Source organism: Aeromonas sp. JL9 (assembly GCF_024436075.1).
In the GTDB taxonomy this organism is placed as follows: Bacteria; Pseudomonadota; Gammaproteobacteria; order Enterobacterales; family Aeromonadaceae; genus Aeromonas; species Aeromonas veronii.
This window is the reverse complement of record NZ_JANFNV010000004.1, coordinates 115,343-212,739: the sequence shown is the minus strand read 5'-3', so window position 1 is coordinate 212,739 and position 97,397 is coordinate 115,343. Positions and strand designations below refer to the sequence as shown.

The following is a 97,397-nucleotide window of genomic DNA, read 5'->3' as shown; positions in this document are numbered from 1 at the left end:
AATGAGCGTTCACATTGGTCCGGAAATGGTGTTCACGTTGAACCGGAATCGGTGTTCATGATCGGCCGGAATATGCAGCGCGGCGGTTATACCGGCTTTTTGTTAGGCTGGAAGCCAACAACCACATTTCGGGTCGGATTCTGGGGATCTGCTTCAAGCACAAGATCAATGGCAACCAGCTTGGGGCAGTCGGCCATTTCTTTGATAGTTGCCGCATCATTACGAAGGGCGAGCTGGCGAACTTCATAACCCCATGAGTGGATATTGCACTCGGGTTTGTTGACGTTATTTGCCGGAGCCAGATATTCCACTTGCGCGAAATCATAAGGGACAGGAGCGCCAGATTTACGGGACACACCATAACCATGAGTAACACGAGTTACCAAAACACCAGTGAGCAGGGACATAATATTTACCTCGTTGAAGAACCTGATTTATAGGTCAAACTAAACAATGCTCACCCGATATAAACTCGGGTGGTAGCGGCATTCTTAACCGCGCCGGAATATCATCTTCCTTAAGATGCGCTGTTAATTGGTGAACAATCGTTGCAGGGGAAAGCCCTTCAACACTTGCTAACCAATTAACAAGGCGGCCCGCCATGCGAGACATATGGAAAACAGCATTGTCCCGACTGGTCTTGAACTTGTTTTTAAAGGTGGTCACACGTACCGGAACAGATTCCGATTGCTTCACTTCATCCAGCCATTTAGCAAACTGGGGATACATCCCCGCGAAATAGGGATCAGGATTAATCAATACATCGAGCGGGATTATCCGGTCTTTATTGTGTAACTCGCCTTCGGCGCGTACCCAATTTGGGTTCTCTTCCGATTGCATTTGTTTGCCCTTCTCATATATACGGGCGCATTTACCATTAATCCGGCTGCCAACATAAAAAGAGCAACCCTTGGTCGGTGCCATGCCAAACCGCTTTACAATGCCCTTGGCAATCTCGGATATAACGAACTCACCGGATTCAATTTTCATCCACGCCGGAGCACGACCCCGCTCGGGATGAAACTCACCCGCCTGAGCGCCATCAATAGCACCCTGATAACTGATCACTTCACCTGTGTAGTCATCGAGCGCCAAATCCACCCGAGTAATACGGACAGAGGGCATGTTAGAGATAACAGAGTGAAGCGCCTGCATATCGAGGGCGGCACAGCCCACACCGGAAAAACTCACCATGCAACCGTGGTTGGCAGCACCCCAACCAATCAGGCCACAGGGGAGGCCATCACACAGCAGGTCGGCCGAGTTGGCGTAACCATGCAGACCGGAGCGGCGAGGGCGCATAGTGAAACGAGGCTCAGGGATAGGCACCCCGATCTTGGTGTTAAGCTCTTCAAGCCACAGCTCAAGCTCAGAGCAGCACAGGGCATCGAGAAATTGCACCCCGTAGCAGTCAATCAAATCGTTGTAGGCTTCCCAATACTTGGCACCCTCGACCACTTCGAACTGGGAGAACTTGAGCAGGGATGCACAAACCGCCTTCAGCTCTTTGCGAATGTCAGCACGGGCCTTGTAATTGGAATGCAACGCCCGCTCCATCATTTCGGTCATGGACAGGGTAACGACAGGGGCAGGGGACTTTGGCACACCCTGAAGGCTCAACCGCTCGGTGGTCTTGTCATAACCGACAGTCGGGGCAGGGGAGACCCCCAGCCGTTCGGCCTTGTCACACAGACGGTCAGTCACCTTGTCAAAGTGGGCGAGGGGAGCGAAACCGACCGGACGCTTCCAAAGGTAACGCAGACCCTCGACAGGAGGCTCAGAAATGGCCGCTTGCAGGGCCTTTACCTTGGTGTCAAAGCGCGGGATAGCCTTCAAGAGCGCACCTTGCTTGGCAAGCTCTTTCATCTGGATCAACTCGACAGGTGCCCAAGTGAAAGACAGATAGTCGATCAGGGTTTTGGTGCCGATAACGCTATTTATCGGCATCATGGCGTTAACGGGGTTATGACCAGTCATCAAAAAAGACTCCCTGATCATAAAAACCCTGCCATGTCTCTTCGGTCACTTCGACCAGCTCGAACACGGTATCGGGGTACGTCATCGACAGATAGACCCGCAGCTCATGCAGATCACGGAACATCTCGACCTGACCAGCCACACAGGCGGAGTAATCGCCGGTTGGCTCTGCCTGCCAATAGACCTTGCGCTCTATGAGAGCAGGCGAATCAAGGTTTTGTTGGCTAAAGTAGGTCATGAGTTAATCACTTGGCTTAGTAGACAAGTGCATTTGATCAATTCGCCAAGCAAATTACAACGGGCCTTTTTAGGGCCAAAATGGTTATGATACGGCCATTGATAAACTGAGGAGTTAAGAAAGATGGACTCAAAAACCTTGATTGAAGCCTACATGAGAGCCAAAAAATACACCCAGTTTCAGGAAGTCGCCGCTGACTTGGGTTTCACGCAATCTCACATCTCAAGATTAACCAAAGGCAAAGCGCAACTCACTGATGCGACTGCAAAAAAGATTGCCGAAGAAATCGGTCTAGACCCTAAAGAAATCATGATAAGCCTTGCCGCCGTAAGAGAGGAAAATCCAGAGCTAAAACAGGCTTGGTATGAAATCTTAGCGAGGTACTCAAAAAGCACAGGCACGGCTGTAGCCCTTGCGGTTGCTATGTTCCTGACCCCCAGCCACGGGCCAGACAACACTGCGCATAATGTATATTATGTTAAATCAGATATCTTGTTTCCTGTCACCACTTATTGAACTGTGTATAATGGCAACAATTGATCCTATCTTCGACCGGATGTCTTAAGTGGCTGAATTAACATCAGAACAATTAAAACCCGCTTTTGCGATTGAACAGTTCCCCAAGCTTAGCGAGCTTGAACCTATCCCCTTTGCAGCGCTGCAACCCAGAGCCATTTCCGGCATCAAGCGTCTTGCCAGTTTTGATGGTGACTGTCCGGTCATGCTGCTTAACGGGTTCCCCGGCGCAGATTACGAAGGCGTTTGCCAAACGTTGATTGCCGAATCCAATGGCAAGGATGGTGACCTGTTTGATCTTTGCTACACCGAAAATCTGAACAACCCCTACAAACCTATCTGGCTGCGCCTGCAACCGGGCACCGGCGTCGAGTTTTGCGAAATGGTTGGCGAGCTGCTCAAGCTGTTGAGCCACCATCTTGATGCCGAACGCATCGTGACCCGCATCATGCGCAAGCAGAACAATGATCCGAAAATCGATGATTTCCTCTCCGATTTGGCGGCTCACGTGGCATTGGGTCTGGAGTTTCAGCACCCAATTCTGATCAACCTGTTGATCCACCACGAAGCGCAGGAAGCGCCGGTGATTTATGGCCGTGATCTCAACTGGGATACCCTGTTTGGCTCCATCAACTACCAGACCGAGCAAGGCTCTGTCTATGCTAACCAGCACCTGCTGGAGCCTGGCTTGCTGCGCGAAGCCAACGGCGGCTACCTCATTTTGCAACTGGATGAGCTGCTGGATCAGCCGCACCTCTGGTTCAAACTGAAAAATGCCATGCAAAAAGGCGAGCTGGACTGGAACGCCTATCAGGAAGGGAAAACCCTGACCCCCTTCTTCGCGCCTGAAGCGACTCCCATCAAGCTTAAGCTGATCCTGGTCGGTGACCGACTCGACGTGGCCGAGTTCCAGATGCTGGATCGCGATATGTCCGAGCGCATTTTCCTGCGCGCGGATCTGGTGTCAGAGGTGAATATTGAAGAGGATCTGCAGGAATTTCTGCAGTACCTGGCCTGGCTGCGCCAGCGCTGGAGCCTGCTGGACTTCACGCCAGCCGCCCTCGCCGCCCTTTGTCGTCATGCCAGCCGCCTCTGTGACCATCAGGAGTGGTTGTCGCTCTCCGAAGTGCAACTCTCCGCCATCATGCGGATGGCTGACAGTCTGGCCCGGGAGCTGGAATCCGATGTGGTCACCGACGAGCATATTCGCGGCGCACTGGAGGAGCAGGATTACCGCCTCAACTATCTGGTTGAGCAGTCCGATCAGGGGGTTATCGACGGCCAGATCCTGCTGCAAACCGATGGCGAAGAGATTGGCCAGATCAACGGCCTGTCTGTCATTCAGGTCTCCGGTCACCCTTATGACTTCGGCGAGCCGGTGCGCCTAACCGCTACCGTACACCTTGGTGATGGCGATGTGGCGGATATCGAGCGCAAAGCGGAGCTGGCCGGTCATATCCACGCCAAGGCGATGATGATTATCCACGGCTATCTCTCCAACAAATTTGGTGCAGAGAACCCCTCCCCCCTGTCGGCCAATCTGGTGTTCGAGCAGTCTTACCACGAAATTGACGGTGACAGCGCCTCCCTGACCGGCTTGTGTGCCCTGCTCTCTGCCCTCGCCCGCCAGCCTATCTATCAGCACTTCGCCGTGACCGGTGCGGTCGATCAGTTTGGCAATGTGCAGGCCGTTGGTGGCGTGAACGAGAAGATTGAAGGCTTCTTCCGGGTGTGCAAAATCCACGGCATCACCGGCAAGCAAGGGATCATTTTGCCGGGCACCAACATCCAGCAGCTGAACCTCTCTGACGAGGTGATTGCAGCGGTTGAAGCGGGCCAGTTCCACATCCACCCGGTGGATCATGTGGAAGAGGCCATCGAGTTGCTCACTGGCTGTGTCGCCGGTGAGCCTGATATGCCCGATACCCTGTTTGGCCGTATTCAGGAGCGGTTGGACGAGTTGAACGGCTCCACTGCCAAAGTCGGACTGCTGCAATCCCTGCTGGGGCGCCTGTTTGGCCGCTGATGAAGTGATCGGAGTTGTTTAGCGAACAACTGTAAGCTAAATTGGCCCGGCTTTGACCCATTTGAAGGAAATACCGCGTGACCGTAGACAATACCACCATGGAAGCCCGCCTTTCCCTGTGCGAACAGGGCAAGAACTCTTTTACCCGTGAAGAGCTGCTGGCTTGCAGCCGTGGCGAACTGTTTGGTGAGGGTAACAGTCAGCTGCCTGCCCCCAACATGTTGATGATGGATCGCATCGTCAAGATCAATGACAACGGCGGAGAACACGGCAAGGGCGAGATCCTGGCTGAGCTCGACATTACTCCGGATCTCTGGTTCTTCGATTGCCACTTCCCGGGGGATCCTGTGATGCCTGGCTGTCTCGGTCTGGACGCCATGTGGCAACTGGTTGGCTTCTTCCTTGGCTGGAAAGGTGGCCCCGGCAAGGGTCGTGCTCTGGGCGTGGGTGAAGTGAAATTCACCGGCCAGATCCTGCCGACTGCCAAGAAAGTGACCTACAAGATCACCTTCAAGCGCGTCATCAACCGCAAGCTGGTGATGGGAATTGCTGATGGTGTGGTCGAAGTTGACGGCCGTCCGATCTACAGCGCCACCGACCTGAAAGTGGGCCTGTTCAAAGATACCACCGCATTCTGATCTCTCTGATTGGTGGTAAAACAGCATTAACGCAAAGGGGCCACAACGGCCCCTTTCCTTTTGTAATGAGTGATGAAGTACCTGCTACTTCATGAAGAGGCCTGAGCCCCGCCCTTCCATGGCGTCACGCCAACCACCAAGCCAATGCCCTCGGGCATCCAGGCATTGATACGGACACGCTTCTTTCTGTTTGCCGACCACGCCAGCCTGATAACCACGAGCACGAGCTCTTTCCAGACGGTCCCGCTTCTGTCTCTTCATCATCTACGACCCTCTTCGTGGAACAAAAAAAGCGACCAATTCTGCATCGGTCGCTTTCATCTTTACTCCTGCGAGCGCACTCGGTCAAACAAAAACTTCCACCCTAACCGGGCTATGTGACACAAGGCACTGAACTGGATTAAGTTTTAATTACAGGGAACTTACTCCTGATTTTTGAGTCCTTCCAGCTCTTCCCAGCGAGTAAATGCCTGCTCCAGCGCTGCTTCAGCGGCATTGAGCGCATCCAGTTTCGGCTGGGTTTTATCTGCCGGCAGCGAGAAGAACCCAGGCTGGTTGATCTCGCTTTGCAGCGCATCCAGCTCGGCTTCCAGCTGCTCAAGACGAGCAGGCAACCCTTCCAGTTCAAGCTGCAGCTTGTAGGAGAGCTTCTTGCTTTTCTTCGGCGCTTCTGGCGCGGCGGCAACGACCGGCTCGGGCGCCTTGACCGGTGCACTCTTAGCCTGTTGCTGGGCATTCTGCTGTTCGCGAGTCGCCATCATGTCGGCGTAACCGCCCACGTAATCGCTGATGCGGCCATCCCCTTCAAACAGCCAGCAGCCGGTCACTGTGTTGTCGATGAAACGACGATCGTGACTCACCAGCAGCAGGGTACCGGGGTAGTCGGAAAGCAGCTCTTCCAGCAGCTCCAACGTTTCCACATCCAGATCGTTTGTCGGTTCATCGAGGATCAGCAGGTTGCTCGGCTTGAGGAACAGCTTGGCCAGCAGCAGCCGGTTCTTCTCGCCACCGGAGAGCGCCTTGACCGGGGTACGGGCCCGCTTGGGCTCGAACAGGAAATCCTGCAGGTAACCGAGGATATGACGGGAGCGGCCACGCACCATCACCTCCTGCTTGCCCTCCCCGACGTTGTCCACAACGGTCTGCTCGGGGTCGAGCTGCTCGCGGTACTGATCGAAGTAGGCCACCTCCAGATTGGTGCCCCCCTTGACGGTGCCACGGGTTGGCTCAAGCTGACCCAGCAGCAGCTTGATCAGGGTCGATTTGCCGCAGCCATTGGGGCCGACCAGCGCAATCTTGTCGCCGCGCAGCACTTGCAGATCGAGCCCCTTGAACAGGGTGCGATCGCCAAAGTCCAGCCCCAGCCCTTCGGTCTCGAACACCAGCTTGCCGGAGCGATTGACCTCGTCCAGTTGCAGCTTGGCCTTGCCCTGAAGCTCGCGGCGCTGGCTGCGCTCCATCCGCATCGCCTCAAGGGCGCGCACTCGACCTTCGTTACGGGTACGGCGCGCCTTGATCCCCTGGCGCACCCACACCTCTTCCTGGGCCAGTTTGCGGTCGAACTCGGCATTTTTCAGCTCTTCGACCCGCAGCCACTCCTCTTTCCCCTGCAGGTACTCGTCGTAGTTGCCCGGCCAGGAGGTGATGGCGCCGCGATCGAGATCGATGATCCGGGTTGCCAGCTTGTGGATGAACTCCCGATCGTGAGAGATAAAGACGATGGCACCGCGAAAATCCTTGAGGAAATCTTCCAGCCAGTTGATGGCTTCGATATCAAGGTGGTTGGTCGGCTCATCGAGCAGCAACAAGTCGGGATCGCAAGCCAGCGCACGGGCCAGCGCCACTTTGCGCAGCCAGCCGCCGGAGAGGCTGTCGAGGGTCACGTCAGGATCCAGCCCCAGCAGGGTCAACACCTGACTGATGCGGGTCTCGAACTGCCAGCCGTTCTGATAGTCGAGCTGCTCTTGCAACTCGCTCATCTTGCGAATGTTGGCATCTGATGGATCATGCGCCAGTTCCGTGGAGATATGGTGGTACTGCTTGAGCAGCTCCCCCACCCCCGCCAGCCCTTCGGCGGCATAGTCAAACACCGTCAGCTCGCTGGAAGCAGGCGGATCCTGCTCAAGGCGGGTCACTTTCAAATCTTGCTGCAGCACCAGACGCCCGTCGTCCAGCGGCAATTCGCTGGCAATGACCTTCATCAGGGTAGACTTGCCCGCCCCGTTGCGGCCAACCAGACAGAGGCGCTCGCCCCGCTCGATGGTCAATTCGGCATTGTCGAGCAGCGGGAAATCACTGAACGACAGACATGCGCCGTGCAATGTTAAAAGAGCCATGTGTGTTCCTTATTTCATATGAAAAAAACGGGCAGCAGACTGGGTCTGCCCCCGTTTTATCGTCAAATCACTCTCACCCCTGACGGGCGGCCCAGCTTTTGAGCTCGGCCAGTGTGAAGGGCCAACCGAGCTCGCGGCCTGCTTCGTCACGCAGCACCGGAATGCGCACCCGATAGGCGGCAAGCCACTGCTCATCATCCATGATGTCGCACTGGCGGGTGGCGGTGGCAAGACCAGCCTCCTCCACCAGCGCCCAGGCCTGCTCGCACAGGTGGCAACCGTCGGTATGAAACAGGGTCAGCATCACGCCTCGCCTTGCTCCGGCGCATGGGTGATGATCCAGCAGTTGTGGATGTGCTGGTTGCGCTCGAAATCCTTCGGTCGCGTCTTCTGGGTGATGTTCTGGGCCTTGAGACCAGTGGCCTCGAGACCGGCCAGATCCATCTTGAAGTGACGCTTGTTGTTGGAGAAGACCAGAGTGCCGTCCGCCGCCAGCAGGCGCTTCAGGTGCTGCATCAGCAGCAGGTGATCGCGCTGTACGTCGAAGCTCTCATCCATCCGCTTGGAGTTGGAGAAGGTGGGCGGATCGATAAAGATGAGGTCGTACTGCTCATCGGCTTCAGACAACCACTTCAGGCAATCTGCCTGGACAAACTTGTGCTGACGGCCCACCAGCGAGTTGAGACGCATGTTGTCCTGCGCCCAGTTCAGGTAGGTGTGGGACATGTCCACCGTGGTGGTCTCGCTGGCACCGCCAAGACCTGCGTGCACGGTGGCACTGCCGGTATAGGCAAACAGGTTCAGGAAGCGCTTGCCCTTGGCCATCTGGCCCAACATGCGGCGAGTCTGACGATGGTCGAGGAACAGGCCGGTATCCAGATAGTCGTAGAGGTTGACCCACAGCCGGGCGCCGTACTCTTGCACTTCCATCCGGTGCTGCTCTTCAGAGAGCTTCTGATACTGCTGTTTCCCTTCCTGACGCTCGCGCACCTTCAGGATCACCTTCTCGCCATCCATGCCGGTCACCTTGATGGCGGCCTGAACCATGTCGAGCAGACGCTGACGGGTCTTCTGGGCGGGGATGTCCTTGGGCGCGGCATACTCCTGCACCACCAGATAGTCCTGATAGCGGTCGATGGCGGCGTTGTATTCCGGCAAGTCGGCATCGTAGATGCGATAGCAATCGATGCCCTCTTTGTTGGCCCATTTCTCGAGGGTTTTCAGATTCTTGCGCAGACGGTTGGCAAAGTCCTGCGCGACCTCTTTTTGGGAAGCCACGGAGTCCAGTGCGATTTGATAATTGCGCAGCTGACACTCGAGGGCGCCGTTGAACAGGCGATATTGCTTGTCGGCGCGCAGGCGCAGACAGCTAAGCAGCTCGGGCGATGCAGAAAGAATGGAGACTTTCCAACCCTGGAAGCTGCGACGCAGAGCATCGCCCAGCGCCTGATGCACTTCCAGCAGGGCCGGGAACTCGCCAAGACGCTCGCCATAAGGCGGGTTGGAGATCAGCATACCGACCTGGCGGGCCTCCCCTTGACCTGCTTCCCCTTCAACAGGGGCAGGCATCGGCAGCGGGTTTTCCAGCTTGGTGACATCGGCCTGCTTGAAGGTAATAAGGTGAGCCACACCTGCCGCTTTGGCGTTATCACGGGCTTTGAGCAACACACGCTGGTCGGCATCACAACCAAACAGTTTTACTTCGCAACGCTGCATGCCGCGTTTGGCACGTACTTGCGCTTCCATCATCAGGCTTTGCCACAGCTCGCTATCGTGCTGCAGCCAGCGATCGAAACCGAAGCGCTCGCGGCGCAGCGCCGGTGCCATGTCGGCGGCAATAAAGGCCGCTTCAATCAGCAAGGTACCGGAACCGCACATCGGGTCCATCATGGGCTCACCGGCCCAGCCGCTACGGGCAATCATGGCGCAGGCCAGGTTCTCTTTGAGCGGAGCTTCACCTGTGCCCTGACGATAGAAACGCTGGTGCAGCGCCGGGCCTGACAAGTCCAGCGTGATATTGGCCTTGCCTTTGCCCAGGTGCGCCATGATGCGAATGTCCGGCGACTTCTTGTCCACGTCCGGACGCACGTGACCGCGCTTGGTGAAGCGGTCGACGATGGCATCCTTGATTTTCAGCGCGCCATATTGGGTATTGCGAATGGCAGGGTTGGTACCGGTAAAGTCCACCGCGATGGTAGAGGTACCGGAGAAGTGCTCTTCCCAGGGGATGGTGTGGGCGCCCAGATAGAGATCCAGATCATCGTTCATCTGGAATTCGGAGAGCACCAGCACGATACGGGAGGCAAAACGGCTCCACAGGCAGGCCTTGTAGCCAATCGCCAGTTCGCCTTGGAAGTGGACGCCAGCCACGGTCTCACGGACCTGTTCTGCGCCCAGGGTGGTCAGCTCATCGGCCAACAGGTTTTCCAGCCCCTTGGGGCAGGTTGCAAAAAATTCTTTCATCACGCTCACGGGGAACCCATAAAAATAGTGCCGCATTATACCTCATCAGGCGGGCTGGAGCATGCAAAAGTCGGCGCAAACAGCAGGATGGAAACAGATTGATAGGGGGCGATAAAGGTAAAAGACCCCATGATCACCTGATGGCGAGATCATGAGGCCAAACATCATTTAACGGATCACTTCATGCGAGCCTTGAAACGGGGATTGCTTTTGCAAATCACGAACAATTTGCCGCGGCGGCGTACCAACTGACAATCGGGATGACGTGCCCGTGCGGATTTGAGTGAACAGACGACCTGCATTCAGGACTCCTTCTTGCTTGAAAATGCGCCAAAGCGCTTGTTGAAACGGGCCACACTCCCCTCACTCGATACCTGCTTCTGCTTGCCGGTATAGAACGAGTGCGACTGGCTGGAAACATCGAGCGACACATAGGGATACTCCTTCCCGTCTTGCCACGTGTAGCGGCGATCGCTCTTGATGGTTGAACCGACCAGGTAAAAGGCATCTGCCGCCGTGTCATGGAACAGCACCAAACGATAATCCGGATGAATATGAGGCTTCATGGCAACTCCATTTTGTTATGTTATAACAAAATGTAAGTGAGAATAGCTCTCGTTTCAAGCATAAAATGTCGTATCAAGAAAATCGCAGCAGTGAGTGATGTATTGATAGCGAGGTGGAGGCACTACGCAAGCAGAGCGAAACAGAGGGAAGTACCATGCTTGCAGCACGAAAGACCAAGATACTGCGTGGGTCAAAACACAAGGTGCAAGTGGATGTAACAAGTCTCAAGAGAGGCTGAGCCACAACCATGAAGATCAATGAGAATGGGCAAGATGTTCGCGGATCAATGAAGTATCAGAAACGAGGCGCTATTGAGGTGACAACAGTAAAAATAGGCTGCGGTGTAATCACAGAGATAAAACGATTGATGAAAATATATCAACTAACCTGACGATATTGCTCGGTCACGGTAATACGCGGTTTCATCCGGTTATTCATCACCTTGATCACCCCGAAACGCGGCAGGGTTTTGCTGGTAGTCAATACCAGATCGGCAGTGAGGTTCAAACAGACGCTGGCCTGATCCCCTGCCTCAATGACCATAAATTCGCCGTTGCCATGGGGTGTATTCATCAGGACCAGATCACCATTTTGCGGGATCACTTGCGGATGTTGTTCACTAAAAAACCAACTTTGCGGCATCAGGGGTTTATAAAAACGACTGACCGCGATGGCATTAAGCACCAACTGAACCTGATGAGGAATACTCCACTCAAGTTCGGCTGCTTTATCCATCAACTGATAATAGAGGGCGGCATCATCGACACAAAAAGGCTGGGTCGCAAACGAGCTGGGCACCAATTGCCGCCCTTTATACTCGGTCGCAAATAACATGTTATCAGACAGGTCCAACATCAGACGGTCACTCTGGGCATCATAGTGCCATTGCCAGCTATCGGTCGGTTGGATAAACATGTTGGAGCCCTTACTTGATATTTACCAGTTGACTTTATTCCATATGCAGAAAATCAGCAACGTCAAATAAAGGGCTCCGCCATCTATTTCTTAAATATTGGTCACAATCTCTTTGACCAACCCCGGCCCTTTATAAATAAAGCCGCTATAAATTTGTACCAGACTGGCACCGGCGGCCAATTTTTCACGGGCGGCCATGGCACTATCAATACCACCCACCCCGATAATTGGCAGAGCACCATTGAGCGCCTTGGCCAGATGACGGATCACCTCGGTACTCTTGTGCTGCAGCGGACGACCACTCAGGCCACCCGCTTCACCGGCGTGGGGCATGTCATAAATCATCTCGCGCTCGAGGGTGGTATTGGTGGCGATAACCCCATCAATACCATTACGCACCAGCGACGCGGCCACCTGATCTATTTCTTCAAGGCTTAAATCCGGGGCAATTTTAACCGCCAGCGGCACATACTTTTTATATTGGGCGGCCAGCTCTTGCTGACGCACCTTGAGGGCTGCCAGCAATTCATCCAGCGCCTCGCCATATTGCAGCGAACGCAACCCCGGGGTGTTGGGGGAAGAGATATTGACGGCAATATAACCGGCATGATCATAAACCTTGTCCATGCAGATCAGGTAATCATCCTTGCCCTGTTCGATGGGAGTGTCTTTGTTCTTGCCGATATTAATGCCGATGACCCCCTGATATTTGGCCTCTTTCACCTTGGCCACCAGATGATCCACACCCTTGTTGTTGAATCCCATCCGGTTGATGATCCCCTCTGCCGGAATAACCCGGAACAGGCGCGGCTTGTCATTGCCGCTTTGGGGTCTGGGGGTAACGGTACCGACTTCGATAAAACCAAATCCCATGGCGCCCAGCGCGTCAATGCACTCACCATCTTTATCCAGACCGGCCGCCAATCCCACCGGATTGGCAAAAGAAAGCCCCATGACAGTGACGGGGCGTTTCGGCAAATTCTGGCGGAAGAAACAATCGAGTGGCGTACCGAGAAGGCGGGGCAAATATTTCATGGAGAGATCGTGAGCCTGTTCCGGATTGAGTTTGAACAGGAAATGCCTGGCGATGGGGTACAACATCTTTGCTCCTTAAAGAAAGCCCCGGCAACTGGCCGGGGCTTTGGGTGTAATGTCGGTGTCATGCCTTAATCTGGCAATTAAAGTGCCCGACAATTCAACTGGAGCAGGTTCAACTCTCGCAAGGCCACCGAGAACTTGGCGAACTCGTGGGTACTGGTGGTCTTGAAGTCGGCCAACATGTGGGTCCAACGGGACAAGAGTTGCTCATGCTCCGAAATCCAGTCGGCCAGTATGGTAGCGCATTCTCCCTGATCTTTGCACCCTTCCAGTACCACAGAAGTGAGACTGCGTTGCTGCCAGTCAAGATCTTCGCGGAAAGAGGCACGCGCCATCGCCTGCCAGTGGTTGCCGACCGGCTGATGGTTAATCTGGTCGAGGAACCAGTGCAGATCCAGTTTGGCTCCGAGGCGATAGTAAACGTTGGCGGCACGTAGGATATCAGTCTTGTGCTCGGCGGCAATCTGCGCCAGATCCAGACTGGAGAAGAGGCTGCTCATATGGGCGACCTGACGGGCAATGGCTTCAGGCACCTGTTTCTCCATCCACTTGGCAACAGCCTGACGATGCTCTGCCACTTCGCTCTCATCCATCACCTCGTAAAGGTGCTTCCCTAAGGTCTCGAACGCTGGACGGAAGAAGGCGATGTTCTCGCTGATGCTCCAGCTGCGATTGCGGGCGCGCAGGAACCAGCGGGTGGCACGGCGTACAATGCGGCGGCTGTAGAACATCAGCTCGAGCTGAGTCTGGGCATCCACCAGGTTGTCGCACCCTTCGATATCGCGCCACAGCTGGTTCATGCCAAACACTTCGCGGGCCATGGCAAAGCAGCAGGCCACTTCGGCGACCGAGGCACCGGTTTCGTCCTTCATCCGGCTGGCGAAGTTGAGCCCCATGTCGTTAACCAGCATGTTGGCCACCCGGGTAGCGATGATCTCGCCGCGTAGCGGGTGATCGGCCAGCTGGGTACCAAACTGCTGCTGCACCTTGGCTGGGAAGCTGGTGACCAGCATGTTGGCGAGGAAGGGCTCGTCGGTCACTTCCGGGCAGTTGAGCTGCTCTTTCAGCACCATCTTGCCGTAAGCCACCAGCACCGCCAGTTCGGGGCGGGTCAGCCCCTGCCCTGCCGCCATCCGCTCTGAAAGCTCCTCGTCAGAGGGAAGGAACTCCAGCGCACGGTCCAGCTTGCCTTCCCGCTCCAGTCCCTGAATAAAGCGCTGCTGCTCTTTGAGTTGTTCAGAGCCGCGGAAGCTGGTGACCGAGATGGACTGCGACTGGCGATAGGCGTTGGTGATCACGATCTGCGCCACGTCATCGGTCATTTCGTAGAGCATCTGGTTACGTTGCTTGAGGGTCAGATCTCCTGCTGCCACCAATTGGTTGAGCAGGATCTTGATGTTCACCTCGTTGTCGGAGCAATCCACCCCGCCCACGTTGTCGGTAAAATCGGTGTTGATGCGACCCCCCTGACTGGCGTACTCCACCCGGCCAAGCTGGGTAAAGCCGAGGTTGCCCCCCTCACCCACAATACGGGCTCGCAGATCGCGACCATTGACCCGCAGAGCATCGTTACTGCGATCGCCCACCTCGGCATCGCTCTCGCGAGCGCTCTTCACATAGGTGCCGATGCCGCCGTTCCACAGCAGGTCGACATTGAGGCAAAGCAGCGCCTTGATCAGCTCGTTCGGCGCCATGCTGGCCTTGTCAGTGCCGAGCAGGGTCTGCATCTCGGGGCTAAGCTTGATGGACTTGGCAGAGCGCAAGAAGATGCCGCCCCCTTGTGATATCAGCTCACGGTTGTAGTCATCCCAGCTGGAGCCCGGCAGATCGAACAGGCGCTGGCGCTCGACAAAGCTCTTGGCCGCATCCGGAGTAGGGTCAACGAAGATGTGCATGTGGTTGAACGCACCCACCAGCCGGGTGTGCTCGGAGAGCAGCATGCCGTTGCCGAACACGTCGCCGGCCATGTCCCCAATCCCCACGCAAGTGAAGTCGGTGGTCTGGCAGTTGACGCCAATTTCACGAAAATGCCGCTTGACCGACTCCCAGGCACCACGGGCGGTGATGCCCATCTTCTTGTGGTCGTAACCGACCGAGCCGCCGGAGGCGAATGCATCGCCGAGCCAGTGACCGTATTCGAGGCTGATCTCGTTGGCAATATCCGAGAAGGTGGCTGTGCCCTTGTCTGCGGCGACTACCAGGTAGTAGTCATCCTCATCGTGACGCACCACGGATTTGGGCGGGATCACCTCGCCGCCGATGATGTTGTCAGTCACATCGAGCAGACCGCGGATAAACAGGCGATAACAGGCCTTGCCCTCCTCCTGGATAACGGCGCGAGGCGCCCCCACCGGCATCTGTTTGCAGTAGAAACCGCCCTTGGCCCCCACCGGCACAATGACGGTGTTCTTGACCTGCTGGGCTTTCACCAGACCCAACACCTCGGTGCGGAAGTCCTCTTTGCGATCTGACCAGCGCAGACCGCCACGAGCTACTTTGCCCCAGCGCAGATGCACCCCTTCCACTCGTGGCGAATAGACGAAGATCTCGAATTTCGGCAACGGCAGCGGCATGTCGGTGATGCTGGACGGTGCCAGTTTGAAGGAGATGTAGGGCTTGATGTTACCCGCCTTGTCCAGCTGGTAGTAGTTGGTGCGCAGGGTAGCGTCGATCATCTCCACATAGCGGCGAATGATGCGATCGTCATCCAGGTTGGCCACCTGATCCAGCTTGGCGGCAAGCTCCTCGTGCAGCTTGGCCTGTATCTTGGCGTCCTGCTTTCCGGCAGGATCCAGGCGCTGTTCGAACAGGGTGAACAGCAGTTGAGCAATATCGGGGTAGCGGGTCAGGGTCTCTTCGATATAGGACTGGCTGAAGGAGACGCCGGTCTGGCGCATGTATTTGGCGTAAGCGCGCAGCACCGAGACCTGACGGCCGGTGAGACCCGCCCCCAACACCAGCCGGTTGAAGCCGTCATCTTCCAGCTGCTTGTTCCAGATGGCGGCAAACGCCTGCTGGAAGCGCTGCTGGCTCTGGGCCAGATCAAAGGGCTGCTCGCCATGCAGCAGCATGGAGAAGTCGAGGATCCAGAACAGACCGCCACCCGGAGTGCGTACCTGATACGGGGTCTCACCGATCACCCGCAGTCCCATGTTCTCCAGCATCGGCAGAACATCGGAGAGGTGGATGGGTTCGGTGCGATGGAACAACTTGAGCCGTACCCGACGATCGTTCTCCTCCTCCTGCGCGCGGTAAAAAAGCATGCCCAGCGGCTCGGCTTCGCTCAGGTTATCGAGCGCCATGATGTCGGCCACGGCCGAGCCAGGCAGCACATCCTCCTTGTAAGCGCGAGGGAATGCGGTGCTGAAACGGCGGCGCAGCTCATTGCCACGAGCCTCGCCATAGTGGGAAAGCAGCACGGAGTCGAGTCTGTCGTCCCAGCTGCGGGCCGCTTCAATCAGGTTGTTCTGCACTTCGTTCACATCCACATCCACGTTGTTGTTGTTGACCCGCACTATGTAGTGGGTCCGCGCCAGCACGCCTTCGGTGAAGTAGACGTTGAACTCCACCTCTTCATTGCTGCCAAAATATTTCTGCAAAATTTGCTGGGTCTTGATGCGCAGCGCCGTGTTGTAGCGCTCCTTGGTGACATAGACCATGCAGGAGAAGAAACGGCCGTACACGTCGCGGCGCACGAACAGCCGCAACATGTCCCGCTCCTGCATCTCCAGCACCCCAAGGCCGGTAGCCAACAGCTCCTCTTCGCGGGCCTGGATCAGCTCGTCACGGGGATAGGTTTCCAATACGTTCAGCAGCGCCTTGTAGGCGTGGGAGCCCTTCTCATGACCGGAGGCCGCCATGATGCGTTCGAGACGATGGCTGATGAGCGGGATCTGGGTCGCGCTGGTGTTGTAGATGGAAGAGGCGTAGAGGCCGATGAAGCGATCTTCCCCGATCACCTTGCCGTGCTCGTCGAAGCGCTTGATGCCAATGTAATCCACATAGGCCGGACGGTGCACCCGGGACTTGCTGTTGGATTTGGTGAGGATCAGCAGGTCAGAACTCAGGGCGGCGTGACGGGCGCTGGCCGGCATATTGCCAAGGCGCTGGCCCACCTCCTTGATGGAGTTTTTCATCAGCCCCAGGCTGGAGCTCGCCTGCGGCAGGATCTCGTGATCCCCCTCCACTGCCTTGACGTCGTAACGGCGATAGCCCATCAGGGTGAAGTTGTGGGCAGCCACCCATTTGAGGAAGGCAACGCAGGAGGCCACCTCCTCCTTGCTGACCGGGTGCTTGCGCTTGGGCAGTTCGTCGATGATCTCATTGAGCTTGGCCAGCATGGGCTGCCAGTCGCCGACTGCCAGCGCCACTTCACCAGCCACCGAGTTGAGCTCGGCAGCCAGCGCGGCCATCTGCTCCTCGCTGGTGAGGTGATCGATCTCGATAAGGAATGCCGTTTCAACCGAGGTCTGCCCGTCGGTGTTGTCGAGCTCCAGAATGGCGTCAATCTTGCCATCCGCACCGCGAATGAGGTGCAGCGGTTGGTGCAGCATCATGTGGGCGGTGATATTGAGCCGCTTGAGCGCCATCCGGATGGAGTCCACCAGGAAGGGCGAGTCCTGCAGGATCACCTCGACGATGGTATGGGGCGATTGCCAGCCGTGACGGGTCAGCTCGGGATTGTAGACCCGGATGTAGGGATCGGTACCGCTGCGCTGATTGAGGGCATTCCACAGGCTCAGGGCCGCGCCGTAGAGATCGCTGTCATTGCGATCGTGCAGATCGGATCTCGCCATGTTGCCGTAGAACTTGGCAACGAAGCGCTCGACCAGAGAGGCACTGTTTTTGGGCAACTTCTGATGGATCAGGCTGAGAACGTTTTCGAGCAGAACTGAGGTAGGGGCGTCTTTCAATGCCATTTTTATATTCCTTATCGGACGACATTAACCACCGACGCAGAGGCAACCACCCTGGTTACCCGCTGGTGCAGAGTTGTTGCGAAGTGTAATGGCTTGGATAAGGGAAGGCGAGGAAAGGTGCTAACGAGATGTTAAAAACAAGGTGCAGATCACGGCTTAAACTGTGAGAAATTTTGCAAATAACCAAAAATACAGAAATTCCCACTACCTTTGTGCCAGTTTACCGGATAGATAGTGACGCAAAGCAGATAAACAGTCGGTAATCTGTTCGATTTTTGTTAATTTATGCGTTCGAGGCTGATAAAGCGGTAATCGTCCTGGGTTTTCAGCCGAAAATAGCCATGCACACCATTGATGACGACAAAGGGCCGTATTTTTTCTATGCCAAGTTCCAGGGTCAATCCCTGTTCGCTGCGCACCACCAGCCGTCTGGCATGGCCCTGATACATCAGCATCACCTCGTCACTGCTCAATGAGAGCCGAAAAGTAAACTGCTTCACACTTGCTCCTGATCACACGACAAATCACACAATGGGGGCAGGCGCATTCACGCCCCTGCCCCGTTGACAGTTACTGCTGCAGTGCCTTGCTGACCTTCTCGAACAGATCCCGTGCCAGCCCCTCAAGGTTGGCAAGACGGGTCAGCTCGGCGCGGATCAGGGCCTTGCGCGCCTCATCCAGTCGCTTGAACTGGATAAGCGGCGTGATGAGGCGGGAGGCCACCTGCGGATTCACCTCGTTGAGCTCGATCAGCAGATCGGTCAGGAAGCGGTAACCGCTGCCATCCACCGCATGGAACTGCACCTGATTGCTCATGGCGAAACTACCGATCAGCGCCCGCAGCCGGTTCGGATTGCGAATGCTGAAAGTGGGGTGATTCATCGCCTGTTTCACTTCGCTAAGCACATCGGCAGCCGGTTTGCTGCCAATCAGCCGCAGCCAGTTGTCCAGCACCAGTCCATCCTTGGCCCACTTGCCTTCAAAATCGGCCAACAGCGCGGCACGGCATGGCAACAGATAGCCGTTGGCCACCTGCAACGCCGCCAGGGTGTCGGTCATGTTGTCGGCAGTTGCATACTGCTCGCGCACCAACGCATCGGCATGCTCCGCATCCAGCGCCGCCAGATAGCCGAGCACTACCCCTTTGAGGGCCCGCTTGGCCATGTCGGCATGCACCACCTGATAACCATTCAGACGCAGGCTCTGATAGGTCGCCGCCAAGCGTGCGCCAAAGGCCTCGGCAAGACGGGTGTGGATCGCGTTGCGCACCTGATGAATGGCATCGATATCGGCCACCTCGAACAGCTCGGCCAGGGTCGCTTCACCGGGCAGCGCCAGGATCTCCGCCTTGAGGGCCAAATCGAGATCGCTGTCGTCCAGAATAGCGACGAAGGCGGCCAACAGGGTTTGGGAGAGCTCAACCCCCTGCCCGTGCTGGACCCGCGCCACCCCGTCGATGACCGCTTTGTTGATCAGCATCTGGGCCGCATCCCAGCGGGCAAACTCGTTGCGGGCAAAGCGCATCAGAAAGGCGAGCGCTTCGTCGCTGTAGTCATAGTGCAGCTTGACCGGCGCAGAGAAGTCCCGCAGCAGGGAGGGAACCGGCTTGACCGGCACCCGATCGAATTCGAAGGTCTGCTCCGCTTCCAGCACGTCGAGCACGTTGCCGATGGCCTTGCCCTGATATTGCAGCGCAATGACGGCACCCTGCTCGTCATAGAGTTCGATATCGAGGGGGATATGCAGCGGCAGCTTTTGCGGCTGATCCAGAGTCGGCGGGGTGTGCTGGCTCACATGCAGACGGTAAACACCGCTGGCGGCATCGTACTCGTCGGTCACGGTCAGCTCGGGGGTGCCTGACTGGCTGTACCAGCGGCGGAAACGGCCAAGATCGACACCGGAAGCATCCTCCATCGCCTGCACAAAATCATCGCAGGTGGCGGCCGAGCCGTCGTGACGATCGAAGTAGAGACGCATACCGGCCTGGAAGGCATCTTCCCCCAGCAGGGTGTGCATCATGCGGATCACTTCCGACCCTTTTTCATAAACGGTCAGGGTGTAGAAGTTGTTCATCTCGATCACCACATCCGGGCGGATCGGGTGTGCCATGGGGCCGGCATCTTCGGCAAACTGTGGGCCGCGGACGGTACGCACGTTGTTGATGCGGTTGACGCCACGGGAGCCCAGGTCGGAGGAGAACTCCTGATCCCGGAATACCGTCAGCCCCTCTTTCAGGCTGAGCTGGAACCAGTCTTGACAGGTGACGCGGTTACCGGTCCAGTTGTGAAAATATTCGTGGCCGATCACCCGTTCGATACCGTGGTAGTCGCTGTCAGTGGCGGTGGCCGGATTGGCCAGCACGAACTTGGAGTTGAAGATGTTGAGCCCCTTGTTCTCCATGGCGCCCATGTTGAAGAAGTCCACCGCGACGATCATGTAGATGTCGAGATCATACTCGAGGCCGAAACGCTGCTCGTCCCAGCGCATGGAGTTGATGAGACTCTCCATGGCAAAACCGGCGCGATCGAGGTTGCCCTTGTCGACGAAGATCTCGAGGGCCACCTTGCGGCCGCTCTTGGTGGTGTAGTGGCTGCGTTCCACATCGAAATCACCGGCCACCAGCGCAAACAGGTAGCTCGGTTTGGGGAAAGGATCCTGCCACTGCACGAAGTGACGGCCGCCATCCAGATCACCACTGTCGACCTTGTTGCCATTGGAGAGCAGGAAGGGGAACTGGGACTTGTCGGCGGTAATGCGGGTGCTGTAGCGCGCCAGAATGTCGGGGCGGTCCAGATAATAGGTTATGCGGCGAAAGCCTTCCGCTTCACACTGGGTGCAGTAGGCATCGCCAGACTTGTAAAGCCCTTCCAGCGCGGTGTTGGCGGCCGGATCCAGCAGGGTGACAATGGTCAGCACACATTCGGCCGGCAGGTTGAACAGGGTCAGACTGCTCTCGCCTTGCTCGTAGTGGTCACAGGGAATGCCATCAATGGCAACGCTTTTGAGGGTCAGCTGTTCACCATCAAGGACGAGCGGCGCATTGTGCTCACCGTTGCGACGAATGCGGGTGATGGCGGTGACCTGAGTCAGCGGCTCCTGCAGTTGGAAATCGAGGTCGATGGTGTCGATCCAGTAGAGCGGCGCCTGATAATCCTGGCGATATTTGGCCGTCATGGCCTGGGAGTGATCGGTCATTATTGTCTGCTTCCACGCTTGTTAAAGGCGAGAAAGAGGCTGTCACAACCAACTGGCGGGGTCAAACAATTTGCATTACGTCAGATACGCCAGACAAAAAGAAAGGGCGACCGCAGTCGCCCTTGTGCATTACAGGTCGCCTTGTCAGCTGCGTTTGCTGACCTTGGCCAGATCCGCCGTGATATTGGCCGCTTCGATGAGATACTCATCGGGCGCTTCAAAATCAGCGGGCAGTTCATCCAGACTCTTCACCGCCGGCTTGCCAAGACGTGCCAGACGCTCGTTAGTACGTTTGAGCGCTTTCTCATCCTGTTTCGCCTGCTCTGCAACACGCTCCGCCTCGTTGAGGGAGACCGACTTCTTGTCTTTCTCCTCCTTGTAGTCGGCGATGTCCTGCATCACATAGGCAAACTCGGGATCCTTGGCGATCCGGGCATCGTGCGCCGCCTGCAACTTGGGCAGTACGCTGGCGAAGTTGCCGAGTTTCTCGTAGTTGGCGGAGGCAATCTTGTCCCACGGCAACGCATTGAACTCACGGCTTTCGCCCGTCTCTTCCGGAGCAACCGGTGTCGGGAAGCTGATATCCGGCGCAACACCCTTGTTCTGGGTGCTGCCACCGTCGATCCGGTAGAACTTGGCGATGGTGTACTGCACGTGACCGAGCGGCTGCTCGTAGAAGTCATAGACCTTGGCGAGACTGCGATGCTGCTGCACCGTCCCTTTGCCAAACGAGTTTTCACCCAGAATCAACGCACGGCCATAATCCTGCATGGCTGCAGCGAAGATCTCGGAGGCCGAGGCACTGTAGCGGTCGATCATCACCGACATCGGGCCGCCGTAGTAGACGTTGCCATCGTCATCGCCATTGACCGTGATACGGCCCATGTGATCACGAATTTGCACCACGGGACCGCTGGCAAAGAAGAGGCCGCTCAAGGCAGAGGCTTCGGTCAGGGCGCCACCGCCGTTACCGCGCAGATCGATGATCAGACCATCGATCTTCTTCTTGTTGAGGCTGGAGAGCTCCTTGATCACGTCGTCATGCAGATTGACGTAGAAACTCGGGATCTCGATGACGCCAATCTTCTTACCTTCGGCGTGAATCACCTTGGACTTGGCTGCCCGGTCTTCAAGGCGCACCTTGTCGCGGGTCAGCTCGATCTGCTCGGTCTTGGCGGTTGCGCCCTTGCCGCGCTGGATCTCCAGCTTGACCTTGCTCCCCTTGGGCCCCTTGATGAGCTCGACCACGTCATCAAGACGCCAGCCGATCACATCGACAATCTTGCCATCTTCCTGCCCCACCCCGGTGATCTTGTCATCGGGCTTGAGGTGGTTGGATTTGGCAGCCGGGCCACCGGGCACCAGAGAACGGATGACGGTAAAGTCATCTTCCGCCTGCAACACGGCACCAATCCCCTCCAGCGAGAGGTTCATCTCGGTGTTGAAACGATCGGCACTGCGTGGTGAGAGGTAACTGGTGTGCGGTTCGATGGCGCGAGCGAAGGAGTTCATGAAGAGCTGGAAGACATCTTCGCTCTCGGTCTGGGACATCCGCTTGATGGCGTTGTTGTAACGCTTGCCAAGCAGCTCCTTGATCTCGGGCCACTCCTTGCCACTGAGCTTGAGGCTCAGGGCATCGAACTTGACCCGCTGACGCCACAGCTCGTTGAGCTCTGCTTCATCTTTGGGCCAAGCCGCCCCTTCTCGATCAAACACATAGTTGTCGGTCTGGGTAAAATCGAAAGGAGTATCAAGCAGTTTGAGGGCGTATTCGAACCGCTCATAACGCCGCTGCTGACTCAGGTTGAACATCTCGTAGGCGGGAGCCAGACGGCCTCTTTCGAGGTCGGTGTCAAAACCGTTACGGTACTTTTCAAAACGGCTGATATCAGAGGCCAAAAACAGGTTGCGGCTGTAGTCCAGATTCTCCAGATATTTATCGAAAATCACGGAGGAAAAGGCATCGTCCAGCTTGAACTGTTTGTAGTGCGAGCGGGTAAACAGATTGGTAATTCGCTTGCTGGCCGTAGCATGTTGGCTCTCTTGAGCCAACACAGGCAAATCACTCTCCTTGAGCACCGGCTCGATGGCCTGTGCAAGCCCGGCAAGCGCCAGGCTACAGGCAACGAGGGAAAAACGAATTACGCCATGCTTCAACATTTGTCTCCTTAGAGAACCAAGTGCTCTGATTTGACCCGCACCATCATGCCGGTCTGCAGTTGGACCTGTACATCGTCCTTGGTTACTTCCTTGATGGTTGCCGGAACCGGGAATTTACCCATAACGACGCGCACATCCTGACCCACTTTCAGCGTAGCGGCATCCACTTTAACCAGCGGAGCGTCAGCGACCGGTGCCTTGGCGGCAGCTTTCGGCTTGGCAGCTACATCAGCTTTCTCGGTTTTGCGCACAGCAGGACGACGGGGCTTCTTGGCCTTCTCATCCTTCTCTTTGGTATTGGTACGACGGCTGGCGAATACGCGCTCTTTGCTCTCTTTCAGAGCTTGCTTGGCGTGCTCGATGTGCTCTTCGGTCAGCAGCTCGCCCGGGTTGCCATCCAGATCAACGCGAGCCTGGCCAGCTTTGAGACCGTGCAGGTAGCGCCAGCTGGAGGTGTATTGACGCAGTGCGGAACGCAGCATGGTCTTGGAGACTCTGGCATCGTCAGCAAGACGCTCGGCCAAATCCTGGAAGATGCCAATCTTGAGCGGCTTGGCCTCTCCTTCAGCAACGAAGCAGGCCGGGAATTTCTCGACCAGGTAGGCAACGATCTCTTTACTGTTCTTCAGCTTCTCAGTGTTTTCCATGTATAACCTTGGCTTTCATATAAACGCACGGGCACGTCCCGAGCACAACAAAGGCCCCATTATAGAGAGCTTGGGGCCTTTTGCGAACCATCTAGCAATGACTTAGAGCATGCTTTCCAAAATTTGCACCGTTTCTTCGAGGCCAATCCGGTCTTCCTGGTCGAAACGGTTAAAAATCGGACTGTCGATATCGAGCACCCCGATGATCTCGCCACCACGGCGAACCGGGATCACGATTTCCGAGTTGCTCGCGCCATCACAAGCGATGTGACCGTCGAACTGGTGGACATCGTCAATGAGCTGGGTTCTCCCCTCTGCCACTGCCGTACCACACACCCCACGGCCGACCGGGATCCGCACGCAGGCCGGTTTGCCCTGAAATGGCCCCAATACCAGGGTCTCGCCCTGCAACAGATAAAAACCGACCCAGTTGATCTCCTCCAGCTCCTGATTAAGCAGTGCGGAGAGGTTGGCCAGATTGGCAATCAGATCGGTTTCCCCCTCCAGCAGCGCCTTGGCCTGCTGGTTGAGGGTGCGATAAAACGGTTGTTTTTCAATCATGATTAAATGAACTTCACTCCCTGATGGTTTGGGGAAGGTAACGTCTGGCCGGGAAATTTCAAATATTTTTTCCACTCCCCGCTACTTGCGCCGTTATTCCCGGGCAACGGAAAGCGCCAATTGCTGGCGTTGACCATTACTCCACTCGATATTTAACAACCAGATCATGACGGGTGATGTACAGCTCCCCACCTGGGTCACCCCCTGCCACTGTCCGTCTATTTCTTCAAAGTTCACCGGAATGGTGCCCATAAACATATCTTTGCCTTCGAGTGTCGCTTTCACCGGTTTGATGGCCGGATCGCCGCCGGTAATAGCGACGGCAAAGTCATGTTCAGCGCGCAGCGGTAATTCCTTGATGGCGACCGTCAGCGACTTGTCACCAATCAGCGCGCTGCAAGGGGTGTGGGAAAGATCACAAATCTGATCTTTTTTCTGGTCAGCAGAGACGCTGTTATCGGCCGAAAACCAGGTGCGATAGGCCATCAGCGCCAATAACAGCGCCAATACCAGTACGAGGTGCAAAACTTTACGTGCGGTAAGTCTCTCTTTCATCAAAAACAGCCCGATTAAGATGCAATTAAAATAGTTTTTTGTGATCTCGAACAAGGTAAAAAACTGCCATATCGAGACCGGACGGAGCCAAATATATCACTGTTTATACTGTTATTTTACCTGTCACTTCAGTATCATTCCCATGCAGTTTTCATTTAGCCATCTTTTGCTTTTCCTTTCGTTAACAGATGTTAACAACTGGTCGGCGGTGGCTGATGAAGCCAGTCCGGTTCTCCGGATTCAAAACCAAACAACAGCAGCATCGGAAGCGGAATATAACGATGAGCCATACAACTAACCATCCTGAGTACAACTACACCGTTGTTCGCCAGTTTACCGTCATGACGATTGTCTGGGGAATTGTCGGCATGTCGGTTGGCGTACTGATCGCAGCCCAGTTGATCTGGCCTGCCCTCAACTTCGAGACCCCGTGGCTGACTTACAGTCGTCTGCGGCCCCTCCATACCAACGCAGTGATCTTCGCCTTCGGCGTCAGTGCACTGATGGCCACCTCGTTCTACGTGGTGCAGCGCACCTGTCAAACCAGACTGTTTGGTGGCCCGCTGGCAACCTTCGTCTTCTGGGGCTGGCAAGCAATCATCCTCTCTGCCGCCATCTCTCTGCCGCTGGGTTTCACCTCCGCCAAAGAGTATGCCGAGCTGGAGTGGCCGATTGATATCGCCATCACTGTGGTATGGGTCGCCTATGCCATCGTCTTCTTCGGCACCCTGATGAAGCGCACCACCTCCCACATCTATGTGGCGAACTGGTTCTTCGGCGCCTTCATCATCACCGTTGCGGTGCTGCACATCGTCAACAACATGGAAGTGCCCCTCTCCGGCATGAAGTCCTACTCCATGTACTCCGGCGCCATGGACGCCATGGTGCAGTGGTGGTATGGCCACAACGCGGTAGGCTTCCTGCTGACCGCCGGCTTCCTGGGGATGATGTACTACTTCGTACCCAAGCAGGCCGGTCGCCCGGTTTACTCCTATCGCCTCTCCATCGTGCACTTCTGGGCGCTGATCTCCCTCTATATCTGGGCCGGTCCGCATCACCTGCACTACACCGCACTGCCTGACTGGGCTCAGTCACTGGGCATGGTGATGTCCCTGATCCTGTTCGTACCTTCCTGGGGCGGCATGATCAACGGCATCATGACCCTCTCCGGTGCCTGGCACAAACTGCGTTATGACCCCATCCTGCGCTTCCTGATCGTTTCTTTGTCTTTCTACGGCATGTCGACCTTCGAAGGCCCGATGATGGCGATCAAAACCGTCAACGCCCTCTCCCACTACACCGACTGGACCGTTGGTCACGTTCACTCCGGTGCGCTGGGCTGGGTTGCCATGGTCTCCATCGGTGCGGTTTACCATCTGATCCCGAACCTGTTCGGCCAGGGCCGGATGTACAGCGTCAAGCTGATCAACGTTCACTTCTGGCTGGCGACCGTGGGCACCGTGCTCTACATCGTTGCCATGTGGATTTCCGGCGTGATGCAGGGCCTGATGTGGCGTGCAGTCAACGAAGACGGCACCCTGACCTACAGCTTCGTTGAAGCCCTGCAGGCATCGTATCCCTTCTATTTCGTGCGCTTCCTGGGTGGCTGCTTCTTCGTCACCGGCATGTTGCTGATGGCTTACAACGCCTATCGCACCATCACTGCGCCCAAAGGTTCTCTGGAACCTGTCGCCCAGCCAGCATGATTGAAGAGGTCAACCCATGAGCAACAATAACCGTCACGAAATATTTGAAAAAAGCGTTCCCATGCTGGTGGTCGGCATCATCTTCGCCATCAGCCTGGGGGGCCTGGTTGAAATTACCCCGCTGTTCTTCCAAAAGCAAACCACCGAGCCTGTGGAGGGCCTCAAGCCCTACACCGCTCTGCAGATGGAAGGACGCGACATCTTCATTCGCGAAGGCTGCACCAACTGCCACAGCCAGATGATCCGTCCGTTCCGTGCCGAAACCGAGCGTTACGGTCACTACTCGGTCGCCGGTGAGAGCGTCTGGGAGCACCCCTTCCTGTGGGGATCCAAGCGTACTGGTCCGGATCTGGCCCGTGTCGGTGGCCGCTACTCCGACGAGTGGCACAAGGTTCACCTGATCAACCCGCGCGATGTGGTACCGGAATCCAACATGCCCGCCTACCCCTGGCTTGATACCAATGTGCTGACTGGTGAGATGACGGCCAAGAAGCTGGCGCTGTTCCGCGATCACTTCGGTGTGCCCTATACAGACGCCGATATTCAGGGTGCTGGCGAAGCCGTCAAGGGCAAGACCGAGCTGGATGCGCTGGTGGCCTATCTGCAATCACTGGGTCATGCCCTGAAATAAGGAGGCGAAAATGGACTACGGCACATTTCGCGGTCTGTATACCCTGCTGTTGATGGCCATCATGATTGGCATCATCGTCTGGGCCTACAGCAAACGCCGCAAGACCTCTTTCGACGAGGCTGCCAATCTGGTTTTTGCCGATGATGAGCAACCCGGTGCTGATAAAAAGAACGCAGGAGCGAAACAATAATGAGCACTCTGTTTAGCATTTTTGTGACTGTCATCAGTCTGGGAACCATCCTCGGCTGCTTCTTGCTGCTGATGTGGTGCCGCAAGGACAAGATGGGTGTGGAAGAAGGCAAATCGATGGGTCACTCCTTCGATGGCATCGAGGAGATCAACAACCCGCTGCCGAAGTGGTGGACTTACATGTTCCTCTTCTTCATCGTCACCGGTCTGGTCTATCTGATCGCCTTCCCGGGGCTTGGCAACTTCAAAGGCCTGTTGGGCTGGCAAAGTTCCAACCAGGACGTGCGCTCGCTGGCCGAGTCCAAGGCTGCAACCGAATCGGCCAAGGCTGAAGGTCGCGCGGTGGAGTATGACCGCGAGGTCGCCAAGGCTGACGAGATCTACGGCGCCAAGTTCCGTGAACTCACCTACGAAGCGGATGGCAAAACCTATCGTGCCATCACCGAGATCGCCAAGGATCCGGAAGCCCTGAAAGTGGGTCAGCGTCTGTTCCTGCAGAACTGCTCCCAGTGCCACGGATCCGATGCCCGTGGTGGTCGCGGCTTCCCGAACCTGACCGACAGCGAATGGCAATGGGGCGGCCAGCCTGATCAAATCAAGACCACCATCATGGGCGGTCGTCAGGGGATCATGGCTGCCTGGGGTGAAATCCTCGGCAAAGATGGCGTTCAGGAAGTGGCCTCCTATGTGCTGAGCCTCTCCGGTCGCAAGGTTGACCTGGTGGAAGCGAAGAAAGGTGAAGCACGCTTTGCCATCTGCGCTGCCTGCCACGGGGCCGATGCCAAGGGCGGTGTTGCCGTCGGTGCGCCAGACCTGACCAACAACACCTGGCTCTACGGTGGCTCCCGCGAAGTGGTGGTACAAACCATCACCCACGGTCGTCACGGCGTGATGCCAGCCTGGAAAGATATTCTGGGTGAGGACAAGGTTCACCTGCTGGCCTCCTACGTTTACAGCCTGTCTCATCAACAGTCTGCCAAATAAGGTTCGCCCGTAACGTTGTAACATGTGATAAACACGTGATTACACAGCAAAAAGCCTCGACTCCTCGAGGCTTTTTGTTATCTTGTGTTGCGTAAAAACCATCTTCCACGTTAATCATTCGTTTCATGGCAGTAGCAATCATGACCCAACCTCTATCCAAACCGTGGTATCGCCAATTCTGGCCCTGGTTTATCATCGCCCTCCCCACTGCCGCCGTTGTTGGCAGCATCGCCACCGCCATCATCGCCAGCAAGGATGGGGTCAATCTGGTGGCCGAGGACTATTACAAACAAGGGAAAGAGATCAATCAGGACTTGAGTAAGTTTGACCGCTCCGAAGCCCTCAATATCCGCTTTGGGCTGGAGGTTGACGGCAACGAGCTGACCCTCAAACCCATCAGCGGTGACATTCCTGCCGGGCAAGCTCTCTATCTCTCATTGTTCCACCCGACCTTGGCCGGTCAGGACAGCGAACACATGATCACCGCCGATGCGAGCGGCACCTATCGCCTTCATTTCGACAAGCCGCTGGTCGGCAAGTGGCACATTCGGGTCGATGCCTTCGATCACCAGTGGCGATTACAAGAGACCGTCCAGCTGCCCACCCTGGCCCCTGTCGAACTCGACCCGAAAGGACGCTAAGCCATGACCGGCTGTTCTCACTGTGGCGAGCCGGTTCTCGCCACCGCCCCTGCTGCTTGCATTCTGCATTCAGGGAGGTATAACGCATGACCCCCTGTTTTCACTGTGGCGAGCCGGTACCCGCTAATAGTGGTTATTCCCTCGAGATAAAGGGGATTGTTCGCCCCATGTGCTGCCCCGGTTGTCAGGCGGTGGCGGAAACCATCATGGAGTGCGGCCTCGCCAGTTACTACGATCACCGCACCGCTCCCGGCACCAAGGGGGATCTGGTACCCGAGGAGCTGGCCGCCCTCACCCACTACGATCTGGCAGAAGTGCAACAGGATTTTGTCACCGACAACGGTACCCTTCGCGAAATCCAGCTGACAGTTGAAGGGCTCACCTGCGCCGCCTGTGCCTGGCTGATCGAACGCCACCTGATGACCCTTGGCGGCCTGCGCTACATCAACGTCAACACCACCACCCACCGGGCCCGCATCAAGTGGGATCCGGACCAGCTCTCCCTGAGTGACATCCTCAAGGGATTTGCCCAGATCGGCTATCGTGCCTACCCGTTCCAGACCCATCAACAGGAGGCGATCTACGCCAAAGAGGTGCGCAGCTATATGTTCCGGCTGGCACTGGCAGGGCTGGGCTCAATGCAGGTGATGATGTGCGCCGTGGCCCTCTATATGGATCTCTTCATCAGCGTTGAAGATGAGTTCATGGTCTACTTCAAGTGGATAAGCCTGCTGCTCTCTACCCCCATCATGATCTATTCAGCCCAACCCTTTTACGTGGGTGCCTGGCGCAGCCTGAAACAGGGTCACCTGTCGATGGATGTGTCGGTGTCGCTGGCGCTGATCGGGGCTTTTATCGCCTCCATGTGGGCCACTGTGTTCAATACCGGTGAGGTCTATTACGACTCCATCACCATGTTCGTCTTCTTCCTGCTGCTGGGGCGCTTTCTCGAGTTGCGGGCCCGGCGCAAGGCGTCGGAATCGAGCTCCAACCTGGCACGACTGGTGCCCATCATGGCGACCCGCATCGATGATGAAGGGGAGCATGAGGTAGCGGCCAAGACCTTGCAGGTCGGCGATCGGGTACGGGTGCTGGCTGGCGCCACCTTGCCGGCGGACGGCATCATTGTCGAAGGGCAAGCCAGCCTCAACGAATCCATGCTGACCGGTGAACAGCTGCCCCTGCTCAAACAGCGCGGTGATCAGGTCTATGCCGGCACCATCAACACGGATGCGCCGCTGCAGATCCGTGTCAGCCACCGCATCGAAGAGTCGCGGATCGCCCAGATCATGCGGCTGCAGGATCACGCCCTCGACGACAAACCGGCCATCGCCCAGATGGCAGATCAGCTGTCGCGCCACTTTATTCTGGTGCTGCTGATCATTGCCGCTGCGGTCTGGACCTTCTGGCACTTCCATCAACCGGATCAGGCGTTCTGGGTCACCCTCGCCGTGCTGGTTGCCACTTGCCCCTGTGCCCTGTCGCTGGCGACTCCGACGGCGCTAACCTCGGCCACCGCCAATCTGACCCGCAACGGCATTCTGCTGCGCCGTGGTCATGTGCTGGACGTGCTGACTAAGGCCAACCGGATCGTGATGGACAAGACTGGCACCCTGACAACCGGCGAGATCAGTCTGACCGGCACCACCGCCTTGGCAGACGTGGACGAGGAGCACTGCCTAGCCATCGCCCGGGCCATGGAAGCGCAATCCGAGCACCCCATAGCTCGCGCCTTCCGGCTACCTGCCGACTGTATCAGTGTGCAGCCATCCGCCCGCGAGATCACCCCGGTCATCGGTCACGGCATCACAGCGCTGGTGGATGGCGTACGTTACCGCATCGGCAGTGCCCGCTGGCTTGGGCTGGATCCGGCGCAAGAACACGGCCGCGGTCTGGCTATCTATCTGGCCGACGAGCAGCAGGTCTTGGCCCGCTTCAATCTGGAAGATACCCTGCGCCCCGATGCCAGGGCGCTGATCGCGGCATTCAAGGCGGCAGGTCTGCAAACTACCGTGTTGACTGGCGACAGCTCTTTGCAGGCAGACGAGATTGCCCGCGAGCTAGGAGTGGATGAGCTGGTCAAGGGGGTCTCGCCCGATGGCAAGCTGGCCTACCTCAAGGCCCGGGAAGCCCAGGGGGATATCAGCATCATGGTGGGCGATGGCATCAACGACGCGCCGGTACTGGCTGGCGCTCACGCCTCGTTTGCCATGGCTGGTGGCACCGATCTGGCGAAAAACAGCGCCGATGCCATCCTGCTGGCCGATGACCTGAGCCGACTGCTCGAGGCCAGAGTGCTGGCAATACGTACCCGCAAGATCATCATCGAGAACTTCGCCTGGTCCATCGGTTACAACCTGCTGGTGCTGCCGCTGGCGGCCTGCGGCTGGCTGCCCCCCTATCTGGCGGCGGCGGGCATGTCGCTCAGCTCCCTCATCGTGGTAACCAACTCCATGCGCCTCAACCGATGAGACCGGTGGCGGAAAATAGCTGAAAATGTGGCCTGCCTCCGATGCAGGCCACATTTCTCACTGATAGCGGCTGGCCCCCTGCCCGAACAGGGTTACCATAGGGGACGCTTGCCAAGGATGAACGCCAAGGTACCTCTCATGAATATAATTTTTGTCCTGATCCCCATCGCCATCCTGTTTGTGATCATCGCCGGGGTCGTCTTCTTCTGGGCCATTCGCTCCGAGCAGTTTGAAGATCTCGACCGGCAGGGTTCCAACATCCTGTTTGACGAAGAGCAACCCACCCACAAACCCGCAAAGCCTGCTGACCATGACCCACAACCTTGATCTGGCCGGTGCCCTGCTGGTCGGACTGGCAGGCTCCGCCCACTGCATCGGCATGTGTGGGGGTGTATCTGCCGCGCTCTCCATGGCGATCCCCGCCAACAAGCAGCATTTTTGGGGGCGACTCGCCTATCTGCTCAACTACAACCTCGGCCGGATCCTGAGCTATGTCATTGCAGGTGCACTGGTGGGCGGCCTGCTCGCCACCACCAGCGAGCTGGGCGCAGGCAAACACGGTATTGCCGGCTTACGCCTCGTGGCAGCGTTATTGATGATTGCGCTTGGCCTTTATCTGGCGGGCTGGTGGCAAGGGATCTTGCTGCTGGAGCGGCTCGGCGCCAGACTTTGGCCCCATATCAAACCGCTGGCGGGCAAGTTTCTCCCCTTCACCTCGCCTTTGCAGGCACTGCCCTTTGGCATGGTGTGGGGTTGGCTGCCTTGCGGGCTGGTCTACTCCATGCTGACCTGGAGCGCGGCGGCCGGGTCGGCCAGTGGCGGTGCGCTGATCATGCTCTTTTTTGGTCTCGGCACCCTGCCCACCCTGTTTGCGTTGGGGGGGCTTGCCGATCGCCTCAGATACTGGCTCACCCTGCGCAGTTTGCGCCTTGGCGGTGCCCTGCTGCTCATTTTGTTCGGGGTACATACCTTCTGGATTGGCATTGCTTCCTTTTGAAACCCTATCCAAAACGGATGAGTTGATGGTAAACTTGTTTGATATAAATCAATTATTCGTATGAGCCTATGATCCCGGAAAAGAAACCTGGCAGACGTATCCAGAGCGGTGGCTGTGCAATTCATTGCCAGGATTGCAGCATCAGTCAGCTCTGTATTCCCTTCACTCTGAACGACAACGAGCTTGATCAGCTGGACAGCATCATCGAGCGCAAGAAGCCGATCCAGAAGGGTGAAGAGCTGTTCAAGGCTGGCGATGAGTTCAAATCGCTCTATGCCATCCGTTCCGGGACCATCAAGTCTTACACCATCACCGAGCAAGGGGATGAGCAGATCACTGCGTTCCACCTCGCTGGCGATCTGGTCGGGTTTGATGCCATCAACAAGCAGGCCCACCCCTCCTTCGCCCAGGCGCTGGAAACGGCCATGGTGTGCGAGATCCCGTTTGAAGTGCTGGATGATCTCTCCGGCAAGATGCCCAAACTGCGCCAGCAGATCATGCGTCTGATGAGCAGCGAAATCATGGGCGATCAGGAGATGATCCTGCTGCTCTCCAAGAAAAATGCCGAAGAGCGCCTCGCCGCCTTCCTGCACAATCTGTCGGTACGCTTCTCCGAGCGCGGCTTCTCCGCCAAGGAGTTCCGTCTCTCCATGACCCGTGGTGACATTGGCAACTATCTGGGTCTGACAGTCGAGACCATCAGTCGTCTGCTCGGCCGCTTCCAGAAGTCCGGTCTCATCAGCGTCAAAGGCAAATACATTACCGTGCTTGATCAGGTCGCGCTGGGCATGATGGCCGGTGCAACTCGCCCGCCCTGCGGCTGATTTTTCCGCTTACCCTCCCGCTTTTCTCCTGCTTTCTCTGCCGGATCCTTTCCTCTGGAATGTGATCCGGTACGTTCCCCATACCCTCCTCCTGCGCTAAGCTGTAATGGCTAAGATTCTGCTGTCATTGGACTTTTCCAAGGAGGAGAAGATGGTCAAATATCAGAATATTCTGGTGGTTATCAATCCAGAAGAGGAGCGTCAAATCGCCCTCGAACGGGCAGTCAAAGTCGCCGAGCTGGACGAAAACGCCCATCTGACCCTGCTGCTCACCATCTATGACTTCTCGTATGAAATGACTGCCATGCTCTCGGTGGACGAGCGGCAAGAGATGCGTGATGGCGTCATTTCACAGCGACGTGAGTGGCTGGACGAGATCCTGACCCCCTATCGGGCACAGGGGATCGAGTGCGAAGTGAAAGTAGTCTGGCACAATCGTCCCTTCGAATGCGTCATTCAGGAAGTGCTGGAGCAGCGCCACGATCTGGTGGTCAAAGCCACTCATCATCACAGCTTCCTGCAAACCTTCATCTTTACCCCCACCGACTGGCACCTGCTGCGCAAATGCCCCTGTCCGGTGCTGCTGGTCAAAGAGGGTCACTGGCAACGGGGCGGCAACATCATCGCCGCCATCAACTGCTCAAGCGACGATCCGGATCAGAAACTGCTCAACGAACGGATCACCCAGGAGGGGAGTGACATCGCCGAGCTGCTGGGCTCCAACCTCTATCTGGTCAACACCTACCCGGGCACCCCGGTCAACGTGGCCATCGAGCTGCCGGAGTTTGACCCCAACGCCTACAACGAGGCGATCCGCAAGCACCACGAAAGCCTGCTGCTAAGCCATGCCGACAAGTTCGGGATTGGTCATCTCTGGACCCGTGTTGCAGAGGGGCTACCGGAAGAGGTGTTGCCGGATATGGCCGAAGAGCTCAAGGCAACCTTGATGATCATGGGCTGCGTCGGCCGTACCGGGCTTTCTGCAGCTTTGCTCGGCAATACCGCCGAACATGTGATTGACCGCCTCTCCTGCGATATCCTGATCCTCAAACCGGCGGACTACAGCTGCCCGGTCGACAGTCGTCGCAATCAATCATAAGGTGCCTGGCACCTTGCCCTCCCCCGGGACATGGCTATAATAACGCGCTTATTTGTGTCCCGGGTTTTACGAGCATGCTAGAAGAGCTGAACGCCAAAGAAAAATACAGTTTCAACAAACTGCAGAAGCGCCTGCGGCGCAACGTGGGTCAGGCCATTGCCGACTTCAACATGATTGAAGAGGGCGACAAGGTCATGGTCTGCCTCTCCGGCGGCAAGGACAGCTTCGGTATGCTCGACATACTGATGAGCCTCAAAGCCAGCGCCCCCATCCATTTCGATCTGGTTGCCGTCAACCTGGATCAGAAGCAGCCCGGCTTCCCCGAGCATGTGCTGCCCGAGTATTTGGACTCCCTCGGCATCGAGTACAAGATCGTCGAGGAAGATACCTACTCCATCGTCAAAGAGAAGGTACCGGAAGGCAAAACCACCTGCTCTCTCTGCTCACGGCTGCGTCGCGGTATTCTCTACCGCACCGCCCAGGAGCTGGGTTGCACCAAGATTGCCCTTGGCCACCACCGCGATGACATCCTCGAGACCCTGTTCCTCAACATGTTCTACGGTGGCAAGCTCAAGTCCATGCCGCCCAAGCTGGTGAGCGACGATGGCAAGAACGTGGTGATCCGCCCGCTGGCCTACTGCAAAGAGAAGGACCTGATCCGCTACGCCGACGTCAAAGCCTTCCCCATCATTCCGTGCAACCTGTGCGGCTCGCAGGAGAACCTGCAGCGTCAAGCCATCAAGCAGATGATGCAGGATTGGGATCGCCGCTTCCCTGGTCGTATCGAGACCATGTTCACCGCCATTCAGGACGTGATCCCGAGCCACCTGCTCGACCACAAGCTGTTTGACTTCAAGAGCATCAACCGCGACTCCGGCATCATAGATGGCGGTGACAAGGCGTTTGATCCGCCCGAGATGCCAAAGGCGCCGCTGCTGGACATCGACGAGATGGACATGCTGGATGTGATTGAAGTGCGCTAAGCCGTGCTCACAGGGCAAACGCCACACAATAAAAAAGGAGCGATGATCGCTCCTTTTTTGCTTTCTTTATCTGCCTGTTACCAACGTGACAACACCATCGGCATCAGCCCTTGTGCAACCAGGGGGTCAGTCGCAGCACGTCACCCTGCAGGCGCAGTTGCCCAGCAGCGAACGCGGCCAGTTGCTCATTGCTCAGCAGCAGGTGGCCTGCCTGCCAGGGCAGCGCTTCCTGACGGGCGCCATCAATCAGATAAGCAGTGCCGCTCTGCTGCACCAGGGTAATGCGTACCCCTTCCATCTTCGGCAGGAAGTGCTTGCCGACCATGCCCGCCATCTTGTCGAGCAGCGACTGCATCTGCTGCTGACGGGCCGCCAACTCGGCCAGCGGCAGCTCGGGCCCTTTCGGCGCATCGGCCATCACCTGTACCGTCATATCGCAAGTGGCGTGCTCTTCTTTCAGGCCAACGGTCACGATCCCCTTGTCGAGGTTGAGATCCTCATCAAAAGGCAGGCGCAGTTCGCTATCGATTGTTACCTCGCCCGCAACCTCCTTGCTGTCGGTTGCAACCCGGGCAAAGGTGAGGCCACAGCGCTGACCATTTTGCGGATCGGTCAGATAAAACCCCAGTCTGGCGTGACCAAACTCCCCTTTGGCAAAGGTCTTCATCTGGCTGTAGAAGGTGCTGTATTGCAGATCCAGCACAGGCTCTGCCAGCGCCAGCCCAGGCAGCAAGAGCGTGGCCAGCAGGCTCTGGCGCAAAACCTTGGTCACTCCATATCGACGGGTCATTCAACGTCCTTTTGCATCATGCATTGAAATGGTTGGGGCCTTCTGTCACCTCGTTAACCTCTACCCCCACCCCGCAGAGATCCCGATAGAGGATCCCCTTGCAGTTGAAATAGAGCGGTGCCACCCAGATAAGCCCCAACCCCATCGGGATCAGAGCCAGGAAGAAGAGCGCGGTCATCACGCCGTGGAACAGCACAATGCTGGGCCAGCCGCGCGCAAAGAGCTTGAGAGAGACCAGAATGGCCTGGGGCGGCGTCAGACCGCGCTCCAGCACCAACGGGACGGTAAAGAGCAGCCCCATGCCGATCAGGGCCGAGGGGATGAAAGAGAGCACGGCGGGCAAGCCCAGCAGATCGAATAGCGGGCCAAACAGGCTGGTGAGCAGACTGCCAAGCAGGCTCAACATGCCGAGGCGCACAAAGTGGCGGAAGAAGTCGAACACCTGGTTGGCTCTAGCGCGCACCCCGACCGACTGCTGCAACCCCAGCATATCGAGGGAGCTGGTCATGGGGGCCATTACCACCGTCATCAGCAGGCTCAGCACCATGGCCACATTCATCTGGCTGTCATCCCCCAGATAGGGCAACAACAGCACATTGCTAAGCAGGATCCAGATCGCCGTCACCCCGACAATCGCCAGCAGCAGGCCAAATCCGGTACGGCGGGTCTGTTGCCATCCCTCCTGGATGACCCCTTTCAGATCAAGGCGATAACCCTGGTTCAGAGACTGCTCAAGGGAGCCGCCAATACGCATTTTATTACTCAATTGACTATCCAATATCGAAAACGACCAAATCAGGTGGCACATTATAGCGATTTGGTCTGCTATTCGTAGCCGTTTTTCCTGCGCACTTGCGGCTAATTCGGGCCAAAAAGCCTTTAATTTCATGTGTCGGCTGCATAGAATGCGGCCCTCTTTCAACACGATGGCCACTGGCTGGGGTGAGACTGGCGGATGATGAACAATCCACAGGTAATTGTCGCGCTGAACAAGATCAGCAAAAAATACGATGGCAAGGTGATCCTGAGTGACCTTGACCTTGAAATCTATGACGGTGAATTTCTTACCCTGCTGGGCCCTTCCGGCTGTGGCAAGACCACCCTGCTGCGCCTGCTGGCCGGGCTCGAATCGGTCGATGGTGGCACCATCCATCTGGCCGGTGACGAGATCACCCATATCCCCGCCGAACACAGGCACATCAACACCGTGTTCCAGAGCTATGCGCTCTTCCCCCATATGACGGTGTTTGAAAACGTCGCCTTTGGCCTCGAGATGCAGAAAGTGCCTGCCAGCGAGATCCGTCAGCGGGTCGAGGAGACCCTCGCCATGGTGCAGCTCACCGAGCTGGCCAACCGCCGCCCGGATCAGCTCTCCGGCGGCCAGCAACAACGGGTCGCCATCGCCCGCGCGGTAGTCAATAAGCCCCGTCTGCTGCTGCTCGACGAATCCCTCTCGGCACTCGACTACAAGCTGCGCAAGCAGATGCAGAGCGAGCTCAAGGCGCTGCAGCGTCGCCTTGGTATCACCTTTGTCTTCGTCACCCATGATCAGGAAGAGGCGCTCACCATGTCTGATCGCATCCTGGTGATGGAGGGCGGCAAGATCATCCAGCGCGGCACCCCGCGCGATATCTACGAGTCGCCAGCCAACCTGTTCGTGGCCCGCTTTATTGGTGAGATCAACGTGATGGATGGCAAGCTGATCAGCCAGCGCGAGCCCGGTATCTGGCAGGCCGAGGTAGAGGGGCGCGAATGCCTGCTCCATACCGCCTTGCCGTTCCAGCCAGACGACAAGGTGCTAGTGCTGCTGCGCCCGGAAGATCTGCGCATTCTCGATCAGGATGACGATCAAAGTGGCGCGCTGCGGGGCAATATCCGCGAGCGCAACTACAAGGGGGCAACGCTGGATTCGGTGATCGAACTCGAAAGTGGCAAACAGCTGCTTATCTCCGAGTTCTTCGACGAAGATGACCCCGACTTTGACTACCGTCTCGGTCAGGAGGTGGCGATCCACTGGGTCGACAGCTGGGAGGTGGTGCTGCCCTATGAGCCTCACTAATCTGCGGGTAGCGCACAGCTTTGCCCACAACGGCTTTCGCAATACGGCCATCGCGCTGATCCTAGGCTGGCTGACGCTGTTTGTCTTCCTGCCCAACCTGATGATCATCGGCGTCAGCTTCCTGACCCGTGACGAGTCCGAGCTTATAGCGCCGCTCTTTACCCTGAGCAACTATGGCCGCCTGCTGGACCCCCTCTATTTCGAGGTGCTGCTCCACTCCCTCTGGCTGGCGCTGCTCGCCACCGCCATCTGCCTGCTGGTGGGCTACCCCTTTGCCTGGCTGCTGGCCCATCTGCCAGCGCGTATCCGCCCGTTGCTGCTGTTTCTGGTGGTGGTGCCGTTCTGGACCAACTCCCTGATCCGTACCTATGCGCTGAAAGTGCTGCTCGGCACCCGAGGGCTGATCAACGGCTGGCTGCTGGATCTGGGGCTTATCGAGCGGCCGCTGCAGATGATGTATACCGAGGTGGCCGTCATCATCGGGCTGGTCTATGTGCTGCTCCCCTTTATGGTGCTGCCGCTCTACTCCAGCATCGAGAAGCTGGATGGCCGTTTACTGGAGGCGGCGCGAGATCTTGGCGCCAACGGCTGGCAGCGGCTGGTGCGGATCATCCTGCCCCTCACCCTGCCCGGCATCATCGCCGGTTGTCTGCTGGTGTTCCTGCCCGCCATGGGGATGTTTTATGTCTCCGATCTGCTGGGGGGCGCCAAGCACCTGCTGATTGGTAACCTGATCAAGACCCAGTTCCTCAACAGCCGTGACTGGCCCTTTGGCGCGGCCATCAGCGTGATGCTGACGGTGCTGATGGCGCTGTTGGTCTACTGCTACTGGCGGGCGGGCAAGCTGCTCAGCAAGAAGGGGGAACTGACATGATGCGCGCACTGAAGGCTCTGTTTCTGCTGCTGGTGTTTGGCTATCTCTATGTGCCCATCGGGGTGTTGATCGCCAACTCCTTCAACCTGTCGAAATATGGTATCGACTGGCGCGGCTTTACCCTGGGCTGGTATGAGAAGCTGTTTGCCAGCGCCAGCCTGATGCAGGCGGCCCAGCACTCCCTGACCATCGCCGCCCTCACCGCCACCGCAGCCACCCTGATCGGCACTCTCACCGCAGTGGCGCTCTTTCGCTATCGCTTTCGCGGCAAGCAGTACGTCAGCGGCATGCTGTTCGTGGTGATGATGTCCCCCGATATCGTCATGGCCATCTCCCTACTGACTCTGTTTGTGGCCACCGGCATTGCGCTGGGCTTCTGGTCGCTGCTGATCGCCCACATCACCTTCTGCCTGCCGTTCGTGGTGATCACCGTCTACTCGCGGCTGTGCGGTTTTGATGTGCGGATGCTGGAAGCTGCGCGCGATCTGGGGGCTGGCGAGTGGATCATCCTGCGCCGCATCATACTGCCGCTGGCCCTGCCGGCGGTGATGGCGGGCTGGCTGCTCTCCTTTACCCTGTCGCTGGACGACGTGGTGGTGAGCTCCTTTGTTACCGGCCCGGCCTACGAGATCCTGCCGCTCAAGATCTACTCCATGGTCAAGGTGGGAGTCTCCCCCGAGGTCAACGCCCTGGCCACCCTGATGCTGGTCGCCTCCCTCGGGATGGTGCTGCTGGCGCAACTGTTACTGCGTAAACGGCAGGGTTGACCCTGCCCGTTTCGTCCCCGCCACCTTTGGCGAACTCTGTCACGGTGGGCCGCAAGGCCCCATAACCCCAAGGAGTTGTTGATGACAATCCAACACAAGGCTGGCGCCCTGCTGGCAGCCGCCCTCACCCTCACAACCCCGCTGCTGAGCCAGAGCGCTCACGCGGCCGATGACAAGGTGGTCTACTTCTACAACTGGTCGGAATATGTGCCGGACGGCCTGCTGGAGCAGTTCCAGCAAGAGACCGGTATCAAGGTGATCTACTCCACCTACGAATCCAACGAGACCCTCTACGCCAAGCTGAAAACCCATGGCGACGGCTATGACGTGGTCGTGCCAAGCACCTACTTCATCTCGAAAATGGCCAAAGAGGGGATGCTGCAGCCGCTGGATCGCGCCCAGCTGCCCAACTTCAAGCACCTCGACCCTACCCTGCTCAACCACGAGTACGACCCGGACAACCGCTACTCCATCCCCTATATCTGGGGCGCAACCGGGATCGGCACCAACACCGATATCATCGAACAGCCGGTCACCAGCTGGAAGCAGCTCTGGGCACCGGAGTGGAAAGAGAGCCTGCTGCTGATGGACGATGCCCGCGAGGTGTTCCATATTGCGCTGGTGCAGCTGGGCTACAGCCCCAACACTCAAGACAAGGCGCAGATCGCCGAAGCGTTCGAATACCTGAAAAAGCTGATGCCCAACGTCAAGGCGTTCAACTCCGACAACCCGGCCGACCCCTTTATTGCCGGTGAGGTCAATATCGGCATGCTGTGGAACGGCTCGGCTTACGGCGCCCAGCGCGAATACCCCTCCATCCAGATGACCTATCCCGAAGAAGGCGCCGTGCTCTGGATGGACAACCTCGCCATCCCGGCCAAGGCCAAGCATGTGAAAGAGGCCCACGCCCTGATCAACTTCCTGATGCGCCCCGATGTGGCCGCCAAGGTGGCCGAGGCAATTGGCTACCCCACCCCGGTCAAGGATGCTATTCCCCTGCTCACCCCGGCGTTTCGCAATAACCCCATGGTCTTCCCGAGTGACGAGATCAAGCGCAAGGGCGAATTCCAGTCCGATGTGGGTGATGCCTCCCGCCTCTACGAGCAGTACTTCCTGCAGTTGAAAGCTATGGTGGCCAAGGCCGGTTAAATCGGCGGTTAATCAGCCCTGACGGGGTTAATGGATTAAGGGGGCAATTGCCCCCTTCGCTTTTTATCCACCAGCGCAATTTTTAAGCACAACAGTCATTGACACAGAGAAGCACAGGCGAGCCTCGGTTAACGGCAAAACATATGGACAGTCACCTTTAAGCCAGACAGACCACAACTCTTGCCCGTTCTCCACAGCAGCCAGCTTCAAAGCAAATTTTCAAGGGAATATGAGAGTAGTAGTGGTGTCTTTTTCTATTCAGAATGGATTCAGCGTTGCTCCATTGTGGAGATATAGGCACAATAGATACGTTTATGGGGAATGACTGGTAGTATTATCGAAACCGCGAACGTCCGATTACGCTTCGCTAATCTAACCGACATCCCAGCCATTCATCTAATCTCTGTTATGAGAAAATAAATTGGAGCGACTACGAACTAAAATATGGATAGCTCAAAAATAACGCCTGAAAGAATTACAAAACCAATACAGCTACTCGGGGCATGGCTTGTTGGCTTACTTTCTGTTGATAGTGCGTTTCTAGTTGCTGCCACTAGAATGGATGCTAGTAGTTGGCAAGCTGGCGCTTTAGTTATCGCTGCAATTGTTAACGTACCAGTTTTTATAGGTGCGTTATTTCTTCTACAGACCAAATTTCGGCCAGAGCTTCAAGAAGATGCCTATTACTCCACATATCTAAGTAGTCGCACAAATGAACCGATAAGAGTCTCCAAGAAAGATGCGCTTGTGATAGAACTTGAGAAGAAAATTGACTCTATTGAAAGGATGCTAACTCCGAACGAGACCGAAAACCCATCTAACTCAGTTTTGTCTGACCTTTCATGTGGAGTAAATGTTCATCTTTCGAACAGAGTACAAATTCTTAAAAAGCTAAATTCAATTGGCATATTAGGATTTACTGAATTTGGTAATGATGCAGCCCCCCCACCTTTCAGAAAAGTTGCTGTTTCAGAATCTATATCTCATTCGGAGTTAAAGTTGGTTCTAAGGTTGGCGCAAGAACTTGGCTTTACTCATTATGGATACATTCAACCTTTTGAAGAAATATCTGAGGATATATTGTTTGGTGCATATGGAAAAGATGACCTCAGATTGATCACTCCAGCTTAAGATACATGTCAAAGGTGGCACTCGTGCCTCATGCGCTTTACGTGGGAGTTAAGATGTAGGCAATTCCACCCGCCTCTGCGAGCAGTATCAGCAATTGCCAATACCGAATAATTCTGCGCTTTTACATCACCCCTCAGGGGTGTAGATTGGCTGCGGGGGCAAGCGTTGCCCCCTCTCTTTTTTCATGACTGCCCGTGGTGCTCCGCGAAGCAATCTTTCGCCGATATCGCGGGTGGCCTGAGCCAATCAGGAGTATTCATGTCCGATCTGACCCTCTATTTCGCTCCCGGCACCTGTGCCATGGCCGTGCAGATTGCCCTGCTGGAAGCAAATGCCCCGTTTCAACCCCGTCTCGTCAACCTCGCCGCAGGGGAGCAGCGTGATCCTGCGTATCTTGCCATCAACCCCAAAGGGCGGGTACCAGCCCTGATCACCGAGCAGGGCACCCTGACCGAGACGCCGGCTCTGCTGCTCTATGTGGCGCAGCGCTTCCCCGATGCCAAGCTGGCGCCGCTGGACAATCCGTTCCTGCTGGCCCGCATGCAGGAGGTCAACAGTTTCCTTGCCTCCACCGTGCATGTCTCCCACGCTCACGGTCGCCGTGGCAACCGCTGGGCCGATGACGAACAGGCCATTGCCGCCATGCAGCAGAAAGTCGCCAGCAATATGCGTGATGGCTTTGCCCAGATTGAGCAGCACTATCTCGCCGGTCCCTGGGTACTCGGCGAGCAGTTCAGCGTGGCGGACATCTATCTGTTCGTGGTCGCGGGCTGGCTGAAAAGCGATGGAGTAGAGATCAGTGAATTCCCCAAAGTGGCCGATCATTATCGCCGAATGCTGACCCGTCCGGCGGTCAACAAAGCCCTCTCCAACTAAGTAAAAAATCAATAGAAAGGGTGCCGAGGCTCTGCTGGCACCCTTCTTTCTCTTTCCTCCCCCGCCTTTGAGATCGTTTTCACATTTTCGTGGTTTTGCCGTGGCCCTTCCATCCTAAAAAGCCTATCTTTGCGCCATAACGCAACCGGTTGCGTAACCGATTGCCTGATAAGAAACTGCGATGGCGAAAGCCTGATGAGGTGCTGTATGAAACGAGGCGTACTGCTCAATGCTCCCCTGAGTGCTCTGGTAGCACAGATGGGTCACACCGACGAGATCACCGTCTGCGATGCGGGCTTGCCCATTCCGGCAGGGCCGGAGCGGATCGATCTGGCGTTGATGGCGGGCACCCCCAGCCTCGAAACCGTGCTGACCGCCCTGCTCACCGATCTGGTGGTGGAGAAGGTGATCATGGCGACCGAGATCAAGCAGATCAGCCCCGCCGCCCATCAGGCGCTGGTCGATCAGCTTGAGGCCCACGCAGCCGCCCAGGGCAAGCCCATCGCCATCGAATACTGCCTGCACGAGGAGTTCAAAACCCGCTCCCGCCAGAGCAAGGCCATCGTGCGCAGCGGCGAGGTGACCCCCTACGCCAACCTGATCCTCTGCGCCGGTGTGGCGTTCTGAATTCGTCAAAGAATGCCTCTTCAAGGAAGCTGCAAATGAGCACAACCTCCCCCCTCTCACCCATTCTGGAGCTGACCGGGATCGTCAAGACCTTCCCCGGTGTTCGCGCCCTCGACGAAGCGGGTCTGCGGGTCTATCCGGGCCAGGTGATGGCCCTGCTCGGTGAAAATGGCGCCGGCAAATCCACCCTGATGAAGGTGCTGACCGGCATCTATCAGGCCGATGCGGGCAGCGTCAGCTATCGCGGTCAACCGGTTCACTTCAAGGGCCCCCGCGACTCTCAGGATCAGGGGATCAGCATCATCCATCAGGAGCTCAACCTGCTGCCGGAGTTGACGATTGCCGCCAACATCTTCCTCGGCCGCGAGCCCCGTACCCGTTTTGGCAGCATCGACCATAAACAGCTGCGCGAGCGGGCAAGCGGCCTGCTGGCGCGACTTGGCGTCAAACACGGGCCGGATACCCGACTCGGGGATCTCTCCATCGGCGAACAGCAGATGGTGGAGATCGCCAAGGCGCTGTCGTTCGATGCCAGCGTCATCATCATGGACGAGCCGACCGATGCGTTGACCGATACCGAGACAGAGCAGCTGTTCAAGGTTATCCGCGAGCTGCGCGAACAAGGCTGCGGCATCGTCTATATCTCCCACCGCCTCAAGGAGATCTTCGAGATCTGCGATCGGGTCACTGTGCTGCGCGATGGCAAGTGGATTGGCGAGAAGGCGGTGAGCGATCTGGATGAAGACAAGATCATCGAGATGATGGTGGGCCGCCGACTAGAAGAGCAGTACCCGCGTCTTGAGCGCGAGCTTGGCCCCGTCAGCCTGCAGGTGAAGGATCTGGCCGGTCCCGGCGTGCGCGGGGTGAGCTTCTCCCTGCGTCAGGGGGAAATTCTGGGCTTTAGCGGCCTGATGGGCTCCGGCCGTACCGAGCTGATGAAGCTTATCTACGGCGCCAGCCCCATCAGCGCCGGTGAAGTGGCAGTGGACGGCCATGCTCTGGTGCCCAAAAGCCCGGCGGATGGTCTGGCCGCCGGCATTGCCTATATCTCCGAGGATCGCAAGGGCGATGGGCTGGTGCTGGAGCTGTCGGTGCGCGAAAACATGAGTCTGTGCGCCCTCGACGAGTTCATCAGCAACGGCAAGATTGACGGCAAGGCCGAGCGACAGGCGGTGAGCGACTATGTGCGTCTGTTCAACATCAAGACCCCGAGTCAGGATCAGCTGATAAAGCTGCTCTCCGGCGGCAACCAGCAGAAGGTAGCCATCGCCAAGGGGCTGCTGACAAGGCCCAAGGTGCTGATCCTCGACGAACCGACCCGCGGCGTCGACGTGGGGGCGAAGAAGGAAATTTATCAGCTGATCAACCAGTTCAAGAAGGAGGGGATGAGCATCATTCTGGTCTCCTCCGAGATGCCGGAAGTGCTCGGCATGAGTGATCGCATCATGGTGATGCACGAAGGGCGCATCAGCGCAGAGTTCAACACCCGCGATGCCAATCAGGAGAAGCTGATGGCGGCGGCAGTCGGTAAACAGTGGCAAGCAGAGCAAGAGGCATCCCAATGACAACCCAAACCCTTTCCCGCCGTGGCGTCATGAGCAAGGCGTGGTGGATCGAGAACAAATCCCTGGTCGCGCTGCTGGTCCTGATTGGTGTGGTCTCGGCCTTAAGCCCCAACTTCTTCACCGCCGACAACCTGCTCAACATCCTGCGCCAAACCTCGGTCAACGCCATCATGGCGGTCGGTATGACGCTGGTTATCCTTACCGCCGGTATCGATCTGTCGGTCGGCTCTGTGCTGGCCCTGTGCGGCGCGCTGGCCGCCACTATGGTCGCCATGGAGCTGCCTATCTGGCTGGTGGTGCCCCTCACTCTGGGTGCCGGTGCCCTGCTGGGCGGCGTCAGCGGCCTCATCATTGCCAAGGGCAAGGTGCAGGCATTTATCGCCACCCTGGTCACCATGACCGCCCTGCGCGGCATCACCATGGTCTATACCGAGGGGCGCCCCATCTCCACCGGTTTCAGTGACGGCGCCGATCACTTCGCCTGGCTCGGTACCGGTTACCTGTTCGGTCTGCCGGTGCCCATATGGCTGATGGCCATCGTCTTCCTGCTCGCCTGGTTCATGCTCAACCACACCCGTCTCGGTCGCTACATCTACGCGCTGGGCGGTAACGAGTCTGCCACCCGCCTCTCCGGTATCAATGTGGATCGGGTGAAGCTGGCGGTGTATGGTCTGTGCGGCGCGCTCTCGGCACTGGCAGGGCTTATCGTTACCTCTCGCCTCTCCTCTGCCCAGCCGACGGCGGGCATGGGTTACGAGCTGGATGCCATCGCCGCGGTGGTGCTGGGTGGTACCAGCCTGATGGGCGGCAAGGGCCGCATCATGGGGACCCTGATCGGTGCCTTGATCATCGGCTTCCTCAACAACGCCCTCAACCTGCTCGATGTCAGCTCCTATTACCAGATGATCGCCAAGGCCAGCGTGATCTTGCTTGCCGTGATGGTCGACAACAAAAGCAACCGATAACAACGTAAAACACGCCACACACAAGGAATGAAATGATGAAAAAGCTCAATACCCTGCTCGCTGCCGCCATCATGTCCGTGCTGGGCACCGCCCAGGCTGCCGACCATACCCTGGCGATGGTAGTCTCCACCCTCAACAACCCCTTCTTCGTCACCATGAAGGAGGGAGCCGAAGCCAAGGCCAAGGAGCTTGGCTATGAGCTGGTGGTGCTGGACTCCCAGAATGACCCGGCCAAAGAGCTCTCCAACATGGAAGATCTTACCGTGCGCAAGGTCAACGCCATCCTGATCAACCCGACCGACTCCGAAGCGGTGGGCAACGCCATCCGTCTGGCCAACCGCGCCAACATCCCGGTACTGACTCTGGACCGCGGCGCCGCGCAGGGTGAAGTCAAGGCTCACATTGCCTCCGACAACGTGGCGGGCGGCAAGCTGGCCGGGGACTTCATCACCGAGAAGCTGGGTACCGGTGCCAAGGTCATTCAGCTGGAAGGGATTGCCGGCACCTCCGCCGCCCGCGACCGTGGTGAAGGCTTTGCCCTGGCCGTGGCAGCCAACAAGCTGCAGGTGCTGGCTTCCCAGCCGGCCGACTTTGACCGCACCAAAGGTCTGAACGTCATGGAAAACCTGCTGGCGGCCCACCCGACCGTACAAGCCGTGTTCGCCCAGAACGACGAGATGGCGCTGGGTGCCATCCGCGCGGTGCAGGCAGCCGGTAAAGAGGTGATGATCGTCGGCTTCGACGGCACTGACGATGGCAAAGCCGCCGTGGCCAAGGGTAAACTGGCCGCCACCGTGGCCCAGCAGCCGGCCCTGATCGGTGCCATCGGCGTCGAGACTGCTGACAAGGTGCTTAAAGGCCAGCCGGTCGAGAAATCCATTCCGGTACCGCTGCAAGTGGTCAGCAAGTAAGTGCTCGAGGGGAGGTTCGCCTCCCCTTTTCCCTCTCGTTCAGGTGCCTCCCGGCTTGGGCTCACTCAATCACAGTGTTCAAGCCAAGATGCATCAGGAGTAGTCAACATGAATCGTCTCGTCGTTCTGGGCAGTGTCAATGCAGACCATGTGCTGCGCGTTCCCCACTTTCCTCGCCCGGGTGAAACCCTGACCGGTCACAGCTATCAGGTGGTGCCCGGTGGCAAGGGGGCCAATCAGGCAGTCGCTGCCGCCCGCCTTGGCGCCCCCGTCTCCTTTATCGCCCGCATCGGTGATGACGCCATCGGCCACCAGATGAAGAGCGGTTTTGCCAAAGATGGCATCGACGTGAGCGCCGTCGAGCTCGATCCCAAGCTCCCGACCGGTATCGCCATCATCTATGTGAGCGATGAGGGGGAGAACAGCATAGGTATCTCCGCCGAAGCTAACGGTGCCATCACCCCTGCCGTGGTGAAAAACCATGAAGCGATGATCGCCGACGCCCACACCCTGCTGTTGCAGCTGGAAGTGCCGCTCGAGAGCGTCCATGAGGCTGCACGGCTGGCCCGCGCCCATGGCACCCGGGTGGTGCTCAACCCCGCCCCTGCCCGCCCGCTCTCCGCTGAGCTGTTGGCACTGGTCGACCTTATCACCCCCAACCAGACCGAAGCGGAGCTGTTGACCGGCGTCAAAGTCACCGACGAAGCGAGCGCCCGCGAGGCGGCCGCCCGTTTCCACCAGATGGGGATTGCGGACGTGATGATCACCCTGGGCGCACAAGGGGTCTATTGCAGCAACGCACAGCAGCAACAACTCATCCCGGGCTTTCGGGTCAAGGCGGTGGATACCACTGCCGCGGGCGATACCTTCAACGGCGCCCTGCTGGCGGCGGAACTGGCCGGTGCCGATTTCCACAGCGCGGTGCGCTTTGCCCACGGGGCAGCGGCGCTCTCCGTGACCCGGTTCGGCGCCCAGAGCTCCATCCCGAGCAAGCAGGAGGTCGACACCTTCCTGCATGAGCAGACTGCGCAGGGGCACTGATGGCCAATATCAAGGAGGTGGCAGCGCTGGCGGGGGTATCGACCACCACCGTCTCCCACGTCATAAACGAGACGCGCTTCGTCGCCGAGGAGACCCGCGAGCGGGTCTTTGCGGCCATGCGCGAGCTCAACTATGCCCCGAGTCTGGTGGCCCGCAGCCTCAAGGTGAAGGAGACCAACAGTATCGGCATGCTGGTCACCACCTCCAGCAACCCCTTCTTTGCCGAGGTGGTGCGCGGGGTGGAGCGCTACTGCTTCGAGCAGGGCTACAACCTGATGCTGGGTAACACCGAAGGTCAGGCCGAGACGGCCCTCTCCTACCTCAAGATGATGCTGCGTAAGCGGGTCGATGGCCTGCTCATCATGTGTAGCGAAGGGCAACAAGAGGTGTTCAACCAGCTCGACTGGCTCAAGAGCCTGCCGGTGGTGGTGATGGATTGGGGGCTGGTCAGTGAGGATGTGGATCTCATCGCCGACAACTCCTTCCACGGCGGTTATCTCGCGACCCGCCACCTGATTGAGCTGGGCCACACCGCCATCGGTTGCATCACAGGCCCACACAGCCGCGCCCCCGCCAACCAGCGGCAGGCAGGCTTCGAGCAGGCGCTGCAGGAGGCAGGTCTCACGATCAATCAAGAGTGGATTCAGGAGGGAGACTTTGATTGCGCCAGCGGCCATCAGGCGATGACTCGCCTGATGGCATTGCCCGAGCGCCCCACCGCGCTGTTCGTGTGCAACGACATGATGGCGATGGGGGCCATCAGCGCCGCTCATCAGGCTGGGCTGGTAATCCCGCGGGATATCTCCATTGTCGGTTATGACAACGTGGCGCTGGCCGAATTTATGTCGCCGCCGCTCACTACCATCAACCAGCCCAAAGAGGAGCTGGGTCGCCTCGCAGTTACCCGCCTGCTGGCCCGGATCAACGGCGAAGCGGTGGAGAATCACCTGATCACCGTCGACCCCGACCTGGTGATCAGACAATCCTGCGCCCCTCGCCCCTGACGTTCAGGGGCAATAAACGAACAAGGCGACCCCGAGGTCGCCTTGTTTCATTCTGTCTCTTGCCGGTGCAATACCGCTTTTTGCCCTCAGGGCAGCGACCTTGTCTCCCTGGCCGCCAGCACTTGCAGTGGCACCAACTCCAATCGTCGGGCCAGAGGCTGCAACAACTCGCCATCATCATCACCCTGCGGCAACCAGTAGCGGACAGGCCAGCCGGCTGCCAGCTGCGCCGCGGTGGTACTGCCAATCTCTCTGAGCGCCAGAGTGCAACCCTGTTGGCGCAATCCCGCCAGCAAGACACCATCCGGCTGCAGCGTTGGTATCAGCAACAGCAGCGGCGTGCGGGAAGACCCCGGCAGATAGGCCAGTAGATGGGTCAGCTGGGCCTGATTGTCGAGCGGGACCAGCAGTGCCCGGCCATCGGCATACTGCGCCTCGTGCGCTTGCAGCACACGGGCCAACACGGGCCCCAGTACGCCGCACTCCTGCAGCCAGCGCATCTGACAGGGCGCCCCCTGCTCACGCCACTCAAGCGCCAATTGCCACATCTCGTTGCCCTGCCCGTCCGTCAGCGCCTGCAATGCCACTCGCAGCGGTGCAGGCTCGCGCCCCGCCAGCCACTCTCGCAGCTGATGAAGCTGCTGCTGACTCAACTGCAACTGCTGCAGCATGGCAGGCTCAAACCAGCTGATCGCCCCCTCCTGGCTACGCTTGGCCTGGTTGAGGGCCAGGATGGCCTGATCCAGCAGCCGGGCGGCATCCTGTTGCTGCGCCTTGGCAACCCCGAGCCGACAGGCCAGATCGAAGCTGCACTCCCGGGTCACGAACTCGAAATGGAGCAGATCCACCAGCTCATGAATGGCGGTTTCCAGCGCATCATTCGCCTTGGTCAGCACCACGGCAAATTCGTCACCACCTAGCCGGTAAGCTTGGCTGCCATGGGCCTGCAGCAGCTTGTTGGCCACCATCTGCAACAGCCGATCACCGACCTGATAACCCAGCAGATCATTGACCTGCTTGAAGCGCTTGAGATCGAGCACCACCAAAGCGCTCACCTCGCCAGCATGCAGAGCGCGAGAGAGCTGTTCCTGCAGGGCACGGCGGTTGCCCAGCTGGGTCAGGGGATCGAGCAGGGCCAGCCGACGGTTCGCCAGATTGGCGCGAATGAGGGCCGCGACCAGAGCGCCACCGGTCAGCAACAGGATCAGTTGCCAGATCTGCAGCCAGAACAGGCTGTTGCGGATCTGGCTGACCGAATGCTCCCGCTCCTGGCCGGAGAGGATCTGATCCCCTATCTGTTCGACGAGACGGGTCTGGCTGGCGATCGCCTCCTGCAAGCGGGCAAGCTCAGCCCCCTCGCACAGCGCACCGGCCTCCATCTGGGGTTCGAGCTGCTTGATCTGCTCGAACAGGGTGGCCAGCACTTTGCCGAGCCCGTGCCGCTGGCGCATCTCGGCGGTTTCACTGCTGATGAGGAAGATATCGAGCCGGTTCCACAGCAGATCGTAATCAAGGCTCAGGGTCTCCATCGACAGTCTGCCAGCCCGATAGAGCTGCAGGTCGTAGAGGAAACGCTGGGATTCGAGCATTACCTGGCTGATGTTCCAGTGGACATTGCGGTAGAAAGTATCGACCAGCTGCTCCTGCCGATACTGCAGATAGAGGCTGCTGCCGGACGAGAGCAGAAACAGCAGCGACACCGCAACCAACAGCAGATTTTGGCGGGATAGCCCCATCAATCGACGATCTCGATGCGGGTCACCTGCCACACCATGCAGTTGTGAATGGCAGGGACGTCCAGCTTGGGATAGGTGGTGAACGGGATGAGCAGCCAGAGCGGCCCCTTGTTGCGCCGGGTCAGCGGTTTGCCGTCCTCCTGACGCACCAGGGTCAGCGGCACGCCGTCGAACAGGGCCAGATCCACCACCTGCTGATAACCGTTGAGGGCCGAGACGGAAATCTTGCGGGCACCCGGGATCCCTTGCACCGCCAGCACGGCTGACAGGGACGGCCCGCGATAGTGGTGGGCGCCCTGAGTCCAGGGGGTAGTGGTGGTGAATTCGGTCTGTGGCAAGGCGGAGAGGGCCGCCTCATCGAGGGTCACCTGCTGGCCATCTGGCAGTACCAGGGTCATCAGGGGGATGGAGGCCGATGCGCTGGCACTGGCCAGCATCAGGAGAAAAAAAGCGATCCATTGCTTGACTGCGGTCATGGTAATTTGCGCCAACTGCGTCCCATTTTTTAAATGGTTGCCAGTGTGGCGATTTCACCGAACCATTGCAACTGTCCCGTCGCACAGTAGCTCAGGGACCGCGCATCTCCATCCAGTTGTGCCCCTCGACTTGCCTCGGTTGATGAATGCCGCACGCCTCCAGCAACTCATCGACATAGGCGGGCACCAGCAGGGAGGCTGGGCCATAGCGTTTTTCGTCAAACTGGCTACCTACCTCGCTCGGTTCGAGATTGAGCTCGATGGTGTGCGCCCCGTTCAATCCCGCTTCATGGACAAACCCGGCGGCCGGATAGACGGCGCCAGAGGTGCCGATGGAGATGAAGAGATCGCACTGGGCCAGCGCACTATAAATGCGATCCAGCCCGAGCGGCATTTCGCCAAACCAGACCACATGGGGACGCATCGGCTGAGGGAACTGGCAACAGGAGCAGAGCTCGTCCTGATGGAGATCACCGCGCCACTCGATCACCTGACCGGACTCGGGGCAGCGGGCCTTGAGCAGCTCCCCGTGCATATGGATAAGGTTCTTGCTGCCAGCGCTCTCGTGCAGATTGTCGATGTTCTGGGTGACCAGGGTGACCGTGCCGGGCAGCAGTCGCTCGAGACGAGCCAACGCATAGTGGGCCGGATTGGGATGAACCTGGGGCTGTTGCAGCTGTTTGCGGCGGGAGTTGTAAAAGCGCAGCACCAGTTCGGGATCCCGGGCATACCCCTCGGGGGTCGCCACGTCTTCGACCTTGTGCTCTTCCCACAAACCGTCGCAGGCACGAAAAGTCTTGATGCCGGATTCGGCAGAGATCCCCGCTCCGGTCAGGATCACGATATGTTTATATGACTGCGCCATAAGCTGCTCCGTCTATCCCCGCACAATAAATGTGACCTTAGCACAGGGAAAAAAGTGTCACTATTCGCCCTTGGTCTTAAGCGGCGCCGCTGGCGGTCCGGGCAACCAGGCATCCAGTACCGACAGATCCAACCTGACAAAGACCATCTCCCGCCCGGTCACCAGGGTCAGCGGCAAGCCAAGACGCTTGAGCAGGGTCAGCATCGGCCGGTTCTGGGCCAGCACTTCCGCCGTCCACTCCCGGATCCCGTTCGCCCTGGCCAGCAGTGCCAGCGCCAGCAGAATGCGCCTCCCCGCCCCCTTGTGCTGAAAGTGATCCGCCACGATGCAGGAGAACTCCGCCCGATCGGGATGAAGGCGGCGGCGGATTGATTGCGCCTGAGCCAGCGGCTCACCGGCCAGATCGGTCAGTAGCAGCGAGATCTGTTGTTCGGGATGGTAATTGAGAAATTGGGCCACCTGTTCCGGAGGCGGCGTCCGTTTCGGACGCATAAAGCGAAGATAGATGCTCTCTTCACTCAATGCATCGTAAGCGGCCAGCATGCGGGCAGGCGCCACACCATGCAGCTCGCGCAGCAGGCAAGGCACCCCGGAGACCTGCATCGCCAGTGGCAGCGCGGCCCGGGAAAGCGGATGGGGCCAGCCCTCCAGTCCTTTGCCAAGGCGCTCCCGGTGCATGGGCCAGCAGAGGTAGCGCGGCATGGCTTACCAGCGCCCCGTCATACCGCGCTCTCGCCACACCTCGACGTCGAGCAGGTTGTAAGGATCATCCAGATAGACGGCGATCCCCAGCTCTCGAACCCGGGCCATAAAGCGTCCCAGCAGGGAGTCACCGGTCAAGGACTCCATCTCCGGCAAGATCCCCTGCCCCAGCAGCAAGGCTTGCAGCGGCAAACGCTCCAGCAGATCGAATGGCAGATGCTGGCTGTTATCGAGCAGCAGCGCCAGCTTGCTCCCTGCCAGACTGGCTTGCAGCACCAGCGCGAAGCGATCGGCATTGCTAAGCAGGTGGTCACGACGGTGGATCAGCAGGGTCAGTTCGGCTGGGGTACGCGACTGCTCAGTCAGCCACTCCTTGAGCGCTTCCCAGCGACTGGGCAAGCCGGTCACCGCCAGCCAGACCGGATGAGGGGTCGCGGGACTGGAGAGCAGCCCAAGCTGACCCTGCACCTCCCCCTGCCAGCGGCGGATGGAGCGGCGCTGGCCGCTCAAGCGCTGCTGACGCAGCGGTCCCAGATAGAGTCGACGCAGCAACCTGAGCAGCTCGTCGCAATCAAGCGGCTTGGCCAGCGCCGCCAGAATATTGAAACCGGCATCGTGCAGCAGGCGGCGGGCACCGTCGATCAGCGTCTGCTCATGGGCCGAAAGCAGCACAATGGGCAGACCGGCCTCCTGCAACTGAGGTTGGTTCATCAGCAGACTGATGGCATCTTGCTCCACCAGGCTGAGATCGCACACCAGCAGGCTGATGTCGCCCGCCGACAGTGTCGCAAGACAGGCCGATTCATCCTGTACCCACTGACAGGAGAGCCCCAACCCGGCGATGGTCTGTTGCAGCTGCATTCCCTGAAACGGGTGATCCTCGAGCAGCAGCACCTTGTTAGCGGCCAGCCAGTTGCACCAGTTACGGTAACTGGCGGCAAGCCCACCCAGCCAATCCTCGCCGATAGCGTAAATCCCCTCATGCTGCTGCAACTGGGGGAAGTAGTCCGCCTGCTGATGAGCGGCGGGGTCGTAAAGGGCAATGGCACCTGCCGCAAACAGCCCTTCCCACTGCCAGCAGGCATCCGGTCGGGTACGGTGCAGCGTGACATAGGAGGGCAATGTCATGGTGCTGGCCAACTCATGGGCGGTGCTGTCGAGGGCATAGAGCACAATGGGGCAAAATCCTGCCGCCTCATGCTCTTCCGAATCGAGCAACGCCAGTAATTCTTCATCAGTGATGATCATCTTGAGCCCTCTTTGAAAACTGCTGGCTGAACTCATCCAGTGCACGGTTCAATCTGGCTTGCAGCATCGGATGGGGCGCCTGTTGCCACTCTTCAATGACCGCCACCAACGCAGTCGCCCCTACCATTCTGGCGGCCCCCTTCAACTTGTGTAAAGCAGCATTCACGCCAACTTCATCTTCTTCTGTGCTGCAACGCTCAAGTTCGGCCAAATCATCACGGGTAGCCTTCAGATAAAGGGCGGCCAGTTCATCGGTCAGCAGCGAGGCAACCGGTGTCGGGGCGACAACATTGCTCCCCTCTTTGGCAATATGGCGCAGCAAGGTCGCCAGCTCCTTGAGGGCGACCGGCTTGTCCAGATGGCCATCGCAACCGCAGGATTGCAGCTCCCTTGCCGCCTGATCACTGAGATCTGCGGTGATCACATAGACCGGCAGACGGGCCCAACGGGCGGATTGGCGCAATTGCCTGCACAGCTCGGCCCCGTTCATCACCGGCATCTGCAGATCGGTCAGCACAAAATCCACCTCCTGCTGCGCCAGCATCTCCAGCGCCAGCTGCCCGTTGGCGGCAGTGATAACGCTGGCACCAAGTTGCCCCAGTTGCAGGCTGATCAGCTCGCGATTGACATCGTGATCTTCAATCAGCAGTACCCGCATGCCGAGCCCGGGCTGGGTGCCGGCCACCGGTTGATCCGGGGTCAACCGTGGCTGCAGCAGGGTGATGATGGTCCCGGGAACCCAGGACTCCCCTTGCCAGGCCCAATAGTAGAGCCCCTTCTCGTCCACCTCCGCTTGCAGCGTATCAACGGTGTTGCTGACGGTGGCGATCCCCAAGCGACTGAGCCAGGGCGAGAGCGCTTGCGCCTCATCGTGCGGTAAAGAGAGTGCCAGCTGCCGCACATTGGGCAGCCAGTCCGGCTCCTGCTGCACCCGCTTCAGGGGCAACTCGCAATAGAAGCGGCTACCGCCACCGACGCGCCCCTCGACATCGATAAGACCACCCATCTGCTCGACCAGCTGCTTGCAGATCGCCAGACCAAGACCGGTGCCCGGCGCCCGCAGTTGCCCTTCAACGGCAAACTGCTCGAACGGCATAAAGAGCGTGGTGCGCATCTTGGCAGTGATCCCCGGCCCCTGATCATCCACACCAAAGCGCAAGGTCGATGCGACCACCTCGGCCCACAGCACCACTTCCCCACGCAGGCTGAACTTGATGGCATTGGAGAGCAGGTTGTGGAGCACTTGCCGTACCCGATGAGGGTCGAGGGTCTGCAGGGCTGGCAGAGCCGGATCCAACTTAAGGCGCAGTTGCAATCCCTTGGCCCGCGCCTTGGTCCAGTGCACCGCCGCCACGTGCTCGCACAGCTCGGCAAAATCGGTGGGTTGCGGCGAGAGGGAGAGTTTGCTGTTTTCGTTGCGGCTAAAGTCAAGCACATCGTTGAGCAGGCCGAGCAACTCATCCCCCGCCTGACGCACCCGCGCCAGCGCCGAATCCTGCTCTCTCGACAAAGGAGTGCTGGCCAGCCACTCCAGCAAGCCGAGCATGGCGTTCATCGGCGTGCGGATCTCGTGGCTGATGGCGGCCAAAAAGCGCCCCTTGGCCAGCACTGCCTGTTGCGCCTGCTCATGGGAGTGTTGCAATGCCTGATCCTGCTCGACCCTGGTAGTGGCATCCTGCATCACCGCATAAATTCGCCAACCCTGTGGTTGACTGCGGCCACGGCCATAGAGCTGCAACCAGCGCAGCCCCTTGGTCGGATGGTGATAGCGCATGGTGAATGCGAAGGGTTTGCCAGCCTGCAACATGGCGAACATCTCACGGCGTACCCGGCGGCGATCCTCGCGCTCCAGCATAATGAGCACCCGTTTGGGCTCACGACGGATCTGCTGGCTCGCCAGCCCCAGCAGCTCGTAACAGCCCCGGCTGATAAACTCGATCCCCCCTACTCGTCCCCGCTCGAACATAAACTGCAGCACCACGCCGGGAACGGTATTGGTCAGGGCGCGCAGGCGGCGCTCTGCCTGACGCAGAAAACGGGCCTGCTCACGCAGCACACTGATATCCGACAGGGCGATAAGATCGGTGGCGGGTGCCTGCTTGTCCAGCCGCAGCGGATGCTGGGCATAAGCGAAGACCTGATCCCCCAGCACCAGCTCCCCTTCACTTTTTTGCGGCTGAACCGGCGGCAACATCAACTGCTGCGAATAGCGCAGGGCCAGACGTCGCCCCTGTTTATTGGATTTGATCACCTTGCCCTGGCTGTTGCGCAGATAGACGGGCACCGGCAACGCCTGAAACATGGTTTCCCGCAGCTCGCTCTCGATGGCCAGCGCCTTCTCGGCGGCGTGACGCTGGGCGACTTCCCGTGCCAGTTGCTGGCGAGAGCGCCAGATCCCGCCGATGACGATACCGCTGATCAGCAGTGCCATGGCGATGGAGCCAAACCAGGCGGCGTAGCTCACGCCGGGTTGCTGCACGACGAGCAAGCGGCGCCAGCGCTGGTTAAGTTCGTCGATCTGGGTGCTGGTCAGGGCCATCAGGTTGCGATCCATCACCCCGGCCAGTTCGGTCTGACTCTTGTTGATGGCAAAGCCAAGACTGAAACGATCTTCCAGCTCCTCGATATCGAGCCCTTCCAGCAAGTTGGTACGCTGGGGATATTGCAGCTGATAAAGCTCGCTCAGCATGGCGTCAGCCTTGCCCTGTTTGATCGCGGCAAGCCCCTGCTCAATGCCGTCGGTGCGAAGCCACTCCTGATCACCGAGCAGGGCGAGCAAGGAGGGATCGTAGAGGGATTCCGGCACCAGAATACGCTGCCGTTTGAGTTGGGTAATGCGATCGGCAGCCAGCTTGCGCTTGCTGATCAAGGCAAACCGGTTGGTGGAGATCGTCCGACTGAAAATGAACTGGTTCGTCAATGCCGGGGATTCCGGCAAGCCGGCCATCATATCCGCCTCACCACGGCGCAGCTTTTCTACTGCCTCCGCCTTGCTGGCGGCAGGCACCAGCTTGTATTTCAGGCCGGTCTCCTGGGTGACCCAGCGCAGCACATCCGCGCTCCACCCCTTCGCCTCTCCCAGATCATTGACGCCGCTATAGGGCATCAACTCGGGATTGACCACCAGGCGAATGGAGCGCCCGCGGCCGGATAACCAGGCCTGTTCGGTATCGCTGAAGTGGGGCTGGTTGACGTAGAGCGACCCCTGATCGAGATAACGGGCCAGATCGGTATAGATAGTACCGGCCGGCATATGACGGATCAGGGTGTCCACCAGATTGGCCAACTCCGGCTGATCACGCATCATCAAGCGATAGCTGATGATCCGATCCTCACCAAACAGGCGGCGCAGGCGCAAACCATCGGCAGGAAACTCGCGCATCAGATAGCGCAGTTGCAGATAGTCCCCCAGATAGGCATCACCCTTGCCACTCTGCAGCGCGTCGTAGACCTTCTCTCCGCTTTTTAGGGAAATAATGTGTGCCTGAGGATAGAGCTCGTGCAACAGGCGGGCTGAGTCTGCCACCGAGTAGACCAGAAAGCGGGCCTGTTTGAGATTTTCACCCTTGTAGAGGATGGCGGCATCTGTCTCCATCATCGGACGACTTAACCGCATGCCCTCCACGGCCTTCTTGCGGGTTCCGACATAGGGAATGATGTCGCATTCCCCCTCTGCGAGCCCGTTGCGCAATGTCTGCCAATCGGGCAGCTCTTTGAGTACCAGCGGAATCGGGAACAACTCCTGCAACCGGGCGAGGCGATCCTTGAGCAGTCCCCCCTCGGCCATCAGGTATGGTGGAGGAAGCGTCGCAGGATAGCAGAGAGAAAGCTGGCTCAGTGAATTTACATAAGCCTGGGTCGCCGGCGCCAACGGCAGCACTGTGGTCTGCAAAGGCTTGGCGTGCAATGGCAGTGCCAGTACGGCACCCAGAAGAAAAACGGGGAATTTGGTCATCTGAAAACAAAAGCCAGGCATCTGCCTGGCTTTTTATCACTCGTTGGGTTCAACATTTTCTACCCTGGCCTTGAGCTTCTGACCAGGGCGGAAGGTGACCACCCGCCGGGCGCTGATAGGAATATCTTCGCCGGTTTTCGGGTTACGTCCAGGACGCTGGTTCTTCTCACGAAGATCAAAGTTACCGAAGCCTGAAATCTTGACTTGTTCACCACGCTCAAGCGCTTGTCTGATCTCTTCAAAGAAGGCTTCCACCATATCTTTGGCTTCACGCTTGCTCATCCCGAGCTGGGTGAACAGGTGCTCTGCAATGTCGGCTTTGGTAAGCGCCATAGATCAATCCCTCAAGGATGCATTCAACTCTTCACCAAGGGCCCGCACGACATTGTCTACGGTCTCGGCAATCTCTTTCTCCTCCAGGGTGCGCTGGGTGTCTTGCAGAACAAGACTGATGGCCAGGCTCTTCTTGTCCTCTGCCATGCCAGCACCCTGGTATACGTCAAACAAGTTTATTCCAACTACCTGATTTCCGCCAACTTTTTTAATTACTGCGAGGACATCACCGGCCAGGACCTGACGGTCAACCACCACGGCGATGTCACGACGGTTGGCAGGGAACTTGGAAACCTCGGCAGCAACCGGCACCTTGGCCGGGGTCAGCTTGTCCAGCTCCAGTTCGAACATGACGGCGCGACTCTTCAGACCCAGCTTCTTCTCGAGGCTCGGATGGATCACACCGATGTGGCCGATGACCACGCCATTGCGCAGGATGGCCGCGCTCTGGCCCGGATGCAGGGCGCTGTGCTCAGCACGCTCGAAGGTGAAGGTAGCCCCTTCGGCGGTCAGATCCAGCACCGCTTCCAGATCCCCTTTCAAATCAAAGAAGTCGGCAGCGCGGCTCTTGATGTCCCAGTGCTCGTCGCTCTGGTTGCCGGTGATGATGCCGGCCAGCATGGGCTCCTGACGAATGCCGTTCTCGGCATTTTCATCCTTGATGAAGCGCAGGCCCTGCTCGAACAGGCGCACCCGCGGCTGCTGACGGTTCTGGTTGTAGACCACCGCCTGCACCAGACCCGGGAACAGAGAGACGCGCATGGCGGACATCTCGACCGAGATCGGGTTCGGCAGCACGATGGCATCGCTCTGCGGGAACAGAGTCTGCTGAGCCTTGGGATCGACGAAGCTGTAGGTGATCGCTTCCTGGAAGCCACGATCAACCAGCAGGTCGCGCACGCGTTTCAAGGTCACCTGCCCTTCTGCCTGCTCCACCATCGCCAGAGAGGCGGCGGGTTTGAGGTTCGGGATGTTGTTGTAGCCGTAGATACGGGCCACTTCCTCGATGAGGTCTTCCTCGATGGCGATGTCGAAACGCCAGGAGGGTGCCAGCGCGGTCCAGCCGTCGGCGTCCACAGTGACCTGCATGCCAAGGCGAGTCAGGATCTCGACCACCTGAGCATCGGCCACGCTGATGCCGATCACCTTGTCGAGCTTGGTGCGACGCAGCTTGATGGGGGCAGCCTTGGGCAGATGGGCATCGGATTTGACCTCGATGACCGGACCCGCTTTGCCGCCGCAGATGTCCAACAGCAGACGAGTTGCACGGTCCATCACCTTGGCTTGCAGCTCAGGATCCACCCCGCGCTCGAAGCGATGGGATGAGTCGGTGTGCAGACCGTAAGCGCGAGCACGGCCGGTGATGGAGAGCGGCGCGAAGAAGGCGCACTCCAGCAGGATGTCGGTAGTGGTCTCGGATACACCGGTGCGGTTGCCACCGAAGATACCGGCCATGCAGGCAGGACCTTTGGCATCGGCAATCACGAGCGTGGTCTCTTTGAGCTTCACTTCGTTGCCATCGAGCAGGGTCATCGGCTCATCGGCGTGGGCACGACGTACCACCAGTTCCCCTTCCAGGGTAGCCAGATCGAAGGCGTGCATCGGCTGACCGTATTCCAGCAGCAGATAGTTAGTGATGTCGACGATGGCGTCGATGGAGCGAATGCCGCCCCGACGCAGCTTCTCTTGCATCCAAAGCGGGCTCTGGGCCTGCAAGTTCAGCCCCTTGATGACGCGGCCCAGATAACGGGGGCAATCAGCTGGTGCTTCAACTCGGATCGGGAAGGTGGCATCGATGGTGGCAACAGCCGGCTCCCAGGTCGGCTCGACCACGTCCACGCTGTTGAGCACGCCAATTTCACGAGCCAGACCGGCGATACCGAGGCAGTCGGCACGGTTCGGAGTCAGATCCACGTCGATGGAGACGTCGTTCAGATTGAGGTAGTCGCGAATATCGGTCCCGATGGGGGCATCGGCCGGCAGCTCGATGATGCCATCGGCTTCTACGTCGATACCCAGCTCACTGAAAGAGCAAAGCATGCCGTGGGACGGCTGGCCACGCAGCTTGGCCTTCTTGATGGTGAAATCACCCGGCAGGGTCGCCCCTACTTTGGCCACGCACACTTTCAAGCCCTGACGGCAGTTCGGCGCACCGCAGACAATGTCCAGCAGCTCGGGCTCGCCCACGTTGACCTTGGTCACCCGCAGTTTGTCGGCGTCCGGATGCTGGGTGCACTCGACCACTTCACCCACAACCACATTGTTGAACTGGCCAGCCACCGCTTCCACGGCGTCCACTTCCAGACCGGCCATGGTGATCTGCTCGGCCAGCGCGTTGTCACTCAACTCGGTGCGGACCCACTCCATCACCCAGGATTTACTGAATTTCATGTTCTCTCGCCCTTACTTGAACTGCTTGAGGAAGCGCAGGTCGTTTTCGAAGAAGGCACGCAGGTCGTTGACCCCGTAACGCAGCATGGTCAGGCGCTCAACGCCCATGCCGAAGGCAAAGCCGGAGTATTTTTCCGGATCGATGCCGACCGAACGCAGCACGTTCGGGTGCACCATGCCGCAGCCCAGCACTTCCAGCCACTTGCCGTTCTTGCCCATCACGTCGACTTCGGCGCTCGGCTCGGTGAACGGGAAGTAGGAAGGACGGAAGCGAATGGTCAGGTCTTCCTCGAAGTAGTTGCGCAGGAAGTCGTGCAGAATGCCCTTCAGCTCGGTAAAGCTGGCATGCTCGTCAACCAGCAGACCTTCAACCTGATGGAACATCGGGGTGTGGGTCATATCGTAGTCGTTACGATAAACGCGGCCCGGTGCAATGATGCGGATCGGCGGCTGCTGATGTTCCATGGTGCGGATCTGCACGCCCGAGGTGTGGGTACGCAGCATCAGATCAGGATTGAAGTAGAAGGTATCGTGATCGGTACGCGCTGGATGATGAGCCGGAATATTCAGCGCATCGAAGTTGTGGAAACCATCTTCAATCTCGGGACCACGGGCAACCTTGAAGCCCATCTCGCCAAACAGGCGCTCTATGCGCTCGATGGTGCGGGTTACCGGATGCAGACCGCCATTCTCGATGCGGCGGCCAGGCAGGCTGACGTCGATGGTCTCGGCGGCCAGCTTCTGGTTCAGCACGGCGATTTCGAGCGCTTCACGACGTTCGTTCAGGGCATCCTGAACCTGCTGTTTGGCCTGGTTGATCACGGCGCCCGCGGCGGGACGCTCTTCGGCAGACAAGGCACCCAGGCCCTTCATCTGCTCGGTAAAAAAGCCCTTTTTACCCAGATATTTGACCCGGATTTCGTCGAGGGCGGCGATGTCGCTTACGCCCTCAATTTCGGCTCTGGCTTGGCCGACTACTTCTTCAAGCTGTTGCATGTCTTCCTCGTCACCACTCCCGGTACAGGAGCCTTTAGGCTAAATAAGGTCAAGAGGGGAATAATACAAAAAAAGCCCCTTCGCTGACCATAGTTAAGGTGGGCTTTTCTCCCTACAAATCATTTTGTTATATCAAGCGAGTCTCATCGGCTCACCGCCACTCTTGAAATAGTAGAATAAACATCTAGCTTGTTGGCATATAAACCATTTGTAGAAAAGGTCATCTCGCACATATCGCTTTGTGTGGAGAAAACTGTAGCGCGTGTAAAACAGTGGACAGAATATGGACGAGAGAAAGGAAAAAGTGATGTAAAAACGTGAATGACAGATACAAAAAAGGAGGCCTGAGCCTCCTTTTAGCGTCTATAACAGAACTGGATTAAACCAGAGCTGCTTTAGCTTTTTCAACCAGGGCGGTGAAAGCCATTTTGTCGTGAACAGCGATATCGGACAGGATCTTGCGATCGATCTCGATAGAAGCCTTCTTCAGACCGTTGATCAGACGGCTGTAGGACAGACCGTTCTGACGGGCTGCAGCGTTGATACGCGCAATCCACAGCTGACGGAACTGACGCTTTTTCTGGCGACGGTCACGGTAGGCATACTGACCAGCTTTGGTTACCGCTTGTACCGCTACGCGGTAAACACGGGAACGGGCGCCGTAGTAACCTTTGGCGGCTTTCATTACTTTCTTGTGACGAGCTCGAGCAGTCACACCACGTTTAACTCTTGGCATTTTTCACATCCCCCCTTATGCGTACGGCAGACAAGCGACAACACGTTTGTGGTCGGCAGCAGAAACCATAAATTTCGGTCCCAGCTGACGCTTACGCTTGCTGCTCTTCTTGGTCAGGATGTGACGCAGGTGGTTGTGCTTGCACTTGAAGCGACCCGAGCCAGTCTTCTTGAAGCGCTTTGCAGCACCCCGGTTGGTTTTCATCTTCGGCATTTCATACTCCGCATTGTGAGTGACAACAAAATCGCAAGGCGAACCAACTCATGAGGCAAGCCCCATGAGTCAATTTCTTGTGGGCCTTAAGATTTCTTCTTAGGTGCGAGGACCATCACAGCTTGACGGCCTTCGACTTTCGGGAACGACTCGACTACGGCCAACTCTTCCAGATCGTTCTTGACGCGCTCCAGAACCTTGATACCAAGATCCTGGTGGGCCATTTCACGACCACGGAAGCGCAGGGTGACCTTAGCCTTGTCCCCGTCTTCCAGAAAGCGAACCAGGTTGCGTAGTTTTACCTGATAGTCGCCTTCGTCAGTGCCAGGACGGAATTTGATTTCCTTAACCTGGACGACTTTCTGCTTTTTCTTCTGTTCTTTGGTTGTTTTGCTCTTTTCGTAGAGGAATTTGCCGTAATCCATGATCCGGCAAACGGGCGGCTCAGCATTTGGACTGATCTCTACCAGATCAACTCCGGCCTCTGCGGCCAAGTTCAGAGCATCCTGAATGGTGGTGATGCCGATGGCTTCACCATCCAGACCAGTCAGACGAACTTCTTTCAGACGGATCTCTTCATTGATCCGGTGAGCGCGGGCTTGCGGTTGCTTGCCCAGTTTTTTTCCGCCTTTTATAGCTTATTCCTCCACTTTCTTTTGTCCGCGGGTCTGAACTTCCTGGGTCAGCAGAGCGATGAACTCTTCAACAGGATAAGTGCCCAGGTCAGCCCCTTTACGAGTCCGTACTGCAATCTTACCGGCTTCAACTTCTTTATCGCCGCAGACCAGCATGAAAGGTACTCGCTTCAAAGTATGCTCGCGGATTTTAAAGCCAATCTTCTCATTTCTCAAGTCCGCTTTTGCGCGAAGGCCCGCATCATTCAATGCTTTGGCTACTTTAACCGCATAATCGGCCTGATTGTCCGTGATATTCATGACCACAGCCTGAGTCGGTGCCAACCAGGTCGGGAACAGACCGGCGTACTCTTCAGTCAGAATACCGATGAAGCGCTCGATAGAACCCAGGATGGCCCGGTGGATCATCACGGGTACATGGCGATCGTTGTTTTCGCCCACATAAGTGGCACCCAGACGACCAGGCAGGGCAAAGTCGAGCTGCACGGTACCACATTGCCACGCACGATCAAGGCAATCGTGCAGGGTAAATTCAATTTTGGGACCGTAGAACGCCCCTTCACCCGGCTGCAGATCGTACTTCAGACCGTTGAGCTCCAGCGCTTCGGCCAGGGCTTTCTCGGCGCGATCCCACATCTCGTCGGAGCCGATACGCTGCTCGGGACGAGTGGAGAGCTTGACCACGATGTTCTCGAAACCAAAGGTACCGTAGACGTCATAGACCATACGAATACAGCCGGAGACCTCTTCCATGATCTGCTCTTCGGTACAGAAGATGTGAGCGTCATCCTGAGTGAAGCCGCGCACCCGCATCAGACCGTGAAGGGAACCGGACGGCTCGTTGCGGTGGCAGGAACCAAACTCGGCCATACGCAGCGGCAAATCACGGTAGGACTTCAGACCCTGGTTGAAGATCTGGACGTGACCCGGGCAGTTCATCGGCTTGATGGCGTACTCGCGGTTTTCGGACTGGGTGGTGAACATGGCCTGGGCGTATTTCTCCCAGTGACCTGAACGCTCCCACAGGACGCGGTCCATCATGAACGGACCTTTCACTTCCTGATAGTCGTACTCTTTGAGCTTGCCGCGGATAAAGGTTTCCAGCTCACGGAAGATGGTCCAGCCATCGTTGTGCCAGAATACCATACCGGGTGCTTCTTCCTGCATGTGATACAGGTCGAGCTGCTTGCCGATCTTGCGGTGGTCGCGCTTGGCGGCCTCTTCCAGACGCTGCAGATAGGCCTTGAGCTGCTTCTTGTCAGCCCAGGCGGTACCGTAGATACGCTGCAGCATCTTGTTGTTGGAGTCGCCACGCCAGTAGGCGCCGGACATCTTCAGCAGTTTGAAGTGGTGGCAGTGACGCATGTTGGGCACGTGCGGGCCGCGACACATGTCGATGTACTCTTCGTGATGATAGAGACCAGGCTGGTCATCACGGGCAATGTTCTGATCCAGGATTTCGACTTTGTAAGACTCGCCGCGCGCCTCGAATACATCGCGCGCTTCTTGCCAGGAGACTTTCTTCTTGATGACGTCGTAATCCTTGGCTACCAGCGCCAGCATGCGCTCTTCCAGGGCAGCCAGATCTTCATCGGTCAGGGTACGGTCAAGATCAACGTCATAGTAGAAGCCGTTGTCGATGACAGGACCGATGGCCATCTTGGTCTGGGGCCAGAGTTGCTTGATAGCATGACCCAGCAAGTGGGCGCAGGAGTGGCGCAGGATGTCCAGACCTTCTTCGTCTTTGGCGGTGATGATGGCCAGCGAGGCATCGGCTTCGATCAGCTCGCACGCATCCACCAGTTCACCGTTTACCCGACCGGCAATGCACGCCTTGGCGAGACCGGGACCGATGTCCGCAGCCACATCCATGACGGAAACAGAGTGGGCAAATTGACGTTGGCTGCCGTCAGGCAGAGTAATGATTGGCATTATATGTTTCCTTATACAGTGGTGACCCCTACCAAAGGTCACATGCGGGATGGAAAAGAGATTCAAAAAGGTGATGTTTTGGTTCTCCACAGCACTTTGCGAAGACGGCCTAACACGTAAACCACATGTCTAACGTGATAAACCAAGCCAAAACGGCCCCATGCTACCAGAAGTCGGGCGTGCTGTATCGGATTTGCAGATATTTTCTACAGTCAAATGAGTCGCCTGCCGACTATTCACCAAGCAGAGATTGCCAGTTGAAGTCAAAGTCACTGCTCCCCTCCTCGGCCAGCGCCAGCTCTTGCAGCACCTGAAGCGCCAGCTTGTTGCCATTTTGTGCCGCCTGATAGAGCCACTGTTTCGCCTGAGGCAGATCGACCCTGCCGCTGACCCCCATCAGATGAAGGACGCCGACTTTCAGCATGGCTGGGACATCACCATTGCGGGCAGCCTGATCCATCCAGTTAAAGGCTTGGCGCAGATCCCGCGTCACCCCCGCCCCCCGCAAATAGGCATCCGCCAACCGGTACTGGCCAAAGGGATCGCCCGCTTGCGCCGACTGGCGATAGAGGCTGATGGCCTGATGGATATCCTGCTCGCTCCCCTGCCCCACCTCATGGCTCCAGCCCATGAGTGCCTGTGCCCGAGGTTGGCCTTGATCGGCCAGTGGCGACCAGATCCGGGTCGCCTCATCAAAGTGACCGGTACGCCAGGCACGGTTGGCGGCAGCCATCTCCTGCTCGGTGGAGAGCGGAAGCAGACGCCAGATAACCAGCGCAATCAGACCGATAAATAGCCAGCGGGAAGTGGTGGGGCTCATGATAATTTCCGTGATCCAGTTCTCATTTCATCTATGTAAACGAAATGTAGCGCCGCGATCAAGCAAGAGATCCCTGCGACAACCCTTTTTGCACCCGCTCGATCAGCAGTTGTTGTCATTTATCCGGTGCGCCTGCAAAATAACTGTATGTATGAACAGTATCGGTGCACACCATGGCAGGACGAGGCAGCCCCCACAATATCGCTCACCGTTTTAGCGGCCCCCTTGTCGAAGCGGTCGATGATGGCTGGCAATCGTCCGATTGGGATGCCGCCTTCACCCCCTCTGTGCCTGGCACCGAGGTGCGGGAGATCGATGCACGCAGCATCATCAGCTACAACAGCTCGCCGGATGTCCCCTTTGGTCGCTCCATCAACCCCTATCAGGGGTGCGAACACGGCTGCATCTACTGCTATGCCAGACCCAGCCATGCCTATCTGGAGCTCTCCCCCGGCCTCGATTTCGAGAGCAAGCTGTTTGCCAAACGCAATGCAGCTGACCTGCTGCGCCGGGAGTTTGCCAAACCTGCCTATCAACCACAGACCATCTTCATTGGCGCCAATACCGACCCCTATCAACCCATCGAGCAGCGCTATCGCCTCACCCGGCAGTTGCTGGAAGTGATGCTGGCCCACCGCCACCCGGTCGGGCTCATTACCAAGAGCGCCATGATCTTGCGCGACCTTGATCTGTTGACCGAGCTGGCCAGAGAGGGACTGTGTCAGGTGATGGTGTCGGTGACGACCTTGAACGAAACCCTGAGGCGACAGCTGGAGCCCCGCGCCAGCACGGGCGCAGGCCGCTTGAAAGTGATCGAGAAGCTGGCCAACGCTGGCGTGCAGGTGGGGGTACTGGCCGCCCCCATGATCCCGCGGCTCAATGAACCGGAGCTGGAGCAGATCATCAAATCGGCTGCCGATGCTGGCGCCAGCTGCGCCGATTACATCCTGCTGCGGCTGCCCCACGAGCTGGCGCCGCTATTTTGTGACTGGCTCGATACCCACTATCCGGGCCAGAAGGAGGCTATTTTGAATCAGTTGCGAGCCAGCCGCGGTGGCGGGCTCAACAGTACCGCCTTCGGCACCCGCATGCGCGGTGAGGGGCATTTTGCCGATCTGCTGGCCCAGCGCTTTCGCCTTATCAGCAAGCGCCTTGATCTGGGCAAACGCCATATTCAGCTCAGGCTGGATGGGTTTATCCGCCCTGGGGAGCAGCTGTCGCTCTTCTAACCCCCCTGCTCACGCCCTTCACGCATCAGGCGCATAGCCTTTCCCTGCAAAGAGGTTGAGAGGAAGATATGCCGCGACACATCCTGTGGAAAACCCGCTTTCCTAATTTTCCAAATTGGCCAACGAAGTAGCCATGTCGCCGCAAGAAAGCGCTACCCGGTAAAGAGAGGGCTAACGCCTTAGCCTGCGCGCTGATCCCGCCCCTGTTGCACCATTTCAACCGGTAGTCGCGAGGGTTCATGAGCCACTTCGTGCTCATCCTCTTCATACTGCGCCACCTCTGATTCGCCCCATACCCGGCTCCACCAAATTTCCCACGTGATCCAACTGGTCATATGCAGCTCCTGACGGTGAAGGTGATGGCAACAACGCACCACTCGTCCGGCAGGATAACGGCTGGGAATGACAGGGAAATGACAAAAAAATCACTTGTAAAAAGGCAACTGGCGGTGGCGAGTAAAAGCCGAAACAGTTCACATATTCGGCGAAATCATCCTGAAAGCGGTCACAAATCTTCAGGTTGTGAATTGCAGCCCACCCTGTTCCCGCCAAAGCTGGGTTGCCCATTCAGGCATCTATAAAAACAGGGACACAATAATGAAACACACAGCGGGAATATGGGCGATCGCAGGCATGCTGATCGCCCCCTTGGCGCACGCCGACGTCATATTGCACGCCTTCAACTGGAAGTACAGTGAAGTGACTGCCAAAGCCGACCTTATCAAGTCAGCCGGTTACAAACAGGTACTCATCTCGCCACCTCTCAAGTCCTCCGGCAACGAATGGTGGGCCCGTTACCAGCCGCAAGATCTGCGTCTTGTCGACTCACCCCTTGGCAACAAACAGGATCTCGAGCAGCTGATCGCCGCCATGAAAGCGCGGGGCATCGCCGTCTATGCCGATGTGGTGCTCAACCACATGGCCAACGAAAGCTGGAAACGCAGCGATCTCAACTATCCCGGCAACGACCTGCTGCAAAGCTACGCCAGCAACCCGGCCTATTTCGAGCGCCAGAAACTATTTGGCGATCTCGGGCAAAACTTCCTTTCCGGTCAGGATTTTCATCCCGAAGGGTGCATCAGCGACTGGAGCGATCCGGGTCATGTCCAGTATTGGCGACTCTGTGGCGGTGCCGGTGACAAGGGGCTGCCGGACTTGGATCCCAACAACTGGGTAGTCAGCCAGCAACAGGCTTATCTCAAGGCGCTCAAGGGGATGGGGATCAAGGGTTTTCGGGTCGATGCGGTCAAACACATGAGCGATTACCAGATCAATGCCATCTTCACCCCCGAGATCAAACAGGGGATGCACGTGTTTGGCGAGGTGATCACCACAGGGGGCGCAGGCAGCACCGATTACGAGCGCTTCCTCAAACCCTACCTCGACAACAGCGGTCAGGGGGCCTATGACTTTCCGCTGTTTGCCTCCTTGCGCGGCGCGTTCAGTTACGGTGGCAGCATGAACCTGCTGGCGGATCCGGGCGCCTATGGTCAGGCGCTACCGGGCAGTCGCGCCGTCACCTTTGCCGTGACCCACGACATCCCCACCAACGACGGCTTCCGCTATCAGATCTTAAGCCAGACTGACGAGAAGCTGGCCTATGCCTACCTGCTCGGCCGCGATGGTGGCTCGCCGCTGGTCTATTCGGATCACGGCGAGACCCAGGCCAAGGATGGACTGCGCTGGCAGGATTACTACCAGCGCGCCGATCTCAAGGGAATGATCCGCTTCCACAATGCGGTGCAGGGCCAACCCATGCAGCTGGTCGGCAGCGGTGACTGCTTCGTGTTGTTCAAACGGGGCAAACAGGGGCTGGTCGGCATCAACAAGTGCGACTATGAGCAGGAGTACTGGCTCGATACCGCCAGGTTCGAGATGAACTGGTATCGCAACTATCGTGACGTGCTCGATGCCAATGCCGTGGTCAATGTGCAGAGCCAGTGGGTAAGGATCGCCATTCCGGCCCGCAGCGCCAGAATGTGGCTGCAAGAGTAATCACGCCTGCGTCCTGCCCGGCTGGCCGCCATAAAAAACAGACAAATAAAAAGAGCGACCACCAGGGTCGCTCTTTTTGCTAAGCCAAGTAACTCAGAAGACGATTACTCGTCGCCCGCTTCCCCTGCATCGACTGCATCAGTGCCGGTCGCGGTATCGGTACCTTCAGATACCTCACCATCAACGGCCAGAGCGTCGTTCTCATCTTCGTCGCTCTCGGCGATGCGCTGCAGGCCAACCACGGTCTCGTCTTCACCGGTACGGATCAGACGGACACCGCCGGTGTTACGGCCAATGATGCTCACCTCGGCAACACGGGTACGCACCAGGGTACCGCCGTTGGTGATCAGCATGATCTGGTCGGTATCTTCGACCTGGATTGCATCGATCACCTTGCCATTACGCTCATCCACCTTGATGGAGATAACGCCCTGGGTACCACGGCTCTTGGTCGGGTACTCGGCCAACGCAGTCCGCTTGCCGTAACCGTTCTCGGTGGCGGTGAGGATGGCACCTTCGCCGCGCGGAACGATGAGGGAAACCACCTTGTCACCGGCGCCCAGCTTGATGCCGCGTACACCGGCGGCGGTACGACCCATGGGACGCACGCCCTTGAAGGTGCCCTTGCTTTCGGTGCCTTCGCCGTTGTCGCTGCCATCATCGTCATTGCCGGCATCGTCGTCGGTTTCAACGTCATCGCTGACATCCGCATCGGCGCGACCGCTGCCTTCGGCGAAGCGAACGACTTTGCCCGCGTCGGAGAAGAGCATGATCTCGTTGCTGCCGTCGGTGATATCCACCCCGATCAGCTCATCGCCCTCTTTGAGGTTGATGGCGCGGATACCGGAGGAGAGCGGACGGCTGAAGTCAGAGAGACTGGTCTTCTTCACGGTACCGTTGGCGGTGGCGAAGAAGACATACTTCTCGGCATCATATTCCTTCACCGGCAGGATAGCGGTGATACGCTCACCCTCTTCCAGCGGCAGCAGGTTGATGATCGGACGACCACGGGCGCCACGGGACGCTTCCGGCAGCTGGTAAACCTTGAGCCAGTAGACCTTGCCACGGGTGGAGAAGCACAGAATGGTGTCGTGGGTGTTGGCCACCAGCAGACGCTCCACAAAGTCCTCTTCCTTGATCCGGGTGGCCGACTTGCCACGACCACCACGGCGCTGGGCCTCGTAGTCGGAGAGCGGCTGATACTTCACATAGCCCTGGTGAGACAGGGTAACCACCACGTCTTCCGGAGTGATTAGATCTTCGATGTTGATCTCGGCACTGGACATGCTGATCTCGGTGCGACGCTCATCGCCATACTGCTCACGCACAGCCAGCAGTTCATCGCGGATCACTTCCATCAGACGAGCCGGGCTCGCCAGGATGTGCAGCAGCTCGGCGATCAGATCCAGCAGAGATTGGTACTCTTCCAGGATCTTCTCGTGCTCGAGGCCGGTCAGCTTGTGCAGACGCAGGTCAAGGATGGCCTGGGCTTGCTGTTCGGTCAGGAAGTATTGACCTTCACGGATACCGAACTCAGGCTCCAGCCACTCGGGCCGTGCCGCGTCGTCGCCCGCTTTTTCCAGCATGGCGGCCACGTTGCCGAGTTCCCAGCCCTTGGCAACCAGGCCCGCTTTCGCGTCGGCCGGGGTCGCGCTGTGGCGGATCAGCTCGATGATGGGATCGATGTTGGCCAGCGCAACCGCCAGACCTTCCAAAATGTGCGCCCGATCCCGCGCCTTGCGCAGTTCGAACACGGTCCGGCGAGTCACCACTTCACGGCGGTGCAGCAGGAACGCATCCAGGATCTCTTTAAGGTTCATCACCTTGGGCTGGTTGTTATCGAGCGCCACCATGTTGATGCCGAACGTGGTCTGCATCTGGGTGTGCTTGTAGAGATTGTTCAGCACAATCTCGCCGGACTCGCCGCGCTTGATCTCGATAACGATGCGCATGCCGTCTTTGTCAGACTCATCGCGCAGGGCGCTGATGCCCTCGATCTTCTTCTCTTTGACCAGCTCGGCGATCTTCTCGATCAGTCGAGCCTTGTTCACCTGATAGGGGATCTCGTGAACGATGATGGTCTCGCGACTGGTCTTCTCGTCCACTTCCACTTCAGCTTTGGCCCGCACATAGATGGAGCCACGACCGGTACGGTACGCCTGCACAATGCCGGAACGACCGTTGATAATGCCGCCGGTGGGGAAATCCGGGCCGGTGATGTAGGTCATCAGCTCGTCAATGGTGAGGTCGCCGTTTTCGATCAGCGCCAGGCAGCCATTGACAATCTCGGTGAGGTTGTGAGGCGGAATGTTGGTCGCCATGCCCACCGCAATACCGGAGGAGCCGTTGACCAGCAGGTTGGGAACCTTGGTAGGCATGACCGCCGGGATCATCTCGGTGCCGTCATAGTTCGGCACCCAGTCCACGGTCTCTTTGTCCAGATCAGCCAGCAGCTCGTGGGAGATGCGGGCCATCCGCACTTCGGTATAACGCATGGCCGCGGCGCTGTCGCCGTCGACTGAACCGAAGTTGCCCTGACCATCGACCAGCATGTAACGCATGGAGAAATCCTGCGCCATCCGGACAATGGTGTCATACACAGCGCTATCGCCGTGCGGGTGATATTTACCGATTACGTCACCGACCACACGGGCCGATTTTTTATAGGGCTTGTTCCAGTCGTTCCCCAACTCGTTCATAGCAAACAGAACGCGGCGGTGAACCGGTTTCAAGCCATCACGCACATCCGGCAGAGCTCGTCCTACGATCACGCTCATGGCGTAATCAAGATAGGAACTCTTGAGCTCTTCTTCGATGTTGACCGGCGTGATCTCTCTGGCCAGATCGCTCATAGAAAGCCTTATCCCTAATTAGTTGTTCTTTGGCTTAAACAGCGCGACATGGTAACACACTGAGCCAAATACCTTAAGCCACAAATCGGGTATCAGATCGGGCTGGTGTGACAAAGTCCGTCCGTTATAATGCCCGCCAGGACAATAGATTGCGCCCATGACTCAGAAGCGGGCGCCCTGCCACAGGATCTTCGAAAAATGAACAGTGATGCCAATGTCGATCTGACAGAAATCGCCAAGTTTGAAGCCATCGCCTCCCGCTGGTGGGACATGGAAGGTGAATTCAAACCCCTGCATCAAATCAATCCGGTACGCCTTGACTGGATCACCGACAAAAGTGGCGGTCTGTTTGGCAAGCGCATTCTCGATATCGGATGTGGTGGCGGCATTCTCTCCGAGAGCATGGCCCGCCGTGGTGCACAGGTTACCGGTATCGACATGGGCAAGGAACCCCTCGGCGTCGCCCGCCTGCACGCATTGGAACAGGGTGTCGAGCTCGAGTATCGCCAGATCACTGCCGAAGCCCATGCCGCCGAAGTACCGGGCCAGTATGACGTAGTCACCTGCATGGAGATGCTGGAGCATGTGCCGGACCCCGCCTCCGTGCTGCGCGCCATCGCCACCTTGGTGCGCCCGGGCGGCCGGGTGTTCGTCTCCACCATCAACCGCAACCCCAAATCCTATCTGATGATGATCATCGGGGCCGAATACCTGATGAAGATGGTGCCCAAGGGTACCCACGATCACAAAAAATTCATCACCCCGGCCGAACTGTGTCGCATGGGTGAAGCGGCGGGTCTGCTGGTGCGGGATATGAGCGGCGTCCACTACGCCCCGCTCACCAACCAGTTCAAGCTCGGCAAAAATGTCGACGTCAACTATATGGTGGAGTTTGTCCGCCCGGAGCACGGCTGATGAGCTCCTCTCACCTGCTGCCTCTTCGTTGCGTGCTGTTCGATCTGGATGGCACCCTGCTCGACACAGCCCCGGATCTGGGTGCCGCCGTCAACCATGTACTGATAAACGAAGGTTTTGCGCCGCTCTCTGACGACATCATTCGTCAGACCACCTCCCACGGAGCGCTCGGGCTGCTGAAAGCGGGCCTCGGCGACGAACTGCTTGAGGAGCTGGGGGCCACGCGCCTGCGCAATGCCCTGCTCGACTACTACGCGGCCAATCTCTGCGTCGGTACCCGCCCCTATGAGGGAATGGTGGATCTTATCGAGTGGCTCGACGAGAAACAGCTCCCCTGGGGCATCGTCACCAACAAGCCGGGCTTTCTCACCGAGCCGCTGCTGGCAGCCCTGCCACAGCTTGCCAGCTGCGGCGTCACCGTCAGTGCCGATACCCTGCCGGTACGCAAGCCCGACCCCGCCCCCATGTTCTTTGCCTGTGAGAAGCTGGGGGTCGAGGCGGCTCACTGCCTCTATGTGGGGGATCATGTGCGGGATATCGAAGCGGGCCGCAATGCTGGCATGCGCACCGCGGTCGCTGGCTGGGGCTATCTCAATAATGAGGAAGATCCCGCCCAGTGGGGCGCCGATCTGCACTTTGATACCGTGCAGGCCATGCACCACTGGCTGCGCTATGAGTTGACGGCCAAAGCGTAACGCGCAGCCTTACCGGCTGATATGCGATAACGGGGCGAAGAGACTCTTCGCCCCTTGCATCTCTTCCTTTACGCTCGTGCGTCCTGCGCCACCATCACTCGTCTATTCATGGATAATAAAGGCAGCTTTCTGCCTGTTGGATACCCATTTGACAAGCTCGCAGCCGTCACAAAGCGGTCACAAACCACCGTCATCTGATGCAAAGCCCTTGCCATGCTGAGCCCGCGGCTGCGACAACTGGACAGCTTTTGACCCTTGTTGCATAAGGGATAATCAGCCGCCGTTTGCTAGTAAAAAGCCCCCCGTTTCGCAAGCAAAAAAAGTTATTTAAATTTTCCATCTTCGATCGGGAGACTTGCTTTTAGCGGAGCGGACGAATGAAAACCCGCTCACTGTGAGCGGTCACTAACTGATGGGGCAAGACTCACAATTTATCCACAGCTCGTCACTTATCCACACATTGCAATGGCGGGCTGACCTCACTATCTTGTAGCTCGAACTTAAAATAACACTACATCTTGTGATTCATCGCACAATCTCTACCCAACTCCCGCACACCGCCGGGGCCAGGGTGGCACCATTGTGCGATGGTTTTTCGGGAATCAACTGAAGGTCATCAGCCAATGAACTTGTTTGTGACGAAGCGTAACGGACACAAAGAACCCATCGATCTGGATAAAATTCACCGCGTGCTGGACTGGGCCGCCGAAGGGCTCGACAACGTGTCGGTCTCCCAGGTAGAGCTCAAATCCCACATCCAGTTCTATGACGGTATCCGTACCGCCGACATTCACGAAACCATCATCAAGGCGACGGCTGACCTCATCTCCGAGCAGACCCCGGACTACCAGTACATGGCAGCCCGTCTGGCCATCTTCCACCTGCGCAAGAAGGCCTACGGCCAGTTCGAACCGCCCCACCTCTACCAGCACGTGGCTCGTCTGGTGGACATGGGCAAGTACGACAAGCACCTGCTGGAAGACTACACCCAGTCCGAATTCGAAGAGCTGAACACCCATCTGGATCACTGGCGCGACATGGATTTCTCCTACGCGGCAGTCAAACAGCTGGAAGGCAAATATCTGGTCCAGAACCGCGTTACCGGCGAGATCTACGAGAGCCCGCAGTTCCTCTATATGCTGGTTGCGGCCTGCCTCTTCTCCAAGTATCCGAAAGATACCCGTCTGGACTACATCAAGCGCTTCTATGATGCGGTCTCGACCTTCAAGATCTCCCTGCCGACCCCGATCATGAGCGGCGTGCGCACCCCGACCCGTCAGTTCAGCTCCTGCGTACTGATCGAATGCGACGACAGCCTGGACTCCATCAACGCCACCGCCAGCTCCATCGTGCGTTACGTTTCCCAGCGCGCCGGTATCGGCATCAACGCCGGTCGCATCCGCGGTCTGGGCAGCCCCATCCGTGGTGGCGAAGCGTTCCACACCGGTTGCATCCCCTTCTACAAATACTTCCAGACTGCCGTGAAGTGCTGCTCCCAGGGCGGCGTGCGCGGCGGTGCTGCGACCCTGTTCTACCCGCTGTGGCACACTGAAGTGGAAAGCCTGCTGGTGCTGAAGAACAACCGCGGCGTGGAAGAGAACCGTGTTCGTCACATGGACTACGGCGTGCAGATCAACAAGCTGATGTACCAGCGCCTCATCAAGGGCGGTGACATCACACTGTTCTCCCCGTCCGATGCGCCGGGTCTGTACGATGCCTTCTTTGCCGATCAGGACAAGTTCGAAGAGCTCTACGTCAAGTACGAGCAAGATCCGGCCATTCGCAAGAAGACTCTGAAAGCGGTAGACCTTTTCTCCCTGATGATGCAGGAGCGTGCCGGTACCGGTCGCATCTACATCCAGAACGTCGATCACTGCAACACCCACAGCCCGTTCGACCCGAGCGTGGCGCCGGTGCGCCAGTCCAACCTCTGCCTCGAGATTGCGCTGCCGACCAAGCCGCTCAACAACATCGACGACGAGAGTGGCGAAATCGCCCTGTGCACCCTCTCCGCCTTCAACCTCGGTGCCATCGAGAAGCTGGAAGATCTGGAAGAGATGGCCGATCTGGCCGTGCGTGCCCTCGACGCCCTGCTCGACTATCAGGACTACCCGATTGCCGCCGCCAAGAAGGGCAGCATGGGTCGTCGCACCCTGGGGATCGGCGTCATCAACTACGCCTACTACCTGGCCAAAAACGGTGCCCGTTACTCCGACGGCTCCGGTCTGGCGCTGACTCACCGCACCTTCGAGGCCATCCAGTACTACCTGCTGAAAGCCTCCGTGCAGTTGGCCCGCGAGTTCGGCCCCTGCCCGCTGTTTGGCGAGACCACCTATGCTCAGGGCATCCTGCCCATCGACACCTACAAGAAGGATCTGGATGCGCTGTGCAACGAGCCGCTGCATCTGGATTGGGAAAGCCTGCGTGAAGAGATCAAGTCCGTGGGCTTGCGCAACTCTACCCTGACCGCCCTGATGCCGAGCGAGACCTCCAGCCAGATCTCCAACGCTACCAACGGCATCGAGCCGCCGCGCGGTCTGGTGTCGGTCAAGGCCTCCAAAGACGGCATTCTCAAACAGGTGGTGCCCGAGTATGATCGCCTGAAAGATCAATACGAATTGCTCTGGAAGCAACCGAGTGTTGACGGCTACCTGCAGCTGGTCGGTATCATGCAGAAGTTTGTGGATCAGGCGATCTCCGCCAACACCAACTACGACCCTGCCCGTTTCGAAGGCAACAAGGTCCCGATGAAACAGCTGCTCAAGGACTTGCTGACCGCCTACAAATACGGCCTCAAGACCCTGTACTATCACAACACCCGTGATGGTGCAGACGATGCCCAGACCGATCTGCAAGATGACGGTTGTGCAGGCGGGGCTTGCAAAATCTAAGTCACGACAAGAACTGATAACCGGGCGGGAGCATGAAGCTCCCGCTCTCCTGTTTTCTCTATTCACATATTCTGGTAACCATGGCCTATTCAACTTTCTGCCAAACCCAAAACGACCAGCTCAAAGAGCCGATGTTTTTTGGCCAATCGGTCAACGTAGCCCGTTATGATCAACAAAAGCACGAAGTGTTCGAGCGGCTGATCGAGAAGCAGCTCTCCTTCTTCTGGCGCCCGGAAGAGGTGGATGTCTCCCGTGATCGCATCGACTATCAGGCCCTGCCGCCCCACGAGCAGCATATTTTCATCTCCAACCTGAAGTACCAGACCCTGCTGGACTCCATTCAGGGCCGCAGCCCCAACGTGGCGCTGCTGCCGCTGGTCTCCATTCCGGAGCTGGAAACCTGGATTGAAACCTGGGCCTTCTCCGAGACCATCCACTCTCGCTCCTACACCCATATCATCCGCAATATCGTCAACACTCCCGCTCAGGTGTTCGACGACATCGTGACCAACGAGCAGATCTTGAAGCGCGCCGGCTCCATCAGCCACTTCTACGACGACCTGATCGAAGCGACCGCCCTCTACAACCTGCATGGTGAAGGGACCCACACCGTCGCTGGCCGCGAAGTGACCATTACATTGCGCGAGCTCAAGAAGAAACTTTATCTGTGCCTGATGAGTGTCAACGCGCTGGAAGCAATTCGCTTCTACGTCAGCTTCGCCTGCTCCTTTGCCTTCGCCGAGCGCGAACTGATGGAAGGCAACGCCAAGATCATCAAGATGATCGCCCGCGACGAAGCGCTGCACCTCACCGGCACCCAACACATGCTGAACCTGATGCGCACCGGCCAGGATGACCCGGAGATGGCCGAGATCGCCGCCGAATGCGAACAGGCCTGCTTCGAGATCTTCAAGGAAGCGGCCATTCAGGAGAAAGAGTGGGCCGAGTACCTGTTCCAGGACGGCTCCATGATCGGCCTGAACAAGGACATCCTCTGCCAGTACGTGGAGTACATCACCAACCTGCGCATGAGTGCAGTCGGCTTGCAGCCAGCCTTTGCCGGCACCAAGCAAAACCCGATCCCCTGGATCAACACCTGGCTGTCATCCGACAACGTACAGGTCGCCCCGCAAGAGGTAGAGGTCAGCTCCTATCTGGTCGGCCAGATCGACAGCGAAGTCAATGCCGATGACCTGGGTGATTTCGAGCTGTGAGTGACGCAACCAACACGCTGGCCCCTGCCCCGCACACGCCTGCCGAACAGCATGCGGTCGTGGCACCACGGGTACATACCCGGGATGGTGCCGTGCTGCACGCCCATCCCGGCGAAAGCGTGTTGGAGACCCTGGAGCGCCATGGTCATCATGTGGAATTCCAGTGTCGCAGCGGCTATTGCGGCGCCTGCCGCACTCCGCTGATGGCTGGCAAGGTGCACTACCCCAATGTGCCGCTGGCATTTGTCGCCCAAGGGGAGTGCCTCCCCTGCTGCTGCAAACCGGTCGGCGCTATCCGGCTGGATATCCAGAAGAGCTGACGCAGCCACCAGCTGCCACTCTCTCAAAATAGAAAGCCGCCGGAGCAATCCGGCGGCTTTTTTTGTCTCTTCACATTGCCCGGGCGCCCGATGACAGACGCCCAAATCCTCAGAGGATTACAACCAGGGGGCGGCTGTCGGCCCGTGGTGCAAGCCAAGCTTCCAGACCCGGCCAAAGTGCTTGTAGTGACCGGCCGCGACACCGGCCTTCTCACCCATACCGTGGTAGAGATCGAGGTGCCCCTTCTTCACCGCCCCGCCCACATCCAGCGCAATCAACAGCCGCAGCTGGTGCTTGCCGGTCCAGTTGCCCTCTTTATCGAGCAAGGGGACTTCGGCGAGGATCGGGGTCCCCATCGGCAGCAGGGTCTTGTCGGCAGCGACAGCCGCCAGTGGCAGCAGCGGGATACCGGCGGCGCCGATCACATCATTGGTGGGTCGACGCTCGAAGAAGACATAGGAGGGGTTCTGCTCCACCAGCTCCTTGACGCTCTCTTCTGGCTGTCGGTTGGCCCACTCCTTGATGGCCTTCATCGACATCTGCTCTTTGGGCACTTCACCGCGGTCGATCAGTACCCGGCCGATACTCACGTAACCGTGGCCGTTCTTGCCGCTGTAGCCCAGATATTGCAGCCGATCGTCATCCCCGTAATGGACAAAGCCCGAGCCCTGCACATCCATCAGGAAGTTGTCGATAAGGGATTTGCTGTAACCCAGCTCCAGTCCGCGGTTGGCCAGTGCTCCCTGATGGATCTCGGCCCGGGTCGGACAGCGACCGCCGCATTTGGGCATGGCATAGATGGGATATTTGTACTTGGCATCCGGGCGGTGGCGCACCTCCAGCACCGGCGAGTAGTAACCGGTAAAGAGCACGTTGCCCATGCGATCGGCGCCGCCCAACTGGGCCAGGCTGATACCGTAACGGGTGATGTCGGCAGGATTGCCGCCGCCCGCCACCCAGCGGGAGAGCTGGTGATAGAGCTCGCCATAACGGCGTGTCATCTTGCCGGAGCGCTCCAATACCAGTCTGCTTTGCGGGCCAAACTTGCTGTAGTCGGCACGCGCACGGCTATTGACCCGCTCCACCCTCACCAGATCCTCTGGCAGGGTCCCGTCCAGATACTGCTTGCCCAGATTTTCCGGCACCTCGCAGTTAAGAAAGCATCTGTTGTCGGTCTGTTTTTTGGGCACTTCTGCTTTGTCAGAGTTGCCCGCACAACCGGCCAGTCCCAGCACTGCGGCGGTCAGCCAGTACGCGTGTTTGTTCATATGTCCTCATATAACGCCAAGAGCCATGCTCGGCGGGGAAGATGCCAAATTTGCAGGGGGAAAGCAAACGACATCAATCACTTGAAGCAGGATTTCTCCAAAGGGGATCCGCTGGGTTATAACAAGGTGACAGGATGTGCGAGGTGATGGATGGAACAGCTCGAAATATTCCCGCTGCAGAGCCCCTGCATCGGGGTCTGCGAAGTGAACAACAAGGGCTACTGCAAGGGGTGCCTGCGCAATCGCGAAGAGCGTTTCAACTGGCTCACCATGACCCCTGCCCAGCAGCAGGATGTAATGCGTCTGTGCCGGGATCGCAAACGCCGAGTCGAGGCTGCGCGGCGCAAGGCACAGGAAGGGGCGCTCAATGAACCGCAAGCACAACCCGGCTGGGATTTTTAAGCGTCTCCCATAGGCCACCCTACTCCCCGATACCCACCCCCGCGATCCGGGCCAGTTCACTAAACGCCACAAACAAATGATAAAACGTGCTGGCTGGCGCATGAGAGGTCAGCGGCTTTCCCTCGCTATCTATTTGATCAATCCATTGTCCAGGCTGTGCGGGCAACAGGTAGTAGTGGAAGATCCGCGCAACTACCTTGCTGATCTGGCAGGCGGTAGCCTCATCCCCCTGTTGCTCATAGGTCGCCAGGAGCGCTTTCAAATGTTCGGTCTGGCACCAGAGCCGGCTGGTATCGCGATAGGGTTGCCCATCATCGGTCAGCTCATCGATCACCAGCCCGGTTTGCCCGTGCCCGTGGCGGATGGCAAAGCGGGTCAATATCCCGATTGCCTCGTCAATCTCGGTGCTGGTTGGCTGGATTTCCCAGCTGCAGGTAAGAGTCCGGTAGCGTGCCAGCAGCCAGCACCACTCGTAGTGATGACCCGGGTCGATAAGACGGGAATCGGCATGACGCGCCAGCAGCGCGTCGTCGAAAAACTCGCGCAGTAAACCGGGCTCCAGAAAACGCTGACGAAACAGCCGATACAGCGCGGTTGCCCGCTGCTGCCATATCACATCATCAAAGCTGTCTGCCGCTACCAGCAGCGCCTCGAACAGATGCATATGGGGATTTTGGCTGCGCAGTGGGCCAGATGGCCAACTGGAGTGGAATCCACCGTGCAGCGGGTCCAAAAAGAGTTGATCAATGGCCTGATAGCGCGACTCGGCCTGTTGTTGCCAGCGTGGATCGCCACTCAGACGATAGAGCCAACACTCAGCCAGCAGGGCAAACGCGTATTCATAGCTGCAGACTGATGCGTCAGCAATCGAACCATCCCGATTAATGGAGAAAACGCTATGCCCCGCCCCATCGTCAAAATGACCCATACCGACCAAAGCAGAACGCTCGGCAAGGGTGCGCCCGTCGTACCACCCCAGCAGGGTGGCGTGGCTGAACACATAGATCTGGCGGCTCTGTACCCGAAAACGGGTCGGCTGCCACAAAGGCTGGCCAGCACTATCCAATCCCTCGGCAAACAGCCCACGCTCAGGGTCAACCCCCTGCGCGCCCCAAAGGGGCAGCGCCTCGGAGACCAGCCAGCGATGGCAGCGCTGCGCGGCCTCAGTCACCTCGATATGCATAAATTACCTCTCGCAACGGCGATAAAAAGGGAGAGCCAGGCTCTCCCATTGTTAACCAAATGGCCTTGACCCCATCAGAACAGACCGATGGCGACCCCGAAAAAGGCCAGCACCAACAGCCCGAGCATCGCTTTGACCGGCGAGACGTTGCGCTTGGCCATCAGATACCAGGTACCCAGCACCACCACCAGCGGCATCAGTTTGGGGAAGATGCCATCCAGCATGCTCTGAACCTGGATATTGACCCCGTCCGAGGTGACAAAATCGAGCCCGGTGGAGAGGTTGACATAACTGGCCGCTACCCCGCCCATCACAAAGACCCCAAGCAGGGAGAGCGCCTCGCGCAGCTTGGCCGACTCGGAACTGACCAGAGACTCCACCGAACCAGTGCCCAGCTTGTAGCCCTTCATAAACAACATGTAGGAGCCAGTAATGGCGATGGCGTTAAAGCTGATGACGTAAAACAGAGGCCCCAGCACACTCCCCCCTGCCGCCAGCGCCATACCGATACTGAGCAAAATGGGCACCAGCATACCGGGGATCATGGAATCACCGATGCCAGCGATGGGGCCCATCAGGCCGACCTTAAGGGTATTGATGGTCTCACCGTCGATCTTCTCGCCATTGGCCCGCTTCTCTTCAAGCCCGACTGCCAACCCGTTGATAATGGCGCCGATCTGGGGCTCGGTGTTATAGAAGGAGGCATGGCGTTTCATCGCCTCCATCCGTTCAGCCTTGCCGGGATAGAGCTTCTTGAGCGCCGGCATCATGCCAAGGCAAAAGCCGAACGATTCGAGACGCTCGAAGCTCATGGAGGAGAGGTTGTACATCATCCACGAACGCCAGCAGGCACGCAGATCCCTTGAGGTAAGAGCAACCGGCTGCTTGGCCGCCAGTTCCCCTGATTGCAGCTCTGTGTTCATCAGAATTCATCCTCATCATCGGTTTGGGTGGCAGCACGGGCAGCGACTGCAGGGCGTGGTTCCGGCTTGTAGTTATAGTGAATGAGCGCCAGCAGGGCCCCAATCATCACCAGCCCCACCATGTTGAGCTTGAGAAAAACGATGCCGACAAAACCCACCAGGAAGTAGATCAGCATGCTGTTCTGTTTGATGATCTGCTTGAGCAAGATGGCAATACCGACAGCAGGCAGAATGCCGCCCACCACCGTCATGGTACGGATCACCAGCTCCGGCAGGCTATTCATGAACCCTTCGATGTACTGGTTGCCGAAGTAGACGGCAATGAAGGTCGGCACGAAACGCAGCACAAAGTTGCTGGCCTGCGGGAAGATGGCGCTGTTGAGGTAAACCCCCTGTTCATCGCCCTGCTCCAGCGCCACATCGGCCCTGTGGTTCCAGTAGGAGTTGAACACCATCATGAAGTTGAAGAGGATGGTCCCGGCGATGCCGATGGTGGCGGCAATCGCCACGGCAACCGACGGCTCCTTGCCCGACATGATGCCCAGCGCAATGGCCGGAAAGGCGACGAAGTTGAGATCCGCCGGCATGGAACCGCCCGGCGTCACCATGGCGATATAGACTGCCTGCACCGCCACCCCGATCAGGATCCCGGTCTGAATATCCCCCAGAATGGCACCGACCAGCATGCCCGATACCAACGGGCGAGTAATGGTATACCAGCCACCGGTCAAGCCCAGCAGCCAGGGGCTGCTGAGAGCACCGAGATAGCAGAGTATCCCGATGAGTGTTGCTTCCAGAAACATGATCTCTGCTCCCTATTTCAGCTTTTTCTGGGCATCTGCCCAGCTGTAGTGACTGGCATCCGGTACCAGCCGAAAGTCGATCTCGTGGCCAAGGTTGGCCAAGTAATCAAAGGCGGCGATCTCCTGCGCCGTCACCGACTGGTTGGGGCCTATGGTGGTAGTCTGCTCGCGGGCACTCATAGGCCCGACGTTGATCTTGCCGTTGAGATTATCCAGGGAGATCCCGGCGGCGCACAGGCGCTGCAGAGTGACTGGCGACTTGCCAATCACGAAGTAGCGTTTGTCACTGGCGATCACCTTGGGCAACTTGGTAATGGCGGTAGCCACATCAAACAGCCACACCTTGGTGTCCGACACAGCCCCCGTCATCACCTGAGAGAGCAGCGGATCGGCCGCCACCTCATCATCGATCGCGACGATACCGTCACAAGGAAGCTCTCTGGCCCAGCGGGTCACCAACTGACCGTGGATCACCCGATCGTCAATTCGTACAAATGAAATCGCCATCTCGCTCTCCTAGAAGTTGTCATCTTGCTGGTGCGCCGCCGGGGCCGGGATCACCATGGATTCCAGTGCCTGGGCCAGCAACTGGCGGGCCGCCTCGTGTACATCGGTCGCAGCAAGCCAGTCGGCACTCATCAGCAGCATGGGAAAATTAACCCCGGTCACCACGGCTACCGGCTGCGGCCATGCGGAATCAAATGCAAAGCGGCATGCCACGTTGTAGGGGGTGCCGCACTCCATGTCGCACAGCACCAACACCCCGTCAGCCCCCGCGCCATGACGGCGCAGGGTCTGTTCAAACTCGGCGCGAAACGCCTCTATTCCTCCCTCTTCGGTCAGAGAAACTGTGGCTACGGCGGGCAACTCGCCGTAGACCATATTGGCGCTGGCCAGCAGGGCCGGCGCCAGTGAACCATGGGTTGCGATAAGGATCCTCAGCATCTCCGGTTACCCCCTCACAAAGGCTTTGATGGTGGCAATGGTCTGCCCTTCACTCTCGCCACTCGGGCGGATACGATAGCGCCCTACCGACGCCGGTACGATGAAGGTCTCGGCATAGTGCACCACGAAGGGGGCGAAGGCGTTGTCCGGGCTATCTACCGTTGCCTCCCGACCCTCTATCAGGTTGAGCACTTGTACAGTGCCGCCGGTGTCGTGCTCTACCGGCACGCTGAACCAGTGGCGACGAGTCTCGATAAATTCCCGCTCATGCAGTCCGGTGCGCTCTTCACGCCACCCTTCCCCTTCAGCGATGGGCTCAATGCAATTGACCAGATTTCGCTCGGTCCAGTCGGTATCCCGATCCCACTGGATCACCTTGCTGCCATGCTCCAGATGGATGGGGCGCGGAATGCCGTCGAGCCCAACCCGGCCCCAGTCCCACAGTTTGAAGGTGAAAATGTAGGGGGTGGCGCTGATCTCAAGTACCATGGCTCCCTCTCCCGAGCAGTGGACGGTTCCAGCCGGGATCAGGAAGTGGTCGTGCTTGCGGGCCGGGAAGCGGTTGATGAAGCGCTCGTCGTCGAAGGGCTTCTCACCGCGCTGGGCGGCGGCCAGATCCGCCAGCATCTCCTGCGGGTCGATACCGTTACGGGTGCCGAGGTAGACGCAGGAGTCCGGCTTGGCATCGAGCAGGTAGTAGCTCTCGTCCTGGGTGTAGTGCATGCCGAACTCCTGCTGGATGTATTCGGTCAGCGGATGCACCTGCAAACTGAGCGGCTGCCCCCCCACCGTATCGAGAAAATCGAACCGGATCGGGAACTCGGCGCCAAAGCGGGCGTGTACCTGCTCCCCAAGCAGGGCTTTTGGCTGGCACAGCACCAGGTTTTGCGACGGGATCTCCACCCTCACCTCGCCAAAGCGTAGGTAGAGGCTGTTCTCCTCGGGCACACAGTCAAAGCACCAGGCGTAGTTGGGTTGGGCTGGGTCCAGATCACACACCTGCTTCATCCACTGCCCGCCCCAGACCCCAGGGTCGAAGAAGGGAACAACCCGGAACGGCTGGCGCGCCGCCTGATGCAACCCTTGTTGCAGTGCCGCCCCCGTTACCATAGTCGGCTTGTCCATGGTGTTGGTGTCGAGCAGGAAATCGATGGTGGGCAGCTGGGCCAATTTATGGCGATCAAACACTCGCCACTCGATGAAGAAGGCCCGCTTGTAGCGGCGCAATATGTCCTCTTCGGTGTTATCCGCGCCCCAGTTGCCAATCTCTTTACGGCGCAGACGCTGCTGGATCTCCCAGCGGGCAAGATCGGCATAGACCCGCACATCCCCTTTCGCCACCAGCGAAGCGCCGCTGCCCATCACCACCACCAGACCTTCGGCCACCTCTGCGACCTGCTGTTGCAGGCGCGCCAAGGCGACCGGGTCAAAAAACTCCGCCATCTTGTGGGGTGCCAGCACGCCAAACACCCGGTCATCTGTGATGAAGCGGTCCAGCATCGCCAGCACTTTGGGTTCGGGCAGGCGCGCCTGTTCCACATCGATGAGCGTGTGAGGCCCGAATCTGGTCAGCAGCTGGGTGCGTAGCTCGGTCTGATCCACGCCGTGATAGCAGTCGATCACCAGTACCACTTTCGCCTTGTCTTGCCCGTTCACTTTGGCTTGCAACTGATGGGCAATCTCATCCCATCCCGCACAGGCGGCCCGCTCATATCCAACAACGGTCACTTCTGGATATTTGTCGTAGTTGGAAACGTAACTCGAATGAATCATTGGCTTGCTCTCTCGTTGACACCTATGAAAGAGATAAATCGATTAACCCGTTAACCACAACCTGATAAACACGATTAACCTCAAACATTGGGATCTATCATCGGCATGAGCGGTGAAATTCGTGATCAACCGCTCAATTACAACCTTCTCTCATCCGAAATATAGGTTAATCGATATATCTTGATGGCACGACCATGACCGGACCCACACCATGAGCAATGTGACTGTTGCAGATATTGCCCGCCACTTGGGCGTTTCCACCGCCACCGTCTCCATGACCCTGCGCAACAAGGGACGCATTTCCGACCACACTCGCCAGCGGGTACTCAAGGCCATCGACGAGCTCGGCTATGTTTACAACCAGACTGCCGCCAACCTGCGCAACAAGAGCAGCAATCAGGTTGGCCTGTTGCTGCACGACATTACCAACCCCTTCTATGCAGAGATGACAGCGGGCCTGAGCCGGGAGATGGAACACCACGACCTGATGCTGTTTCTCGCCAACAGCGAGGAGTCGGCGGCAAGGCAGCAGCAGTTTATGGACTCGTTGCAACGCAACAGTGCCGCCGGCATGGTGATCTGCGCTGCCCAGCCTACGCCCCACAGCTTTTTCGAGAGCCTGCAACGTCGCCATATGCCCACCATTCTGGTGGTGCGACCGGTGCCGGATGTAGCGATCGACTTTGTCGGCACCGACAACTTTCTGGGCTGTCAGCTGGCGACCGAGCACCTGCTGAAACTCGGCCACCGTCATATCGCCTTTGTTGGGGGCTCCCCCACCTCCATCAGCCGCTCCCAACGCCTAGGTGGTTATATGAGCAAGCTGCTCGAACACGGTATCACAGCCAAACCGGAGTGGATCATCAGCTGCGGCGCCAGCCGGGTAGAGGGCACCCGCGCCATGACGGCGCTGCTGGAGCAGCACCCCGAGGTGACGGCGGCGGTCTGCTATCAGGACGTGGTGGCACTCGGCGCCATGCTGGCGCTGCGCAAGCAGGGACGGCTCATCGGCCAGAACTTTGCACTGGTGGGCTTTGACGATCTGCCGGAAACCGCGCTGGTTGAACCGGCGCTCACCACCGTCTCGGTGGCGGCGCGAGAGATTGGCCGCAAGGCGGGTGAACTGCTGCTCGAGCGGATTGCCGGCAACGACGAGCCGGCCAAGAGCATCATTCTGCCCCCTACTCTGGTGGTGCGCCAATCTTGCGGCAGCCGCTAACGGGGTCGCTCACGACCCATGCAGGCTGATGGTTAGGTGATTGAGACACTCACCTCGCTGCTCACAACACAAGGTTCCCCTTCCTTCCCTGCGACCACCCGCAGGCCAAACCCCCGCTCTGCCATCAGCCGGTAATCATGACCGGCAATGGCAGGCCAGACCGCCAGCGCCGAGAGCTGCGTTTCACCGGTGTTGACGAGTCGATGGGCTACGTGGCCAGGGATATGGTGAATGCTGCCGGCAAAGACCTGCTCCAACCGGCAAACACCGGCCATATCCTGCAACAGCAATAGCCCCCTTCCGCACAACCCGAAGTAGTATTCGGCCTGCTCGGCGCGAGCATGGATATGACCGAGGGTCATGAAAAATTCTTGGCCGACCCGGCCAGCCTCCAGATAGGTGACTCCCATGTTGAGATCCCCCTCGCCACCATTGCCGGGTAGCATGGCGACCCGATAGAGCCGGGTATCGGGCGAGAGCGCGGCCTCGGCGTGCGGGTCGGCAAAAAGCCCCTGCAAGTCAGCCAGGGTAGTGCTCTTCTCAACCAGTTCTGCGCCACCGAGCTTGCCGGTCGCAAAATCGAGCATGGGGGGGATCATGGGTATCATCATCTGCTCCTGGGTATCGGGTTATCGGCGGGCGCAGGTGCGCCCCAGGCACCTCACGCTAGAGGGTTAATCCATTAACCACAAGCAAAACAGCGCTTGAATTCTTCCCTTTATCCGGCAATAAAAAAGCGGCCCGCAGGCCGCTCTTGGTTATGACGTGTTGCCGGGGGGCAAGGCTTATGCGGTGGCCAGCTTGGCCTGCTCTTCGCCGCGTTTGAGCATGGCGTAGGAGACACCGGTCAGCAGCGAGCCTGCCGCAATCGCCACAATATACATCATGACGTTGCTGATAGCGTGCGGGATGAAGAGCACAAACAGACCGCCGTGGGGGGCCATCAGCTCGCAGCCGAACAGCATGGAGAGCGCACCGGTCAGGGCGCCGCCGACCATGCAGGCCGGGATGACGCGCATCGGATCCTTGGCCGCAAACGGAATGGCACCCTCGGAGATAAAGCACAGACCCAGCACGAAGGAGGCTTTGCCCGCTTCCTGCTCCGCCTTGATGAACTTGGTGCGAGCCAGGAAGGTGGCGATCCCCATCCCCAGTGCCGGCACCATACCAGCGGCCATCACGGCAGCCATGGGGGCGTAGGTTTTGGAGGCCAGCAGGCCGACACCGAAGGCGTAGGCCGCCTTGTTGACCGGGCCCCCCATGTCAAAGCACATCATGGCGCCGATGATGACACCCAGCAGCACCGCGTTGGCAGAGCCCATGTTGTTGAGGAAGGTGGTCATGGCATTCATGATACCGGCCACCGGGCCACCGACGACGTAGATCATCACCAGACCGGTAAACAGGCTGGCAAAGAGCGGAATGATCAGGATCGGCTTGAGCGCTTCCAGGGTCACCGGCAGACGCACCTTGTCGCTCAGGTACTTGGCGCTGTAACCGGCCAGGAAACCGGCCACGATGCCGCCAAGGAAACCGGCGCCCAGCGAGCTTGCCAGCATACCGCCGATCATGCCGGGGGCGAGACCCGGGCGGTCAGCGATAGAGTAGGCAATGTAACCGGCCAGCACCGGGATCATCAGGGCAAAGGCAGAGCCGCCACCGATCTTCATCAGAGCCGCGGCCAGGGTGCCTTCCACCTTGAACGCCTCGATACCAAACACGAACGAGAGCGCGATGATAAGGCCGCCCGCCACCACCATCGGCAGCATAAAGGAGACCCCGGTCAGCAGGTGCTTGTAGGGGCCAGCCTTCTCTTCTTTCTTGGGCTGGCTGCCGCCACTGTGGCGATACAGTTTTGCCTCGTTCCACGCCTTGTCGAGCTCGGCACGGGTTTTCTTGAGCGCAGCGCCCGTGCTGGTGCGATAGACCTGCTTGCCATCGAAACGGGCCATGTCCACTTCGATATCGGTGGCGAGGAACACCAGATCGGCAGATGCAATCTCTTCGGCAGTCAGGGCATTCTGGGCACCGACCGAGCCTTGGGTCTCGACGCGGATCTGATGACCCAGCTGCTTGGCCATGGTCTCCAGCGCTTCTGCCGACATAAAGGTGTGGGCCACACCGGTCGGGCATGCGGTAACTGCGACGATGCGCTTGCCAGCGGCGGCCGGTTTGGCGGCAGCATTGGCAACGGCGGAGGCGGCTTGATGACGATAGACACTGGCGCCGCTGGCGGCTGCCTCCAGCAAGGCGGCCGGATCCTGTAGGGCGAGATCCATGCTGCCCTGATAGACCTGCTTGCCATCATAGGCAGCGAGATCCACCGGAGCACTGGCGACAACCAGCACCAGGTCGGCCGCGGCAATCTGCTCTTTTGAGGGGATCTGGCGCGGTTGCACACTGGAGCCGACGTCGAGGGTGAGCTCCCAGCCAGCCAGTTTGGCCTGCTGTTCTATCCGTTTTGCAGCGAGAAAGCTGGTGGCAATGCCCGCCGGGCAAGCCGTAACCAAGATTGCTTTCATTGGGCATCTCCTGAGTTTTCCATTGAGGGGGTATGGCATTGAACCGGTGCCAGCGCATCCAGACACTCTACGCGCACCTGTTCAAGTAAGGGGTTGAGCACATTGATATCGTCAAAGCCGACCGCGACCTGACTGACCGCCAAGGCCGAGACGGCGGTGGCCAGCCGCAGGGTCTGCTCCGGCGTCCAGCCAAGGCTCAGACCATGGGCGAGACCAGCCACCAGGGAATCGCCGGCACCCACGGTGCTGACCACCTGCATGCGCGGCGGAATCGCCTGCCAGACGGCATCCGGTGCAAACCAGATCAGGCCATCGGCGCCGTTGGAGATCACCACGTTGGGGATGCCGCTTGCCTGCAGCGCGCGGGCACACTCGGCCTGCTCGCCCAGAGTCTTGACGGGGCGACCCGCCCACTGGCCGAGCTCCTCCAGATTGGGTTTGACCAGGGTCGGCGCCCCCTTGATCCCTTCGCTTAAGGCCGCGCCGCTGCAATCGAAGATCACCTGCTTGCCCTTGGCCTTGAGCAGGCGGATCAGATGGGCGCAATAATCGGGGGCTACCCCTTTGGGCAGGCTGCCCGCCAGCACGAACCACTCAGCATGCGGAGCCAACTCGTCGATGGCCTGCTCCAGCGCGCTCACCTCCCCTTGCTCGATGGTGAGCCCCGGCAAGTTGAGATCGGTGACCCGACCGGATTGCTCGGAGATCTTGACGTTGATGCGGGTGCTGCCCGCGACACGGACAAAGTGATCATCCAGCGCACGCTCGGCAAACAGGGAGACAAAACTCTGTTCATTGTCTGCGCCCAGCCAGCCGCTGACGCCCACCTCGCGGCCCAAGTCCTTGAGCACCATGGCGACGTTGATCCCCTTGCCCGCCGCACGCAGGTTGGCCTCGCTCACCAGATTGACCTCGCCAAGGCTCATCGCCTCGAGACGAGTGGTGAGATCCAGGGCGGGGTTGAGAGTAATGGTGACAATCTTCATCAATGCGCCCCCTCGCCGAGACCGGCGGCGATCGCCTCACCGATCCCCTTGAGGGCCGCTTCGGCATCCGCCCCTTCGGCGCGAAATGCCAGACGGTGACCGCACTTGACCCCAAGGCCGATCACCTTCATCAGGCTCTTGGCGGAGACCGCCTCGCCGCTGCCATCCAGATTTGCAACCCGGATATCTGATTCAAACTCTTTGGCCACCTTGACCAGCATGGCACCGGGACGAGCGTGCAGGCCGTGGGGGTTGATGATGGTGAAGGTTTCGGAAAGACCGCTCGCGGGGCCCGCCTGCAACATGGCCAGCCCCTCGCCGCCCGCCAGCGTCGCCAGCTGACCAGCGGCCGCCAGTTTGGCCAGATTCTCCAGTTGCGGCAGATGGCCGCTATCTGCGGCACACAGCAGCAGCATGGCGTTGACCGGCAGCTCCCCAGCGTTCAGTGCAGTGCTAGGCGTTGCCAACACCCAGCCGGTCTGGGCCGCTTGTGCTCGAGCGAGCCAGACGCCCTCACCCAGATAGGCGGGATCGCTTGCCAGCAGCGCCGTCACCATGGCGGCATCGCCCCAACCGGCGGATTTGGCGCGGGCAGCGGCGCCCAGCAGCAGCTGGTCGCGATCATCGGCCGGGAAGTCAGCCAGGGTCAGGTATTGCACCTCTTTGGCGGCTGTAACACCGGTCAGAATGTTGATGATGGTGTCGGCATCGGTGGCCTCTTTCAATTGCGCGGCCGCCTGCTCGTCACCCAGCACATGGGTGAGCTGGCGCAAAATGCCCAGATGCTCGTCGGACTTGGCGGCAATCCCGATGGCGACGTAGGCAATCTGCCCCTCATCCCACTCGATACCGTGAGGGAACTGGGCCACCATGACGCCGGTGCTCTTCACCAGATGGCGGGTGTCGGTGGTGCCGTGAGGAATGGCGATGCCGCTGCCAAGATAGGTGGCATGTTGCGCCTCGCGGGCCAGCATCCCATCCACATAGCCCGCTTCCACCAGACCGGCTTCGGTCAGTTTGCCTGCCAGCAGGGCAATGGCGTCCGACTTGGTCACCGCCGTCTGCCCCAGCAAGATCTGCTCTCGCGCCAACTTCAACATAGAGACTCTCCATCAGGTTCCGGCCGTGCCGGTAGATCACAATTGAACATTCGAGTAACTCGCCAGCTGACAATAGACCCGTTCGCGGTTGTCTGTGATCGGTGCCTGATTTTCAGGCCACTGGGTCTCTTCGTTGCTGACAGGCTGAATCGTTTCACTTACACTCAGACTGAATCGTTTCAGCGAATTGATCAAGTACCCACAAAGAGTGCTTTTCAATGATATGATCCCGCGCACACTTTTCGGTGCCCTCACCCGGCAGTGACCGTGGGCCTTGCAACTCAAACAGAGCCAATATGATGAAACTGGATGAAATCGCCGCCCTCGCCGGTGTCTCGCGCACCACGGCAAGTTATGTGATCAATGGCAAGGCCGACCAATACCGCATCAGCCAGGCTACCCGTGACAAGGTGATGGCGGTGGTCACCGCCCATAACTACCAGCCGGACAGCCGCGCCGCCTCCCTGCGTGGCGGCCAGACCAAGACCCTCGGCTTTATCCTGCCCGATCTTGAAAACGCCAGTTACGCTAAGCTGGCCAAGCGGCTGGAACAGGGGGCGCGGGCGCAGGGTTATCAGCTGCTTATCGTCTGCTCGGAAGATGATCCCGCCACCGAAAAAGAGTTGGCTCAGATGCTGGTGAGCCGCCATGTGGACGCCCTGCTGGTAGCCAGTTGCCTGCCGCCAGACGACCCCTTCTACGGCAAATTGCAGGCACAAGGCAGCCAGATCCTCGCCATCGACCGTGCCATGGCCGCCGACCAGTTCGTCACCGTCGCCAGTGAAAACGAGAAGGCGAGCTTCGATCTCACCAGTTCCCTGCTCACCCCTACCTTGCGCCATATCGCCTTGATCACCGCGCTGCCAGCACTCACGATCAGCCAGGAGCGCAAAGCCGGTTTCGAACAGGCGGTCGCCAGTCACAGTGCGGCTCGCCACCTGTGCGAGGGGGATCACTTCTCCCGCCTTGAGGGGTATCGCCTGATCAAGGATCTGCACCAGCAGTTGGGTCAGCTGCCCGAGGCGCTGATCACTACCTCCTATATCCTGATGGAAGGGGTACTCGACTACCTGTTGGAACAAGAGATCGATATGAGCCAGCTTGCCATGGCCACCTTCGGCGACGATCGGCTGCTCGACTTCCTCCCCTTTGGCATCAACTCCCTGCCCCAGCAGCACGATGCCCTGGCGAGCCAGGCGCTGGAGCTGGCGCTCAAGGCGGTGAACGGCGACTACCAGAGCGGGCTGCACTATGTAAGCCGCACCCTCAAGCGCCGTCGCTAAGCCGCCAGCAACAACCACCCACAACCGCACAGGCTGCCGGCACAAACTGCCAGCATGGGCAGCCAGAACTGACAGCCTGTACGACTTCTTTTCTCAACGCCCATCTTTGCACGCGTCTGTTTGATCAGCAGAAGATCGGCCAACCGGCCGACAGGGCTTGCAACCCCTGCTCAGGGCCCGTTTATCGGCCCATCGGCTCGCTATAAATTGAATTTATGGCTTTTGGAAATATGACCCTATTTTTACTTATGCCGAACCATCCGGGCCGCTAGCGCCCCCTTTTGCCCTCTGTCGCCCCTTCCAGACGCCTGTAGCAACCCCCTCCGATCCCGAGGGCCGGTTCAAGCGGATTGGCATCGCCCCCTCAAGGCGCACATTTTTTCGGCGCATAGCGCTGAGTGTCATTTTTTATTTCCACTTAAATGCCTTCAACAGCACAAGATCCGCTTTTTAGGGGTTGTCTCCGCTATTTCAATCCGTTAACGTGGCAACCATCTTTTACAACCGACAGGTTTCAGGTACAGATGTTTCTACGCCGATATTGCTAGCCTCCGGCTTTTCCCCCGGAGGCGCCTCCCGACACAGCCAACTGGCTCTCTCTTGTTTGCAACATCTCCGCTCACTTTCGGATGGATAACATGAACACCAAGACTCTGGGTTGTACCCTGTTGATTGCCGGCACCACCATAGGCGCCGGTATGCTGGCCCTGCCGCTGGCCTCCTCTTCCCTCGGCGGCCCCGCCACCCTGCTGCTGATGATTGGCCTGTGGGCCCTGATGGCCTTTACCGCCATGCTGCAGGTGGAAGCCAGCCTCAATACCGGCAAGTGGTACCTGCACCAGCTGGCGGATCACCTGCTCGGCCCCTGGGGCAAGCGCATCGCCTCCTTCTGCATCCTGATGCTGTTCTACGCCCTCGCCTCCGCCTACATCAGCGGTGGCAGCAGCCTGCTGGCACAGGCGCTGGCCGATGCCGGCATCACCCTGAGCCAGGAGCAGGCCGCCTGGGCCTTTACCCTGCTGTTTGGCGGCATGGTTTGTGTCGGCACCCGCTCGGTGGATTACCTCAACCGGCTGATGTTCACCGTCAAGCTGGTGATCATGGTGGGCGTGCTGGCGCTGCTGCTGCCGCGCGCCCAGGGCGAACACCTGCTCGCCATGCCGCTCGGGGAAGGGCTGCTGCTGGCGGGCCTGCCGGTGATCTTCACCTCGTTCGGCTTTCACGGTTCGATCCCGAGCGTGATGCTCTACCTCGGCGATTGCCCCAAGCAACTGCGCCGGGTCTTTGTCTGGGGCTCCGCCCTGCCGCTGATCCTCTACGTGCTGTGGCAGGTGGCCATTCTGGGGCTGCTCGGCCAATCCTCCCTGCTGGCCAATGGCGGCGCGCTCGACAGCCTGCTCGCCAGCGTCGGCAAGCTGGTGAGCTGGCCCGCATTTAATCAGGCGATGCACCTGTTTGCCGATCTGGCGCTCGCCACCTCCTTCCTCGGGGTGACGCTGGGGCTGTTCGACTTTATGGCCAAGGTGACCCGCCGCAAGGACAACTGGCAGGGCCGCAGCCAGACCGGCCTTATCACCTTTGTGCCGCCGCTGCTGTTTGCCCTCTACTTCCCGCAGGGCTTTATCATGGCCCTCGGCTACGCCGCCATTGCGCTGGCCATCCTCGCGGTACTGCTGCCGGTGGCGCTGGTGTGGCAGAGCCGCAAGCAGACCCCCGCCCACCACTACCGCGCCCCGGGTGGCGTGGTGGCGCTGGGAGTGGCCGGTGCCATGGGTGTGCTGATCGTCGGCGTCCAGATCAGCGTCAGCATGGGACTGCTGCCCGCGCTGTAATCCCCGATACTGAATGCCCCAAATAACAAAGCCCCGCCAATCTGATTGGCGGGGCTTTGTGCTATCAACGCTGCCATGATTCTGCCCATTCCCTCCTCGCACAAGAGGGATAAAGGACGTTTCAGCTACGCTTTTTCCATACGCAATGGAGTGGGGAGCAAGGTATGAAGTGGGCTGGCTGGTTTCTGCTGTGCTGTCTGAACCCGATTGCCCAGGGCGCGACCCTGTCGCTGGCGGCGCCCGTGGAATATATCCCCCTGCTGCGCCCCTTCTATGAGGAGTGGTTTGGCAAGGCCAAAGTCGATTTCACCTTTATCCCCTGCACCCTCGCCCGCTGCCGCAAACTGGTTGACTCCGATAGCACCATCGATGGCGATATCGCCCGGATCAAGGGCTTTGAGCAGACCCACCCGCAGATGCTCCCGGTCGGTACGGCGATTGGTGAAATCACCATCTATGCCCAGAGCAAGCAGGACGCCAGCTGGCCCCCCGCCAGTCAGGAGCGGGTTGGCTGCCTGCGCGGTATTCAGTGGTGCAACCGCTATCTCGACAGTCGGCGCATCGTCTGGTTCAACGATGAGAAGCAGGGTCTCGCCCTGCTCCAGCGCGGCAGAACCGACTGGGTGATCCGGCTGCTGCCCACCAATCAATCCCCCCTTGCCGCGCCATGGAAACGGGTCTCCGATATCGAGGTCTATCTCTACCTCAACAAGAGCCGCCAGGCCGATATTGCCGCCCTTGTCCAATCCCAGCAGCAGCTGATAGCGAGCGGCCGCTGGCAGCAAATGCAGGAGCGCTACTTCTCGGCCCTGCTGACCCCCGTCCGCTGATCAGGGCACCACCGAACAAACCGCCAAGAACCGTGTTTTATACAATCTTTTTTGCCACCAAAACCTGAACGAACAGTTCAAAACCCATTCATGCCCGCTCGCTACACTGCCCCCTCGTTTATCGCTTTCAGGAGTTTGAAAACAATGATGTTGCATCTCACGAAGAGTTCCCTTGCCCTTGTCCTGCTGGCAGCCAGCGGCGCCCTCAGCGCGGCCGAAATCACCAACAACAATATCACCGAGGCCGACATCAAGGCGGCGCAGGATGCCTGGGGCGCGGCGCTCATCAAGATCAGCGATGACTATCGGGCCGGCGGCATTGAGCGCGCCAAAGCCACCGCCGAGGCGGTACTCGACAGCGCTTACGGCTACCAGCAGGGGCCGGTGCTGTTCAAACCCACCCTCGCCGGTGGCGAGCAGACCTTTCGCACCACCCGCGAGGGGGCGCTGGCCTATTTTGTCGGCAACAACAGCGCCTATCCGGCAGACAGCGGCTTTGCTCTGAAAAACTGGCAGAGCTACCGCTATGACAATGCCGCCGTCTATATCAACGGCAACATGGCGCTGACCATGGGTAAGGTGCATCTGGTGGATCGCGACAACAAGGAGACCACGGTCGACAAGAGCTGGGGTTTCAAGAAGGGGGATGATGGCAAGGTACGCATCGTGCTGCACCACTCCTCTCTCCCCTACGGCGCCTGACTGGCGAAGTGCAGCTGACACTGCTCGCCACCTAAAACCAGACAACAAGCCCTGCCAGACTGGCGGGGCTTTTTTATCCGGCAAGGGCGATCAGGACGCCATGGCCGAGCCCTCTTTACTGCTACCCTCAAGGGCAAGCCATTGAGCGCACAACAGATCCATGCTTATCCATCAGGGAGCCCTACACCATGACCATACTGCCCATCTATGCGGCCCTGCTTGCCCTGCTCTTTGTCCTGCTCAGCGTGCGCACCATTCGCACCCGTCACCGTCAGAAAGTGGCGCTCGGCCATGGCGATGATCCCGCCATGCTGCGGGCCATGCGGGTGCACGCCAACTTTGCCGAGTATGTTCCCCTCGCCCTGCTGCTGGTCTATTTCGTTGAAACCGGCAGCCATGCCCCCTGGCTGGTTCATTTGCTGGGGATTGCCTTGCTGCTTGGCCGACTCTGCCACGCCTTTGGCATGAGCCGCACGCCGGAGAACTTCCGTTATCGGGTAGTGGGGATGGGGCTGACCTTCACCGTCATTTTGCTGAGTGCGGCCTGTCTCCTGATCACCGCCCTGCTCTCCTGACCAGAGCAGGTCAGCCAAACGCGGAGCCGCAGAAGCAGAAATAGAAAAGCCCTGCCAATATGGCAGGGCTTTTCGTTTAACCGATCAGGGTGGGAGAGTGGCTCTCCTTGCCCTTACTGGTTATGGCTGGCGCGACGGGGACGACGGGCCTGAGCCGGCTTGGCGGCGCCATCAGCCGGACGTTGACCACCCTGGGGCTTGGGCTTGCCGCCGTTGCCGGAGCGGTTAGCGCCTGCGTTGCCACCGTTGTTGCCGGAGCGAGCGGCACCCTGACGCTGGCCTTGACCTTGCGGACGCGGCGCACGGCGTTGCTCGCTCGGATCACGGGGCTCTTTGCGCAGCGGCGCGCCGATACCACGGGCGATGTTGTCGAGAGTCTCGCGGGACGCTTCGAAGCCGGGCACCTGCTCGCAGGGGATGTTCTGCTTGGTCAGACGCTCGATCGCCTTGATAAGCTTCCCTTCGTCGGCCGCCACCAGCGAGATGGCGTGACCGGCAGCACCGGCACGGCCGGTACGACCGATACGGTGCACGTAATCTTCTGCCACGTTGGGCAGCTCGAAGTTGACCACTTGCGGCAGCTTGTCGATGTCCAGACCACGGGCGGCGATGTCGGTCGCCACCAGCACCTTGACGCTACCATCCTTGAAGCCGGCCAGCGCACGAGTACGGGCACCCTGGCTCTTGTTGCCGTGGATGGCGGCGGCGCTGACGCCGTGCTTGTCAAGGGTTTCGGCAACGCGGTTGGCCATGTGCTTGGTACGGGTGAACACCAGTACCTGCTGCCAGTTGTTGCTGGTGACCAG

At 58.4% G+C, this 97,397-nt stretch carries 88 protein-coding genes (1 of these 88 cut by a window edge); 40 read left to right on the top strand and 48 right to left on the bottom strand.

All coding sequences use genetic code 11. The annotated features are described in order from the left end of the window. Positions 1–86: 86 nt before the first annotated feature. The 3 genes from NOM06_RS05520 to NOM06_RS05510 are packed head-to-tail and all read right to left on the bottom strand — an operon-like array spanning position 87 to position 2,215. Positions 87–407 (bottom strand): hypothetical protein, encoded by a 321-nt coding sequence (locus NOM06_RS05520; RefSeq protein WP_023583768.1) that lies wholly within the window; start codon positions 405–407, stop codon positions 87–89. 34 nt (positions 408–441) lie between these two features. After that, on the bottom strand, positions 442–1,977 hold the full coding sequence (locus NOM06_RS05515) for a replication initiation factor domain-containing protein (RefSeq protein WP_139495663.1): 1,536 nt from the start codon (positions 1,975–1,977) through the stop codon (positions 442–444). Next, positions 1,964–2,215 (bottom strand): hypothetical protein, encoded by a 252-nt coding sequence (locus NOM06_RS05510; protein ID WP_255910342.1) that lies wholly within the window; start codon positions 2,213–2,215, stop codon positions 1,964–1,966. Before NOM06_RS05510 ends, NOM06_RS05515 begins: the two co-directional genes overlap by 14 nt. 123 nt (positions 2,216–2,338) lie before the next feature. Here NOM06_RS05510 and NOM06_RS05505 point away from each other — a divergent pair, with 123 nt between their 5' ends. The 3 genes from NOM06_RS05505 to fabA all read left to right on the top strand — a co-directional run bounded on the left by NOM06_RS05505 (position 2,339) and on the right by fabA (position 5,395). Then, a complete protein-coding gene (locus NOM06_RS05505; RefSeq protein WP_255910340.1) occupies positions 2,339–2,731 on the top strand; it encodes a helix-turn-helix domain-containing protein in 393 nt (130 codons plus the stop codon). A gap of 49 nt (positions 2,732–2,780) precedes the next feature. Further along, complete coding sequence (locus NOM06_RS05500) at positions 2,781–4,757, top strand: Lon protease family protein (RefSeq protein WP_213388609.1); 1,977 nt, start codon at positions 2,781–2,783, stop codon at positions 4,755–4,757. Between the two features lie 98 nt (positions 4,758–4,855). Continuing rightward, positions 4,856–5,395: a 3-hydroxyacyl-[acyl-carrier-protein] dehydratase FabA gene (gene fabA, locus NOM06_RS05495; protein WP_196783564.1), complete on the top strand. Its 540-nt coding sequence runs from the start codon at positions 4,856–4,858 to the stop codon at positions 5,393–5,395. 84 nt (positions 5,396–5,479) lie between these two features. Here fabA and rmf read toward each other — a convergent pair whose 3' ends face one another. From rmf to NOM06_RS05420, 15 genes are all read right to left on the bottom strand, one after another. Next, positions 5,480–5,659: a ribosome modulation factor gene (gene rmf, locus NOM06_RS05490; protein ID WP_005315693.1), complete on the bottom strand. Its 180-nt coding sequence runs from the start codon at positions 5,657–5,659 to the stop codon at positions 5,480–5,482. A gap of 158 nt (positions 5,660–5,817) precedes the next feature. Further along, positions 5,818–7,731: an ABC transporter ATP-binding protein gene (locus tag NOM06_RS05485; RefSeq protein ID WP_255910338.1), complete on the bottom strand. Its 1,914-nt coding sequence runs from the start codon at positions 7,729–7,731 to the stop codon at positions 5,818–5,820. 73 nt (positions 7,732–7,804) lie between these two features. Beyond that, entirely contained in the window at positions 7,805–8,035 is a 231-nt protein-coding gene (locus tag NOM06_RS05480) for a glutaredoxin family protein (RefSeq protein WP_064336064.1), read from the bottom strand. Beyond that, positions 8,035–10,230 carry a bifunctional 23S rRNA (guanine(2069)-N(7))-methyltransferase RlmK/23S rRNA (guanine(2445)-N(2))-methyltransferase RlmL gene (gene rlmKL, locus NOM06_RS05475; RefSeq protein WP_236355930.1) on the bottom strand — a complete coding sequence of 732 codons (2,196 nt, stop codon included), beginning with the start codon at positions 10,228–10,230 and terminating at the stop codon, positions 8,035–8,037. Before rlmKL ends, NOM06_RS05480 begins: the two co-directional genes overlap by 1 nt. Positions 10,231–10,370: 140 nt before the next feature. Next, positions 10,371–10,496 (bottom strand): type B 50S ribosomal protein L36, encoded by a 126-nt coding sequence (ykgO, locus tag NOM06_RS05470; protein WP_005336596.1) that lies wholly within the window; start codon positions 10,494–10,496, stop codon positions 10,371–10,373. Continuing rightward, positions 10,497–10,760, bottom strand: a complete 264-nt coding sequence (locus tag NOM06_RS05465; protein ID WP_236355931.1) for a type B 50S ribosomal protein L31 — start codon at positions 10,758–10,760, stop codon at positions 10,497–10,499. It lies immediately after the preceding gene. A 379-nt stretch (positions 10,761–11,139) separates the two neighbouring features. Then, positions 11,140–11,676 (bottom strand): cell division protein ZapC, encoded by a 537-nt coding sequence (locus NOM06_RS05460; protein ID WP_005345444.1) that lies wholly within the window; start codon positions 11,674–11,676, stop codon positions 11,140–11,142. A 90-nt stretch (positions 11,677–11,766) separates the two neighbouring features. Beyond that, positions 11,767–12,777, bottom strand: coding sequence for a quinone-dependent dihydroorotate dehydrogenase (gene pyrD, locus NOM06_RS05455; RefSeq protein ID WP_005336601.1), 1,011 nt, complete (start codon positions 12,775–12,777; stop codon positions 11,767–11,769). A gap of 77 nt (positions 12,778–12,854) precedes the next feature. Next, a complete protein-coding gene (locus NOM06_RS05450; RefSeq protein ID WP_255910325.1) occupies positions 12,855–17,693 on the bottom strand; it encodes an NAD-glutamate dehydrogenase in 4,839 nt (1,612 codons plus the stop codon). A 278-nt stretch (positions 17,694–17,971) separates the two neighbouring features. Further along, positions 17,972–18,193, bottom strand: a complete 222-nt coding sequence (locus NOM06_RS05445) for a DUF2835 family protein (protein ID WP_255910322.1) — start codon at positions 18,191–18,193, stop codon at positions 17,972–17,974. Between the two features lie 70 nt (positions 18,194–18,263). After that, on the bottom strand, positions 18,264–20,888 hold the full coding sequence (gene pepN / locus NOM06_RS05440) for an aminopeptidase N (RefSeq protein WP_058058153.1): 2,625 nt from the start codon (positions 20,886–20,888) through the stop codon (positions 18,264–18,266). A gap of 144 nt (positions 20,889–21,032) precedes the next feature. Beyond that, positions 21,033–23,048: a carboxy terminal-processing peptidase gene (gene prc, locus NOM06_RS05435; RefSeq protein ID WP_255910310.1), complete on the bottom strand. Its 2,016-nt coding sequence runs from the start codon at positions 23,046–23,048 to the stop codon at positions 21,033–21,035. An 8-nt stretch (positions 23,049–23,056) separates the two neighbouring features. Then, the gene (gene proQ / locus NOM06_RS05430) at positions 23,057–23,695 is read right to left on the bottom strand and encodes an RNA chaperone ProQ (RefSeq protein WP_005351923.1); all 639 of its coding nucleotides are present in this window, start codon (positions 23,693–23,695) and stop codon (positions 23,057–23,059) included. Between the two features lie 102 nt (positions 23,696–23,797). Further along, positions 23,798–24,256, bottom strand: a complete 459-nt coding sequence (locus NOM06_RS05425; RefSeq protein WP_005351924.1) for a GAF domain-containing protein — start codon at positions 24,254–24,256, stop codon at positions 23,798–23,800. Between the two features lie 93 nt (positions 24,257–24,349). After that, a complete protein-coding gene (locus NOM06_RS05420; RefSeq protein ID WP_255910308.1) occupies positions 24,350–24,811 on the bottom strand; it encodes a hypothetical protein in 462 nt (153 codons plus the stop codon). Between the two features lie 281 nt (positions 24,812–25,092). Here NOM06_RS05420 and ccoN point away from each other — a divergent pair, with 281 nt between their 5' ends. From ccoN to ttcA, 11 genes are all read left to right on the top strand, one after another. Beyond that, complete coding sequence (ccoN, locus tag NOM06_RS05415; protein ID WP_005360548.1) at positions 25,093–26,517, top strand: cytochrome-c oxidase, cbb3-type subunit I; 1,425 nt, start codon at positions 25,093–25,095, stop codon at positions 26,515–26,517. A gap of 16 nt (positions 26,518–26,533) precedes the next feature. Next, positions 26,534–27,148 carry a cytochrome-c oxidase, cbb3-type subunit II gene (gene ccoO / locus NOM06_RS05410; RefSeq protein WP_005336618.1) on the top strand — a complete coding sequence of 205 codons (615 nt, stop codon included), beginning with the start codon at positions 26,534–26,536 and terminating at the stop codon, positions 27,146–27,148. Between the two features lie 10 nt (positions 27,149–27,158). Further along, entirely contained in the window at positions 27,159–27,338 is a 180-nt protein-coding gene (locus NOM06_RS05405; protein WP_005336620.1) for a CcoQ/FixQ family Cbb3-type cytochrome c oxidase assembly chaperone, read from the top strand. Continuing rightward, positions 27,338–28,321 carry a cytochrome-c oxidase, cbb3-type subunit III gene (gene ccoP, locus NOM06_RS05400; protein WP_019446377.1) on the top strand — a complete coding sequence of 328 codons (984 nt, stop codon included), beginning with the start codon at positions 27,338–27,340 and terminating at the stop codon, positions 28,319–28,321. The genes NOM06_RS05405 and ccoP overlap by 1 nt, the downstream gene beginning before the upstream one ends. Before the next feature lie 140 nt (positions 28,322–28,461). Further along, positions 28,462–28,962: a FixH family protein gene (locus tag NOM06_RS05395; protein ID WP_005345427.1), complete on the top strand. Its 501-nt coding sequence runs from the start codon at positions 28,462–28,464 to the stop codon at positions 28,960–28,962. 86 nt (positions 28,963–29,048) lie between these two features. After that, positions 29,049–31,433, top strand: a complete 2,385-nt coding sequence (locus NOM06_RS05390) for a heavy metal translocating P-type ATPase (RefSeq protein ID WP_255910306.1) — start codon at positions 29,049–29,051, stop codon at positions 31,431–31,433. Positions 31,434–31,571: 138 nt separating this feature from the next. Then, entirely contained in the window at positions 31,572–31,760 is a 189-nt protein-coding gene (gene ccoS / locus NOM06_RS05385; protein WP_005360558.1) for a cbb3-type cytochrome oxidase assembly protein CcoS, read from the top strand. Continuing rightward, positions 31,744–32,430, top strand: a complete 687-nt coding sequence (locus NOM06_RS05380) for a sulfite exporter TauE/SafE family protein (RefSeq protein WP_255910304.1) — start codon at positions 31,744–31,746, stop codon at positions 32,428–32,430. Before ccoS ends, NOM06_RS05380 begins: the two co-directional genes overlap by 17 nt. Positions 32,431–32,498: 68 nt before the next feature. Beyond that, positions 32,499–33,254 (top strand): FNR family transcription factor, encoded by a 756-nt coding sequence (locus NOM06_RS05375; protein ID WP_005351934.1) that lies wholly within the window; start codon positions 32,499–32,501, stop codon positions 33,252–33,254. Positions 33,255–33,405: 151 nt separating this feature from the next. Beyond that, on the top strand, positions 33,406–34,353 hold the full coding sequence (gene uspE, locus NOM06_RS05370; RefSeq protein WP_005345417.1) for a universal stress protein UspE: 948 nt from the start codon (positions 33,406–33,408) through the stop codon (positions 34,351–34,353). 74 nt (positions 34,354–34,427) lie between these two features. Further along, positions 34,428–35,336, top strand: coding sequence for a tRNA 2-thiocytidine(32) synthetase TtcA (gene ttcA, locus NOM06_RS05365; RefSeq protein ID WP_005336634.1), 909 nt, complete (start codon positions 34,428–34,430; stop codon positions 35,334–35,336). Between the two features lie 103 nt (positions 35,337–35,439). Here the strand turns inward: ttcA and NOM06_RS05360 are convergent, their stop codons facing one another. Continuing rightward, positions 35,440–36,126: a DUF2987 domain-containing protein gene (locus NOM06_RS05360; protein ID WP_111901086.1), complete on the bottom strand. Its 687-nt coding sequence runs from the start codon at positions 36,124–36,126 to the stop codon at positions 35,440–35,442. A 16-nt stretch (positions 36,127–36,142) separates the two neighbouring features. Continuing rightward, entirely contained in the window at positions 36,143–36,880 is a 738-nt protein-coding gene (locus NOM06_RS05355) for a hypothetical protein (RefSeq protein ID WP_005351939.1), read from the bottom strand. Between the two features lie 201 nt (positions 36,881–37,081). On the opposite strand from NOM06_RS05355, the gene potA reads away from it, so the two are divergent. From potA to NOM06_RS05295, 12 genes are all read left to right on the top strand, one after another. Beyond that, positions 37,082–38,185 (top strand): spermidine/putrescine ABC transporter ATP-binding protein PotA, encoded by a 1,104-nt coding sequence (gene potA, locus NOM06_RS05350; RefSeq protein ID WP_042083132.1) that lies wholly within the window; start codon positions 37,082–37,084, stop codon positions 38,183–38,185. Then, positions 38,172–39,059 (top strand): spermidine/putrescine ABC transporter permease PotB, encoded by an 888-nt coding sequence (gene potB / locus NOM06_RS05345; protein ID WP_255910301.1) that lies wholly within the window; start codon positions 38,172–38,174, stop codon positions 39,057–39,059. The genes potA and potB overlap by 14 nt, the downstream gene beginning before the upstream one ends. Next, positions 39,056–39,826 (top strand): spermidine/putrescine ABC transporter permease PotC, encoded by a 771-nt coding sequence (gene potC / locus NOM06_RS05340; RefSeq protein ID WP_005345410.1) that lies wholly within the window; start codon positions 39,056–39,058, stop codon positions 39,824–39,826. Before potB ends, potC begins: the two co-directional genes overlap by 4 nt. A gap of 81 nt (positions 39,827–39,907) precedes the next feature. Further along, a complete protein-coding gene (locus NOM06_RS05335) occupies positions 39,908–40,975 on the top strand; it encodes an extracellular solute-binding protein (protein WP_005345409.1) in 1,068 nt (355 codons plus the stop codon). 444 nt (positions 40,976–41,419) lie between these two features. Beyond that, a complete protein-coding gene (locus NOM06_RS05330; protein ID WP_236349363.1) occupies positions 41,420–42,106 on the top strand; it encodes a hypothetical protein in 687 nt (228 codons plus the stop codon). A 258-nt stretch (positions 42,107–42,364) separates the two neighbouring features. Next, positions 42,365–42,982, top strand: a complete 618-nt coding sequence (locus tag NOM06_RS05325; RefSeq protein ID WP_236349364.1) for a glutathione S-transferase family protein — start codon at positions 42,365–42,367, stop codon at positions 42,980–42,982. 207 nt (positions 42,983–43,189) lie between these two features. Then, positions 43,190–43,609: a D-ribose pyranase gene (rbsD, locus tag NOM06_RS05320; RefSeq protein WP_144713133.1), complete on the top strand. Its 420-nt coding sequence runs from the start codon at positions 43,190–43,192 to the stop codon at positions 43,607–43,609. A gap of 35 nt (positions 43,610–43,644) precedes the next feature. Then, positions 43,645–45,174 (top strand): ribose ABC transporter ATP-binding protein RbsA, encoded by a 1,530-nt coding sequence (gene rbsA / locus NOM06_RS05315; protein ID WP_255910299.1) that lies wholly within the window; start codon positions 43,645–43,647, stop codon positions 45,172–45,174. Then, positions 45,171–46,139, top strand: a complete 969-nt coding sequence (gene rbsC, locus NOM06_RS05310; RefSeq protein WP_255910297.1) for a ribose ABC transporter permease — start codon at positions 45,171–45,173, stop codon at positions 46,137–46,139. Before rbsA ends, rbsC begins: the two co-directional genes overlap by 4 nt. Positions 46,140–46,174: 35 nt before the next feature. Beyond that, a complete protein-coding gene (gene rbsB, locus NOM06_RS05305) occupies positions 46,175–47,050 on the top strand; it encodes a ribose ABC transporter substrate-binding protein RbsB (protein WP_041207819.1) in 876 nt (291 codons plus the stop codon). Positions 47,051–47,158: 108 nt separating this feature from the next. Further along, positions 47,159–48,091 carry a ribokinase gene (gene rbsK / locus NOM06_RS05300; RefSeq protein ID WP_255910295.1) on the top strand — a complete coding sequence of 311 codons (933 nt, stop codon included), beginning with the start codon at positions 47,159–47,161 and terminating at the stop codon, positions 48,089–48,091. Next, positions 48,091–49,095 carry a substrate-binding domain-containing protein gene (locus NOM06_RS05295; RefSeq protein WP_255910282.1) on the top strand — a complete coding sequence of 335 codons (1,005 nt, stop codon included), beginning with the start codon at positions 48,091–48,093 and terminating at the stop codon, positions 49,093–49,095. The genes rbsK and NOM06_RS05295 overlap by 1 nt, the downstream gene beginning before the upstream one ends. 86 nt (positions 49,096–49,181) lie before the next feature. On the opposite strand, the gene NOM06_RS05290 is transcribed toward NOM06_RS05295, so the two are convergent. The 14 genes from NOM06_RS05290 to NOM06_RS05225 all read right to left on the bottom strand — a co-directional run bounded on the left by NOM06_RS05290 (position 49,182) and on the right by NOM06_RS05225 (position 66,133). Continuing rightward, complete coding sequence (locus tag NOM06_RS05290) at positions 49,182–50,831, bottom strand: diguanylate cyclase (protein WP_255910262.1); 1,650 nt, start codon at positions 50,829–50,831, stop codon at positions 49,182–49,184. Beyond that, positions 50,831–51,307, bottom strand: a complete 477-nt coding sequence (locus tag NOM06_RS05285) for a hypothetical protein (protein ID WP_255910250.1) — start codon at positions 51,305–51,307, stop codon at positions 50,831–50,833. Before NOM06_RS05285 ends, NOM06_RS05290 begins: the two co-directional genes overlap by 1 nt. 91 nt (positions 51,308–51,398) lie before the next feature. Further along, a complete protein-coding gene (cobB, locus tag NOM06_RS05280; protein WP_005351956.1) occupies positions 51,399–52,172 on the bottom strand; it encodes a Sir2 family NAD+-dependent deacetylase in 774 nt (257 codons plus the stop codon). A 60-nt stretch (positions 52,173–52,232) separates the two neighbouring features. After that, the gene (locus NOM06_RS05275; protein ID WP_255910248.1) at positions 52,233–52,874 is read right to left on the bottom strand and encodes a GNAT family N-acetyltransferase; all 642 of its coding nucleotides are present in this window, start codon (positions 52,872–52,874) and stop codon (positions 52,233–52,235) included. A 3-nt stretch (positions 52,875–52,877) separates the two neighbouring features. Next, the gene (locus tag NOM06_RS05270) at positions 52,878–54,122 is read right to left on the bottom strand and encodes a response regulator (protein ID WP_255910238.1); all 1,245 of its coding nucleotides are present in this window, start codon (positions 54,120–54,122) and stop codon (positions 52,878–52,880) included. Next, the gene (locus NOM06_RS05265; protein WP_255910235.1) at positions 54,109–58,098 is read right to left on the bottom strand and encodes a transporter substrate-binding domain-containing protein; all 3,990 of its coding nucleotides are present in this window, start codon (positions 58,096–58,098) and stop codon (positions 54,109–54,111) included. The genes NOM06_RS05270 and NOM06_RS05265 overlap by 14 nt, the downstream gene beginning before the upstream one ends. Positions 58,099–58,113: 15 nt before the next feature. Further along, complete coding sequence (ihfA, locus tag NOM06_RS05260; protein ID WP_005300715.1) at positions 58,114–58,410, bottom strand: integration host factor subunit alpha; 297 nt, start codon at positions 58,408–58,410, stop codon at positions 58,114–58,116. Positions 58,411–58,413: 3 nt separating this feature from the next. Further along, positions 58,414–60,801, bottom strand: coding sequence for a phenylalanine--tRNA ligase subunit beta (gene pheT, locus NOM06_RS05255; protein ID WP_255910233.1), 2,388 nt, complete (start codon positions 60,799–60,801; stop codon positions 58,414–58,416). A 12-nt stretch (positions 60,802–60,813) separates the two neighbouring features. Then, a complete protein-coding gene (gene pheS, locus NOM06_RS05250; protein ID WP_011706167.1) occupies positions 60,814–61,797 on the bottom strand; it encodes a phenylalanine--tRNA ligase subunit alpha in 984 nt (327 codons plus the stop codon). Positions 61,798–62,176: 379 nt separating this feature from the next. After that, entirely contained in the window at positions 62,177–62,533 is a 357-nt protein-coding gene (rplT, locus tag NOM06_RS05245) for a 50S ribosomal protein L20 (protein ID WP_005336687.1), read from the bottom strand. 15 nt (positions 62,534–62,548) lie between these two features. After that, positions 62,549–62,746, bottom strand: a complete 198-nt coding sequence (gene rpmI / locus NOM06_RS05240; RefSeq protein ID WP_005336688.1) for a 50S ribosomal protein L35 — start codon at positions 62,744–62,746, stop codon at positions 62,549–62,551. Between the two features lie 86 nt (positions 62,747–62,832). Then, entirely contained in the window at positions 62,833–63,363 is a 531-nt protein-coding gene (gene infC, locus NOM06_RS05235) for a translation initiation factor IF-3 (RefSeq protein ID WP_205422431.1), read from the bottom strand. A 21-nt stretch (positions 63,364–63,384) separates the two neighbouring features. After that, on the bottom strand, positions 63,385–65,313 hold the full coding sequence (thrS, locus tag NOM06_RS05230; protein WP_064336042.1) for a threonine--tRNA ligase: 1,929 nt from the start codon (positions 65,311–65,313) through the stop codon (positions 63,385–63,387). Positions 65,314–65,545: 232 nt separating this feature from the next. Continuing rightward, the gene (locus NOM06_RS05225; protein ID WP_255910231.1) at positions 65,546–66,133 is read right to left on the bottom strand and encodes a tetratricopeptide repeat protein; all 588 of its coding nucleotides are present in this window, start codon (positions 66,131–66,133) and stop codon (positions 65,546–65,548) included. Positions 66,134–66,306: 173 nt separating this feature from the next. Here NOM06_RS05225 and NOM06_RS05220 point away from each other — a divergent pair, with 173 nt between their 5' ends. After that, on the top strand, positions 66,307–67,362 hold the full coding sequence (locus NOM06_RS05220) for a PA0069 family radical SAM protein (protein ID WP_255910230.1): 1,056 nt from the start codon (positions 66,307–66,309) through the stop codon (positions 67,360–67,362). Between the two features lie 179 nt (positions 67,363–67,541). Here the strand turns inward: NOM06_RS05220 and NOM06_RS05215 are convergent, their stop codons facing one another. Then, positions 67,542–67,697: a hypothetical protein gene (locus NOM06_RS05215; protein ID WP_019445149.1), complete on the bottom strand. Its 156-nt coding sequence runs from the start codon at positions 67,695–67,697 to the stop codon at positions 67,542–67,544. Positions 67,698–67,959: 262 nt separating this feature from the next. Between NOM06_RS05215 and NOM06_RS05210 the strand changes: the two genes are divergently transcribed. Continuing rightward, a complete protein-coding gene (locus NOM06_RS05210; RefSeq protein WP_255910220.1) occupies positions 67,960–69,357 on the top strand; it encodes an alpha-amylase family protein in 1,398 nt (465 codons plus the stop codon). Positions 69,358–69,461: 104 nt separating this feature from the next. On the opposite strand, the gene gyrA is transcribed toward NOM06_RS05210, so the two are convergent. Continuing rightward, positions 69,462–72,209, bottom strand: coding sequence for a DNA topoisomerase (ATP-hydrolyzing) subunit A (gene gyrA, locus NOM06_RS05205; RefSeq protein WP_255910218.1), 2,748 nt, complete (start codon positions 72,207–72,209; stop codon positions 69,462–69,464). Between the two features lie 198 nt (positions 72,210–72,407). Between gyrA and ubiG the strand changes: the two genes are divergently transcribed. The 5 genes from ubiG to yfaE all read left to right on the top strand — a co-directional run bounded on the left by ubiG (position 72,408) and on the right by yfaE (position 78,244). Continuing rightward, a complete protein-coding gene (gene ubiG, locus NOM06_RS05200) occupies positions 72,408–73,124 on the top strand; it encodes a bifunctional 2-polyprenyl-6-hydroxyphenol methylase/3-demethylubiquinol 3-O-methyltransferase UbiG (protein ID WP_255910209.1) in 717 nt (238 codons plus the stop codon). Next, positions 73,124–73,819, top strand: coding sequence for an HAD family hydrolase (locus NOM06_RS05195; RefSeq protein WP_255910206.1), 696 nt, complete (start codon positions 73,124–73,126; stop codon positions 73,817–73,819). Before ubiG ends, NOM06_RS05195 begins: the two co-directional genes overlap by 1 nt. Positions 73,820–74,442: 623 nt before the next feature. Next, positions 74,443–76,710 carry a class 1a ribonucleoside-diphosphate reductase subunit alpha gene (gene nrdA, locus NOM06_RS05190; protein ID WP_255910204.1) on the top strand — a complete coding sequence of 756 codons (2,268 nt, stop codon included), beginning with the start codon at positions 74,443–74,445 and terminating at the stop codon, positions 76,708–76,710. 80 nt (positions 76,711–76,790) lie between these two features. Further along, positions 76,791–77,924, top strand: coding sequence for a class Ia ribonucleoside-diphosphate reductase subunit beta (nrdB, locus tag NOM06_RS05185; protein WP_005336708.1), 1,134 nt, complete (start codon positions 76,791–76,793; stop codon positions 77,922–77,924). Beyond that, positions 77,921–78,244 carry a class I ribonucleotide reductase maintenance protein YfaE gene (gene yfaE / locus NOM06_RS05180; protein WP_255910202.1) on the top strand — a complete coding sequence of 108 codons (324 nt, stop codon included), beginning with the start codon at positions 77,921–77,923 and terminating at the stop codon, positions 78,242–78,244. Before nrdB ends, yfaE begins: the two co-directional genes overlap by 4 nt. 117 nt (positions 78,245–78,361) lie before the next feature. Here the strand turns inward: yfaE and mltA are convergent, their stop codons facing one another. Beyond that, positions 78,362–79,513 carry a murein transglycosylase A gene (gene mltA, locus NOM06_RS05175; protein WP_019445143.1) on the bottom strand — a complete coding sequence of 384 codons (1,152 nt, stop codon included), beginning with the start codon at positions 79,511–79,513 and terminating at the stop codon, positions 78,362–78,364. Between the two features lie 150 nt (positions 79,514–79,663). Between mltA and NOM06_RS05170 the strand changes: the two genes are divergently transcribed. After that, positions 79,664–79,915: a DUF1289 domain-containing protein gene (locus NOM06_RS05170; RefSeq protein ID WP_255910190.1), complete on the top strand. Its 252-nt coding sequence runs from the start codon at positions 79,664–79,666 to the stop codon at positions 79,913–79,915. A 19-nt stretch (positions 79,916–79,934) separates the two neighbouring features. Here the strand turns inward: NOM06_RS05170 and NOM06_RS05165 are convergent, their stop codons facing one another. The 6 genes from NOM06_RS05165 to NOM06_RS05140 form a co-directional block, all read right to left on the bottom strand. Next, the gene (locus NOM06_RS05165; protein ID WP_255910188.1) at positions 79,935–81,098 is read right to left on the bottom strand and encodes an AGE family epimerase/isomerase; all 1,164 of its coding nucleotides are present in this window, start codon (positions 81,096–81,098) and stop codon (positions 79,935–79,937) included. A 74-nt stretch (positions 81,099–81,172) separates the two neighbouring features. Continuing rightward, entirely contained in the window at positions 81,173–82,021 is an 849-nt protein-coding gene (locus NOM06_RS05160; protein WP_236271419.1) for a PTS system mannose/fructose/sorbose family transporter subunit IID, read from the bottom strand. Beyond that, entirely contained in the window at positions 82,021–82,824 is an 804-nt protein-coding gene (locus NOM06_RS05155) for a PTS sugar transporter subunit IIC (RefSeq protein WP_064337977.1), read from the bottom strand. The genes NOM06_RS05160 and NOM06_RS05155 overlap by 1 nt, the downstream gene beginning before the upstream one ends. Positions 82,825–82,836: 12 nt before the next feature. Further along, complete coding sequence (locus tag NOM06_RS05150) at positions 82,837–83,331, bottom strand: PTS sugar transporter subunit IIB (RefSeq protein WP_064341276.1); 495 nt, start codon at positions 83,329–83,331, stop codon at positions 82,837–82,839. A 9-nt stretch (positions 83,332–83,340) separates the two neighbouring features. After that, entirely contained in the window at positions 83,341–83,769 is a 429-nt protein-coding gene (locus NOM06_RS05145; protein WP_127005574.1) for a PTS sugar transporter subunit IIA, read from the bottom strand. Positions 83,770–83,775: 6 nt separating this feature from the next. Beyond that, a complete protein-coding gene (locus NOM06_RS05140) occupies positions 83,776–85,542 on the bottom strand; it encodes a class I mannose-6-phosphate isomerase (RefSeq protein ID WP_255910186.1) in 1,767 nt (588 codons plus the stop codon). A 211-nt stretch (positions 85,543–85,753) separates the two neighbouring features. Here NOM06_RS05140 and NOM06_RS05135 point away from each other — a divergent pair, with 211 nt between their 5' ends. Further along, a complete protein-coding gene (locus NOM06_RS05135) occupies positions 85,754–86,761 on the top strand; it encodes a LacI family DNA-binding transcriptional regulator (protein WP_255910184.1) in 1,008 nt (335 codons plus the stop codon). Between the two features lie 32 nt (positions 86,762–86,793). Here NOM06_RS05135 and NOM06_RS05130 read toward each other — a convergent pair whose 3' ends face one another. The 4 genes from NOM06_RS05130 to fruB all read right to left on the bottom strand — a co-directional run bounded on the left by NOM06_RS05130 (position 86,794) and on the right by fruB (position 91,369). Next, on the bottom strand, positions 86,794–87,372 hold the full coding sequence (locus NOM06_RS05130; protein ID WP_255910182.1) for a glucose-6-phosphate isomerase family protein: 579 nt from the start codon (positions 87,370–87,372) through the stop codon (positions 86,794–86,796). Positions 87,373–87,546: 174 nt separating this feature from the next. Then, a complete protein-coding gene (fruA, locus tag NOM06_RS05125; RefSeq protein WP_255910172.1) occupies positions 87,547–89,283 on the bottom strand; it encodes a PTS fructose transporter subunit IIBC in 1,737 nt (578 codons plus the stop codon). After that, the gene (gene pfkB / locus NOM06_RS05120; protein ID WP_255910170.1) at positions 89,280–90,269 is read right to left on the bottom strand and encodes a 1-phosphofructokinase; all 990 of its coding nucleotides are present in this window, start codon (positions 90,267–90,269) and stop codon (positions 89,280–89,282) included. The genes fruA and pfkB overlap by 4 nt, the downstream gene beginning before the upstream one ends. Further along, complete coding sequence (gene fruB, locus NOM06_RS05115; RefSeq protein WP_255910168.1) at positions 90,269–91,369, bottom strand: fused PTS fructose transporter subunit IIA/HPr protein; 1,101 nt, start codon at positions 91,367–91,369, stop codon at positions 90,269–90,271. Before fruB ends, pfkB begins: the two co-directional genes overlap by 1 nt. A gap of 296 nt (positions 91,370–91,665) precedes the next feature. Between fruB and cra the strand changes: the two genes are divergently transcribed. The 5 genes from cra to NOM06_RS05090 all read left to right on the top strand — a co-directional run bounded on the left by cra (position 91,666) and on the right by NOM06_RS05090 (position 96,591). Then, positions 91,666–92,652, top strand: coding sequence for a catabolite repressor/activator (gene cra, locus NOM06_RS05110; protein WP_255910166.1), 987 nt, complete (start codon positions 91,666–91,668; stop codon positions 92,650–92,652). A 638-nt stretch (positions 92,653–93,290) separates the two neighbouring features. Then, on the top strand, positions 93,291–94,484 hold the full coding sequence (locus NOM06_RS05105; RefSeq protein WP_209298502.1) for an aromatic amino acid transport family protein: 1,194 nt from the start codon (positions 93,291–93,293) through the stop codon (positions 94,482–94,484). A gap of 164 nt (positions 94,485–94,648) precedes the next feature. Next, entirely contained in the window at positions 94,649–95,314 is a 666-nt protein-coding gene (locus NOM06_RS05100; protein ID WP_201959335.1) for a hypothetical protein, read from the top strand. A gap of 144 nt (positions 95,315–95,458) precedes the next feature. After that, positions 95,459–96,016 carry a hypothetical protein gene (locus NOM06_RS05095; RefSeq protein ID WP_041207857.1) on the top strand — a complete coding sequence of 186 codons (558 nt, stop codon included), beginning with the start codon at positions 95,459–95,461 and terminating at the stop codon, positions 96,014–96,016. 188 nt (positions 96,017–96,204) lie between these two features. Further along, entirely contained in the window at positions 96,205–96,591 is a 387-nt protein-coding gene (locus NOM06_RS05090) for an MAPEG family protein (RefSeq protein WP_255910164.1), read from the top strand. Positions 96,592–96,704: 113 nt separating this feature from the next. Here the strand turns inward: NOM06_RS05090 and NOM06_RS05085 are convergent, their stop codons facing one another. Next, positions 96,705–97,397: the 3' end of a DEAD/DEAH box helicase gene (locus tag NOM06_RS05085; RefSeq protein ID WP_255910162.1), read on the bottom strand. The gene runs 711 nt beyond the window's last position; only the last 693 of its 1,404 coding nucleotides appear in the window; the start codon falls outside the window, past its right edge; it ends in the stop codon at positions 96,705–96,707.

Excerpts from the sequence above, each read along its gene's own strand:
- NOM06_RS05520 (WP_023583768.1), bottom strand. The coding sequence starts at position 407 with ATGTCCCTGCTCACTGGTGTTTTGGTAACTCGTGTTACTCATGGTTAT.
- NOM06_RS05515 (WP_139495663.1), bottom strand. The coding sequence starts at position 1,977 with ATGACTGGTCATAACCCCGTTAACGCCATGATGCCGATAAATAGCGTT.
- NOM06_RS05510 (WP_255910342.1), bottom strand. The coding sequence starts at position 2,215 with ATGACCTACTTTAGCCAACAAAACCTTGATTCGCCTGCTCTCATAGAG.
- NOM06_RS05505 (WP_255910340.1), top strand. The coding sequence starts at position 2,339 with ATGGACTCAAAAACCTTGATTGAAGCCTACATGAGAGCCAAAAAATAC.
- fabA (WP_196783564.1), top strand. The coding sequence starts at position 4,856 with ATGGAAGCCCGCCTTTCCCTGTGCGAACAGGGCAAGAACTCTTTTACC.
- rmf (WP_005315693.1), bottom strand. The coding sequence starts at position 5,659 with ATGATGAAGAGACAGAAGCGGGACCGTCTGGAAAGAGCTCGTGCTCGT.
- NOM06_RS05485 (WP_255910338.1), bottom strand. The coding sequence starts at position 7,731 with ATGGCTCTTTTAACATTGCACGGCGCATGTCTGTCGTTCAGTGATTTC.
- NOM06_RS05480 (WP_064336064.1), bottom strand. The coding sequence starts at position 8,035 with ATGCTGACCCTGTTTCATACCGACGGTTGCCACCTGTGCGAGCAGGCC.
- rlmKL (WP_236355930.1), bottom strand. The coding sequence starts at position 10,230 with ATGCGGCACTATTTTTATGGGTTCCCCGTGAGCGTGATGAAAGAATTT.
- ykgO (WP_005336596.1), bottom strand. The coding sequence starts at position 10,496 with ATGCAGGTCGTCTGTTCACTCAAATCCGCACGGGCACGTCATCCCGAT.
- NOM06_RS05465 (WP_236355931.1), bottom strand. The coding sequence starts at position 10,760 with ATGAAGCCTCATATTCATCCGGATTATCGTTTGGTGCTGTTCCATGAC.
- NOM06_RS05460 (WP_005345444.1), bottom strand. The coding sequence starts at position 11,676 with ATGTTTATCCAACCGACCGATAGCTGGCAATGGCACTATGATGCCCAG.
- pyrD (WP_005336601.1), bottom strand. The coding sequence starts at position 12,777 with ATGTTGTACCCCATCGCCAGGCATTTCCTGTTCAAACTCAATCCGGAA.
- NOM06_RS05450 (WP_255910325.1), bottom strand. The coding sequence starts at position 17,693 with ATGGCATTGAAAGACGCCCCTACCTCAGTTCTGCTCGAAAACGTTCTC.
- pepN (WP_058058153.1), bottom strand. The coding sequence starts at position 20,888 with ATGACCGATCACTCCCAGGCCATGACGGCCAAATATCGCCAGGATTAT.
- prc (WP_255910310.1), bottom strand. The coding sequence starts at position 23,048 with ATGTTGAAGCATGGCGTAATTCGTTTTTCCCTCGTTGCCTGTAGCCTG.
- proQ (WP_005351923.1), bottom strand. The coding sequence starts at position 23,695 with ATGGAAAACACTGAGAAGCTGAAGAACAGTAAAGAGATCGTTGCCTAC.
- NOM06_RS05425 (WP_005351924.1), bottom strand. The coding sequence starts at position 24,256 with ATGATTGAAAAACAACCGTTTTATCGCACCCTCAACCAGCAGGCCAAG.
- NOM06_RS05420 (WP_255910308.1), bottom strand. The coding sequence starts at position 24,811 with ATGAAAGAGAGACTTACCGCACGTAAAGTTTTGCACCTCGTACTGGTA.
- ccoN (WP_005360548.1), top strand. The coding sequence starts at position 25,093 with ATGAGCCATACAACTAACCATCCTGAGTACAACTACACCGTTGTTCGC.
- ccoO (WP_005336618.1), top strand. The coding sequence starts at position 26,534 with ATGAGCAACAATAACCGTCACGAAATATTTGAAAAAAGCGTTCCCATG.
- NOM06_RS05405 (WP_005336620.1), top strand. The coding sequence starts at position 27,159 with ATGGACTACGGCACATTTCGCGGTCTGTATACCCTGCTGTTGATGGCC.
- ccoP (WP_019446377.1), top strand. The coding sequence starts at position 27,338 with ATGAGCACTCTGTTTAGCATTTTTGTGACTGTCATCAGTCTGGGAACC.
- NOM06_RS05395 (WP_005345427.1), top strand. The coding sequence starts at position 28,462 with ATGACCCAACCTCTATCCAAACCGTGGTATCGCCAATTCTGGCCCTGG.
- NOM06_RS05390 (WP_255910306.1), top strand. The coding sequence starts at position 29,049 with ATGACCCCCTGTTTTCACTGTGGCGAGCCGGTACCCGCTAATAGTGGT.
- ccoS (WP_005360558.1), top strand. The coding sequence starts at position 31,572 with ATGAATATAATTTTTGTCCTGATCCCCATCGCCATCCTGTTTGTGATC.
- NOM06_RS05380 (WP_255910304.1), top strand. The coding sequence starts at position 31,744 with ATGACCCACAACCTTGATCTGGCCGGTGCCCTGCTGGTCGGACTGGCA.
- NOM06_RS05375 (WP_005351934.1), top strand. The coding sequence starts at position 32,499 with ATGATCCCGGAAAAGAAACCTGGCAGACGTATCCAGAGCGGTGGCTGT.
- uspE (WP_005345417.1), top strand. The coding sequence starts at position 33,406 with ATGGTCAAATATCAGAATATTCTGGTGGTTATCAATCCAGAAGAGGAG.
- ttcA (WP_005336634.1), top strand. The coding sequence starts at position 34,428 with ATGCTAGAAGAGCTGAACGCCAAAGAAAAATACAGTTTCAACAAACTG.
- NOM06_RS05360 (WP_111901086.1), bottom strand. The coding sequence starts at position 36,126 with ATGACCCGTCGATATGGAGTGACCAAGGTTTTGCGCCAGAGCCTGCTG.
- NOM06_RS05355 (WP_005351939.1), bottom strand. The coding sequence starts at position 36,880 with ATGCGTATTGGCGGCTCCCTTGAGCAGTCTCTGAACCAGGGTTATCGC.
- potA (WP_042083132.1), top strand. The coding sequence starts at position 37,082 with ATGATGAACAATCCACAGGTAATTGTCGCGCTGAACAAGATCAGCAAA.
- potB (WP_255910301.1), top strand. The coding sequence starts at position 38,172 with ATGAGCCTCACTAATCTGCGGGTAGCGCACAGCTTTGCCCACAACGGC.
- potC (WP_005345410.1), top strand. The coding sequence starts at position 39,056 with ATGATGCGCGCACTGAAGGCTCTGTTTCTGCTGCTGGTGTTTGGCTAT.
- NOM06_RS05335 (WP_005345409.1), top strand. The coding sequence starts at position 39,908 with ATGACAATCCAACACAAGGCTGGCGCCCTGCTGGCAGCCGCCCTCACC.
- NOM06_RS05330 (WP_236349363.1), top strand. The coding sequence starts at position 41,420 with ATGGATAGCTCAAAAATAACGCCTGAAAGAATTACAAAACCAATACAG.
- NOM06_RS05325 (WP_236349364.1), top strand. The coding sequence starts at position 42,365 with ATGTCCGATCTGACCCTCTATTTCGCTCCCGGCACCTGTGCCATGGCC.
- rbsD (WP_144713133.1), top strand. The coding sequence starts at position 43,190 with ATGAAACGAGGCGTACTGCTCAATGCTCCCCTGAGTGCTCTGGTAGCA.
- rbsA (WP_255910299.1), top strand. The coding sequence starts at position 43,645 with ATGAGCACAACCTCCCCCCTCTCACCCATTCTGGAGCTGACCGGGATC.
- rbsC (WP_255910297.1), top strand. The coding sequence starts at position 45,171 with ATGACAACCCAAACCCTTTCCCGCCGTGGCGTCATGAGCAAGGCGTGG.
- rbsB (WP_041207819.1), top strand. The coding sequence starts at position 46,175 with ATGAAAAAGCTCAATACCCTGCTCGCTGCCGCCATCATGTCCGTGCTG.
- rbsK (WP_255910295.1), top strand. The coding sequence starts at position 47,159 with ATGAATCGTCTCGTCGTTCTGGGCAGTGTCAATGCAGACCATGTGCTG.
- NOM06_RS05295 (WP_255910282.1), top strand. The coding sequence starts at position 48,091 with ATGGCCAATATCAAGGAGGTGGCAGCGCTGGCGGGGGTATCGACCACC.
- NOM06_RS05290 (WP_255910262.1), bottom strand. The coding sequence starts at position 50,831 with ATGGGGCTATCCCGCCAAAATCTGCTGTTGGTTGCGGTGTCGCTGCTG.
- NOM06_RS05285 (WP_255910250.1), bottom strand. The coding sequence starts at position 51,307 with ATGACCGCAGTCAAGCAATGGATCGCTTTTTTTCTCCTGATGCTGGCC.
- cobB (WP_005351956.1), bottom strand. The coding sequence starts at position 52,172 with ATGGCGCAGTCATATAAACATATCGTGATCCTGACCGGAGCGGGGATC.
- NOM06_RS05275 (WP_255910248.1), bottom strand. The coding sequence starts at position 52,874 with ATGCCGCGCTACCTCTGCTGGCCCATGCACCGGGAGCGCCTTGGCAAA.
- NOM06_RS05270 (WP_255910238.1), bottom strand. The coding sequence starts at position 54,122 with ATGATCATCACTGATGAAGAATTACTGGCGTTGCTCGATTCGGAAGAG.
- NOM06_RS05265 (WP_255910235.1), bottom strand. The coding sequence starts at position 58,098 with ATGCCTGGCTTTTGTTTTCAGATGACCAAATTCCCCGTTTTTCTTCTG.
- ihfA (WP_005300715.1), bottom strand. The coding sequence starts at position 58,410 with ATGGCGCTTACCAAAGCCGACATTGCAGAGCACCTGTTCACCCAGCTC.
- pheT (WP_255910233.1), bottom strand. The coding sequence starts at position 60,801 with ATGAAATTCAGTAAATCCTGGGTGATGGAGTGGGTCCGCACCGAGTTG.
- pheS (WP_011706167.1), bottom strand. The coding sequence starts at position 61,797 with ATGCAACAGCTTGAAGAAGTAGTCGGCCAAGCCAGAGCCGAAATTGAG.
- rplT (WP_005336687.1), bottom strand. The coding sequence starts at position 62,533 with ATGCCAAGAGTTAAACGTGGTGTGACTGCTCGAGCTCGTCACAAGAAA.
- rpmI (WP_005336688.1), bottom strand. The coding sequence starts at position 62,746 with ATGCCGAAGATGAAAACCAACCGGGGTGCTGCAAAGCGCTTCAAGAAG.
- thrS (WP_064336042.1), bottom strand. The coding sequence starts at position 65,313 with ATGCCAATCATTACTCTGCCTGACGGCAGCCAACGTCAATTTGCCCAC.
- NOM06_RS05225 (WP_255910231.1), bottom strand. The coding sequence starts at position 66,133 with ATGAGCCCCACCACTTCCCGCTGGCTATTTATCGGTCTGATTGCGCTG.
- NOM06_RS05220 (WP_255910230.1), top strand. The coding sequence starts at position 66,307 with ATGGCAGGACGAGGCAGCCCCCACAATATCGCTCACCGTTTTAGCGGC.
- NOM06_RS05215 (WP_019445149.1), bottom strand. The coding sequence starts at position 67,697 with ATGACCAGTTGGATCACGTGGGAAATTTGGTGGAGCCGGGTATGGGGC.
- NOM06_RS05210 (WP_255910220.1), top strand. The coding sequence starts at position 67,960 with ATGAAACACACAGCGGGAATATGGGCGATCGCAGGCATGCTGATCGCC.
- gyrA (WP_255910218.1), bottom strand. The coding sequence starts at position 72,209 with ATGAGCGATCTGGCCAGAGAGATCACGCCGGTCAACATCGAAGAAGAG.
- ubiG (WP_255910209.1), top strand. The coding sequence starts at position 72,408 with ATGAACAGTGATGCCAATGTCGATCTGACAGAAATCGCCAAGTTTGAA.
- NOM06_RS05195 (WP_255910206.1), top strand. The coding sequence starts at position 73,124 with ATGAGCTCCTCTCACCTGCTGCCTCTTCGTTGCGTGCTGTTCGATCTG.
- nrdA (WP_255910204.1), top strand. The coding sequence starts at position 74,443 with ATGAACTTGTTTGTGACGAAGCGTAACGGACACAAAGAACCCATCGAT.
- nrdB (WP_005336708.1), top strand. The coding sequence starts at position 76,791 with ATGGCCTATTCAACTTTCTGCCAAACCCAAAACGACCAGCTCAAAGAG.
- mltA (WP_019445143.1), bottom strand. The coding sequence starts at position 79,513 with ATGAACAAACACGCGTACTGGCTGACCGCCGCAGTGCTGGGACTGGCC.
- NOM06_RS05170 (WP_255910190.1), top strand. The coding sequence starts at position 79,664 with ATGGAACAGCTCGAAATATTCCCGCTGCAGAGCCCCTGCATCGGGGTC.
- NOM06_RS05165 (WP_255910188.1), bottom strand. The coding sequence starts at position 81,098 with ATGCATATCGAGGTGACTGAGGCCGCGCAGCGCTGCCATCGCTGGCTG.
- NOM06_RS05160 (WP_236271419.1), bottom strand. The coding sequence starts at position 82,021 with ATGAACACAGAGCTGCAATCAGGGGAACTGGCGGCCAAGCAGCCGGTT.
- NOM06_RS05155 (WP_064337977.1), bottom strand. The coding sequence starts at position 82,824 with ATGTTTCTGGAAGCAACACTCATCGGGATACTCTGCTATCTCGGTGCT.
- NOM06_RS05150 (WP_064341276.1), bottom strand. The coding sequence starts at position 83,331 with ATGGCGATTTCATTTGTACGAATTGACGATCGGGTGATCCACGGTCAG.
- NOM06_RS05145 (WP_127005574.1), bottom strand. The coding sequence starts at position 83,769 with ATGCTGAGGATCCTTATCGCAACCCATGGTTCACTGGCGCCGGCCCTG.
- NOM06_RS05140 (WP_255910186.1), bottom strand. The coding sequence starts at position 85,542 with ATGATTCATTCGAGTTACGTTTCCAACTACGACAAATATCCAGAAGTG.
- NOM06_RS05135 (WP_255910184.1), top strand. The coding sequence starts at position 85,754 with ATGAGCAATGTGACTGTTGCAGATATTGCCCGCCACTTGGGCGTTTCC.
- NOM06_RS05130 (WP_255910182.1), bottom strand. The coding sequence starts at position 87,372 with ATGATGATACCCATGATCCCCCCCATGCTCGATTTTGCGACCGGCAAG.
- fruA (WP_255910172.1), bottom strand. The coding sequence starts at position 89,283 with ATGAAAGCAATCTTGGTTACGGCTTGCCCGGCGGGCATTGCCACCAGC.
- pfkB (WP_255910170.1), bottom strand. The coding sequence starts at position 90,269 with ATGAAGATTGTCACCATTACTCTCAACCCCGCCCTGGATCTCACCACT.
- fruB (WP_255910168.1), bottom strand. The coding sequence starts at position 91,369 with ATGTTGAAGTTGGCGCGAGAGCAGATCTTGCTGGGGCAGACGGCGGTG.
- cra (WP_255910166.1), top strand. The coding sequence starts at position 91,666 with ATGATGAAACTGGATGAAATCGCCGCCCTCGCCGGTGTCTCGCGCACC.
- NOM06_RS05105 (WP_209298502.1), top strand. The coding sequence starts at position 93,291 with ATGAACACCAAGACTCTGGGTTGTACCCTGTTGATTGCCGGCACCACC.
- NOM06_RS05100 (WP_201959335.1), top strand. The coding sequence starts at position 94,649 with ATGAAGTGGGCTGGCTGGTTTCTGCTGTGCTGTCTGAACCCGATTGCC.
- NOM06_RS05095 (WP_041207857.1), top strand. The coding sequence starts at position 95,459 with ATGATGTTGCATCTCACGAAGAGTTCCCTTGCCCTTGTCCTGCTGGCA.
- NOM06_RS05090 (WP_255910164.1), top strand. The coding sequence starts at position 96,205 with ATGACCATACTGCCCATCTATGCGGCCCTGCTTGCCCTGCTCTTTGTC.